Origin of the sequence: Geodermatophilus sp. YIM 151500 (genome assembly GCF_025716945.1) — a bacterium.
In the GTDB taxonomy this organism is placed as follows: Bacteria; Actinomycetota; Actinomycetes; order Mycobacteriales; family Geodermatophilaceae; genus YIM-151500.
Genome location: NZ_JAOVZT010000005.1, coordinates 1 through 114508, shown reverse-complemented (window position 1 = coordinate 114508; position 114508 = coordinate 1). Strand labels below are relative to the sequence as shown.

The 114508-nt window shown below is 73.4% G+C and carries 105 protein-coding genes, 2 tRNA genes and 1 pseudogene (1 of these 108 cut by a window edge); 42 read left to right on the top strand and 66 right to left on the bottom strand.

What is annotated here, in order from left to right:
* Both purU and OF117_RS10670 read right to left on the bottom strand, forming a co-directional pair.
* On the bottom strand, positions 1-293 hold the 5' end (the start) of the coding sequence (gene purU, locus OF117_RS10675) for a formyltetrahydrofolate deformylase (RefSeq protein WP_263552815.1). 556 nt of this gene lie to the left of the window's left edge; 293 of the gene's 849 nt are visible here — the first part of the coding sequence; its start codon is at positions 291-293; its stop codon lies beyond the left edge, outside the window.
* 10 nt (positions 294-303) lie between these two features.
* Positions 304-1677, bottom strand: coding sequence for an L-serine ammonia-lyase (locus OF117_RS10670; protein WP_263552814.1), 1374 nt, complete (start codon positions 1675-1677; stop codon positions 304-306).
* 132 nt (positions 1678-1809) lie between these two features.
* Here OF117_RS10670 and OF117_RS10665 point away from each other — a divergent pair, with 132 nt between their 5' ends.
* A complete protein-coding gene (locus tag OF117_RS10665; RefSeq protein ID WP_263552813.1) occupies positions 1810-2478 on the top strand; it encodes a GntR family transcriptional regulator in 669 nt (222 codons plus the stop codon).
* 104 nt (positions 2479-2582) lie between these two features.
* On the opposite strand, the gene folP is transcribed toward OF117_RS10665, so the two are convergent.
* The 9 genes from folP to glyA form a co-directional block, all read right to left on the bottom strand.
* Positions 2583-3446 carry a dihydropteroate synthase gene (folP, locus tag OF117_RS10660; RefSeq protein ID WP_263552812.1) on the bottom strand — a complete coding sequence of 288 codons (864 nt, stop codon included), beginning with the start codon at positions 3444-3446 and terminating at the stop codon, positions 2583-2585.
* 11 nt (positions 3447-3457) lie between these two features.
* Complete coding sequence (locus tag OF117_RS10655) at positions 3458-4297, bottom strand: bifunctional 5,10-methylenetetrahydrofolate dehydrogenase/5,10-methenyltetrahydrofolate cyclohydrolase (protein WP_263552811.1); 840 nt, start codon at positions 4295-4297, stop codon at positions 3458-3460.
* Positions 4294-4914, bottom strand: coding sequence for a cyclodeaminase/cyclohydrolase family protein (locus OF117_RS10650; RefSeq protein WP_263552810.1), 621 nt, complete (start codon positions 4912-4914; stop codon positions 4294-4296). Before OF117_RS10650 ends, OF117_RS10655 begins: the two co-directional genes overlap by 4 nt.
* A gap of 30 nt (positions 4915-4944) precedes the next feature.
* Positions 4945-7413 (bottom strand): FAD-dependent oxidoreductase, encoded by a 2469-nt coding sequence (locus OF117_RS10645; RefSeq protein ID WP_263552809.1) that lies wholly within the window; start codon positions 7411-7413, stop codon positions 4945-4947.
* 91 nt (positions 7414-7504) lie between these two features.
* Complete coding sequence (locus tag OF117_RS10640; RefSeq protein ID WP_263552808.1) at positions 7505-8083, bottom strand: sarcosine oxidase subunit gamma; 579 nt, start codon at positions 8081-8083, stop codon at positions 7505-7507.
* Positions 8076-10946, bottom strand: coding sequence for a 2Fe-2S iron-sulfur cluster-binding protein (locus OF117_RS10635; RefSeq protein WP_263552807.1), 2871 nt, complete (start codon positions 10944-10946; stop codon positions 8076-8078). The genes OF117_RS10640 and OF117_RS10635 overlap by 8 nt, the downstream gene beginning before the upstream one ends.
* Entirely contained in the window at positions 10943-11254 is a 312-nt protein-coding gene (locus OF117_RS10630) for a sarcosine oxidase subunit delta (protein ID WP_263552806.1), read from the bottom strand. The genes OF117_RS10635 and OF117_RS10630 overlap by 4 nt, the downstream gene beginning before the upstream one ends.
* A gap of 16 nt (positions 11255-11270) precedes the next feature.
* Positions 11271-12518: a sarcosine oxidase subunit beta family protein gene (locus OF117_RS10625; protein ID WP_263552805.1), complete on the bottom strand. Its 1248-nt coding sequence runs from the start codon at positions 12516-12518 to the stop codon at positions 11271-11273.
* A complete protein-coding gene (gene glyA, locus OF117_RS10620; RefSeq protein ID WP_263552804.1) occupies positions 12515-13843 on the bottom strand; it encodes a serine hydroxymethyltransferase in 1329 nt (442 codons plus the stop codon). The genes OF117_RS10625 and glyA overlap by 4 nt, the downstream gene beginning before the upstream one ends.
* A gap of 219 nt (positions 13844-14062) precedes the next feature.
* On the opposite strand from glyA, the gene OF117_RS10615 reads away from it, so the two are divergent.
* The 3 genes from OF117_RS10615 to OF117_RS10605 all read left to right on the top strand — a co-directional run bounded on the left by OF117_RS10615 (position 14063) and on the right by OF117_RS10605 (position 16678).
* The gene (locus OF117_RS10615; RefSeq protein ID WP_263552803.1) at positions 14063-15154 is read left to right on the top strand and encodes an S-(hydroxymethyl)mycothiol dehydrogenase; all 1092 of its coding nucleotides are present in this window, start codon (positions 14063-14065) and stop codon (positions 15152-15154) included.
* The gene (locus OF117_RS10610) at positions 15151-15759 is read left to right on the top strand and encodes an MBL fold metallo-hydrolase (RefSeq protein ID WP_263552802.1); all 609 of its coding nucleotides are present in this window, start codon (positions 15151-15153) and stop codon (positions 15757-15759) included. Before OF117_RS10615 ends, OF117_RS10610 begins: the two co-directional genes overlap by 4 nt.
* 85 nt (positions 15760-15844) lie before the next feature.
* On the top strand, positions 15845-16678 hold the full coding sequence (locus OF117_RS10605; RefSeq protein WP_263552801.1) for a methylenetetrahydrofolate reductase: 834 nt from the start codon (positions 15845-15847) through the stop codon (positions 16676-16678).
* Between the two features lie 127 nt (positions 16679-16805).
* Here the strand turns inward: OF117_RS10605 and OF117_RS10600 are convergent, their stop codons facing one another.
* On the bottom strand, positions 16806-17927 hold the full coding sequence (locus OF117_RS10600; protein ID WP_263552800.1) for an aromatic ring-hydroxylating oxygenase subunit alpha: 1122 nt from the start codon (positions 17925-17927) through the stop codon (positions 16806-16808).
* 203 nt (positions 17928-18130) lie between these two features.
* Positions 18131-18931 carry an IclR family transcriptional regulator gene (locus OF117_RS10595; RefSeq protein WP_263552799.1) on the bottom strand — a complete coding sequence of 267 codons (801 nt, stop codon included), beginning with the start codon at positions 18929-18931 and terminating at the stop codon, positions 18131-18133.
* A gap of 130 nt (positions 18932-19061) precedes the next feature.
* On the opposite strand from OF117_RS10595, the gene OF117_RS10590 reads away from it, so the two are divergent.
* A complete protein-coding gene (locus OF117_RS10590) occupies positions 19062-19382 on the top strand; it encodes a bifunctional 3-phenylpropionate/cinnamic acid dioxygenase ferredoxin subunit (RefSeq protein WP_263552798.1) in 321 nt (106 codons plus the stop codon).
* A complete protein-coding gene (locus OF117_RS10585; RefSeq protein WP_263552797.1) occupies positions 19379-20551 on the top strand; it encodes an NAD(P)/FAD-dependent oxidoreductase in 1173 nt (390 codons plus the stop codon). The genes OF117_RS10590 and OF117_RS10585 overlap by 4 nt, the downstream gene beginning before the upstream one ends.
* Here OF117_RS10585 and OF117_RS10580 read toward each other — a convergent pair.
* Positions 20446-21696, bottom strand: a complete 1251-nt coding sequence (locus OF117_RS10580; RefSeq protein ID WP_263552796.1) for an MFS transporter — start codon at positions 21694-21696, stop codon at positions 20446-20448. The genes OF117_RS10585 and OF117_RS10580 overlap by 106 nt on opposite strands.
* Before the next feature lie 84 nt (positions 21697-21780).
* Here OF117_RS10580 and OF117_RS10575 point away from each other — a divergent pair, with 84 nt between their 5' ends.
* The gene (locus tag OF117_RS10575) at positions 21781-22392 is read left to right on the top strand and encodes a TetR/AcrR family transcriptional regulator (protein WP_263552795.1); all 612 of its coding nucleotides are present in this window, start codon (positions 21781-21783) and stop codon (positions 22390-22392) included.
* Positions 22393-22497: 105 nt separating this feature from the next.
* Here the strand turns inward: OF117_RS10575 and OF117_RS10570 are convergent, their stop codons facing one another.
* Complete coding sequence (locus OF117_RS10570; protein ID WP_263552794.1) at positions 22498-24369, bottom strand: BCCT family transporter; 1872 nt, start codon at positions 24367-24369, stop codon at positions 22498-22500.
* Between the two features lie 719 nt (positions 24370-25088).
* Between OF117_RS10570 and OF117_RS10565 the strand changes: the two genes are divergently transcribed.
* Positions 25089-26033 (top strand): DUF5996 family protein, encoded by a 945-nt coding sequence (locus OF117_RS10565; protein WP_263552793.1) that lies wholly within the window; start codon positions 25089-25091, stop codon positions 26031-26033.
* Between the two features lie 239 nt (positions 26034-26272).
* Here OF117_RS10565 and serA read toward each other — a convergent pair whose 3' ends face one another.
* Together serA and OF117_RS10555 are read right to left on the bottom strand one after the other, a co-directional pair.
* Positions 26273-27478 carry a phosphoglycerate dehydrogenase gene (gene serA / locus OF117_RS10560; RefSeq protein WP_263552792.1) on the bottom strand — a complete coding sequence of 402 codons (1206 nt, stop codon included), beginning with the start codon at positions 27476-27478 and terminating at the stop codon, positions 26273-26275.
* Positions 27479-27823: 345 nt separating this feature from the next.
* Complete coding sequence (locus tag OF117_RS10555; RefSeq protein WP_263552791.1) at positions 27824-29047, bottom strand: PucR family transcriptional regulator; 1224 nt, start codon at positions 29045-29047, stop codon at positions 27824-27826.
* A 423-nt stretch (positions 29048-29470) separates the two neighbouring features.
* Between OF117_RS10555 and OF117_RS10550 the strand changes: the two genes are divergently transcribed.
* Positions 29471-29842, top strand: a complete 372-nt coding sequence (locus OF117_RS10550; RefSeq protein ID WP_263552790.1) for an HPP family protein — start codon at positions 29471-29473, stop codon at positions 29840-29842.
* A 193-nt stretch (positions 29843-30035) separates the two neighbouring features.
* Here OF117_RS10550 and OF117_RS10545 read toward each other — a convergent pair whose 3' ends face one another.
* From OF117_RS10545 to OF117_RS10535, 3 genes are all read right to left on the bottom strand, one after another.
* A complete protein-coding gene (locus OF117_RS10545) occupies positions 30036-30503 on the bottom strand; it encodes an STAS domain-containing protein (protein WP_263552789.1) in 468 nt (155 codons plus the stop codon).
* 82 nt (positions 30504-30585) lie between these two features.
* The gene (locus OF117_RS10540; protein WP_263552788.1) at positions 30586-31875 is read right to left on the bottom strand and encodes an NAD(P)/FAD-dependent oxidoreductase; all 1290 of its coding nucleotides are present in this window, start codon (positions 31873-31875) and stop codon (positions 30586-30588) included.
* 165 nt (positions 31876-32040) lie between these two features.
* The gene (locus OF117_RS10535; protein ID WP_263552787.1) at positions 32041-32376 is read right to left on the bottom strand and encodes a TraR/DksA family transcriptional regulator; all 336 of its coding nucleotides are present in this window, start codon (positions 32374-32376) and stop codon (positions 32041-32043) included.
* Positions 32377-33366: 990 nt separating this feature from the next.
* On the opposite strand from OF117_RS10535, the gene OF117_RS10530 reads away from it, so the two are divergent.
* Positions 33367-33849, top strand: coding sequence for a hypothetical protein (locus OF117_RS10530; RefSeq protein WP_263552786.1), 483 nt, complete (start codon positions 33367-33369; stop codon positions 33847-33849).
* Positions 33850-34131: 282 nt separating this feature from the next.
* Here OF117_RS10530 and OF117_RS10525 read toward each other — a convergent pair whose 3' ends face one another.
* Positions 34132-36873, bottom strand: coding sequence for an ATP-binding protein (locus tag OF117_RS10525; RefSeq protein ID WP_263552785.1), 2742 nt, complete (start codon positions 36871-36873; stop codon positions 34132-34134).
* Positions 36874-37096: 223 nt separating this feature from the next.
* On the opposite strand from OF117_RS10525, the gene OF117_RS10520 reads away from it, so the two are divergent.
* From OF117_RS10520 to OF117_RS10495, 6 genes are all read left to right on the top strand, one after another.
* Positions 37097-37330, top strand: a complete 234-nt coding sequence (locus OF117_RS10520; protein ID WP_263552784.1) for a cation transporter — start codon at positions 37097-37099, stop codon at positions 37328-37330.
* 22 nt (positions 37331-37352) lie between these two features.
* Positions 37353-37787 carry a hypothetical protein gene (locus tag OF117_RS10515; protein WP_263552783.1) on the top strand — a complete coding sequence of 145 codons (435 nt, stop codon included), beginning with the start codon at positions 37353-37355 and terminating at the stop codon, positions 37785-37787.
* A gap of 93 nt (positions 37788-37880) precedes the next feature.
* Complete coding sequence (locus OF117_RS10510) at positions 37881-38318, top strand: OsmC family peroxiredoxin (RefSeq protein ID WP_263552782.1); 438 nt, start codon at positions 37881-37883, stop codon at positions 38316-38318.
* Between the two features lie 99 nt (positions 38319-38417).
* Positions 38418-39350 carry an alpha/beta fold hydrolase gene (locus OF117_RS10505; protein ID WP_263552781.1) on the top strand — a complete coding sequence of 311 codons (933 nt, stop codon included), beginning with the start codon at positions 38418-38420 and terminating at the stop codon, positions 39348-39350.
* A 403-nt stretch (positions 39351-39753) separates the two neighbouring features.
* Positions 39754-41220, top strand: coding sequence for a DJ-1/PfpI family protein (locus tag OF117_RS10500; protein WP_263552780.1), 1467 nt, complete (start codon positions 39754-39756; stop codon positions 41218-41220).
* A gap of 453 nt (positions 41221-41673) precedes the next feature.
* Positions 41674-42414: a class I SAM-dependent methyltransferase gene (locus tag OF117_RS10495; RefSeq protein WP_263552779.1), complete on the top strand. Its 741-nt coding sequence runs from the start codon at positions 41674-41676 to the stop codon at positions 42412-42414.
* Here the strand turns inward: OF117_RS10495 and OF117_RS10490 are convergent.
* The gene (locus OF117_RS10490; RefSeq protein ID WP_263552778.1) at positions 42383-43174 is read right to left on the bottom strand and encodes a TetR/AcrR family transcriptional regulator; all 792 of its coding nucleotides are present in this window, start codon (positions 43172-43174) and stop codon (positions 42383-42385) included. The genes OF117_RS10495 and OF117_RS10490 overlap by 32 nt on opposite strands.
* A gap of 104 nt (positions 43175-43278) precedes the next feature.
* Here OF117_RS10490 and OF117_RS10485 point away from each other — a divergent pair, with 104 nt between their 5' ends.
* From OF117_RS10485 to OF117_RS10455, 7 genes are all read left to right on the top strand, one after another.
* Positions 43279-43689, top strand: a complete 411-nt coding sequence (locus tag OF117_RS10485; RefSeq protein WP_263552777.1) for a VOC family protein — start codon at positions 43279-43281, stop codon at positions 43687-43689.
* Between the two features lie 367 nt (positions 43690-44056).
* Positions 44057-46258, top strand: coding sequence for a HelD family protein (locus OF117_RS10480; protein ID WP_263552776.1), 2202 nt, complete (start codon positions 44057-44059; stop codon positions 46256-46258).
* Positions 46259-46379: 121 nt separating this feature from the next.
* Positions 46380-46865, top strand: a complete 486-nt coding sequence (locus OF117_RS10475) for a hypothetical protein (RefSeq protein WP_263552775.1) — start codon at positions 46380-46382, stop codon at positions 46863-46865.
* On the top strand, positions 46862-47203 hold the full coding sequence (locus OF117_RS10470; RefSeq protein ID WP_263552774.1) for an ArsR/SmtB family transcription factor: 342 nt from the start codon (positions 46862-46864) through the stop codon (positions 47201-47203). Before OF117_RS10475 ends, OF117_RS10470 begins: the two co-directional genes overlap by 4 nt.
* Before the next feature lie 104 nt (positions 47204-47307).
* Complete coding sequence (locus OF117_RS10465; protein ID WP_263552773.1) at positions 47308-47742, top strand: MFS transporter; 435 nt, start codon at positions 47308-47310, stop codon at positions 47740-47742.
* Positions 47743-47782: 40 nt separating this feature from the next.
* On the top strand, positions 47783-48538 hold the full coding sequence (locus tag OF117_RS10460; RefSeq protein ID WP_263552772.1) for a DUF899 domain-containing protein: 756 nt from the start codon (positions 47783-47785) through the stop codon (positions 48536-48538).
* Positions 48539-48827: 289 nt separating this feature from the next.
* Positions 48828-49331, top strand: a complete 504-nt coding sequence (locus tag OF117_RS10455) for a DUF3558 family protein (RefSeq protein ID WP_263552771.1) — start codon at positions 48828-48830, stop codon at positions 49329-49331.
* A 454-nt stretch (positions 49332-49785) separates the two neighbouring features.
* Here the strand turns inward: OF117_RS10455 and OF117_RS10450 are convergent, their stop codons facing one another.
* Positions 49786-50715, bottom strand: a complete 930-nt coding sequence (locus OF117_RS10450) for a M48 family metalloprotease (protein ID WP_263552770.1) — start codon at positions 50713-50715, stop codon at positions 49786-49788.
* A 214-nt stretch (positions 50716-50929) separates the two neighbouring features.
* On the opposite strand from OF117_RS10450, the gene OF117_RS10445 reads away from it, so the two are divergent.
* Positions 50930-51370, top strand: coding sequence for a hypothetical protein (locus tag OF117_RS10445; protein WP_263552769.1), 441 nt, complete (start codon positions 50930-50932; stop codon positions 51368-51370).
* Positions 51367-52431 carry a helix-turn-helix domain containing protein gene (locus OF117_RS10440; protein WP_263552768.1) on the top strand — a complete coding sequence of 355 codons (1065 nt, stop codon included), beginning with the start codon at positions 51367-51369 and terminating at the stop codon, positions 52429-52431. Before OF117_RS10445 ends, OF117_RS10440 begins: the two co-directional genes overlap by 4 nt.
* A gap of 54 nt (positions 52432-52485) precedes the next feature.
* Here the strand turns inward: OF117_RS10440 and OF117_RS10435 are convergent, their stop codons facing one another.
* The 11 genes from OF117_RS10435 to OF117_RS10385 form a co-directional block, all read right to left on the bottom strand.
* Positions 52486-54060 (bottom strand): BCCT family transporter, encoded by a 1575-nt coding sequence (locus OF117_RS10435; protein ID WP_263552767.1) that lies wholly within the window; start codon positions 54058-54060, stop codon positions 52486-52488.
* Positions 54061-54495: 435 nt separating this feature from the next.
* On the bottom strand, positions 54496-56010 hold the full coding sequence (locus tag OF117_RS10430; RefSeq protein ID WP_263552766.1) for an aldehyde dehydrogenase (NADP(+)): 1515 nt from the start codon (positions 56008-56010) through the stop codon (positions 54496-54498).
* A 55-nt stretch (positions 56011-56065) separates the two neighbouring features.
* On the bottom strand, positions 56066-56482 hold the full coding sequence (locus OF117_RS10425; RefSeq protein WP_263552765.1) for an ester cyclase: 417 nt from the start codon (positions 56480-56482) through the stop codon (positions 56066-56068).
* A 4-nt stretch (positions 56483-56486) separates the two neighbouring features.
* A complete protein-coding gene (locus OF117_RS10420; RefSeq protein WP_263552764.1) occupies positions 56487-57014 on the bottom strand; it encodes a flavin reductase family protein in 528 nt (175 codons plus the stop codon).
* A 432-nt stretch (positions 57015-57446) separates the two neighbouring features.
* Complete coding sequence (locus tag OF117_RS10415; RefSeq protein ID WP_411969448.1) at positions 57447-57956, bottom strand: acyl-CoA thioesterase; 510 nt, start codon at positions 57954-57956, stop codon at positions 57447-57449.
* 115 nt (positions 57957-58071) lie between these two features.
* Positions 58072-58854, bottom strand: a complete 783-nt coding sequence (locus OF117_RS10410) for a 2-keto-4-pentenoate hydratase (protein WP_263552762.1) — start codon at positions 58852-58854, stop codon at positions 58072-58074.
* Positions 58855-58940: 86 nt separating this feature from the next.
* Positions 58941-60314 (bottom strand): LLM class flavin-dependent oxidoreductase, encoded by a 1374-nt coding sequence (locus tag OF117_RS10405; protein WP_263552761.1) that lies wholly within the window; start codon positions 60312-60314, stop codon positions 58941-58943.
* Between the two features lie 690 nt (positions 60315-61004).
* On the bottom strand, positions 61005-62129 hold the full coding sequence (locus OF117_RS10400) for a mandelate racemase/muconate lactonizing enzyme family protein (protein WP_263552760.1): 1125 nt from the start codon (positions 62127-62129) through the stop codon (positions 61005-61007).
* A gap of 41 nt (positions 62130-62170) precedes the next feature.
* Positions 62171-63268, bottom strand: coding sequence for an alcohol dehydrogenase family protein (locus OF117_RS10395; protein WP_263552759.1), 1098 nt, complete (start codon positions 63266-63268; stop codon positions 62171-62173).
* A 115-nt stretch (positions 63269-63383) separates the two neighbouring features.
* Entirely contained in the window at positions 63384-64592 is a 1209-nt protein-coding gene (gene ribA, locus OF117_RS10390) for a GTP cyclohydrolase II (protein WP_263552758.1), read from the bottom strand.
* Between the two features lie 150 nt (positions 64593-64742).
* Positions 64743-66104: an MFS transporter gene (locus tag OF117_RS10385; protein WP_263552757.1), complete on the bottom strand. Its 1362-nt coding sequence runs from the start codon at positions 66102-66104 to the stop codon at positions 64743-64745.
* A gap of 630 nt (positions 66105-66734) precedes the next feature.
* On the opposite strand from OF117_RS10385, the gene OF117_RS10380 reads away from it, so the two are divergent.
* From OF117_RS10380 to OF117_RS10365, 4 genes are all read left to right on the top strand, one after another.
* Positions 66735-68081, top strand: a complete 1347-nt coding sequence (locus OF117_RS10380; RefSeq protein ID WP_263552756.1) for a flavin monoamine oxidase family protein — start codon at positions 66735-66737, stop codon at positions 68079-68081.
* Positions 68082-68232: 151 nt separating this feature from the next.
* Complete coding sequence (locus OF117_RS10375) at positions 68233-69036, top strand: IclR family transcriptional regulator (protein WP_263552755.1); 804 nt, start codon at positions 68233-68235, stop codon at positions 69034-69036.
* 78 nt (positions 69037-69114) lie between these two features.
* On the top strand, positions 69115-70008 hold the full coding sequence (locus tag OF117_RS10370) for a fumarylacetoacetate hydrolase family protein (RefSeq protein ID WP_263552754.1): 894 nt from the start codon (positions 69115-69117) through the stop codon (positions 70006-70008).
* Positions 70005-70547 (top strand): NAD(P)H-dependent oxidoreductase, encoded by a 543-nt coding sequence (locus OF117_RS10365; RefSeq protein ID WP_263552753.1) that lies wholly within the window; start codon positions 70005-70007, stop codon positions 70545-70547. The genes OF117_RS10370 and OF117_RS10365 overlap by 4 nt, the downstream gene beginning before the upstream one ends.
* Before the next feature lie 239 nt (positions 70548-70786).
* On the opposite strand, the gene OF117_RS10360 is transcribed toward OF117_RS10365, so the two are convergent.
* Both OF117_RS10360 and OF117_RS10355 read right to left on the bottom strand, forming a co-directional pair.
* Positions 70787-71248: a transposase gene (locus OF117_RS10360; protein ID WP_263552752.1), complete on the bottom strand. Its 462-nt coding sequence runs from the start codon at positions 71246-71248 to the stop codon at positions 70787-70789.
* 389 nt (positions 71249-71637) lie between these two features.
* Positions 71638-71710, bottom strand: a tRNA-Asn gene (locus OF117_RS10355).
* A 140-nt stretch (positions 71711-71850) separates the two neighbouring features.
* Between OF117_RS10355 and OF117_RS10350 the strand changes: the two genes are divergently transcribed.
* Positions 71851-72072: a hypothetical protein gene (locus OF117_RS10350; RefSeq protein WP_263552751.1), complete on the top strand. Its 222-nt coding sequence runs from the start codon at positions 71851-71853 to the stop codon at positions 72070-72072.
* A gap of 54 nt (positions 72073-72126) precedes the next feature.
* Here OF117_RS10350 and OF117_RS10345 read toward each other — a convergent pair whose 3' ends face one another.
* From OF117_RS10345 to dusB, 8 genes are all read right to left on the bottom strand, one after another.
* Entirely contained in the window at positions 72127-72699 is a 573-nt protein-coding gene (locus OF117_RS10345) for a hypothetical protein (protein WP_263552750.1), read from the bottom strand.
* A complete protein-coding gene (dnaG, locus tag OF117_RS10340; protein ID WP_263552749.1) occupies positions 72696-75524 on the bottom strand; it encodes a DNA primase in 2829 nt (942 codons plus the stop codon). Before dnaG ends, OF117_RS10345 begins: the two co-directional genes overlap by 4 nt.
* Positions 75524-76054 carry a hypothetical protein gene (locus OF117_RS10335; protein ID WP_263552748.1) on the bottom strand — a complete coding sequence of 177 codons (531 nt, stop codon included), beginning with the start codon at positions 76052-76054 and terminating at the stop codon, positions 75524-75526. The genes dnaG and OF117_RS10335 overlap by 1 nt, the downstream gene beginning before the upstream one ends.
* A 52-nt stretch (positions 76055-76106) precedes the next feature.
* Positions 76107-76613: a hypothetical protein gene (locus OF117_RS10330; RefSeq protein WP_263552747.1), complete on the bottom strand. Its 507-nt coding sequence runs from the start codon at positions 76611-76613 to the stop codon at positions 76107-76109.
* A 10-nt stretch (positions 76614-76623) separates the two neighbouring features.
* Positions 76624-77253 (bottom strand): YdcF family protein, encoded by a 630-nt coding sequence (locus OF117_RS10325; protein WP_263552746.1) that lies wholly within the window; start codon positions 77251-77253, stop codon positions 76624-76626.
* A gap of 158 nt (positions 77254-77411) precedes the next feature.
* A complete protein-coding gene (gene ppdK / locus OF117_RS10320) occupies positions 77412-80120 on the bottom strand; it encodes a pyruvate, phosphate dikinase (RefSeq protein ID WP_263552745.1) in 2709 nt (902 codons plus the stop codon).
* Between the two features lie 214 nt (positions 80121-80334).
* On the bottom strand, positions 80335-80772 hold the full coding sequence (locus OF117_RS10315; RefSeq protein ID WP_263552744.1) for a hypothetical protein: 438 nt from the start codon (positions 80770-80772) through the stop codon (positions 80335-80337).
* 157 nt (positions 80773-80929) lie between these two features.
* Complete coding sequence (gene dusB / locus OF117_RS10310; RefSeq protein ID WP_263552743.1) at positions 80930-82093, bottom strand: tRNA dihydrouridine synthase DusB; 1164 nt, start codon at positions 82091-82093, stop codon at positions 80930-80932.
* Positions 82094-82269: 176 nt separating this feature from the next.
* On the opposite strand from dusB, the gene OF117_RS10305 reads away from it, so the two are divergent.
* Positions 82270-82845, top strand: coding sequence for a DinB family protein (locus tag OF117_RS10305; protein WP_263552742.1), 576 nt, complete (start codon positions 82270-82272; stop codon positions 82843-82845).
* A gap of 36 nt (positions 82846-82881) precedes the next feature.
* Here OF117_RS10305 and OF117_RS10300 read toward each other — a convergent pair whose 3' ends face one another.
* From OF117_RS10300 to OF117_RS10290, 3 genes are all read right to left on the bottom strand, one after another.
* On the bottom strand, positions 82882-84309 hold the full coding sequence (locus OF117_RS10300) for a glycine--tRNA ligase (RefSeq protein ID WP_263552741.1): 1428 nt from the start codon (positions 84307-84309) through the stop codon (positions 82882-82884).
* A 126-nt stretch (positions 84310-84435) separates the two neighbouring features.
* Positions 84436-84957 (bottom strand): hypothetical protein, encoded by a 522-nt coding sequence (locus tag OF117_RS10295; RefSeq protein ID WP_263552740.1) that lies wholly within the window; start codon positions 84955-84957, stop codon positions 84436-84438.
* Between the two features lie 124 nt (positions 84958-85081).
* Positions 85082-85369 (bottom strand): antibiotic biosynthesis monooxygenase, encoded by a 288-nt coding sequence (locus tag OF117_RS10290; protein WP_263552739.1) that lies wholly within the window; start codon positions 85367-85369, stop codon positions 85082-85084.
* 130 nt (positions 85370-85499) lie between these two features.
* Between OF117_RS10290 and OF117_RS10285 the strand changes: the two genes are divergently transcribed.
* Entirely contained in the window at positions 85500-85916 is a 417-nt protein-coding gene (locus tag OF117_RS10285; RefSeq protein WP_263552738.1) for a Fur family transcriptional regulator, read from the top strand.
* Between the two features lie 19 nt (positions 85917-85935).
* Here OF117_RS10285 and OF117_RS10280 read toward each other — a convergent pair whose 3' ends face one another.
* From OF117_RS10280 to era, 3 genes are read right to left on the bottom strand one after another with little or no spacing between them, the layout of a single operon-like run.
* On the bottom strand, positions 85936-86700 hold the full coding sequence (locus tag OF117_RS10280) for an isoprenyl transferase (RefSeq protein ID WP_263552737.1): 765 nt from the start codon (positions 86698-86700) through the stop codon (positions 85936-85938).
* Positions 86697-87443, bottom strand: coding sequence for a DNA repair protein RecO (gene recO / locus OF117_RS10275; RefSeq protein ID WP_263552736.1), 747 nt, complete (start codon positions 87441-87443; stop codon positions 86697-86699). The genes OF117_RS10280 and recO overlap by 4 nt, the downstream gene beginning before the upstream one ends.
* A gap of 2 nt (positions 87444-87445) precedes the next feature.
* A complete protein-coding gene (era, locus tag OF117_RS10270; RefSeq protein WP_263552735.1) occupies positions 87446-88363 on the bottom strand; it encodes a GTPase Era in 918 nt (305 codons plus the stop codon).
* A 171-nt stretch (positions 88364-88534) separates the two neighbouring features.
* On the opposite strand from era, the gene OF117_RS10265 reads away from it, so the two are divergent.
* A complete protein-coding gene (locus tag OF117_RS10265; protein ID WP_263552734.1) occupies positions 88535-88966 on the top strand; it encodes a DUF1801 domain-containing protein in 432 nt (143 codons plus the stop codon).
* A gap of 148 nt (positions 88967-89114) precedes the next feature.
* Here the strand turns inward: OF117_RS10265 and OF117_RS10260 are convergent, their stop codons facing one another.
* The 5 genes from OF117_RS10260 to OF117_RS10240 form a co-directional block, all read right to left on the bottom strand.
* Positions 89115-89468 carry a cytidine deaminase gene (locus tag OF117_RS10260; protein ID WP_263552733.1) on the bottom strand — a complete coding sequence of 118 codons (354 nt, stop codon included), beginning with the start codon at positions 89466-89468 and terminating at the stop codon, positions 89115-89117.
* Between the two features lie 6 nt (positions 89469-89474).
* Entirely contained in the window at positions 89475-90824 is a 1350-nt protein-coding gene (locus OF117_RS10255) for a hemolysin family protein (protein WP_263552732.1), read from the bottom strand.
* On the bottom strand, positions 90821-91324 hold the full coding sequence (gene ybeY / locus OF117_RS10250; protein ID WP_263552731.1) for an rRNA maturation RNase YbeY: 504 nt from the start codon (positions 91322-91324) through the stop codon (positions 90821-90823). The genes OF117_RS10255 and ybeY overlap by 4 nt, the downstream gene beginning before the upstream one ends.
* Positions 91325-91329: 5 nt before the next feature.
* Positions 91330-92304 (bottom strand): PhoH family protein, encoded by a 975-nt coding sequence (locus tag OF117_RS10245; RefSeq protein WP_263552730.1) that lies wholly within the window; start codon positions 92302-92304, stop codon positions 91330-91332.
* A 237-nt stretch (positions 92305-92541) separates the two neighbouring features.
* Positions 92542-93363, bottom strand: coding sequence for an enoyl-CoA hydratase/isomerase family protein (locus OF117_RS10240; RefSeq protein WP_263552729.1), 822 nt, complete (start codon positions 93361-93363; stop codon positions 92542-92544).
* Between the two features lie 170 nt (positions 93364-93533).
* On the opposite strand from OF117_RS10240, the gene OF117_RS10235 reads away from it, so the two are divergent.
* The 3 genes from OF117_RS10235 to OF117_RS10225 are packed head-to-tail and all read left to right on the top strand — an operon-like array spanning position 93534 to position 97017.
* Positions 93534-94193 (top strand): hypothetical protein, encoded by a 660-nt coding sequence (locus OF117_RS10235; protein ID WP_263552728.1) that lies wholly within the window; start codon positions 93534-93536, stop codon positions 94191-94193.
* Between the two features lie 32 nt (positions 94194-94225).
* Entirely contained in the window at positions 94226-96376 is a 2151-nt protein-coding gene (locus tag OF117_RS10230; protein ID WP_263552727.1) for a GAF domain-containing sensor histidine kinase, read from the top strand.
* Positions 96373-97017, top strand: a complete 645-nt coding sequence (locus OF117_RS10225; RefSeq protein ID WP_263552726.1) for a response regulator — start codon at positions 96373-96375, stop codon at positions 97015-97017. Before OF117_RS10230 ends, OF117_RS10225 begins: the two co-directional genes overlap by 4 nt.
* Before the next feature lie 76 nt (positions 97018-97093).
* Here the strand turns inward: OF117_RS10225 and OF117_RS10220 are convergent, their stop codons facing one another.
* Complete coding sequence (locus tag OF117_RS10220) at positions 97094-97453, bottom strand: histidine triad nucleotide-binding protein (protein WP_263552725.1); 360 nt, start codon at positions 97451-97453, stop codon at positions 97094-97096.
* A gap of 295 nt (positions 97454-97748) precedes the next feature.
* On the opposite strand from OF117_RS10220, the gene OF117_RS10215 reads away from it, so the two are divergent.
* Positions 97749-100322: a PKD domain-containing protein gene (locus OF117_RS10215; RefSeq protein ID WP_263552724.1), complete on the top strand. Its 2574-nt coding sequence runs from the start codon at positions 97749-97751 to the stop codon at positions 100320-100322.
* 68 nt (positions 100323-100390) lie between these two features.
* On the opposite strand, the gene OF117_RS10210 is transcribed toward OF117_RS10215, so the two are convergent.
* The 3 genes from OF117_RS10210 to hrcA are packed head-to-tail and all read right to left on the bottom strand — an operon-like array spanning position 100391 to position 103326.
* Positions 100391-101146 (bottom strand): 16S rRNA (uracil(1498)-N(3))-methyltransferase, encoded by a 756-nt coding sequence (locus OF117_RS10210; RefSeq protein ID WP_263552723.1) that lies wholly within the window; start codon positions 101144-101146, stop codon positions 100391-100393.
* A gap of 8 nt (positions 101147-101154) precedes the next feature.
* Positions 101155-102288, bottom strand: coding sequence for a molecular chaperone DnaJ (dnaJ, locus tag OF117_RS10205; protein WP_263552722.1), 1134 nt, complete (start codon positions 102286-102288; stop codon positions 101155-101157).
* A gap of 15 nt (positions 102289-102303) precedes the next feature.
* Complete coding sequence (hrcA, locus tag OF117_RS10200; protein ID WP_263552721.1) at positions 102304-103326, bottom strand: heat-inducible transcriptional repressor HrcA; 1023 nt, start codon at positions 103324-103326, stop codon at positions 102304-102306.
* Between the two features lie 240 nt (positions 103327-103566).
* Between hrcA and OF117_RS10195 the strand changes: the two are divergent.
* Positions 103567-103857, top strand: a pseudogene (locus OF117_RS10195) (type II toxin-antitoxin system VapB family antitoxin); the annotation flags it as partial.
* Positions 103858-104019: 162 nt separating this feature from the next.
* Here the strand turns inward: OF117_RS10195 and hemW are convergent.
* Positions 104020-105255, bottom strand: coding sequence for a radical SAM family heme chaperone HemW (hemW, locus tag OF117_RS10190; protein WP_263552720.1), 1236 nt, complete (start codon positions 105253-105255; stop codon positions 104020-104022).
* Positions 105256-105346: 91 nt separating this feature from the next.
* On the opposite strand from hemW, the gene OF117_RS10185 reads away from it, so the two are divergent.
* Both OF117_RS10185 and OF117_RS10180 read left to right on the top strand, forming a co-directional pair.
* On the top strand, positions 105347-106114 hold the full coding sequence (locus OF117_RS10185; protein ID WP_263552719.1) for an enoyl-CoA hydratase-related protein: 768 nt from the start codon (positions 105347-105349) through the stop codon (positions 106112-106114).
* 181 nt (positions 106115-106295) lie between these two features.
* Positions 106296-106721: a type II toxin-antitoxin system VapC family toxin gene (locus OF117_RS10180; RefSeq protein ID WP_263552718.1), complete on the top strand. Its 426-nt coding sequence runs from the start codon at positions 106296-106298 to the stop codon at positions 106719-106721.
* Positions 106722-106767: 46 nt separating this feature from the next.
* Here the strand turns inward: OF117_RS10180 and selB are convergent, their stop codons facing one another.
* The 6 genes from selB to OF117_RS10155 form a co-directional block, all read right to left on the bottom strand.
* Complete coding sequence (gene selB / locus OF117_RS10175; protein WP_263552717.1) at positions 106768-108537, bottom strand: selenocysteine-specific translation elongation factor; 1770 nt, start codon at positions 108535-108537, stop codon at positions 106768-106770.
* Entirely contained in the window at positions 108534-109850 is a 1317-nt protein-coding gene (gene selA, locus OF117_RS10170; RefSeq protein ID WP_263552716.1) for an L-seryl-tRNA(Sec) selenium transferase, read from the bottom strand. Before selA ends, selB begins: the two co-directional genes overlap by 4 nt.
* A 102-nt stretch (positions 109851-109952) precedes the next feature.
* Positions 109953-111155, bottom strand: a complete 1203-nt coding sequence (locus tag OF117_RS10165; RefSeq protein ID WP_411969445.1) for an ABC transporter substrate-binding protein — start codon at positions 111153-111155, stop codon at positions 109953-109955.
* Entirely contained in the window at positions 111156-111641 is a 486-nt protein-coding gene (locus OF117_RS22250) for an ABC transporter substrate-binding protein (RefSeq protein WP_411969444.1), read from the bottom strand.
* A 171-nt stretch (positions 111642-111812) separates the two neighbouring features.
* Positions 111813-111908 (bottom strand) — tRNA-OTHER (locus tag OF117_RS10160).
* A 10-nt stretch (positions 111909-111918) separates the two neighbouring features.
* The gene (locus OF117_RS10155) at positions 111919-112524 is read right to left on the bottom strand and encodes a dienelactone hydrolase family protein (protein WP_263552715.1); all 606 of its coding nucleotides are present in this window, start codon (positions 112522-112524) and stop codon (positions 111919-111921) included.
* 84 nt (positions 112525-112608) lie between these two features.
* Between OF117_RS10155 and OF117_RS10150 the strand changes: the two genes are divergently transcribed.
* Both OF117_RS10150 and selD read left to right on the top strand, forming a co-directional pair.
* Positions 112609-113460: a helix-turn-helix transcriptional regulator gene (locus tag OF117_RS10150; RefSeq protein WP_263552714.1), complete on the top strand. Its 852-nt coding sequence runs from the start codon at positions 112609-112611 to the stop codon at positions 113458-113460.
* Entirely contained in the window at positions 113457-114476 is a 1020-nt protein-coding gene (gene selD / locus OF117_RS10145; RefSeq protein ID WP_263552713.1) for a selenide, water dikinase SelD, read from the top strand. The genes OF117_RS10150 and selD overlap by 4 nt, the downstream gene beginning before the upstream one ends.
* Positions 114477-114508 lie beyond the last annotated feature (32 nt).

Sequence of the window (114508 nt, the reverse complement as noted above, 5' to 3'; positions counted from 1 at the left end):
CAGTGACCGAGCTTGGACACCATGACGAGCACGCGTTGCGGCTGGTCACCGGTCATCCGGTAGAGCATGCCGAACTCGTCGGCCACCGCCCGGAAGTCCGCCGACAGCCGGTCGGCGTCGGTGTCCTCGGCGCAGACGAACTCGGTGCGCAGGAACAGCTGCCCGCGGACGGCGTCGTCGAACTGCTGGTGCTCGACGATGTCGCAGCCGTGCTCGAACAGGAACGAGCTCACCGCGCGCACGATGCCCGGACGCTCGGGGCAGCTCAGCGTGAGGGTGAACGGGTGGGACACGGGTGCCTCCTCAGCACTCGACGATGTTGAGGGCCAGCCCGCCGCGGGCGGTCTCCTTGTACTTGTCCTTCATGTCCGCGCCGGTCTCGCGCATCGTCTTGATGGCCTTGTCCAGCGGGACGTGGTGCCGGCCGTCGCCGCGCACGGCCATGCGGGCCGCGGTGATGGCCTTGACCGAACCGACGGCGTTGCGCTCGATGCAGGGGATCTGCACGAGCCCGCCGACCGGGTCGCAGGTGAGGCCGAGGTTGTGCTCGATGCCGATCTCGGCGGCGTTCTCCACCTGCTCCGGAGTTCCCCCGATGACCTCGGCGAGGCCGGCCGCGGCCATGGAGCAGGCCGAGCCGACCTCGCCCTGGCAGCCCACCTCCGCGCCCGAGATGGAGGCGTTCTCCTTGAAGAGCAGCCCGACCGCCGCAGCCGTGAGCAGGAAGCGCACCACGCCGTCCTCGGAGAAGGAGTCGACGAATTCCCGGTAGTAGTGCAGGACCGCCGGCACGATGCCTGCGGCGCCGTTCGTCGGCGCGGTGACCACCCGGCCGCCGGCCGCGTTCTCCTCGTTGACCGCCAGGGCGTAGAGGGTCACCCACTCCATCGCGCGGAGCGGGTCGGCCTCGTCCGGGTGCTCCTCGAGCTGGGCGCGCAGAGCAGCCGCGCGCCGGCGGACCCTGAGCCCGCCGGGCAGCACGCCGGTGGTCCGGGTGCCGCGCTCCACGCACTCCTGCATCACCGACCAGATGTGCAGCAGTCCGTCGCGGACCTCCGTCTCGCTGCGCCAGGCGAGCTCGTTGGCCAGCATCACGTCGCTGATCCGCAGCCCCGTCCCACGCGTCCGGGACAGCAGCTCCTCGCCGGTGCGGAACGGGTACCGGACGGGCGTGGGGTCCTCGACGATGGCCGGGTTGCCCGCGTCGTCCTCGTCGAGGACGAATCCGCCGCCCACCGAGTAGTACTCGCGCCGGTCGACCTCGCCGCCGTCCGCGTCCAGCGCCCGGAAGAGCATGCCGTTGCTGTGGAACTCCAGCCGTTTGCGCCGGTGCAGCACGACGTCGTCGTCCACCGAGAACGCGATGGGGTGCTCACCGGCCAGGGCCAGCTTGCCCTCGCGACGGACGGCGTCGACGCGGGGCTCGGCCGCGACCGGGTCGACCAGGTCCGGTTGCTCCCCTTCGAGACCGAGGACGACCGCCTTGACGCTGCCGTGCCCGTGCCCGGTCGCCCCGAGCGACCCGAACAGCTCGCAGCGCACCCCGGCGACCCTCCCCAGCAGGCCCCGGTCCCGGAGCCGGGACACGAAGGTGCAGGCCGCGCGCATGGGGCCGACCGTGTGCGAACTCGACGGGCCGATCCCGACCTTGAACAGGTCGAAGGCGCTGATGGTCATGCGTGCCTCTCCGTCGCGCGGGGTGGAGGTCAGGTGCGCGATACTCAACTGATATACCAGAGGTACAGTAAGCGTATGTCGATACCCACATGGAGGCAAGCCTTGGTGGCCTTCAGCCCTTACGATGCGACGGTGACCGTCGCCCCCTTGGATCTCGACTCGTCTGCCGCCGCGTCCCTGGCGGACCGGGCCTACGTGGCGATCCGGGACCGGCTGATCATGCTCGACATCCGTCCGGGCGATCCGATCGACGACGACGCGCTGGCCACGGACCTCGGCGTGGGCCGCACCCCGGTCCGCGAAGCGCTGAAACGCCTGGAGGGCGACCGGCTCGTGATCTCCTACCCGCGGCGTGGGACGTTCGCGACCGGTATGGACATCTCCGATCTGGCGCACATCTCCGAGATCCGCGCGCAGCTCGAGCCGTTGGCAGCCCGCCGGGCCGCCGAGCGAGCCGTCCGCGCGGCGCACGCCGAGCTCGAGGAGTTGGCCTCGCGGATCCAGCAGCTCGACATCGCCCGCATCGACCGGACCGAGCTGATGCGCTGGGACCTCGCCGTGCACCGTGCCATCTACCGGGCGGCCGGCAACCCGCACCTCGAGGACGTCCTGATCCGTTACGACAACCTGGCGACGCGGATCTTCTGCCTGTTCCTCGACCGGCTGCCCATGGTGGACGAGCACGTCGGGGAGCACGTCGAGCTGCTCCGCGCGATCGCCACGGGCGACGCGGATCGTGCCGACGACCTCGCCCGTGAGCACGTCCTGGGCTTCGAGCGGGCGATCCGCGCGGTGATCTGAAAGAGGACCACCCTTCCCCCACGCCTCACAGGCTCGCCGCGGGACCCTGAAGGGTGGCCGTTCCAGTACGTCACCGGGCTCGCGGACGGGCAGAGAGGCCTGGTTCACACCGGGCCGACGGCGTCCAGCACCGCCAGGGCGTCCCGCGTGGCGGCGACGTCGTGCACGCGCAGCACGGCGGCACCTCGTTGGGCGGCGATGACGGCCGCGGCCAGCGACCCGGGCAGCCGGTCTCCTGCGGCCCGCCCGGTGAGCTGCCCGAGCATCGACTTGCGGGACAGCCCCACCATGACCGGGACGCCCAGGCCGGTGAGCGCATCGAGGGACGCCAGCAGCGCGACGTTGTGGGACAGCGTCTTCCCGAACCCGAACCCGGGGTCCACCACCAGGTGCTCCGGCGGGATGCCGGCGTCGAGGCAGGCACGCGTCCGCTCGGCGAGGAAGGCTCGCACCTCGGCGACGACGTCCTGGTAGCGGGGATCCCGCTGCATGCTCTCCGGCGAGCGCTGCATGTGCACGAGGCACACCGGCACCCCCAGCTCCGCGGCGGCCTCCAGAGCGCCCGGCGACCGCAGCGCCCGCACGTCGTTGATCATGCTCGCCCCGGCCGCCACGGCCGCCCGCATGACCTCGGGCCGCGAGGTGTCCACGGACAGCGGCACGGCGACCCGCCGGACCAGGGCCTCGACGACCGGGACGACGCGGTCCAGTTCCTCGGCGAGGGTCGGCGGGCGCGAGCCGGGTCGCGTCGACTCCCCGCCGATGTCGACGAGGTCGGCGCCCTCGCCGGCCAGGGCGCATCCGCGCTCCGCGGCCCGGTCGACGCCGTCGAAGCGCCCCCCGTCGGAGAAGGAGTCGGGGGTGACGTTGAGGATGCCGCAGACCAGCGGCCGCCTCCCCGCGAGCGCCCGGCCGAGGGGCTGCGTCGAGGTGCGGGCGCCCCCGGGGGGACGGTGCGCGACGTCCACCACGGTCGTGCTCAGCCGCGCGCGGAGGCGACCGTGTGCCGCAGGAGGAGCGCGGTGGTGACCGGGCCGACCCCGCCCGGTACCGGGGTCAGCCCGGCCGCCCGTCCGGTGACCGACCCGGCGTCGACGTCCCCGACCAGTCCGCCGTCGGGTGTCGGGTTGGTGCCGACGTCGATGACCACGGCGTCCTCCGCGACGTGCTCGGCCGTGAGGAGCTCCGGCCGCCCGACGGCCGCGACGAGCACGTCCGCGGACCGGGTCACCTCGGCCAGCTCCTTGGTGCGGCTGTGGCAGACGGTCACGGTTGCGTCCCGCTGCAGCAGCAGGTGCGCCGCGGGCTTGCCGACGACGGTGGACCGCCCGACCACGACCGCGTGCGCGCCGGACAGCGGGATCCCGTGGTGGTCCAGGAGAGCCAGCACGGCCTCGGCGGTCGCCGGCGCGAAGGCGGGTAGGCCCGCGGCGAGACGTCCCAGGCTGAGCGGGTTGGCGCCGTCGACGTCCTTGGCCGGGTCGATCGACGCGGCGAGGTCCTCGACGACGGCGTCGGCCGGCAGCGGGGTCTGCAGGATGATGCCGTGCACGGCGGGATCCCCGCTGAGCGCGGCCAGCTCGACCCGGATCTCGTCCGGCGTCGCCGTCTCCCCGAGGTCGACGACCGAGCAGGCGATGCCGGTCCTCTCCGCGGCCCGGGCGATGGAGCGGACGTACCAGGCGCTGGACTCGTCCGCCGTCGCGACGACCACGGCCAGCCCGGGCGGCGTCCCCGCGGCGGCCAGCTCCGCGGCCGCGGTGGCGACCTCGCCGCGGATGCCGGCGGCCAGCTCGGTCCCGCCCAACGTCGCGGTCATCGGACCAACCCGTCCCGGACGGCGGCGGTGACCTTCTCCGCCCGCAGGACGAGGTCGTCCACGGTGCCGGCGACCGCAGCGAGCTCTCCCGAGGTCGCCGGGTCCGTGATGCCACCGAGGTTGACCTCCACGTTGACCCGGGCCGTCGTCGCTGCAGCCCGGGCCGCCTCGGCGGCGGCGGCGACGTCGCTGATCACGTTGCGGTTGCCGATCGGCAGGATCCGCTCGGCCAGGCCCAGCACCTCGTCGGCGACGGCGACGACGACCGCCGGCACGGAGGCCGCGCCGACGAGCGCCTTCGCGATCGCCTCCGACCGGGCCGCGGCGTCGTCCGGTGTTCCTTTCGGGAGCCCGTAGGCCTCGGTGACCGCGGTGAAGGCCGCGGCGTCCTCCTCGGCCAGACCCAGTGCGTCCTGCCGCAGCCGGTCGGCGGTGACCGTGATGGTGGCGATCTCCTCGGCGTGGTCGGCGTACTTCGCCGAGTCGCTGTAGCGGGCGACCATCGCCACCAGGGCCGCGGCCTGGGCCGCGTGCAGTGCGGCGGTGGCCCCTCCTCCGGGGGCGGGCACCCTGGCGGCGAGCTGCGCCAGGAAGGTCTCGATGGTGTCGGAACGCATGGGAGTCCTCGTGGATGGGCGTGAGCGGGTTCAGCCGCGGAGTCGGGTCATCTCCGGGTCGACGAGCGGCTCGGCGGCGACGGTGGCAGGGATGCGGGCACCGAAGTACTCGATCTCGACCTTCGTGCCGACGGTCGCCGCGGCGGGCAGCCAGGCGTAGGCGATCGGCCGGCCGACGGTGTGCCCGAAGGCCGCGCTGGTCACGTAGCCCGCCGGCCGGCCGTCGACGAGGACCGGCTCGTGGCCGAGGACGACGCTGCGGCCGTCGTCGATCGTCAGGCAGGACAGCCGCCGGTCCACGGTGTCGTCCTCGATCCCGGCGAGGGCCCGCCGCCCCACGAAGTCAGCCTTCTTCTGCATGCGGACGGCGAACCCGAGACCGGCCTCGTAGGGGTTGTGCTCGGTGGTCATGTCGTGGCCCCAGGCGCGGTAGCCCTTCTCCAGCCGGAGGCTGTTGAACGCGGCCCGGCCGGCCGCGATCACGCCGAGGTCCTGGCCGGCGCGCCACAGCACGTCCCAGAGCCGCTGGCCGTTGTCGGCGCTGGTGTAGAGCTCCCAGCCGAGCTCGCCGACGTAGGACAGCCGCATCGCCGTGACCGGCACTCCCCCGATCCGCGCCCGCTTGGCGCGGAAGTACCGCAAGGCCTCGTTGGAGAAGTCGTCGGGGCTGAGCCGCTGGACGAGGTCGCGCGCCCGCGGTCCCCACAGGCCGATGCAGCACGTGCCGCCGGTGATGTCCCGGACCTGCACGCTGCCGTCGTCCGGCGCCTGGCGCCGGAAGTGGTCGAGGTCGAGGGGGCCGTTGGCGCCGACCTGGAACACCTGCTCGCCCAGCCGGGCGACGGTGAGGTCGCTGCGGATGCCGCCGGCCTCGTCCAGGGCGAGCGCGTAGGTGACCGATCCGACGGACTTGTCCATCTCCCCGGTCGTCAGCCGCTGCAGGAGGGCGAGGGCGCCGGGGCCGCTGACCTCGAGACGCTTCAGCGGCGTCATGTCGTACATCGCCACGGCCGTGCGGGTCTTCCACGCCTCGGCCGCCGCGATGGGCGAGTGGAACTGCGCGCTCCACGGGTCCCGCGCCGGCGGGGTCCACTCCGCGGGGAGGTCCTCCACCAGCGCGGCGTTGGCCTCGTACCAGTGCGGACGCTCCCAGCCGCCGGCCTCGAGGAAGACCGCGCCGAGCTCCTGCTGCCGGGCGTGGAACGGGCTGAACCGCAGGTCGCGCGGGGACAGCCGCGGCTGGAGCGGGTGGACCACGTCGTAGATCTCGACGAAGTTCTGCTGCGAGGTCTCGCTGACGTACTCGGGGGCGAGCTGGACGTCCTCGAAGCGGTGCACGTCGCAGCCGTGCAGGTCGAGCTCGCTGCGTCCGTCGACGAGCAGCTGGGCCACCGCCCGGGCCACGCCGGCGGAGTGGGTCACCCAGACCGCCTCGGCGATCCAGAAGCCCTCGACGTCGGCGGACTCCCCGACCAGCGGGCCGCCGTCCGGGGTGAAGGAGAAGACCCCGTTGAAGCCGGAGTCGATCTTCGACGAGCGCAGCGACGGCAGCAGCAGCTGGCTCTGCTCCCACGCCGGGGCGAAGTCCTCCTCGGTGAACGGCAGCATCGAGGGCATCGACGAGTCCCGGACGTCGTCCCCCTGGGGCAGCTCGCGCAGGTCGACGGGCATCGGCCGGTGGGCGTAGGACCCGATCCCGAGGCGGTCGACGCGCTCCCGGTAGTAGAGGTCCTGGTCCTGGTGGCGCAGGATCGGCAGGCTCGCCTCGCCGAGCTCGTCGTTGCGGCCGACGAGGTCGGGCACCTGGCCGGTCCAGACGAACTGGTGGGCCAGCGGCAGCAGCGGCACGTCCATCCCGACCATCGCGCCGAGTTCCTGGCCCCAGAAGCCGGCGCAGGAGACCACGACGTCGGCGGGGAGAACGCCGTCCGGCGTCCGGACGCCGGTCACCCGGCCGCCGGCCTGCTCGATGCCGATCACGCGGGTCGAGCCCTGGAAGCGGGCGCCCCGCGCCTCGGCGCGGCGGGCCAGGGCGACGACCGCCCGGGACGCCTTGGCCAGGCCGTCGGTGGGGATGTGCAGGCCACCGAGGATGCGGTCGCGGTCGACCAGGGGGTGCAGCCGCACGCACTCGTCGGCGTCGACCACCTGCGCCTCGACGCCCCAGGAGGTGGCCCAGCCCTGCCTGCGGTGCAGGTCGGCGAGCCGCTCCGGCGTGGTCGCCACCTCGAGGCCGCCGACCTGGTTGAAGCACCAGGCGCCGTCGACGTCGAGGTCGAGGAACTTCTCCACGGTGTAGCTGGCGAACGCCGTCATGGTCTTGGAGGCGTTGGTCTGGAAGACCAGCCCGGGTGCGTGCGACGTGGAGCCCCCGGTCAGCGGGAGGGGGCCCTGGTCGACCACGGTGACCCGGTCCCAGCCGCGGGCGGTCAGCTCGTCGGCCAGGTTGGCCCCGACGATCCCCGCTCCGATGATGACCACACGAGGGGTGGTGGACATTGCGCTGCTCCTGACTGCCGGAGGATCATGGTCGGCGCCTCTGCAGGGACCCGCCGCGAGCGTGCGAGGGGCGGGGGCAGAGGGTCCTTCATCAGTTGGTGGTGGTGAACTCGAGGGCCGCGTCGAGCAGCCAGTCGGCGAGGTAGCCGGCGAAGGACGACCGGACGAGGACGACGTGGTCGTCACCGGCGTCGGACTGCGCCAGCAAGACCACGCCCGCCTGGCCGAGTGTCGTCTGCGCGCTGCTCCCCCGGCCGAACACGCGGGGGTGCAGGTCGATCGAGCAGCCCTTGGCCAGGACGTCGCGCACGCGCGCACCGGTCAGCCGGAGACCGATCCGCTGGGCGGAGACGTCCGTCGCGGACCCGCCCAGCGGGAGGACGCCGGCGCGGACCCGCGCCTCGAGCTCCTCCGGGGTCTCCGTGGTGCTGCTGAGCAGCCACTCGTCGGGGCCCAGCCACACGGCCCGCCCCGAGCCGGACGGCACCCAGGTGTTCGGCGCCGTCGGCAGGTCGACGCCCAGCGCCGCCGACGCCTCGGCGCCGACCGCCCGGAGCCGGACGTCGACCATCGCGACGAACGGCTCGACGGTGATGCCGACGGTGTCGGGCAGGCGCTCGAACGCGGTGCTCCACGCCTCGAGCGGGTGGGTGCGCAGCAGCTCAGCCATCGCGACGGGCTCCTTCGGGATCGACCAGCACCGAGCCGGTGACCTCCACCGGGACGAGGGTGCCGTTGACGGGGACGTGGACGGTGTCGCCGATGCGCGACCGGCCTCCCTTGACCAGGGCGAGGGCGAAGGGGCGAGCGAGCGCGGCACTGCGGTAGCTGGAGGTGACGTGGCCCAGCATCGGGACCGGCGGGGGCGGCAGCTGCCCGTCGGCGCGGAACTCCACGATCTGCGAGCCCTCCGGGAGCACGGTCCGCCGGTCCACGGGCAGCAGCCCGACCAGCTGCTTGCGCAGCGGGTTCTGGTTCTCGACGCGGGCGAAGGAGCGCTTGCCGACGAAGTCGGGCTTCTTCTTCGAGACCGCCCACCCCATGCCGAGGTCCTGCGGGGTGACGGTGCCGTCGGTGTCCTGCCCGATGATCGGGTAGCCCTTCTCCGCGCGGAGGACGTGCATGGTCTCCGTGCCGTAGGGCGTGATGCCGTACGGGCGGCCGGCCTCGAGCAGCCGCTGCCACACCGCGACCGCGTACCACGGGTTGACGTAGACCTCGAAGGCGAGCTCGCCGGAGAAGCTGATCCGGGCCAGCCGGACCGGCACCCCGTCGAGGGTGGTGTCCCGCCAGGTCATGAACGGGAAGGCCTCGTTGGCGACGTCCACCTGGGGGAAGACCGCGCCGACGACGTCCCGGGAGCGGGGACCGACGACGGGGAAGGTGACCCACTGCTCGGTGACCGAGGTGCAGTGGACCCGCAGGTCCGGCCACTCGGTCTGGGCCCACTCCTCCATCCAGTCGAGGATCTTCGCCGCGCCGCCGGTGGTGGTGAGGACGAGGAAGCGGTCCTCGGCCAGGCGCAGCACCGTGCCGTCGTCGATGACCATGCCGTCGACGCCGCACATGACGCCGTAGCGGACGGAGCCGACCTTCAGGCTGCTCATCAGGTTCGTGTAGAGCCGGTCCAGGAGGACGGCGGCGTCGGGGCCCTGGACGTCGATCTTGCCGAGCGTGGAGCCGTCGAGGATCCCGACGCCGGTCCGCGCGGCGGCGCACTCCCGGAGGACGGCGGCCTCCATGTCCTCGCCGGGCCGCGGGTAGTAGCGGGGACGCTTCCACTGGCCGACGTCCTCGAAGACCGCCCCGGCCGTGACGTGCCAGTCGTGCAGGGCGGTGACCCGCTCGGGGTCGAAGAGCCGGCCGCGGTCGCGGCCGGCCAGCGCGGCGAAGGCGACCGGGGTGTAGGGCGGCCGGAACGTCGTGGTCCCGGTGTCCTGCACCGGGACGCCGAGCAGCTCGGCGGTGATCCCGGAGGTGAGGACGCCGGAGGTCTTGCCCTGGTCGTGGGCCGTCCCGATCGTCGTGTAGCGCTTCACGTGCTCGATGGAGCGCAGGCCGGCGCCGACCGCGCGGGCGATGTCGGCGACCGTCGCGTCGCGCTGCAGGTCGACGAACGACGTGCTGCCCTCGGCGCCGGAGGTGTCCGGCACCCGCCACAGCACCAGGGGCGCGGACGGGACGACGGGTTCCGGGGCGGCCGGCAGGCGGTCGTCCGCGGCCGGCGCGATCGCCAGTGCCGACAGTGCCGCGCGGGCCACCCGCTGCCCGTCGGCCAGGCATCCGGCCAGGTCGGGGACGCCGGCGGCCGAGCCGGTGACGGACAGGCCGTCGAGCTCCTCACCGGGGACGAATGCGCCGAGTGCCGCGTCGTAGCGGAGCCGGCCGCGGGCCTGGCTGAACAGGTGCACCGCGGGGTTCCAGCCGCCGCTGACCAGGAGCACGTCGCAGGCGATCGCGCTCCCGGCGCCGACCTCGCCGTCCGCGAACGGGGCGACCAGGGCGTGGGTGACCCGCTCGACGCCCCGGGTGCCGGTCACGACGGCCCCGGCGAGCACCCGGATCCCCGCGCGCTCGCACTCCTCGCGCCGGCGCGGCGAGCCCTCCGGCCGGGCGTCGACCACCGCCTGCACCCGCACGCCCGCGCGGTGCAGGTCGAGGGCGGAGTCGTAGGCGCTGTCATTCGTGGTGAAGACGACGGCCTCGCGACCGGGCAGCACGCCGTAGCGGTGCAGGAACGTGCGGGCGGCGCCGGCGAGCATGATGCCCGGGCGGTCGTTGTCGGCGAAGACGACGGGGCGCTCGTGGGCTCCGGTCGCCACGACGACCGAGCGGGCCCGGAAGCGCCACACCCGCTGGCGGGACAGGTGCCTGGGTGCGGCCGCTCCGAGGTGGTCGGTACGCCGCTCGAGCGCCAGGACGAAGCCGTCGTCGTAGCTGCCGAACGCGGTGGCGCGCTGCAGGTGCAGCACCTCCGGGTGGTCGGCCAGCTCGGCGACCGCCGCGGCGACCCACTGCAGCGCCGGAGCGTCGTCGAGCCGCTCGGTGCCCGCCAGCAGCGAGCCGCCGGCCTCGGACTGCTCGTCGACGAGCGCGACACGGGCGCCGGCCCGGGCGGCGGTCAGCGCGGCGGCCAGCCCGGCGGGCCCGGCCCCGACGACCAGCACGTCGACGTGGTGGTGGACCGCGTCGTAGCGAGCGGAGTCGGGGATCTCGGCGAGGCGGCCCTGCCCCGGCAGCCCGTGGGCGACCAGCCCGTCGGCGAGCTCGACGGTGGTGGCCAGCAGCATGGGCTCGGGGAACGGCTCCTCGACCTGCACCAGGCCGCCGGGGTCCTCGGCCCAGGCCGCGGCGATGCCGCGCGGTCGGCCGAGCGAGATGCTCGTGGCGATCTGGTGCCGGCCGGCGGCGAGCAGCGCGGAGGCCAGCGTGTCGCCGGGGTGGCCGGTGAAGGCCTGCCCGTCGAAGGTGAACTCGACGGTGGTGGCGCGGTCGACGCGGCCGCCCTGGGGCGTGCGGAACGGGCTCGTCATCGGGCTGTGTTCCTCCGTGACGTCGCGAGCTCGGTCGCGAGCGGCTTCGGGTCATCGAGGCGGTAGACGCGCTCGAAGCGGTAGGTGGCGGTGTCGCGGACCGCGTTGAACCAGCGGCGGCAGCCGGCGCTGTGGTTCCAGCGCTCGGCGAAGCGGCCCCTGGGGTTGTCGCGGTAGAAGACGTAGTGCGCCCACTCCTCGTCGGAGAGCCCGCCGGGGTCGTCCGGGTACGGGACGTGGGCCTGGCCGCCGTAGTGGAACTCGACCTCCTCGCGGGGGCCGCACCACGGGCATGCGATGAGTTGCACGGGGGACTCCCTGGGGTCAGTGGGCCACGGCGGCCGCGCCGTGCTCGTCGACGAGCGCGCCGGTGACGAAGCGGTCGAGGCTGAACGGCGCCACGTACGGATGTGGCTCGTCGGAGGCGATGGTGTGCGCCAGGGCCCAGCCGATGCCGGGGGTGGCCTTGAACCCGCCGGTGCCCCAGCCGCAGTTGAGGTAGAGGTTGTCGTAGGGGGTCCGCCCGACGATCGGTGACGCGTCGGGGCTGACGTCGACGATGCCGGCCCAGGTGCGCAGCAGGTGCGCCCGGGCGAACACCGGGAAGAGCTCGACGGCGGCGGCCATCTGGCGCTCGATGATGTGGAAGGCACCGCGCTGGCCGTAGCCGTTGTAGGAGTCGACGCCGGCGCCCATGACCAGTTCGCCCTTGTGCGCCTGGGAGACGTAGACGTGCACGGCGTTGGACATGACCACCGTCGGGTGCACCGGCTCGAGCAGCTCGGAGACCAGGGCCTGCAGCGGGTGGCTCTGCACCGGCACGCGGATGCCGAGCAGATCGGTGAGCACGGAGGTGTGGCCGGCCGCGCAGAGGGCGACCTTGCCGGCGCCGATGGTGCCCCGGGTGGTCTGCACCCCGGTGACCCGGTTGCCGTCGGTGGCGAACCCGGTGACCGCGCAGTCCTGGATGAGGTCGATGCCGGCCTCGTCGGCCCGGCGGGCGAAGCCCCAGGCCACGTAGTCGTGCTTGGCGATGCCGGCTCGGGGCTGGTACGTCGCCCCCAGGACCGGGTAGCGGATGTCGGTCGACGTGTTGACGATCGGGCAGATCTTGCGGACCTCGTCCGGCTCCAGCCACTCCGCGTCGACGCCGTTGAGCTTGTTGGCCTCGACCCGGCGCACGCTGTCGCGGACGTCCTGCAGGGAGTGGGCGAGGTTGAGCACGCCGCGCTGGCTGAACAGGATCGGGTAGCCGAGGTCCTCCTCGAGCCCCTCCCACAGCTTCAGCGCGTGCTCGTAGATGGCCGAGCTCTCGTCCCACAGGTAGTTGGACCGGATGATCGTGGTGTTGCGGGCCATGTTGCCGCCCGCCAGCCAGCCCTTCTCCAGGACGGCGACGTTCGTGATGCCGTGGTTCTTCGCCAGGTAGTGCGCGGTGGCCAGGCCGTGCCCGCCGCCGCCCACGATCACCACGTCGTACGAGCGCTTCGGCTCCGGGTTCCGCCACAGGAAGTCCGGGTGCTCCGGCAGGTCCGCGCCGGGGGTGCGGGGGGTGGAGGAACGAGGCCTCATCGGGGGACCTCCGTCAGATCGGGGTAGAGGGGGTGGCGGGCGGCCAGCCGGGTGACCCGCGTGCGGAGCCCGGCGAGCAGCTCCTCACCGGCCGCGGGCCGCAGCGCGGCGGCGATCACGTCGGCGACCTCGGCGAAGTCGTCACGGTCGAACCCGCGGGCGGCCAGCGCCGGTGTGCCGATGCGGACCCCGGAGCTGACCATCGGCGGGCGCGGGTCGAAGGGGACGGCGTTGCGGTTGACCGTGATGCCGATGGAGTGCAGCCGGTCCTCGGCCTGCCGGCCGTCCAGCTCCGACTCGCGCAGGTCCACCAGCACCAGGTGGACGTCGGTGCCGCCACTGACCACGTTGATCCCGGCCTCGCGCGAGTCGGGGGCCAGCAACCGGTCGGCGAGGATCCGGGCGCCGGCGAGCGTGCTCTCCTGGCGCTCCCGGAAGGCCGGCTCGCCGGCCAGCTTGAACGCGACGGCCTTGGCGGCGATCACGTGCTCGAGCGGGCCGCCCTGCTGACCGGGGAACACCGACGAGTTGAACTTCTTGGCCAGCTCCCCCGTGGCCAGGATGACGCCGCCGCGCGGGCCGCCGAGCGTCTTGTGGGTGGTCGAGGTGACCACGTGCGCGTGCGGGACGGGCGACGGGTGCAGCCCGGCGGCCACCAGCCCGGCGAAGTGGGCCATGTCGACCATCAAGTAGGCCCCGACCTCGTCGGCGATCCGCCGGAACCCGGCGAAGTCCAGGTGGCGGGGGTAGGCCGACCAGCCGGCCACGATGAGCTTGGGCCGCCGCTCCTGTGCCAGCTCCGCCACCTCGGCCATGTCGACCCGGTGGTCCTCGCGGCCCACGTGGTAGGCCGCGACGTCGTAGAGCTTGCCGGAGAAGTTGAGCTTCATGCCGTGGGTCAGGTGGCCGCCGTGGGCCAGGTCGAGGCCCAGGATGGTGTCGCCGGGCTCCAGCAGGGCGGACATCGCCGCGGCGTTGGCCTGTGCGCCCGAGTGGGGCTGGACGTTGGCGTACTCGGCGCCGAACAGCGCCTTCAGCCGGTCGATGGCCAGTTGTTCGATCACGTCGACGTGCTCGCAGCCGCCGTAGTAGCGCCGGCCCGGGTAGCCCTCGGCGTACTTGTTGGTGAGCACCGAGCCCTGTGCCTGCATGACCGCCACCGGAGCGAAGTTCTCGCTGGCGATCATCTCCAGCGTGGTCTGCTGGCGGGTCAGCTCGGCGGAGATCGCGTCGAAGACCTCGCGGTCGGTGTCCGCCAGCGATCGGTCGAGCACGCGGCCCGGAGCGGCCGATGCCTGTGGCGCTCCCTCAACCAGGACGACCATGCCGCAGTCCCTTTCTGTCATGAACCAAAGCCGAGGACTGGTATATCAGTCGTGTAGCACCGTAAGGTGGGTGCCGGCCGGGGTCAAGAGGGCCGAGAAGGACCTCCCCGCCCCCACCGTCGGATGACCCGCCTGCCCCGCCGTTCGCAGGCTCACGGCGGGGCCCTGCAGGGAGGCCGCTGGGTCAGGTCCGTACATCCGGAGAGGAGATCCACCGTCATGGCGCACGAGGTGAAGGGCGTCGTCGCCCGCAGCAAGGGAGCACCGGTCACCGTCGAGACGATCGTCGTCCCCGACCCCGGTCCCGGCGAGGCCGTCGTGGACGTGCAGGCCTGCGGGGTCTGCGCCACCGACCTGCACTACCGCGAGGGCAACATCAACGACGAGTTCCCGTTCCTGCTCGGCCACGAGGCTGCCGGCGTCGTCTCCGCGGTCGGTGAGGGGGTCACCAACGTCACGGTCGGCGACTACGTGATCCTGAACTGGCGGGCGGTCTGCGGCCAGTGCCGGGCGTGCCTGAAGGGCGAGCTGCAGTACTGCTTCGACACCCACAACGCCGCGCAGAAGATGACCCTGGCCGACGGCACGGAGCTGTCCCCGGCCCTCGGGATCGGCGCGTTCGTGGAGAAGACGCTGGTGCACTCCGGCCAGTGCACCAAGGTCGACCCCGAGGCCCCGGCCACCGCCGCCGGCCTGCTCGGCTGCGGCGTGATGGCCGGCGTCGGCGCGGCGATCAACACCGGCGGCGTGCGCCGCGGCGAGTCGGTGGCGGTGTTCGGCTGCGGCGGCGTCGGGGACGCCGCGATCGCCGGCGCGAAGCTGGCCGGTGCCAGCACGATCGTCGCCGTCGACATCGACGACCGGAAGCTGGAGTGGGCGAGGGCGTTCGGTGCCACCCACACCGTCAACAGCAAGAACACCGACGCGGTCGAGGCGATCAAGGGCCACACGAACGGCTTCGGGGTGGACGTCGCGATCGACGCGGTCGGCCACCCGAAGGTGTTCGAGCAGGCCTTCTACGCCCGCGACCTGGCCGGCCGGGTGGTGCTGGTCGGCGTCCCCACCCCGGACATGACCATCACCCTGCCGCTGCTGGAGGTCTTCGGCCGCGGCGGGGCGATCAAGTCCTCCTGGTACGGCGACTGCCTGCCCTCCCGCGACTTCCCGATGCTGGTCGACCTGTACCGCCAGGGCCGCTTTCCGCTCGACGACTTCGTCAGCGAGGCCATCGGCCTGGACGACGTCGAGGAGGCCTTCGACAACCTGCGCCGCGGCGAGGTGCTGCGCTCGGTCGTGGTGCTGGACAAGTGAGTGCACGCATCGACAAGGTCGTCATCCCCGGCGTCTTCAGCCTCGACGGGCAGGCCTTCGACGTCGAGAACAACGTCTGGTTGGTCGGGGACGACGACGAGGTGCTGGTGGTCGACGCGCCCCACGACGCCGCCCCGATCGTCGAAGCGGTCGGGGGACGGCGGGTGACCGCGATCGTGCTGACCCACGGGCACGACGACCACATCACCGCCGCGCCCGCGCTGCGGGAGGCGGTCGACGCCCCGATCTGGTTCCACCCCGCCGATCGGATGCTCTGGGACATGACCCATCCGGGCATCGCGCCGGACCGGGATCTCGACGCGGACCTGCGCTTCCGTGTCGCCGGCGCCGAACTGCTCGTGCTGCACACGCCCGGGCACTCGCCGGGCAGCACGTGCCTCCACGCTCCCGAGCTGACCACCGTCTTCACCGGCGACACCCTGTTCCGGGGCGGACCGGGCGCCACCGGCCGGTCGTTCAGCGACGAGCCCACGATCCTGGCCTCCATCCGGTCGCAGCTGCTGACCTTGCACGGCGACACCGTCGTCCGGACCGGGCACGGCGACGACACCACCATCGCCGCGGAGCTGCGTCATGCCGGCTGAGGGACGCGTCGCCACCGCACCGGACGGCCCGGTCCCGGCGAGCTCGGCCGACAGCCCGCCGTCTCGGCGTCGACCACGGGAACGGTTGGAAACGGCGCTGCGCGAGGCGAGCTACGAGGTCCTGCCGCTGCGCGGCGCCGAGGAGTCGATCGTCGAGCACGTCCCCCGGACCGTGCCGCTCACCGTGACGGTGACCGAGGCCAAGGGCCTGACGCCGACCATCGAATTGGCCGAGCGGTTGTCCCGCCACGGGTTCACCGCCACGCCGCACCTGGCCGCCCGGCTGGTCCGGGACGCATCGCACCTGGCCGACGTCGTCGCCCGCCTGCGTGCCGCGGACGTGGACAGCGTGTTCGTGATCGGGGGCGACGCCGTCGAGCCCGCGGGGACGTTCCCCGACGCCCTCGGCCTGCTCGAAGCGCTGGAGGTCGTCGGCCACCAGTTCCGGCGGGTGGGGATCGGCGGCTATCCCGAGGGGCACGGGCACATCAGCCCGGAGCACATCGAACGCGCCCTCGAGCGCAAGGCACCGCACGCCACGCACGTCATCACGCAGCTGTGCTTCTCCGCCGCGACGACGACGGCCTGGGCGCGGCAGGTCAAGCTGCGGGGCGTCGACCTCCCGATCCGGATCGGGCTCCCCGGCGCGGTGACGCGCCAGAAGCTGGTGCGCATCTCGGCGGGGCTCGGGCTCGGTCAGTCGGCCCGGTTCCTGCTGAAGCAGCACAGCATGGTCTGGCGCTTCTTCCTGCCCCACGGCTACCGACCGGATCGTCTCGTCCAGGGCCTGGCGCCCGCGCTGGGGCGGTTCGAGCACAACCTGGAGGGCTTCCACCTGTTCACGTTCAACGAGGTGGCGCGGACGGAGGCGTGGCGGCAGGAATGGCTGGCTCGCCTGTCCGACGCAGTGCCGAGGTAGCGACGTCCGCGGCCGGCGGCGAATCGCAGCCGCGGGGCCGGGAGGACGTCGTCCTCCCGGCCCCGTACCGGCCCGTCCAGAGGCTCGCCGCGAGCCTGCGAGCGGCGAGGAGGACAGGGTCCTTCCGTCAGCTCGTCAGGCGCTGCGTCAGCCACTCGTGGAAGGCGCCGATGTGGTGCTCGGAGGGCACGAGCACGCCGCCGTTGGCGTAGGCGCGGGAGGACATGGCCGGCTGGGTCCGCTCGCAGGCGGCGAAGTCCTGCTCGTTCACCCGGTGGAACAGCTCCACCGACCGCGTCACGTCCTTGCCGGACTCGACGACCTCGCGGGTGTAGAGCCAGTCGCACTCCACGATGGTCCGGTCGACCGCGACCGGGAACATGCGGTGGAAGATGACGTGGTCGGGCACCAGGTTGACGAAGACGGTCGGCCTGACCGTGATGGCGTAGTAGCGGCGGTCGTGGTCCTCGTCGACGCCCGGGAGCCGGTCGAAGCCCTCGCTGCCGTCGACGGTGAAGCCCTTGACGTCGTCCCCGAACTCCGCGCCGTGCCCGACGAAGTACTGCGCCGCGTACCCGTCGGCGAACTCGGGGAGCACCTCGGTGAGCTCCGGGTGGATCGTGGCGCAGTGGTAGCACTCCATGAAGTTCTCGATGATGAGCTTCCAGTTGGCCTTGACGTCGTAGGTGATGCGGCGCCCCACGGACAGCGCATCGAGCTCGTAGTGGTCGATCGAGTCCACGTCCCCGAGGCGCTCGACGATGGCGCCCACGACGTCCTCCTCGAACGACGGGGGCTCCTTCGCCAGGCACACCCACGCGTAGCCGAGCCATTCGCGCAGCGCCACCGGCACCAGGCCGTACTCGACCCGGTCGATGTCGGGCATCTTGGTCAGGTTGGGGGCCGCGACGAGCTTGCCCTCGAGGTCGTAGGTCCAGGCGTGGTAGGGGCACTGGAAGGCCCGCTTGACCGCTCCCGAGTCCTCGGTGCAGATCTGCGCACCGCGGTGCCGGCAGATGTTGAGGAACGACCGCAGCTGCCCGTCCCGGCTGCGGACCACGAGCACGCTCTCCCGCCCGACCTGGACCTTCTTGAAGGAGCCGGGCGTGGGAAGGTCACTCGAGCGCACGGCGCAGAGCCACATGTTCTCGAAGACGTGGGACTGCTCCAGCGCGAAGATGGCCGGGTCCGTGTAGTACTGGCCCGGCAGCGTGGAGATGAGGCTCGCGGGCAGGTCGGTGGTGGTCATTCGACACCTCGGGGATTCCGTCGGGCGGTGTGGAGGGACGCGCCGGAAGTCGGGCGACGCAGGTCTGTGTCGACCACGGTCGTCGTCCGTCACCGAACTCAGGACGACCGATGTGTTGCACATTACTCAGCGGGTCGCGCCTGACGCAACAACCTCACGCGCCCGACGTGCATCCGTCCGTTCATCCGCGGACGGCGGGCGCGTCAACGGGCTTGGGTGAAGAAGCCCAACCTCCGGCTCAGCTCGCCGGCGCCCGACACGACCCGCCGGACGAGCCTCGGGAAGTCCTGCGGGTCGATGCGGAAGGACGGCCCGGAGACGCTGAGGGCCGCGATCACGTCGCCGTCCCCGCCCCGGACCGGCGCGGCGACGGCGTTGAGCCCGATCTCGTACTCCTCGACGGTGGAGCCCCAGCCCTGCTCCACGATCCGGTCGAGGTCGTGTCGCAGCGCCTCGGGATCGGTGATCGTGCTCTGGGTGAACCGCGGCAACTCCCGGGAGAGCACGTCCTTGCGGATGGCGTCGGGAGCGTGGGCCAGGAGCACCTTGCCGCTCGAGGTCGCGTGCAAGGGGGTGCCCTGCCCCACCCAGTTGTGGGTGCTGAGCGCCGCCGGCCCGCGGGTCTGGCTGACGTTGACCGCGCGGTCGCCGTCCAGGATGGCGATGTTGACCGTCTCCTCGAGATCGGCGGCCAGCGCCTCGCAGATCGGCCGCCCCTCACGGGCGATGTCCAACTGAGCGGCGGCCGCGCCGGCCAGGCGGACGACCCCGAAGCCCAACCGGTACTTGCCTCGATCGGCCAGCTGCTCGACGAAGCCCCGGCTCTCCAGCGCCGCGACCAGCCGGAAGGCCGTGGACTTGTGCACCCCGAGCTCGGCGGCCACCTCCGTGACGCCGGCCTCTCCCTGTGCCGCCAGGATCTCCAGGACGCTCAAGGCCCGGTCCACGGATTGGACGACGGCGACCGACCCCCGCTCTGCGCTCTCACCCTGCGGCTCGCTCATGACTTCAGCGTAGGGCGCCCTCGTGCAGTGCAGCTTTCTCCTCTTGACGATCGGGTGACGACCGGCCATGCTGTTGCGCTATCGGCACGAGGTTGCGACATCCGCAACACTCACGGAGCCTGGAGCGCCCATGATCCCGGTCTGCCCCACAACCGCGTTGCCGCCCGGCGAGGCGACCCGAGTAGAGGCCGACGAGCCCATCGCGGTCTTCAACGTCGACGGCGAGTTCTTCGCGATCGACGACACGTGCACCCACCAGGACGCCTCCCTGGCCGACGGCTGGCTGGACGGCTGCGCCATCGAGTGCCCCCTGCACGCCTCCTGCTTCGACCTGCGCACCGGGAAGGTGTCCGGCCCGCCGGCCAAGACACCGGTCCGCACGCACCGGGTCGTCGTCCAGGACGGCACGATCTACGTGCAGCCCGGGGTGGCCGCGGACGGTGCCGCATGAGCCCCACGGTCGCCGTGGTCGGGGCCTCCCTGGCGGGCCTGTCGACTGCGCGAGCGCTCCGTGACCGGTCCTACGACGGCCGGATCGTGGTCATCGGCGACGAGGTGCACCTCCCCTACGACCGCCCGCCCCTGTCCAAGGACTTCCTGGCCGGCACCGCCTCGCTCGAGGACATCGCACTGGGCACCCCCGACGACGAGGACCTCGGACTCGAGTGGCGGCTGGGTACCACCGCGATCGGCCTGGACCACCTCGGCCGCTCGGTGCTGCTGAGCGACGGCAGTGGGATCCGGGCCGATGGCGTGGTCCTGGCCACGGGTGCCCGCGCCCGGCGCCTGCCCGGCAGCGAGGGGCTCGACGGCGTGCACGTGCTGCGCTCCCTGGACGACGCGATCACGCTCCGGCAGGAGCTGACCGCCGCCGAGCGGCTCGTCGTGATCGGCGCCGGCTTCATCGGGGCTGAGGTCGCGTCCACGGCCCGCGGACTCGGGCTGGAGGTGACCGTCGTCGAGACCCAGCCCGTCCCGCTGGCCGGCCCGCTGGGCGCCGCGATGGGCGCGGTCTGCGCCGAGTTGCACGCCGACCACGGCACCCGCCTGTTGACCGGCACCGGGGTCGCCGGACTGGTCGGGAGCGGCCGGGTCGAAGCCGTCGAACTGACCGACGGCACGCTCCTGCCCGCCGACGTGGTGGTCGTCGGCGTCGGTGCCGCACCCAACGTCGAGTGGCTGGCCGGGTCCGGCGTGGCCCTCGGCAACGGCGTCCTCACCGACGCGCGCGGCGCGACGAACATCCCGGGCGTGGTCGCGGTCGGCGACTGCGCCGCGACGTGGTCGGCCGCCGCGGACAGGCACGTCCGCACCGAGCACTGGACCAACGCACTCGAGCAGCCGGCCACGGCGGTCGCCGCCCTCCTGGGCGCCGGGGAGCCGGTGCCCCCACCCGTGCCCTACTTCTGGTCCGACCAGTACGGAGCCCGCATCCAGTTCGCGGGATTGCGCCGCGAGGGCGACGTCGCGCGTGTGGTGGAGGGCAGCTGCGCCGACCGCAGCTTCCTCGTGGTCTACGAGCGCGACGGGCACCCCGTGGCCGTCCTCGGGATGAACCAGCCCCGCCTCTTCACCCGCTGGCGCCGGCAGCTGCGCTCGGCGGTGGCCGCAGCGTCCTGAGCCTCGGGCCGATCCGGACCGCCGGCGGCTACCGGTCGCGCTGACGAGCGCTCGGACGGCACGGCGACTGCGGCGGTCGCCAGCAGGGCCGCCGCGGCGACGAGGGTGGCCGGCGTTCCCGCGGCGTCGGCGAGGGCGCCGAGCAGGACGGCACCGGTGGCCTGGCCCGTGGTCAGTGCGATGAACAGCAGGGCCGTGGCCTGTGCGGCCGCTTCGGGCGCCAGCCGGCCGCCCAGGGCGATGAGCACGCCGCTCAGGGCCACGAAGCCGCCGCCGAACAGCGCCAGCGCCACCGCGGCGACCGCGACGGCGCCCGGTCGCCAGGCGAGCAGCACCGTGCCGACGGCGGCGGTCCCCGCCGAGACCAGCCAGGCGGCGGGCAGGCCCGCTGTGCGCACCAGGGTCGCGCTCAGGCCGCCGAGGAGGGCGGCCCCGCCCAGCAGGCACCACAGCAGCCCGGTGACCTGGGTGGACAGTCCGCTCCCGGCCGTCGCCTCGGGACCGAAGGTCCACACCCCGGCCCCGCCGGCCCCCGCGAGCACGCTCGCGGTCAGCGGGCGGACGAGGCGCAGCGGCCGCCGTCCGCAACCCCGCCGACCCGCGGCGGCGGCGGGTGGGCGCCAGCAGGCGGACCGGTCGGCCCACCAGGTCACGAGCAGCGCACTGGCGGCGAAGCCGAGCCACGCCCACCGCCACTCCACGGGCCAGGCGAGCACCACCAGGCCGCCCGCGACGACCCCGGCGCCAGTGCCGCTGTTGACCACCGCCTGGGACCGGGGTTCGGCCGGCGGCGACACCGTCCCGGCCACGGCGGCCACCAGGGCCGGACTGGCGGCCCCCGCTCCGCTGCCGGCGACGAGCGCCCCGATCGCGAGGACCGGTGCCGCCTCCGCGCAGGCGACCACCAGCGAACCCGCGGCCGCACTCCCGCCGGCCCACCACAGGGCCCGCCGTGCCCGGCCCCGGTCGACCAGCCGCAGGCCCAGGAGGGCGGCGACGCAGTAGGCGAGGTAGCTGCTCCCGCCGATGACGCCGGCGACGCCGGAGGTCAGCCCCAGCTCGGCCCTGAACTGGGGCAGGTACAGGCCGATCCCGTACCGGGTCAGGCCGTAGGTCACGGCGATGACCAGCAGCCCGCTGACCACCAGCGGGTGCGGCGCCCACCGGTCAGCAGGGCTCGTACTCCACCGTAACGATCGTTTCACCATAACGACCGTTATACTAGGCGCGTGCGCACCACCGCTGCGAGTCGACCGGCCCGGGAGCGACTGCTCGACGCCGCCGGCGAGTTGTTCTACGAGTCCGGCATCGCCGCGACCGGGGTGGACGCCGTCCTGGCCCGCGCCCACGTCTCACCGGCGACCCTGTACGCGCACTTCGCCGGCAAGGACGGGCTCGTGGCGGCCTACCTGGAGCGCCGCTACCGGCACTGGCAGCAGGTCTGGGACGAGGTCCTCGACGAGGAGTCCGACCCGGTCGACCGGCTGCTGTCGGTCTTCGACGCGGTCGTGCGGTACCGCCGGGCCGAGGGCAACCGCCGCGGGTGCGCGTTCCTCGCCGCTGCCACCGAACTGCCGCCGGGCCATCCGGGCCAGGACTGGCTGGCCGCCGACTCGCGGCTGCTGACCGAGCGTCTCCACCGGCTGGCCGAGGATGCCGGCGCCGACGATCCCACCGAGATCGCCGACGGCCTGCTGGCCTTCTACGACGGGGCCCTGGCCCGCCTCGCGCGCCAGGCGGCCACCTCGGGTCTGGACACCGGCGACCCGGTGACGCGCGCCCGGCGGATGGCGGCGGGCTGGTTGGCGGGCCGGCTGCCTCGGGTCCGCTCCTCCGCCTGAACCCGGCAGCGCGACGAGCGCGCATCCGAACGCGGAGAGCCTTCGGGTACCGGAGCGGCACGGGGCGACTCCGGTACCCGAAGGCCCCCCCTTGCGGGCGGGACTTCAGTCGCGCGGATCCTGCGGACGGCCGATGGCCTCCGCCGTGGGCTGACTCTGCGCAGGGACGGACGCGTCACCGGCCGGCGCCACGAAGTTGCCGCCCCGGCCGGTCGGCAGCCGGCCACCCGGCTCCGGGCCGTTCGGCAGCCGGTCACCCGGCTCCGGGCTCGTCCGGGAGGACGGCACCGCCACGGCCGCGGGGTCCGGTGCGCCGGGGCTCCGGGCCGGTTCCACCACGAGGACGAAGTCGTCGCCGTGCCGGCTGATGCCGTCGACCACGGCCTGCTCGATGGCCACGGTGGCGTAGCTGCCCCGCAGCACGATGGGGTCCCGCCGGAGGTCCTTGACCAGGCTCACCGCCATGGCCGCCATCACCAGGGCGAACGGCAGTGCCGCGATGATCGTCAGGTTCTGCAGCCCCGTCAGGGCGGCACCGTCTTCCCCCAGGAGCAGCATGATGGCTGCCACGGAGCCCATCACCACGCCCCAGAAGACGACGACGGGGCGGCTGGGCTCCAGGGTGCCGCGCTGCGAGAGCGACCCCATGACGATCGAGGCCGCGTCCGCACCGGACACGAAGAAGATCGCCACGAGGATCATCACGAGCACGGTCGCGGCGGTGGCCAGGGGGAACTGGTCCAGGACGGCGAACAGCTGCCCCTCCGTGGTGCCCTGGCCGGCGACGTCGACACCGTCGCGCTGGGTGGCGATGCCGGCCCCGCCGAACACGGCGAACCACAGCAGGCTGACCAGGCTGGGCACGAGGAGCACGCCCGTGACGAACTGGCGGATGGTCCGGCCGCGGCTGATGCGGGCGATGAACAACCCGACGAACGGGGTCCAGCTGATCCACCAGGCCCAGTAGAAGACCGTCCAGCCGCGCAGCCAGGCGGCCATCGGATCACCGCCGGTGGCCTCGGTGCGCGCGGCCATCTCACCGAGGTCGGAGAAGTAGCTACCGACCGCGTCGGGGATCAGGTTGAGGATGAAGATCGTCGGCCCGGCGACGAAGACGAAGACCGCGAGGAGCAGGGCCAGGACCATGTTGGTGTTGGCCAGCCACTGGATCCCGCGGGCGATGCCGGAGACGGCCGAGGCGACGAAGGCGGCGGTCAGCACGGCGATGATCACCACCAGGATGCCGTTGCCCAGGTCTCCGGCCCAACCGAGGATCTCGAACCCGCTGCCGATCTGCAGGGCCCCGAGGCCGAGGGACGCCGCCGACCCGAACAGCGTGGCGAAGATGGCCAGGACGTCGATGACCCGGCCGGCCGGGCCGGCGGCCCGCCGCTCGCCGAGCAGCGGGACGAAGGCGGAACTGATCAGCTGACGGCGGCCCCGTCTGAAGGTGCCGTAGGCGATGGCCAGCCCGACGACGGCGTAGAGAGCCCACGGGTGCAGGGTCCAGTGGAACAGCGTGGTCGCCATCGCCGTCTGGATCGCCTGGGACGTCTCGGCCTCGCTCGTGAGGGGCGGTGGGGAGACGAAGTGCGACAGCGGCTCGGCCACGCCGAAGAACATCAGCCCGATGCCCATGCCGGCGCTGAACATCATCGCTATCCAGGAGATGGTGCGGAACTCCGGTCGCTCGTCGTCACGCCCCAGCGGGATCCGCCCGTACTTCCCGGCCGCCAGCCAGATCACGAACACGACGAAGGCCGAGGCCAGCAGCACGAACAGCCAGCCGAGATTGCCGGTGATCCAGTTGAGGACCGAACCGCTCACGGTGCCGAGGCCGGTGGGCGTGGCGAAGCCCCAGGCGACGAAGCCCAGCGCCATGACCGCGGCGACGGCGAACAGGACCCTGTCGACGGCCCAGTGCCGGTCGGCGACGCAGGGCGGCGGCTTGGCGATGGCGGGGTGGGTCCCGGCCACGGACACCTCCTCGGCCGTGACGGCCGATCGCCCCTCCCCTGCTCCGCCTCCGCCGCCGGCGGACGTCGGATGGGCCTCGACGGCCTCCGAGCGGGTCGATCGACGGGAGGGCGAGGCTTCCTCGCTGCGCGGTTGCTCCATGACACTCCCCAATCCCTGTTGCGTCATCCGAGACTGACTTCGCATGAGGGAACCAGAGGGTCGCCTGTCAGACAAGGCCTCCCCGTGATTCTTCGCACAGTTCGCCTCCGACCGGACTCAGCGTCATGTCGGAGGGACGAGGTGGATCGACGGTCGGGGCCCGCCGGTCGGCTCGGCCATGTGCTCGTGCACGACGGCCCGGTTCCCGCCGCGGCGGACACACGACCACGTGGCGTCCACCGAGGTGTTGTGCGACGGCCCTGATGACCAGCGGGCCGTGCACGCAGAGACGGCCACCGCGTGAACGTGTGTGCACCATCCGCAGTCCTCCACGAGAGACCGACGCGATGACCGCTCCGAGCAGTATCGACCCTGCCCGCTTCCCCCGCGCGCCGCTGCCCCAGCCCCGACCTGGATCCGGCGCGGGTTCCACGATCGAGGATCGAGTCGCCGGCGCTTCGCCCCGAGACCGGCTCGCACCGCTCGCGGTCGTCGATGCCCGTTGCCCGGTACGGTCGGCGAAGCGGCCGAGCGGCGATGCCTGCAGGGTCGGCAGCGCGTCCCCGATGGGAGGCGGCATGGCCGAGGACAGGGCGGCGGGGGCCGGTGGGTGGCCCCGGTTGCGGGTCCTCGACTGGACCGACACCCGCGACACGCTCCACATGTGGACCCAGGTCGTCGGCAAGATCCGACTGGCCCACGCTCCGCTGCTCAACCACTGGTGGCAGGTCACGCTGTACGTGACGCCGCGGGGCCTGACCACGTCCGCCGTCCCGTACCGGCAGGGCGCCTTCGACATCGAGTTCGACTTCGTCGACCACCTGCTGCGCATCCGCAGCAGCGACGGCGGGATCCGCACGGTGGCGCTGGAGCCCAAGCCCGTGGCCGCCTTCTACGCCGAGACCATGGACGCGCTGGGCGGACTCGGCATCGAGGCCCCGATCCAGGCGAGGCCGAACGAGGTGGACCCGGCGATCCCGTTCGCCCGGGATCACGAGCACGCCTCCTACGATGCGCCCGCCGCCCACCTGTTCTGGCGCCAGCTGCTGCAGGCCGACCGCGTCCTGGGTGAGTTCCGCTCCCACTTCACCGGCAAGGTCAGCCCGGTGCACTTCTTCTGGGGCGCCATGGACCTGGCCTGCACCAGGTTCTCCGGAAGACCCGCCCCGCCGCATCCCGGCGGGGTCCCCAACTGCGGGGACTGGGTGATGGTGGAGGGCTACTCGGGCGAGCTGGCCAGCGCCGGGTTCTGGCCCGGTGGCGGTGCCGAGGGTGCCTTCTACGCCTACGCCTATCCCGAACCGGACGGCTACGCCGACCACCCGATCGGTCCGTCCGAGGCGTTCTACAGCCGGGACGAGGGCGAGTTCCTGCTGCCCTACGAGGTGGTGGCCGCTGCGGCGGATCCCGACCGGATGGTGGCCGAGTTCCTGCACAGCACCTACGAGGCCGCCGCGGTGCGCGGCGGCTGGGACCGGGCGGCCCTGGAGGACGACCCCCGTCGACTGGACAGGCATCGGTGACAGCTGGCACGACCGAGAGGACGTCCGGATGACGAACCGAGCAGACCTCCCGGATCCGGAGCAGGGGCTCGTGCTCACCCACTTCGCGATCGTGCGGGGCGTCGCGGTCTCCCGGGACTTCCACGCCGGCTGCACGGCCGAGCTGCGGGGCCACCTGCTCGACCCGGACGCCTACCTGCTCGAGGTGGGACAGGCCACGGGCACGCGGGACGGCATCCTGGCCGACCGGCCACCGGCTGTCAGGGGTGCTGGGGGAACGTCGTCAGGCGGACGGTCTCGGGTAGCGCGCCGAGCGTGGCCAGCAGGGCCGGGGGCAGGTCGCCGTTGACGTCGGTGACGACGTAGCCGAGCTCGCCGCGGGTGGCCAGCACCTGTCCGTCGACGTTGAGCCCGTGCTCGCCGACCAGCGCGTCGACACGGGCGAGGACACCGGGCACGTTGCGGTGCAGCAGCGCGAACCGGGCCGCCGAGGAGCCGTGCAGGGCGACCGCGGGCAGGTTCACGCTCAGCGTCGTCGTCCCGGTGCGGGTGTAGTCGGCCAGCTTGCCGGCGACGAACCGCCCGATGTCGTACTGGGCCTCCTGGGTCGACCCGCCCACGTGCGGCGTGAGGATGACGTTGGGCAGCCCGCGCAGCACCGATTCGAACGGGGCGCCCTGCTCCCGCGGCTCGTCGGGGAACACGTCCACCGCGGCCCCGGCGATGTGGCCGCTCGCGATGTGCTCGCGCAGCGCCTCGTGATCGACGACGAATCCCCGGGAGAGGTTGAGGAACAGGCTGCGCCGGCGCATCCGGGCGAACTGCTCGGCGCCGAACAGGCCCGCGTTCCCGGCCCGCCCGTCGACGTGCAACGTCACCGTCTCGGCCCGCTCGAGCAGCTCCTCCAGGCTGCCGCAGGCCTGCGCGTTGCCCAGCGCCAGCTTGTCCTCGAGGTCGTAGAAGAGCACCCGCATGCCCAGCGCCTCGGCCAGCACCGACAGCTGGCTGCCGATGTTGCCGTAGCCGACGATGCCCAGCGTCCGCCCGCGGATCTCGTGACTGCCGGTCGCCGACTTGTCCCAGATGCCGGCGTGCAGCGCCCGGTCCCGGTCGTTCAGCCGCCGGGCCAGGCTGATGATCTCCGCGATCGCCAGTTCCACGACGCTGCGGGTGTTGGAGTACGGCGCGTTGAAGACCGCCACCCCGGCCGCGGCCGCCGCGACGAGGTCGATCTGGTTGGTGCCGATGCAGAAGGCGCCCACCGCCGCCAGGCCCGGACGGCGGTCCAGCACGGCACCGGTGACCTGTGTCTTCGACCGGATGCCGAGCAGGTCGACGCCGTCGAGCGCGGCGGCCAGGTCGGCCTCGTCCAGCGCTCCGCGCCGCGACTCCACCTCGTACCCCGCCGCCGACAGCAGCTCCCTGGCCACCGGGTCGATGTTCTCCAGCAGCAGAGCTCTCGGCATGTCTGGCGGGTCCCCCTCGAGTCGAGTGTGGTGCCCATCCTCGCAGTCCCCACGGGAGGGCCGGGCACGGGTGGCGTCCACCTCGTCGTGTGCCGGACGGCGACCCTCCGGTGAGGGGGTCGACGTCCACGCCTGTCGACGACGACTGGACAGGCATCTTCTTCGCCCCTCGAGCCAGTCCGTCGCTGCCCGGCACCGACAAGAACACCGACGCACTGCTTCGCCGGTACACCTCCAAGGCCGACCGACCGGCCCGGTGCTCCTCGCGGCGCTCGGGCTGGAGCGTCCGCCGTCCGTCCGCCGCGCCGGAGGACCGCCCCCTGCCCACCACCGTGCGGGATGCGGTCACCCTTCGGCGGGCAACGGTCTCGCGGGCCATTCGAGCAGCCGCGCGCCGAGCGCGGCGGCCTGCAGCGAGAACCGCTGATCCGGCCGGGTCACGCTGTAGCCGGTCAGTTGCGCGACGCGGGCCAATCGGTATGTGACCGTGCGCACCGAGACGTGCAACCGCCGGGCGGCCTCGGTGGCGACGTCACCGGCGCCGAAGTAGGCCTGCAGCGTCTCCAGCAACACCTGCGGCCCGCCCCGGACCTGCGCCAGCGGGCCGAGCACGTCGCGGACCAGATCGACGATCGCGGCCTGGTCCCGGCCGAGCACCCGGTACACCAGGAGGTCGCGGGCGTGGACGACCTCGTCGTCGAGGTCCAGCCGGTCGGCGAAGGCCAGGCTCTCCCGGCATTCCTCGTAGGACCTGGCGACGCCGTAGGCCCCGGGGAACGCGCGCCCGGCTGCTACTCGCCAGCGGCCGACGATGCGCAAGCGCTCCAGGTCCTGGCGCAGCAGCTCACCGATGTCCAGGCCTCGCGCCGCGGCGCCGGCGGGTGTGGCCGCGCTGGGCACGAGCACGACCACGCGGCCGTCCTTGGTGGCGACGAGCACCTCGCGATCGCCGAACCGGTCCACCACGGCGCGTTCCAGCACAGCGGCGGCCCGGCTCACGTCGCAGTCGGGGTCTCGGGGGGCCACCAGCGCGACGTGGTGGGGCTTGCCCAGGTCGATGCCGAACAACTCGGCGCGCTGCACCATCGCCGAGACGTCGGCGTCGCCGCGCAGCAGATCATCGACGAACTCCGCGCGCAGCGTCTCCTCGCGGCGGATCATGTCCCGCCGTTCGGACTGGTGGCCGTCGACCAGGACGCCGATGGCGTCGTCGAGCACCCGCAGGACGGCCTCCGCGGCGCGACGGACCTTCTCCGGGTCGGAGGAGCGCACGACGACCGGAAGCTGCCGCCACAGCCGCCAGGCCGCCGACAGGTAGAGGTCGACAGCGCGGCGGGCGCCGACGCCGTCGGCGGCCGCCCGTCGGCCCAGCTCCCGCACCGCGTCGAGCTCCCAGGCGTCGGGACGGCGGCCGTGGATCGCGGCGTCGGCCAGCAGCGGCAGGTACTCCCCGAGCAGCTCGGCCGGTGCCCGAGCAGCAGACGCCGCCGCGTCGCCGACTGCGGCCAACCAGTCCGGCGTCGCCGTCGAACCCCTCTCGCGGTGCACTTCCTCGGCACGGCGGATCATGGTCACCCTCCCACCGGTGCGACGGCTCGACACGCGGACCCCGCATCCGTTGCCGACGACCGGCAACACCACCTTGCCTCAGATGACCGTCGGCGGCCGTGGCGCGTTGCCGTCGGAAGGCGGCATCGTCGACGGCGGCGAGGAGGTGCCGGTGCCCAGGCCGGCCCACCAGCGGCGAACCGGATCGGTCGGGCGCCGGTCGGCGGGGACATCAGGGAGCGACGCCTGTGGCGCTCGTCGGGCGGATGACCTGCCAACAGCCACGGCACCGAGAGGAGCAGCGCGATGATCCGCCGTCCGGCGAGCACCGATGCAGCGATCGCCGCGGGGCTAGCAGCCCCCGCGCCGGCCCAGCGGGAGTTGCTCACGTCTGTCGCCGCCGCCAGGTGCGCGCGGTACGGCGCACCGACGGCAGGACAGGTGATGCACCGGAGTCCTCCGGTCGCTGATCATCACACCTCGCTCTGGACCGCGTGGACGCGACTGCGTGGCCCCGAGCAACGACACCTGGTCGTCATCGACGCCCAGGTGCGGCCGCTGGGCGTGCTCGAGGAGCATGACCTCGCCCTGGCGTGGCCTCCCGGCCCGCTGGGCGCGCAACGCGTACCGCTGCGCCGGCTGGTCCGGGGGTACACCCCACGGGTGCGCGACTCCGACGACCTCGCCGCCGTTGCCCGCACGATGCTTGCCGCGGACACCGAGGCCGTCCCCGTGGTCGACCACGCGGACCGGCTGCTGGGCCTGATTACCGCTCGGCGGTGCATCGAGCTGCTGGCCTGCCGCGCCCTCGTGTAGCCACCGGCGGCACCTGGCGAGAGCCGGTCAGGGCGGTCAGCCGCGCGGGAAGAGCAGGACGGCAAAGGCCGCCCGCTCCTGACGCGGCCGCACGGTGAGCAACCCCGGCGCCGCCCCGCCGCAGCCGTCCGGGGGGCCGAGCGGCTGTGGTGAGCCGTGGCGTGCCTCGACACGGGCTGACGGCCGGCTGTGCTCACCCGCACACCCGCCGCGGACGCCGTGCCGGCGGGCGGCGTGGGCTCGTCCGCGGCGGCCCGCCCGCTCGCGAGCGGCGCAGCTGAGTGCGCTCGCCGTCGGCCGGGTCGACGGCGACGACGGCGGTGAGGCCGGTCAACTCCAGTGGACGGAGGACGCAGCGGCGACCGCCGGTGCGGATCACCAGGCGGGCGCCGCGCATCCGGCAACGTTCATCCGCCCGGGCCAGGACCTCGACCCCGGCGGCACCGAGGAACCGGACCTGTCCCAGGAAGACGACGAGCTCATGCAGACCCGCTCGGGTCGCTTGCGACTGGAGGCAGATCTCGAGCACCGGCGCGGTGTAGGAGTCGACCTCGCCGACGACCTCGACGACCACTCGTCCGGGGCGGGGGTCGGGCAGGGTCGTGACCGACAACAGCTGGCCGGGGGCGGGAACGGACCGGTGGTTGGGCGTGTGCAGCACGCAGGGCTCCATGCGGGAAGACCTGGCCCGCCGGGGGCGAGGCAAAGAGCTCGCCGTCGACGGGCACGGGTGCGCGGGCGGGTCAGCGCAGCGGGTCGAAGGGCGCCAGCTCGGGTGGGGACTCCCCCTTGAGCACGGTCTGCGCGATCAGTTGCCCGGTGATGGGACCGAGCGCGATGCCCCACATGCCGTGACCACCGGCGACGAACACGCGTGGCGACGCGGTCGCGCCGAGCAGCGGCAGCCCGTCGGGGGTGCACGGGCGGGAGCCGACCCACTCGTTGCGCCGGTCGTCGAGGTCCACGCCGGTCACGAAGGGGCGGACGGCGTCGACGATGGCACCGATACGCCGGGGGTCGAGCGGATCGCCGGGGCGGCGGAACTCCATCATCCCGGCTATCCGCAGCCGCTCGCCCAGCGGCGTGAGGGCCACCCGCTGGGTCGGGAAGTACAGCGGGCCGCGCGGCATGCGGTCCACCGGGACGCTGAAGCTGTAGCCGCGGCCGGCCTGCACCGGGTACCGGACCCCGAATCGACGCGTCAACCGGCTCAGGTCGGCTCCGGTGGCGACGACGACGGCATCGTGATGCGGTCGCTCCCCGGCCGCGGTGACCAGGGTGACGCCACCGGTGCGGTGCTGCAGGTCGGTGACCTCGGCTGCCTGGACGATCTGGCCGCCGCGAGCCTCCACGGCCATGGCAAGGCTGGTGACGAATTCCGGTGGGTGCAGGTACCGCTGCCCGTGGATCTGCACTGCGGCGCCGACCCGGTCCGTCAGCACCGGTTCCGTCGCGCCCACCCGCCAGTCGGTGACCGCGTGGAAGTTCGCCGTCTGCCCGGCGTCGCGGATGTGCTCGAGTTCGGCGCAGAGGCGCTCGGCTTCGCGCTCGCGGCGGAAACACGCCAGGAACGTCTCCGCCCGGTGGGTGGCGGCCATCACCCCGCCCGCGGCGAGCACGTCGAACGCCTCCAGTGCCCGCTCGTTCAGGGGCACGTACGCGGCCATGCCGCGCCGCCATGCTCGCTCGGTGCTGTGCGCGACGAAGCCGGTCAGGAAGCGGGCCAGTGTGGCGTCGGCACGCAGCGGCAGGTAGACCGGCGACCGAGGGTTGAGCACCGCCCGCAGCCCGTAGCGCAGCACCACCGGCTCCGGAAGCGGCGCGGTCAGCGCCGGGGTGATCCAGCCGGCGTTGCCCCACGAGGCGCCGGCGGCGATGCGGTCACGCTCGTAGACGGTGACCTGCACACCCGTCTCCTGCAGGAACCAGGCGCAGGACAGGCCGACCATGCCGGCGCCGATCACGGCCACCTGCCGCGGGGCGCCGGTGGCGGATGCCCGCCCGGATGGGAAGTACTCCTCCTCGAAGGACATGCTTGCTCCTGTTCCGCCGTCTGCTGCCAGCGGGATCGGCCCAGACCTTGGCGCACGCGTCGGGCGTGCGCCCGTGCCGGTCAGCCGTGTGGGACCGGTGGACGTCCGGGGGATGGGTACGAGGAGAACCGGCGCAGCCGAGAGGCCGGCGCCGGTGTCGGCCGCTCAGCGGGCCGATGCTTGGCAGGCCACGCAGCCGGCCGCGAACGGCCGGAATTCCAGTCGCTCGAGAGGAATCTCGACGCCGCACTGCGTGCACATCCCGTACGTGCCGTCGGCGATGCGGTCGAGCGCCGCGTCGATCTCGTCGATGGTCAGCAACAGCCTGGCGGCGCGGCTGAGGGCGACCGGATCCGGCATCGAGGTGGCCGCTTCGGCCAGGGCGACTTCCCGCTGGCGGACGCAGTCGGCGCGCTGGTCGTCCAGCAGCACCCGGAACGAGTCCCACTTGGTCGCCGGAGTCGGGGCGGTCGCGGCCGGCACGTTCACGGTCATGGACATGGTGCATCTCCTGTCGGGCGATGAGACACAGAAGGCGCGCCACCGACGGGTGGGGCGCGCCTCGAGGACTGCTGACACTGCGATGTGGTCAGTGGACCTCCGGCGGCGCTCGGCCCTGTCGGCGTCGCAGCACGTCCCGACCGCGCAAACCACGAGCACGCGGTTCGATCGGGAGAGTCAGCAGTCCCCCGCCGGTCAGCGGTGAGAACAGGAGCCCGAGCATCGAGGGGCCTCGACCGGTGCCCGGTCGCATGGACCCACCGATGGCGATCGGCGGGCGAGCGGACACAACGATCACCCCCTTCCCCGCGGCGGATTTCCGAACTCGTGACCTGACCATGCCCGTCGAGCAGTGCGGCGGAAAGGGCGGCCACCGGCGAACCCACCGGGCCGCACCTTTCCGACAACCGGCAATGTGTCGAGGATCGACACCGGGGCGGCTGACATGGGTTGGGCGGGGCCGGCGCACAACCTCCGGATCGGCGTGGCACACGGACACCGACGAGGCCCTGCGGCTCCCCGAGTCTCAGGCCCGCTGTGCCGCGGGCTCGTCGGGTTCGGGGACGTCGACGCGGAACGGGACAGCACCTACCTGGATGTCGAGGGCAGGGGACATCCGGTCACCGGCGACTGCGATCAGCGTTCCGCCGTCGAGAGAGAGGCGCTGGGCTGCTGTGGCATGCCGTCGTTCCAGACGCCGGGATCCCGACCGTTCGTCGGGCGCTCGCTGGCACAGGCGAGGCCATGCGCTGCTGCTCGGGTGGGCTTCCCCGATCGGACTCGAACCAACAACCCTGCGAGTTGGTATGGGTTGATCGCCGCTGAACGTGCTGGTTAGGGCCTTCCAGGCCGTTGACCCTCGTTGGTCATCAAGACCGAGTGCATCCGCACCCCCGTCTTCCACGCCGGCCCGGCGAAGGACCGAACCGGGCGCCGGGCGCCCGCGTCGATGCCACCGGCACGCGCCGTCGCCTGTAAGCGCTCTTCGCCATGGGCTGGTCGGCCGAGCTGCTGGCAGGCCAGCTCGGCCGCCGCCCGAGCAGCCTGTGCCGCTCCGTGTTCAGCGGGACGATCACCTCCCGCACCGCCCAGGACGTCGCTGCCCTCTACGAGCAGCTGTGGGAACTTGCACCGCCACGGATGACCCTCGAGCAGCGTGCCGCCGCCGACGCCGCTGAAGCCTGTGCCGCCGTGGGAGGTTGGCCGCCGCCGCTGGCCTGGGATGACATCGACACCGATCCCACCCCGCCGCCGACCACAAGGTCGCCTGCGCCAGACGACATCGACGAGATCGCCGTCGAACGCGCCCTCGCCGGTGACAGCGTCTCTGACGACGACCTGACGTCGGCCGAACAACAGGAGGTTGTCCGCCGTCTCACCGCTCGAGGGAGCTCGATCCGGGACATCGCTGCCCAGCTCGGGACGACAAAGCGAACGGTCTCCCGACGACGCGCAGCCATCGGCGCCGCGTAGCTAGACGGGCACGTGAAGGGCGCCATCTCGGCGAGAGGCGGCGAGACGCACCCTCGGCTGGACCGAGCCCGTAGGCAGGAAGGCGACCCGTGGCCCTCCATCGGTGGAGCGCAGGACGCCATCGTCAGTGGCCCTCCTCTCGCCTCCCCACGCGCGGATCGGCTTGCCGCGGACAGCACACCTCCGGGGTCCGCGGCACTCGTTCTCTTCAGTGCCGCATCGGCTCCACGCAGCCATCGGTCGAGATGGCGCGTGTCCTCTGTCGGCGGCCACAGTTCCCGATCACGACGGCTCCATCGGCAGCGCCGCCAGCTGCGTGCGGCTGGTGATGCCCAGCTTGGTGAACACGTTGCGCAAGTGGTAGTCGACGGTGCGCGGACTCAGGAAGAGCTGTGCGGCGATCTCCCGGTTGGGCAACCCCCGGCGCACCAGCCGGACCACGTGCTGTTCCTGCGCGGTGAGTTCCGTGGTTCCGGCCGCGGCGTCTCGCCGCTGTGCGGCCTCTCCCGAGGCACGGAGCTCCTGGCGGGCGGATTCGGCCCACGGCGCCGCGCCCAACTCCTCGAACGTGCCCATCGCCTCCCGCAGGTGCGGACGGGCGTCGACCCGCCGTCGGCGGCGGCGCAGGAAACGCCCATAGGCGAGCTGGGTGCGGGCGCGCGCCGGCCGTCGCCGGGATCGCCCGTGCGCGGCCAGGGCGTCCCGGAAGTGCTTCTCGGCCTCGTCGCCGTCGGCGAGCACCGCCCGGGCGTGCGCAGCGGCCGCCGCCGCCCAGGCCGCTCCCGTGCCGTCGGCGAAAGCCTCGAGCTCCGCGGCCCACTGCTCGGCCAGGTCGGAGCGGTCCGTGCGCACGGCTGCCTCGACGCGGTCCACCGCCGCCAGGTGTCCGACGGGCTCGGAGCGGATCCGTTCGAGAGGCCGCAGCGCGGCCGCCGGGGTGCCGGTGTCGAGCAGCCCCCGGGCCCACCGCGCGAGGTCGGTGACCAGGTCGGTGGTGATGCCGAGGGCCGTCGTCGCTGCAAGGGCGTCGACATCGGCCAGGTGCCGGGCGGCGCGCTGCTCGTCCCCCCGCAGCGCGGCGAGGACGGCGAGCGTGGCGGTGGGCCAAGCGGCGAGCACGGGCTGGGCGACGTTCTCGGCCAACGCGAGCGCCTCGCAGGCGCCGCTGGCCGCCTCGACCCACCGGCCGGTGGCCAGCTCCGGGACGTGGCGGCGGGTCAGCGCGTGCACGATCATGGTGACTGCGCCGGTCGACCGTGCATGCGCGAGCAGCCGGTCCTGGAGCCGCATCGCCACCTCGTCGTCGCCCAGGTGCCAGGCGGCGACACCGAGGTTCATCAGCAGGTCCTCATCGGCGACGACGTCGAGCCGATCGGCCAGGTCGACCGCCTCTCGCAGGAGCGGGGTCGACCGTTGCCAGTCGCGGCGCGGCACCGCGTCCAGCCCCCGCACCAGGACGGCCAGGCACCGGCTCCGGACCGGTGCCTCGGGGCCGGCGGGGGGCAGCAGGTCGACCGGCCGGACAGGGCTGGCCGAGCGTGCTCCGAAGGCGGCCAGCCCCGCCCCCAGCATGGCGAGGTCGGCGGCCTGCCCGCGATCCCAGGGCGCCAGCTCTGCTGCCGCCGTCAGGGCCATGCGGTGGGCCTCCTCCGGCGATGCCCCGTGGAATTCCAGGTAGGCCCGCAACCTGCGCAGCTCGGCCCGCAGCCGTGGCTCGACGGCCATGGCGAGACCGGCGTCGGCCAGCGCCCTGGCGCGTGCCGGCTGCGCGCCCAGCGAGGCCGACTGCGCGGCCCGGAGCAGGCGCGCAACACGGGCCTCCCCCGGCTGTGACAGTTCGGCGGCCCGCTCCCAGGCGGCCGCGGCGGCCTCGTACCCGCCGCGGGCCGCCGCCCGCTCGCCGGCGGAGTCCAACGCGGCGACGACGTCCTCGGCCGGCTCCTCCACCGCCGCGGCCAGGTGCCAGGCCCGCCGGTCGACCTCCTCCGGACGGTCCAGGACCGCGGCCAGGGCCCGGTGCACGCGCCGCCGGCCGGCGCTCGTCGCCGCCCCGTAGACCGCCGAGCGCACCAACGGGTGGCGCAGCTCGACTGCGGCGTCGCGGACGTGGAGCAGGCCGGACCGCTCCGCCTCCTCCCACGCCTCGTCACCGGCGCCCAGCTCCCGGGCGGCTCGGCGCACCACCGCAGCGCGTCCGGAGTCGTCGGCCGCGGCGGCCAGCAACACCGCCTGCGCCTGGGCCGGCAGCCGCCGGTGACGGTCCAGGAAGGCCCGCTCGACGCCCTGCGTGAGCGGGAGCCGCTCGGGCAGCGGAGCGGCGCCGGCGAGCTGCTCGGCAGACAGCGTCGCCGCGAGCTCGACCAGAGCGAGCGGGTTCCCGCCGGTCGCGGCGAGCAGCGCCCCGGCGACCTCCGCCGGAACCGGCACCCCCGCACGCTCTCGGAGCAGCGCGCCGGCGGCCTCGCGGTCGATACCGCCCAGGTCGAGCGTCGGCAGGTCGGTCCCCTCGATGGTGACCGCGTCCCCGGTGCGGGCGCCGAGGAGCATCACCACCCGCTCGTTGGCGAGCCGCCGCCCGACGAACAGCAGCGCCGCCGCCGACGCCTCGTCCAGCCAGTGCGCGTCGTCGATGACGGCGAGCACCGGCGCCTGCTCGGCCGCCTCCCCGAGCAGGTTGAGAACCCCGAGGAAGATCAGGAACCGGTCGGGCTCGCCCCCCGTGGCCTCCCCGAACGCGGTGCGCAGCGCCTGCCTCTGGGGAGCCGGCAGCCGCTCGGCGCGGGACATGATCGGCCGGAGCAGCCGCTGCAACGCGGCGAAGGCCAGCGGCGACTCCGATTCCACACCCTGCGTCCGCAGCACGGTCATGCAGGCATCGGTGGCTCGCACGGCAGCGTCGGCGAGCAGCGCCGACTTGCCTACCCCGGGCAGGCCGCGGAGCACCAGCACCCCACCGGTGCCCGCTGCAGCATCGGCGAGCATCGCGCCGAGGGCCGCTCGTTCCCGTCCTCGGCCCTGCAGCACGCCGGGCAGCGTACTCGGCGCCCGCCGTTCGCGATCATGGAAGACGTCCCACCCGACCCCGGCGATCCCACCGATCCGACTCACCCGGTCGCCCGGCTGCGGGGGATGCACACCTCGACCCCGTCGGCTCGGGGATCCCGGTGATTTCACCGATGCGGGACGCGCAGCCACACAGGAATGGTCGGGCCGTCCTGATCCGTCCACGCCCGCCGGGGGGTCGGCCATGCTGAGCGACACGCCGCGCACCTTCGTCGGGACGACGTCCTTCCGCGTCACCGGCCCGACGAACGCGCCCGACCGGCCGGCGATCGTCGACCGGATCCGGTCGGTCGGCGGTGTCCGCGAGGTCCGCGTGGACCGAGCCACCGGCACGGTCACCGTCACTGTCGACTCCCCCGTCGACCGGGCCGACATCGCCGCGGCGCTCGCCACGGCCGGTTACACCCTGCTGCCCTGACCCCCGTCTCAGGAGGCCCGCTGTGTCCACCACTCCCGTCGCCGTCGACGCGGCGCCGACGAAGGCACGGAGCCGCAACCGGCGACTCGTCGTCCACTACCTGGAGATGCTCGCCGCGATGGGCTTCGGCATGGGCGCCCTCGGGTGGGTCTGGCGACTGGCCTTCGACGCCGCCGGCGCCGGCGCGGTGCTCGACCGGCCCGAGCCGATGGCACTGGTGATGGCAACCAACATGACCTTCGGCATGACCCTGCTCATGCGCTGGCGCCGGCACAGCTGGCGAGCCTGCGCCGAGATGGCCGCCGCGATGTACCTGCCCTTCCTGGTGCTGTTCATCCCGATGTGGGCCGGCGTCCTCTCCCCCGGCGGCATGTACCTGGGGGGCCACATCCTGATGCTGTTCACCATGGCCGGCGCGATGGCGTTGCGGGTCGAGGAGTACGCCCACCACCACTGACGCGGCGCGGAGGAGCGAGCGATGAGTTCCGCCGCCGTCGCCGGTCCACTCCCCCCGAAGCCCGAGTTCGCCCTTCCAGGAAGGATTCCGAGGATGGCCGCACGCACCGGGGGCGCGACCTGGACCGGCGACCTACGGGACGGCAGTGGTCAACTGGTCGTCGGCCCACAGCGCTGGGAAGCCGCCTACAGCTTCCGCTCCCGCTTCTCCGATGACACCGCAGGCAGCACGAACCCCGAGGAGCTGCTCGCCGCCGCGCACGCCGGCTGCTTCTCGTTGTCGCTCACGCACCTGCTGACGCAGGCCGGCGGCGTCCCCCGCAGCGTCGCCACGAGCGCCCGGGTGCGCCTGCGCCCCGTCGACGGGGTGCCGACCATCGACCTCGTCGAGCTCGACACCACCGTCGACGTGGAGGGCATCGATGCAGACGCCCTCCAGAAGCACGTCGAGGCGGCCGAGGCAGGCTGCGGGGTCTCCCGCGCCCTGGCCGGGGTCGCGGAGATCCGGGTGACGGCCCGGCGGCGTGCCTGAACCGACCACCGCCGCACCGGGCCGCACGGTCGGAGGGTCCACGCCGACGCCCACGACGCCGCGCTCCGCGCCGTTCCGCAGCTGTTCAGGAGGTCCGCAATGCATTCGACGATCGCCTCGTTCCGCACGCCCGACGGTGTCACGCTCGGCGTCGAGCACTTCGGCGACGGGACGGCGTCCCTCGCGCTGCTCGTGGGCAGCCCGACCATGCTCTCCTGGCCCGACGCGCTGTGCGTGGCGCTCGCTCGCAGCCGCCGGCACGTCGTGCGCTACGACCTGCGCGACGCCGGCGCGTCGACGACCGTCGACCCGACTGCGCCTGCCTACACGCTGCGCGACCTCGCCGCAGACGCCGCCGCGCTCGCCCGCGGACTCGACGACCGGCCCGCGCACCTGGCCGGCATCGGCGTCGGCGGACTGGTCGCCCAGGTCGCCGCGCTCGACCACCCGGACGCGTTCTCGGCACTCACCCTCATCGGGACGCGACCGGTCGCACCGGGTCGGGTCGACCGCGACCTGCCCGACCACGACGCGGCGACCATGAAGCGGCGTGTCGCGCTCACGATGCCCGACTGGTCCGACCGCGCTGCCGTGGCGGAGTTCGCCGCTGCCCGCGCGGAGATCGTCGGCGACGACCCCGCCGCGGCACGGAGCACCGCCGAGCGCATCTTCGACCGCACGCCGCGGGCGGCGCCCGCGGTCCAGATGGCCAACCAGTTGGGCACGGGCTTCGCCAAGCTCGACTGCACACCCCGGTGGCGCGAGCGTCTGCCCGAGCTCGCGTTGCCGACCCTGGTGGTGCACGGTCGCCGCGACACGTTCTTCCCGGTCGGCAACGGCGAGGCCCTCGCACGCGAGATCCCTGCAGCCCGGCTCCTGGTGCTGGAGCAGGCCGCGACCGCTCTCCCCGATGAGGCGGCGGACCGCGTCGCGGCGGCGATGCTCGCGCTGCAGCCGACTGCCATCGCCTCCACCAGGCCGATCCACCCCCCGACGCCCGCTCGAGCACAGCCGAGGAGGACCACGTCGTGACCGCCGCCTACACCTTCGACGGCTTCACGAGCCTCGACGGCTTCGGCGCCGCCGGCGGCGACTGGACCGGCTACTAGGGCAAGCAAGGCCCGAGCTGCTCGACCGCCGCCGCGCCCTGTACGGCGAGGAGCAGCGGATGGTCCACCTGCCGGCCACCGTGGTGTCGACGTCCCCGACCGCCTGCAGGTGACGCTGTTCCCGGTCATCACCGGCCAGACCGGACTGGACCCGGTCCTCGGTGCGCCAGCAGTCGCAGGGGGCGGCGTCCTGGACACTGGCGATTCTCCCGATGCGAGGGGCCGGACGGCGAACGGATCGTCGACGCGTCCGCACAGGCTTCTTGCTCCGCGGGAGGTGGCTCGTCGTGGTGACCGTGCGCCCGGTCCTCCATCGCCTCGCATTCGTGATCACCGCCGTGCTCGGCGTTCTCCTCGTCCCCGCCGTCGGTGCGACCATCTCCGCCGTCGCCACCCTCGGCGCGCTCTACGCGCCCGGACCCGACCGCCCCGTGCCGGCGGCACTGCCGTCGACGCATGACCCGACCAGGCCGACCGCGGTGGTCGTGGTGGGCAACCGCGGCGCGGTCGTCTCCGACGTCCTCGCCCCCTACGAGATCCTGGCCGCGACCGGCCGGTTCAACGTCTACACCGCGGCGCCGGAGCGACAGCCGGTGCCGCTGACCGGCGGCCTCGACCTCGTTCCCGATCTCACCTTCGACGACCTCGCCGCTCGGACGGGAAGCGGCGGCCCGGACCTGGTGGTCATACCGGCGCTGCCCGATGTCGGCGAGCGCAGTACGGCCCCGGTCACCGAGTGGCTGCGCGCGCAGGACGCCGCGGGCGTGCTGCTGCTGGCCGTGTGCAACGGATCAGGGGTGCTCGCCTCAGCCGGATTGCTCGACGGCCGGCCCGCGGCCGCGCACTGGCTGCGCATCGGCTCCTTCGAGGAGGCGTACCCGCAGGTGGACTGGGTGCGCGGGCAGCGCTACATCGACGACGGCGACGTCGTCAGCACCGCGGGCATCCTGTCCAGCATCGACGGCACGCTGCACGTCGTCGGGCGGCTGGCCGGCGCGTCGGTCGCCGCCGACGCCGCCGACACCGTCGGATGGCGGCACTACGGCGAGGACGTGCCCGTGGCCACCGGAGTCGGTGTGCCCGGCCCGGCCGCGATCGTCAACGCCGGTTTCCGGTGGAACCCGCCGACGATCGGCGTGATGCTGACCGACGGGGTCGGCGAGATCGAGCTCGCGTCGGTGTTCGACGTGCACGGCCAGTCGCTGGCGCACCGCACGCTCGCCGTCACCGTCGACGGCGGCCCCGTGCGCTCCCGGCACGGGCTGACCTTCCTGCCCCGGGCCGACCTGGCCGACGCCGCCCCGGGGCTGGACCGGCTGCTCGTGCCCGGTGTCAGCGCCGCAGCCGCGCACGCCGTGGAGCCGCCGGCCGGAGGGCCGGCACCGGAGTACCTGCACGACCCGCCGGGCTTCGCCTTCGACACCTCGCTGCGCGACCTCGCAGCAACCGTGGACGTCGCGACCGCCCGTTGGACGGCGAAGGTGCTCGAACTACCCACCACGGGCCTGGTGCTCGACGGGCCGGCTTGGCCGTGGGCTCCCACGGCTTTCGCCGTCGTCCTCGTGCTGGTCGACGCCGCGGCCGTCGCATGGGTGACCCGTCGGCTCCGGCGGCGGCGGGACCGAGCGAGGAGGACCCCCTTCCACCGGCCTCCGACGGGCCGGACGACGCCGGCCCCGGCGGCGGGCCGTCGCCGAGCCGGCGACGCGGGCGAGCGGAGCACGCAGGACACGGCAGGCCCACCTGCGAGCCCACCGCCGACCCGGCCCTGCGACGCGCAGCCCGCACCGTGACGACCCCAGGAGGAACGAGTCCCGTGCACTTCGACCCGATGCCCTTCGATCCCCGCAGCAGCTTCGGCCGGCGCGTCGCCGCCGCCTACGACGCCAACCCGCGCGGCGACGAGGCGGCCGCGGTCACCCGGCTGGCCGAGCTCGCCGGCGACGGCCCGGCCGCTCGACCCCCTCGCGTTGCGCTACGGCAGGCCCGGGGAGCTGGACCTCATGGCCCGCCTCGCCGGTCTGCGCCTCCTGCACCGGTGGGGCGGCTGGACCGGCGAACCCTTCGACAGCCGCAGCCTCACCCACGTCTCGGCCTACGGCCGCTGAGCGCCCTCGTCCGCGCGGTGGGGCGGGCCGGCACGTCCGCCTCCACCGCGACCGTCCCCACCGAGGATGGAATGGACCACCGGCCGAGGCAGGGAGCGGAGGGCCCGGATGGCACCGGAACAGGAGCAGGCTGGTCGGGTGGGCGTTCCGTGCGACTACGACACCGACCCCGACCGCTACCGGCTGGGCGTGCGCAGCGCGCGGGCGCACACCGCGGCCGACCTGTACGGCCAGGTGGCGCGGCTGCTCGGCGAACTGGGCGCGCGCACCGTCCTCGACGTCGGGTGTGCCGACGGCCCGCTGCGCGCCGCGCTGTCCGGGTCAGGCCCCTGGCTGGTCGGCGTGGACGTGTCCGCCGTCCTGCTGCGCGACCACCCGGCTCCGGTCGTCCGTGCCGACGCCGCGCGGCTGCCCATCCGCGACGGTGTCCTGGACGCGGTCACGGCGCTGAACGTCCTCTACCACCTGGCCGACCCGGTGCCCGCCCTGCGCGAAGCCCGCCGTGTCCTGCACTCCGACGGGCACCTGGTGGCGGCGACGATCGCGCGGACCGACTCCCCGGAGCTCTCGGCGTACTGGAGCCGGCCGGCGACGAGCTTCGACGCCGAGGACGCACCGGGCCTGCTCGCACGGGTCTTCGACTCGGTCGCCGTGTTCCCGTGGGACGCGCCGCTGGTGACACTGCCCGACGCCGCAGCAGTCCGCGACTACCTGGTCGGCCGGCGGGCCCCTCTCGCCACCGCCCTGGCGGCGGCGCGCGAGCTCCGTGCACCCGTGGACGTCACCAAGCGGGGAGCCGTGCTCGTGGCCGGCGGCCGGCCGTGGCCGACCTCTCGCCACCACCCCTTCAAGGCCGGGCGGCCGGGAGGGACGTGCTGACGGTGCCGTCGATGAGGGCGGCGAGGCCGTCGAGGGTGCGAGCCAGCCCGAACTCGTAGGCGTGGGTGGGGTCCTGAGCGCTTCCATGGGCAGCCCCGGCCGCGGCGCCGACACGGACGGCCAGGGGGTAGGTGTCCGGGTCGAGCACGCGGGCGAGCAGCGGTCCGGCGGTGGCCCACCACGCGGCATCGTCGGTGGCGCTCTCCTGCCGCGCCGCGGCGGCGTCCATCGTGGCGCGGGCGGCGGCGTGTACGAAATCGAGCAGGTAGGTCAGGCAGTCGTCCATCTGGACGTCGGTCAGGCCGAGGCCGTCGAAGGCGATCAGTTCGTGCTCGTACTTGCCGATCGCCCCGGGGCCGAGCGGAGGTCGCAGGGTCGACACGTCGACCGTCCACGGGTGTGCCCGGTGCAGGGCGAAGTTCTCCTCGGCGATCGCGGCGGCACGCTCGCGCCACGGCCGGCTGCTGGTGTCCGTGCGGGGCATCGTGGCGTAGGCGGCGTCGAGCATGAGGTCGAGCAACTCGGCCTTGCCCGGCACGTAGGTGTACAGCGTCATCGGGGCCGTGCCGGCCGCCTGCGCCACCGCCCGCATCGTCACCGCCTCCAAGCCCCGCGCGTCGGCCAGGGCCGTGGCCGCGGTGACGACCGCGTCGAGGTCCAGGCGCCGCTCCGGACCTCGTCGCGGCGTCGCCGCAGGCGTGCGCCACAGCAGCGCCAGGGTCCGCGCGGGATCTCCTCCACTGGTACGGGGCCTGACCACTGTGCGACCTCCCGCTCGCTTGCACTACGTACACCATACGGAGTAATTTCCAACCCGTACTTCGTACAAAGTACGACACCACTTCGGTGGTCGAGGAGGATGCAGTGAAGATCAGCTCGTCCGCGGTCTCGCTCAACGTCGATGACGCCGCCGCGTCCAGTCGCTTCCTGCAGCGGCACTTCGGGTTCACGGAGGAGATGGCGGCCGACGGCTTCGCCTCCCTGACGCGGGAGGACGTCGGCATGAACGTGGTGTTCCTCCGCCGGGGTCTGCCGACCCTGCCCGACGACCAGCGGGACGTGCACGCGGCCGGGCTCATCCTGGCCTTCGTCGTCGACGACCTCGACGGGGAACTGGCCCGGCTGCAGGCGGAGGGAGTCGACATCACCATGCCGCTCACCCCCGAGGAGTGGGGCGAGCGTGCCTTCCAGGTCCGCGACCCCAATGGGGTGATCGTCCAGTTGGTCGACTGGAACGCCCTCCCCGGAGAGCCGGCACCAGGGCGGGGACGATGAGCCGACCGGCCATGCTCCAGGCCGCCCGGTGAGGGCAGCAAGGCCGGCGCCCGACTACCCGGCCATGTCCGAACCGCCCGCGGGAGCACCGGCGCCTCGAGTCATCCCGGCCAGGGGCTGACGGACGCGACCGCCCGACCCAAAGCCTCGACGAGGGAGCGCCGGGCGGTGGAGCGGCGAGGTCGAGCCTCGCCCGGCCGCCAGGACGCCGAGGTGCTGGCGCTGCCACCGGCGGCCCGGTCGGTCGGACCCGTCGTCCTCACCGACACCACACCCTGTTACCGGCCGACCAGCTCCGGTTGCACCCCCGTCCGGGCACCGGGGTGCAACCGGAGCCGACCCCGCCCCACTACGAGGACCGGAGCTGATGACCGAGCGACGGGACGCGATCGCCCAGGAGCAAGCCGCGGTCGACGCCGCCTACGCCCTCCGCGAGGAGCTACTCCACCGGCTCCACGGCGACCTGGCCGACCTCAGCCCCGACAGCGCCGGGCTCCCGGAGGGCCCCGGGCCACGAGCTGGGCATCTACGCCGCCGCGTCGCCGAACTGGACGGAGCCGAGACCGGGCTCGTCTTCGGCCGCCTGGACGGGCTCGACGGGACGGTCCGGTACCTCGGCCGCGTCGGCATCGCGGAGCGCAACGCCGAACCGCTCGTCGTCGACTGGCGCGCACCGGTTGCCCGGCCGTTCTACACCGCGACCCCGGTCGATCCGCAGGGACAGGCCAAGCGACGCCACATCCGCACGGAGAGGCGCCGCGTCGTCGGTGTCGACGACGAGCCGCTCGACCCGTCGGCGCGGGACGGTGATCTCGTCGGTGAGGGGGCGCTGCTGCACGCCCTCGCCCAGCGCCGGACCGGCCGGATGGGCGTGGCGGTCGCCACGCTCCAGCGCGAACAGGACGCCGTCGTGCGGGCGGACGCGACCGGCGCGCTCGTCGTCCAAGGCGGTCCGGGCACGGGCAAGACGGTCGTGGCCCTGCACCGGGTCGCCTACCTGCTCTTCACCCACCGCCCGCTGGCCGAGCGCGGAGTGCTCGTCATCGGGCCGTCCACCCGCTTCCTGGACTACATCGGCCAGGTGCTGCCCGCACTCGGCGAGACCCAGGTCGTCGCGACGACCTGTGACAGGCTGGTGCCCGGCGCCGTCGTCACGCGGACCGAGGCCCGCGAGGCCGCGGAGATCAAGGGTCGGGCGCTGTGGCAGGCGGCGCTCACCGCCTACGTCGACACGCTGTACCCCCGCGGGCGGGCCGTGCGGCTGGTGTTCGACGGCGAGGAGTACGCGCTGCCCGAGCGGCGGGTGGCCAGCGCGCTGCTCGCGGCGCGGTCGGACGGACGGCCGTACCACGCGGCGCGGCGCATCTTCGTCGACCAGGTGCACGAGATGCTCGCCGACTCCGTCGCCGACCGCGCCGAGGAACTCCTGGCGCAGGCCGAGGAGGGGTACGAGGACGTGCTGGCCGGAGTGGACGCCAGCCTTGCTCGCTCGGACGACCGCGGCGTCCCGCTCGGGGTTCGCGGCTCCGATGTCGACGGCGTCCTGTCGGAGGAGGACGTGGAGGTCCTGCGCCGTCGCATCACCCGCGACCGCGGCGTCGCCGCCGCCCTCGCCGCCTGGTGGACACCGCTCGACGCCGGTGCCGTACTGACGCGGTTTCTCGCTGACGCGCGTCTGCTGCGTCGCTTCGCCCCGGACCTCACGCCGACCGAGATCGGCGTCGTCGCGAAACAGCCCCCGGGTTGGGCACCGAGCGACATCCCGCTGCTCGACGCCGTCGCCGACCTGCTCGGGGACGGTCCGCCCACTCGGCCCGTGGGGGGCTTCACGGCCGAGCGGGCGGCCGGGCGGAGGGACTGGGTGTACGGGCACGTCGTGGTCGACGAGGCCCAGGAGCTATCGGCGATGCAGTGGCTGATGCTGGTGCGGCGCTGCCCCACGAGATCCTTCACCGCCGTCGGGGACGTCGACCAGACCGAGGCCCCGCATGCCCATGCCACCTGGGCCGATGCGCTTCGGCCGGCCTTCGGCGAACGCTGGACCGCGGCAGAGCTGACCATCTGCTACCGCACCCCGCGCGAGGTCATGGCGTTGACCGGGACGGTGCTGGACCGAGCAGGCAGCACCAACCGGCCGCCGCGCGCGGTGCGCTCCACCGGGATCGAGCCGTCGTGCAGATCGTCGGCCGAGGACGCCCTGACCGATGACGTGCGTGACGCCGTCCGGCTGCTGCGCTCGCGGTACCGAGGCGGCACGGTCGGGGTCATCAGCCCACCCGGCCGACAGCTCCTGTTGCAGCAGTCCGTGGGCGAGGACGTCCCCGTCCTGAGCCCCGCCGCGGCGAAGGGCCTGGAGTTCGACGCCACCGTCGTCGTCGACCCCGACGGGATCGCCGCGGGGTCTCGCGGCTGGAACGCTCTCTACGTCGCGCTGACCCGCTGTACCCAGGAGTTGGTGCAGATCACCGTGGGCGCCGATCAGGAGGCGCCTGCGGATCCGGGGAGGCCGGGACCGCCCGCCGCACGCGTTGAGCGGCTCCAGGAGCCTCGGCACCACCTCCGCGGATGACCGAGCCGGCGGCGGAGACGAGGCGGCTGCGCCAAGACCACGAACTGCAATACCGGGGTTGCACCAGACGCCGATAAGTGCAATTGTATGGTTGCACTTCTACCGACGAGGGAGCAGCGCCATGGAGGACGACGTCGCGTACACCGACGCGGAGCTGGCTGCGCTGGACAGCATCTCCCGTGAGATCGACATCGACGCACCGGCCGAACGGGTCTGGGAGCTCATCTCCCGGCCGGGCTGGTGGGCCAACGACGGCGCGGTCGAGGCCGAGCCCGACCTGCGCTACGAGGACGAGGTCGCGGTCGTCACGGACTCGACCGGCGAGTACCGGTTCCGCACCGTGGCGCTGGACGAGCCGCGCTACGCGGCCTTCCGCTGGCTGGGCACCCCGTCGCGGAACTCGTCCCCGGGCACGCTCGTGGAATTCTGGGTCCGCGATCGGCCCCAGGGCGGAGTGACCCTGCGGGTTTTGGAGAGCGGGTTCTCCGGCCTGTCCGAGGACCCCGCCGTGTGGCTGCGCGAGCGGGCAGGCAACGACCGCGGCTGGACCTTCGAGCTGGCGGCCGCCAAGGAGTTCGTCGAGTCCCGCGCGACCAGCGGGTCGTGAACGCGACGGACCTCCCGACGATGTGCGCCGCGCTCGGTGACCCGACCCGCTGGGACATCCTCACCCAGCTTGGGACCGGCGCGAAGTCGGCGTCGGCGCTGGCCCGGCTGCTGCCGGTGAGCAGGCAGGCCATCGGCAAGCACCTGGACGTGCTGCGCGAGGCCGGGCTCGTCGTGCCCGAGCGGCGCGGCCGCGAGGTCGTCTACGTCGCCGTCGGCGCCCGGCTGGGCGCACTGGCCCGCGAGCTCGACCGGATCGGCCGGTCCTGGGAGGCCCGGCTGCTGCGGATCAAGGAGCTGGCCGAGCGCCCCGACCCCGACGGGTCGTCCCGCCGCTGATCCCTGCGCCGCACCCGAGGGCGCCCGCGACACCCCGCTTCGTCTCCGCCGGAAGGCAAGCATCGACATGACGATCCAGACGGCCCCGACGGACAGCGGCGACCATGCCCTTGTCCACCGCCCTCCGCAACGACCGGCCCGACCAGGGGCTCGTGCTCGCCCTGACGTGCGCGGCGACGGCCATGACGGGGATCGACACAGCCGTCCTGAACGTGGCGCTGGCGTCGATGCAGCGCGACCTCGGCACCGGTCCGGGCACCTTGCAGTGGGTCGTCGTCGCCTATGCGCTGCTGCTCGGTGGCTTTCTCCTGCTCGGTGGGCGGCTGGCCGACCATCTGGGCCGTCGGCGGCCGGGCTCGTGCAGACCACGACCGGGGGGCGCCGTGGGCGTCGCGGCGGTGTCGACCGTGCTCGTCGCCGGCTCGGGGCTCGACGGCTTCCACACCGCCTTCGGCTTCGTCGCCCTGCTCGCGCTCCTCGGCATCCTCACCGCCGCCGTCGGGTTCGCGCGGAACGGTCGACGTCCGGCAACCCGCTGACCGGTGCTCGCTCGACCCTGGTACAGGAGAGGAATCCGTCATGAGCGACGAATCCCAGCACGGCCGCCCAGCGGTCGTCGACCGGGCCACCTTCACCACCCAGCTGGACGAACTGCGGGTTCGAGAGAAGGCGCACACCCGAGAGGGGGACGCCATCGCCGCCGCCCGACGCAGGCTGCCCATGGTCGAGGTCGACCCGACCCTGCCCCTCGTCGGTCCCCGCGGGCCCCTGACGCTGCTCGACGTCTTCGAGGGACGCCGGCAGCTCATCGCGTACTACTTCATGTGGGCGACCGGGCAGCCCGCGGCAGACCAGTGCGAGGGCTGCACCTGGTACACCGGCCAGGTCCGCGAGCTGTCGCAGGTGCACTCCCGCGACGCCACCTTCGCCGTGCTCTGCCAGGGGCCCTACGAGCCGAGTGCCCGCTACCGCGACTTCATGGGCTGGGACATGCCGTGGTACTCGGCGCAGCCCTCCCTGGACACGCTGCTCGTCGGCCGCCGGATCGGCGTGTTCCACCTCGTCTGCTACCTGCGCGACGGCGATCGCGTCTTCGAGACCTACTGGACGGAGAACCGTGGGGTCGAGGCGCTCGACAACACCTATGGCCTGCTGGACCTGACCGTGTACGGCCGCCAGGAGCCCTGGGAGGAGTCTCCGGCCGGCTGGCCGCAGCACTGGGGAGCCGGGGGCGGACACCCCTACCGCCGCGGCGCACGCCCCATCGCCCAGTGGACCCGCGTGGAGGCGGGACGGTCCGACGACCTCGGCAGCGCGCGTCGACGCGACACCTAGTCCTCCGCGTACGCCCCGGCCGCCTCGTCCGGACGCTCGGTCGTGGTCGTGACCGCCCTTGCCCGTTTTCGATGTCCGCGGAGTCGATGGCAGTCGATCACTCGCCGATGATGGCCGCCGGTACCGATGAACAGCTGCCCACCAGGCAGCCTGCGCAGCGACCCGGTGCGCGCAGGATCGTCCGTCGGCGCTGCTGGCCGTGGACGACGGCGCCTGTTTCGGATGCGCTGGCCCCTATCCTGCCGTCCCAGCTCCGATCCCGTCCGACCGCGCCGAGAGGTGCCCGCCCATGCCAAACCCACGCATCGTCCCGGCGCTCCTGCTCACGGCGCTGCTGCTCACCGCTTGCGGCGCCGACCCGGCCGCCTCCGATGCGGCCGCCGCGCTGGACGAGCTCGAGGAGGCACCCACGGCCACCGATCAGGGGCAGACGACGGACGATGCCTGCGCGCTGTTGACCCCGGACGAGATCGCCGCCGCAACCGGACGGCCACCGGAGGAGACGGTGGCCGGCGGGGGCAGCTGCTACTGGACCGGCGAGGTCGAGGACCCGACCGAGATCCCGATCGAGATCTCCGTCGACACCAACTACCTACCCGATGAGTTCGCGACGGTCGCCCAGCCCGACGACGAGCAGGTCGACGTCGGGGAGGCAGCCGCCTGGGACGACGATCTGAGCCTCCTGCTGGTCGACACGGGAGCGGCAGTGTTCAGCCTGCAGGTGCTGTCCGTCAGCGGAGATCCCAAGGCCATGGCCGTCGACCTGGCCAACCTCATCGCGGGCCGCATCTGACGGCGGCCTGTCCTCCGGCGGGTGGCGGCTACGCCGGCCCCATGGAGACCGCCCGCCACCGGCTCGCCGCGTCGGCCTGGCGGAGCGCCTGCCCCTCCGACGGAGGCAACGGAGGACCCCCGCTCGGCGTCACCGCTGAGTAGGGACGCGGTGCTGCTCCCCCGATTGGACTCGAACCAATAACCCTGCGATTTGATCTTGAGCCGTTGGCTGTCGTTGGTTGGCGCTGAACATGCAGCTCAGAGAGCCGTCAGGGCGTTGGTTGGGTTGATTGGGGACGGCTGCGTTCGACCGTATTTGATGAGTAGGTGATGCATGGCCTCGACTCGTGTGCTGGGCGTGGCACCTGCGCCGCCCCTCCTGCGCCCGCGGCTCTGCCTCTTCCCAGGAGTTGCCGAGCAACGGCGAGCACCCGGCGGGAGGGGGACGGCCCGGCAGCTGCGTCCCCCTTGGCTCAGACATGCAAATGCGCCGTTGTCATCACGAGCGCGCTGATCCGCCGGCCGGTGGTCGGGTGCGACGCCAGGAGCCGTGCTGGCCATCCGGGGCCCGCGCGTCGGGCGTCATCCAGCGCCGACAGCGCGGAGACCAGTTGCGACGCGAGGCCGTGGTCGGCGGCGAACCGGTCGGCAGCGAACTCGGCGCGCCGGCTGACCGCGGCGTCAGCCAGCGGACAGACCACCGAGGCCAAGGCGACGGCGGTCAGTACTCCCCCGGCCAGCACCTGCCCCTGGAACAGGGCGCGCGTCACCGCCACGGCCACCCCGGCGACGATGGCCAGGATCAGCCCGCGCCGGGGCTGGCGGCCGGAGAGAGCGAGCCCGATGCCGGTCAGCAATCTCGCCGCCAGGCGCCACGGCGCGGCGAGGAGCGACACGAGCAGCATCGGCCGGGTCGCTCTGGTGGCGTGATGGCCCAGCTCGTGCACCAGCAGGGCCACCAGCTGGTCCTCCGGCAGCCGACCGGATTTATGGTCCTCCACGACCCGGCTGGTGACCGCGACACTGCGCCCGCCGGTCGCGTACGCGTTGGGCACCTGAGCGGGCTGGACGTACAGCTCGACAGCCCCGGCCGCGGTTCCGGTCATCCGTAGGGCCGTCGACCACGGCCGCTGGAGCGCCACGGCCTGCGCCGGGCTGAGGCTGCGGAACCGGCACGCGGCGCGGACGGCGATCCGTTCACCGACCCGGGTGACCAGGGCCGCTCCGCAGGCCACCCAGACCAGCAGCACCAGTCCCGCCCACCGACCCAGTGCACCGAAGACGACCGACAGCAGCAGCAGGCTGCCGATCATGGCCGGCGTCGCGGCGATCGCCCGCCACAGCCCGAACCGGGCGCTCTGACCCCGGGCGCTCCCGGATGGCCGGGACCCGCTGCTCCCCATTCACGGACCTCCCGACGTCCCAGACGCCGATCAGCCTGCCGGTCGGTGCTGACACCCGCGCCCGCCGTCGTGAGCGCACACGGTCGCAGGCTCCCGGGTTCGACGCGGGCCGCAGTGTCGGCGCCGCTGAGATTTCTTCGCCGAGGGTGTCACCAAACGGCCGAAAACGACGCCTTCTCCCGGTGTGAGCACCAGCCACCCGGTGGGAGGGCCGATGTCGAGGCAGGACCCAGCAGCCGCCGTCGCCGACCCGAGCCCGACCGTGAACTCGAACGACCATCGCCGGCCCCGACCCGCTGACTCGGTCGTCCCGGTCGGGCAGGTCGCGCGCTCCTGGGCGATCGAGGCCCTCGTCGCCGCCTACGGCGGGAACACCCACCGGCTGCTCACCGAGCTGGCCGATGCCCTCGGAGCGAGCGTCGCCTACGTCGACCGGCTCACCGTCGAGGCCCACCTCGAGCGGCCGCTGTCGGACGGCGAGTGGTCGGCGCTCGCCGCCCAGTTCACCGCGATGGCCTTCGACGAACACGTCGGTGAGGCCGGCACCCTGCGCACCGACTGGATCGAGGACAGACTCCACCGCGCCGGCGTCCCCGGCTTCACCCTGCACGCCACCGGCAGGTCAGGGCCATCGCGGCAGCCGAGGCGGCGATGAGGGTCAGCCGTACCTGCCTGTCCTGCGGCTACACCGCCGACTACGGCAGCGCACCACTCGCCGACGCGCACCATCGGCGCCATTCGTGCGCCAAGCACCGGGGCGGCCTCGAGCGAGTCGCGCGCCGAGCCGAGCGCCTCCAGTCGCGAGTGCCGCGGGAGTGCTCCCATCCACAGGCCCGTCACCGGCACGGCACCCGCGCCGCCTACGTCAAGGACCGCTGCCGCTGTGCTGACTGCACCGCCGCCAACACCGCCGCCAGCCGCACCGCCACCCGAGAACGCACCTACGGCCGCTGGCAGCCCTACGTCGACGCCGGCCCCGTCCGCGACCACATCGCCGCACTGCGCGCGGCCGGCACAGGCGTCGTGCGCATCGCCCAGCTTGCCGGCCCCTCGGTCAGGTATCTCCGCGAACTGGCCGAGCACAGCCACGGCGACACCCTAGGAACGCGACGGGTCCGCCCGAGCACGGCCACCCGCATCCTGGCCATCGGCATCAACGACACGAGCCGGACGCCGCACAGCCGCGTGGACGCCACCGGCACCCGCCGACGCCTGCAAGCGCTCATCGCCATCGGCTGGCCAGCCGAGCTATTGGCAGCCCACCTCGGCCGTCGCCCGAACAGCCTGCACCGCAGCATGACCGGTGAGTCGGTCACCGCGAGCACCGCCCACGACGTCGCGACCCTCTACCAACGGCTATGGGATGTCCCGTCACCACGGCTGACCGGCGGGCAGCGCGCCGCCGCCGACGCCGCCCGGGCACACGCCGCCACACAAGGGTGGCAGCCACCGCTGGCCTGGGACGACATCGACACCGACCCCACACCGCCAGCACCGGCCACCAGACTTCCCCAGCGGGACGACATTGACGAGATCGCCGTGGAACGCGCCCTCGCCGGCGACAACATCACCTACGACGACCTCACCTCAGTCGAACAACAAGAGGTCATCCGCCGCCTCAGCGCCCGCGGCACGTCCAACCGCGACACCGCTGCCCAGCTCGGCGCGACCAAGCGCACCATCTCCCGCCGACGCGCATCCCTCGGCGCAGTATGACCACGGGCTGCGAGCGGGGCCGACCTTCACCTTCTGCTTCTGTCGAGGAGGCGTTCACTCAGCCCGCGACGGCTCGACAGTGGACTTCGAGTGGGCGGCTTCGCGGCTCACGGGACGCCCGTCAGGAGAAGGATCAGCGCCGCCCCCTCGTTCCGGCAGCACCTCCTCGGACACCGCCTTGTACAACGACACGCCCATGCCGATGAGGAGGATCGTGAATGGCACGCCCGTGATGATGGCGACCTGCTGCACGGCCTCGAGCCCTCCCGCCAGGAGCAGCACGAAGGCGAAGAAGGCCACGAAGACGCCCCACATGACCTTGATCCGCCATCCGGGGTTCTGGTTCCCGTCGGTCGACAGCATGGCGAGGACGAAGGCGGCAGAGTCGGCCGAGGTGATAAAGAACGTGGCGATGAGGATCATCGCCACCACTGAGACGACTGTTCCGAACGGGAACTCGTCCAGGGTGACGAACAACGCCGTGTTGATGTTGTCCGCCACGGCGGCACCGATGTCGGCGCCTTGGGAGAGGTCCAGGTCGAGCGCCGCACCCCCCATCACGGAGAACCAGAGGAAGCTGAACAGGCACGGAACCAACAGCACGCCGGCGACGAACTCGCGAATCGTCCGCCCCTTGGAGATCCGTGCGATGAACGTGCCGACCCACATGACCCACATCATCCACCACGCCCAGTAGAAGATGGTCCAACCCTGCAGCCAGGTCTCCCCTTCCGCACTGGTGAAAGCCCCCGAGTTGAAGCTCATGGTGAGGAAGTTCTGCAGGTAGTTTCCGATCGACTCGGTGAAGGTCCTCAGGATGAACAGCCCGGGCCCCAACACCAGGACGAAGAGCATGAGCGCCACGAAGAGGGCGATGTTGGTGTTGCTCAGATACCGAATGCCACGGTTGAGCCCCGACACCGCGGACGTCAGGAATAGGAGCATCACCACGACGATGATGACCACCTGCACCGGGATGTTCTCCGGGACACCGAACACGAAGTTCATCCCGCTGTTGATCTGCGTGGCACCGATACCGAACGAGGTGGCGACGCCCAGCGCGGTGACGAAGATGGCCAGCACGTCGATCGCCTTGCCGATGGGTCCGTTGACCCGATCTCCGAGTAGGGGGTAGAAGGCCGAACTGATCAGGCCACGAGCTCCCTTGCGGAACTGGAAGTAGGCGAGGGCGAGGGCGACCAAGCCGTAGATGGCCCAAGCATGCAAGCCCCAGTGGAAGAAGGTGTACTGCATCGCCAGCCGTCCGGCTTCCGGCGTACCTCCCTCGGACGCACCGAACGGCGGCGGCGCGGCGAAATGCGTCATGGGTTCGGCGACCCCGTAGAAGACGAGCCCGATCCCCATGCCGGCACTGAAGAGCATGGCCAGCCATGCACCGGTGCTGAACTCCGGCCGGTCGTCGTCCTTGCCCAGCCGGATCCTCCCGAAGCGACTGAGAGCCAGGAAGACCAGAAACACGATGAAGAGGGTGGTGGCCATCAAGTACACCCAGCCGAATGCGCCTGTCACGGCGGACATGGCTGCCGCATTGAAAGCCTCCATGCTCTCCGAGAAGAAGACACCCCACACGACGAACAGGAGCGCTATACCGCTCGAGATGTAGAACACGGATCCGAGCTTGGAGGCGCCTTCTTGATGTGTCCCAGTCATGTTCCTTCTCTTTCGTTGAGTTCTCGACTGCCGGATACAGCCGCATTCCTGCGCAACGCATGCCGACGTCTGCGGGTAGCTGACCCCGCGGCATTCGATCTGGACTCACTCACGAGCTGGGAAGGTTGAGGAGCCGGGCAGACCTAGAGCGCCCGAGCCTCCGAGAATTTTTGCACCCTGCATTTGCGTTACAGCTCGTCTTGCTGGCCGCGTCGGCCGGGATCGCTGGCTTCTAGGCTCTGGTTAGCCATGCCCGGCCGCGCGCCATTGGCCTGACCGCGATAGCCGGAGTGCTGGTCCTTCTCGGACGCCGGTCGATCGCGTCACCCTGCCCCCACACGGGTGGGTCGATCACACGACGGATCGCCATCACGTCCTCGGCGGCCGCCTCGATCACCGGGGCAGCTTGAGGGTGCCGTCGACCCGGCGCGGGATGCCGCGGAAGTCGTCGGTCAGCTCGGCCGGCAGCACCTCTGGCGGCGCCCCCTGCCAGGTGACCGGGCGCAGGAACCGCCGGATCGCCGTCGTCCCCACCGAGGTGTGCTGCGAGTTTGTCGACGGCCACGGCCCGCCGTGGTGCTGCGCCCAGGACACCGCGACCCCGGTCGGGTAGGCGTCGTAGACAAGCCGGCCGGCCCGGGTGCGCAGCTCCTGCGAGACGGCCAGCGGCAGGTCCGTCTCCTCCTCGCCGCGCAGCACGGTGGCGGTGAGCGAGGACGGCATGGCGTCCAGCGCGGCAAACAACTCCTTCTCCCCGTCGTAGCGCGCTACGACCGACACCGGGCCGAAGCACTCCTCGGTGACCTCGTGCGGCAGGTCACCGGCCGAGGCGACCAGCAGCCGCGGCACCGCCTCGAACCCCTGCCCGGAGGGGTCCCCGCCACGCGCGACCTCCTCTACCCCCGCAGCCGCGGCCAGGCCATCGGAGATGCGGCCGTAGGAGGCGGCGATGCCCTCGTTGAGCAGAACCTGCGCCCCGGTGCCGCGGACCGCCTCGGCCATGGCGTCGACCAGCCGGTCCCCGTCGGGGCCGGCGGGCACGAAGGCCAGACCGGGCTTGGTGCAGAACTGGCCGGCGCCGAGGGTGAAGGAGCCGACCAGCTCGCGGCCGACCTGTTCGCCGCGTTCGGCGGCGGCCTGCGGCGTCACGACGATGGGGTTGAGGCTGGAGAGCTCGCCGAAGAAGGGGATGGGGTCGGGGCGCTGGTCGATGATCCGCAGCAGCGCCTGGCCGCCGCCGACCGAGCCGGTGAAACCCACGGCGCGGATAGCAGGGTGGGCGACCAGGTCCGCGCCGGCCTGCTGGCCGAACACGATGCCGAGCGTGCCGTCGGGCGCGCCGGCCTCACGGGCGGCGGCGAGCATCACGTCGAAGCACAGCCGGGACGTGGCCGGGTGCGAGCTGTGCGCCTTGACGACGACGGGGCAGCCGGCCGCGAGCGCCGAGGCGGTGTCGCCGCCGGGCACGGAGAAGGCTAGCGGGAAGTTGCTGGCCCCGAACACGGCGACCGGGCCGATCGGGACGAGCATCCGGCGCAGGTCCGGGCGTGGCCCCATCGGGGTGTCCCCGGCGTGGTCGATGGCCGCCTCGAGGTAGCTGCCCTCCTCGAGCACCTCGGCGAACAGCCGCAGCTGGTAGCAGGTTCGGGTGAGCTCGCCGTTGAGCCGGGTGGCGCCCAGTGCGGTCTCCCGGTCAGCGACGGTCACGATTCCGTCGCGCCGGCTCTCCACAGCGTCGGCCAGGGCCCGCAGCAGCGCGGCCCGGCCGGCCCGGCCCAACTCGTCTAGGGCGGGCGCTGCGGCCAGCGCCGCAGCGCAGAGCCGGTCGACTTCCTCGCCGGTCGTCTCCGGCGCGACGACTTCCGCGACCTCCCCGGTGCGCGGTTCGAAGCTCACGACGTCGGACATGCGGATCTCCTCCAATGCTGCGGTGCACGGTCGGTGCTCGGCGTCGGTGAGGGCATCACTCATGGGGGACGGTCAGGATGCTCATGGCGCTGAGAAGCTCTCGGGGGTCCCACACCACCCACTCCTCGGCGAGCAGCCCGTCGGCGAACCGGCAGAAGCTGGCTCCGTAGACGGTGACCGTCCGGTCGGTGGAGGGCACTCCCATGAAGGAGCCGGTGTGGGTGCCGTGGCTGGTCCAACGGATTGCGACCATGTCGTCCTGCTCGACGCTCTGCAGGATCTCCGTGACGAGATCGGGGAAGGCCGCCCGGGAGTCGTTGATGGCCTGGCGCAGCTTCTCGACGTCCTCGTCCCCGGACTTCGTGTGCCGCACGTACCCGGGGGCGAGGATCCGCTCGAAGGCGTCAACCTCGCCGTTGCCCCAGGCGGCTCGCCAGGCGTCGAGGACGAACTCGGTCCGGTTCTTGTCCATGTCCTCAGGCTCCTGTCGTTGCGGGGCTCGGCACGGGGCCGAGCGGCTGGTAGGTACCGAACTGGCCGGCCTGGAACAGCAGGGGCTCGCCGTCCGCGGCTTCCATGGCCCCGACGGTCCCGATCACCATGAAGTGGTCGCCGACGAGGACCTCGGCCTGGACGGTGCAGTCGATCCAGGCGATCGAGTCGCGGAGGCGGGGCGCGCCGAGCGGGCCGGCGGTGTAGGCGACCGACTCGAACTTCCCCGGCCCCTTGCCCGCCAGGGCTCGGCACTCGCCGACCTGGGTGCTGGAGAGCACGTTGGCGGTGAACACCTGCCGGCGGCGGATCCTCGGCCAGCTTGAGGAGGTGTGCCCGACGCTGAAGGTGACGATGGGCGGCTCTAGGGACAGGGCACCGAAGGTCCCGACGATGAACCCGAGGTCGTTGCCGTCGTCGTCCACCCCGGTGATGGCCACCACCCCGGTGGGCAGGCGCCCCATCACCTTGCGGTAGTGCTCGGGAGTGATGGGTGCTGTCAGGTTGCTCATGGTCTGACTCCAGTTGGGCAGTGAAGGGGGATCCAGCGCGAGCGCTAGGAATTGCATCCACTTCGCGTGGGGCTACACGTTCGTTAATTGGACGCGCCGTTCACTGGATGAACTACGGTAGCGTGAGTCTCATCACGCAGTCAAGAGTCGGTTCACTCGTATCGGCGGCGTCGGCGCGGCAGCTGGACAGGGCGCGCTTCCCGTGCTTGGCCGGTAGGTCGCGGCCGGACACCGTCGTCCGCACTGGGCCCACGTACGTGGCACACCCGACGCGGCGGGTACTCGGCACCTCCCCAGCTATGGAGGGCTGCGCACAATGGAGGGCTGCGCACAGCGGCCGCTCCCCTGTCCCGCGCGTCGTATGGGGGCGGGCGCTACGCGCGGTACGGCCTCCCCGGGCGTCTGCTCCGAGCGACGCCGCGGGCGGCGCGACTACCCCTGACCTGCCATCTCCTCGTCGTACGAGGTCTGCTTGATTTCCGTCCCAGCCCGGTTGATCTCCTGCCGCAGCCGGCTGCGCCGCTCGGCGGCGTCGTGCCGGCGACGCTCCTCGGGCGTCCGCGGCTGCCAGGGCGGTACCGGCACCGGCCTGCCGTCGGAGCCGATGGCGACCATCGTGAAGTAGCTGCTGTTGGTGTGCCGGACCGTCTGGGAGACGAGGTCCTGCGTGGTCACCCGCACGCCGACCTCCATCGACGTGCGGCCGGTGCGGTTGACGCTCGCGTCGAAGGTGACCAGCTCGCCGACGTGGATGGGCTCGCGGAAGACGACCTGGTCCACCGAGAGCGTGACCGCGTAGGCGCGGGCCCAGCGGGTGGCGCAGGTGTAGGCGACCTGGTCGAGGTACTTCAGCAGGATGCCGCCGTGCACGTTGCCGGCGAAGTTGGACATGTCCGGCGTCATCAGGATCGTCATCGACAGCCGGTGCCGGTCCGCGTCCACGGTCTCTGGTGAACCCGGTGACGCCAGCTCTGCCGACTCGGTCATGGACTCCTCATACGGAACGGTCGGCTCGGCGGAGGGGGCTGGACGATGCCGACCCCCTCCGCCGCCGGAGTCAGGAGACGTCGAACTCGACCGTTCCCCAGCCCTCGAACGTGCCGGACCAGCGCCCGGCCTGCTTCATCGGGACCGCCTGCAGGCAGCTGCCCGGCAGGATCACCTGCCCGGGGTTGAACTCGACGTCGTAGGCGGCGAGCCGGTTGCAGAGCCAAGCGACAGCGGACAGCGGGTTCCCGAGGATGTTGCCGGTGTTCCCGGCGATGACCTCGCGCCCGTTGAAGTACAGGGTGCCCCGGGTGTCGCGCAGGGTGAGATCGGTGATGTGCCGGGGGGTCCCGCCGAGGATGACCGCCCCGGTGGACCCGTTGTCGGCCAGCGTGTCCGGGAGGCTGATCGCCCAGTTCTGGACGCGGGAGTCGATGACCTCGATCGCGGGGACTGCGTACTCGATCGCGTTGACCACGTCGGCGACGGTGGTGTGGGGGCCCCCGAGCCTGCCGCGCAGGACGAAGGCCGGCTCGAGTTCGACGAACGGTTCGATGAACCGCTCGCGCGCGAGTGCGGTGCCCTCGTAGGCGAAGGTGCTGGCGAGCAGGTACCCGTAGTCGGGCTGGTCGAGCCCGAAGGCGTCCTGCATGACCTTCGCGATGTTGCCGAGCTTGTACCCGACCACGCGGTCGCCGTGGGCGACGGCGTCGTCGACGTTGATGCGCTGGACCTCGAAGCCGGCGTCGGCGTCGAGGGCTGGCCAGTTCTTGGTGGGTGCCGGGATCGGTTCGCCGGTCGCTCGGGCGGTGCGCAGGGCGGCCGCGACGTCGTGGAGCTCGGTGGTCTGCATCGGTGGGTCCCTCCAGGGTCGCTCCCGCCCCGCTCCCGCGGCTGGTGCGCGGGGAGCAGGGCGGGAGGCGGGTGCCGGCAGTGGTCTCAGCGCGCGGCGCCGACGGCGGGCGCGGCGAAGCGGTGGCCGGGGTGGTCGTCGCGCAGGCGGACGGCGCCTGGGCCGTACAGCTTCTCGCGCAGCGTGGAGCCCTCGTACTCGGTCCACATGGTCCCGCGGCGCTGCAGCTCGGGGACGACCAGCTCGACGAAGTCGGCGATGTCCCGGTACTTGACCGCGTGGCCGAGGTTGTAGCCGGCGATGCCGGTCTCGTCCATCCACCGGGTCAGCTCGTCCGCCACCGTGCTCGGGGAACCCACGATGGTGGGACCGGTGCCGCCGATCCCGATGAACTCGGCGATGTCCCGGGGCGTCCACTCCTTGTCGGGGTCCATCTTCGAGAACAGGTCGACCATGGTTTGCCCGGCGTTGGTTTTCACGTGCTTGAGCGGCACGTCGGGGTCGAACTGGGACATGTCCAGGCCGGTCCAGCCGCTGTAGCGGGCCATCGCCCCGGAGTAGCTCACCAGCTTCCGGTACTCCTCGAACTTGGCGTGGGCCGCCTCGTCGGTCGGCGCGCAGACGACGTTGAGCATCTGCAGCACCTTCACGTTCTGCGGGTCACGCCCGGCCTCGGCGGCCAGCTCGCGCAGCTTGTCGACCTGCCGCTTGAGGGCGGGGATGGACACGGCGTTGACGAAGACCGCCTCGGCGCTACTGGCCGCCAGCCGCTGCCCCTTCGAGGAGCCGCCGGCCTGGAAGATCACCGGGGTGCGCTGCGGCGAGGGCTCGCACAGGTGGAACCCGGGGACGGTGAAGTACTTGCCGTGGTGGGCGATGTCGTGCACCCGGCGCGGGTCGGCGTAGACGCCCTTGGCCCGGTCGCGGACGACGGCGTCGTCCTCCCAGGACCCCTCCCACAGCTTGTAGCAGACCTCGAGGTACTCCGCGGCCATGTCGTACCGCTCGTCGTGGGGGACCTGCTGCCCCGTGCCGAGGTTGCGGGCGGCGCTGTCGGCGTAGGAGGTCACCAGGTTCCAGCCCACCCGGCCGTTGGTGAGGTGGTCCAGGGTGCTGAACCGGCGGGCCAGCGCGTACGGGTGCTCGTAGGAGGTCGACCCGGTCACGCCGAAGCAGAGGTTCTCAGTGACAGCGGCCATCCCCGACACGGTCAGGAGGGGGTCGTTCGCCGGGATCTGCGCGGCGTCGGCGAGCGCCGCATCGGCCTTGCCCTCGTAGACGTCGTGGTAGCCGACGTTGTCGGCGAAGAAGATGCCGTCGAACCGGGCCTGCTCGAGCAGCCGGGCGTAGTCGGTCCAGTACCGCAGGTCCGTGTACCGGTGCCCCTGGTCCTGCTCGTGCCGCCAGAGACCCGCCGACAGGTGAGCCGGCCCCTGGAAGTCGAAGGCAAACAGCGCCATGCGTCGAGTCATCGTCAAGCTCCGTTCAAATGATGAACACCGCGTCCATGTGGTGAACACAACTGTAGAGATGGGATGTGTGGCCGTCAACACACCTGTCGCGTCGCTCCCCGGCCGGCCACTGCATGACCGGACGGCAGGAAACGTGCCGGTCCGGCCGGTTGGGCCCGCGTGGTCGGGATGATCCAGGGGAGCGAGAACCCCCGCGGCGCTCCGTTGGCCAGCGGACGCGAAGCGTCGCGACGGGAGCACCGCCGGCCCGCAGGCCACGCCGTCCCAGGTCTCGTGTCGCCGGTGCGTTCACCGCCGGGCCCGATGCGTCCGGCCGTGTCTGATCCCGGTCCGTCGGAGAACTCGGTGTTCTGGACGGGCGCGGGCATGGCATGTCCAGCCGCCGGACTCCTCCGGATCGGGGCGGACTCGCCCTGGCACGCGCAAGGTGGTGAAGGCCAGAGGACCGCACACCGCCGAGCTGGACGCCCACGCCGCACCGTTTGCCTGCCGGACGACCGCTGACACCGGGACCCAGTTGACCCGCTGTGTCCACCGGCTTCGAGGAGCGCCGCAGCCGAACCCTTGTTGTGGGGCCAGGCCGACGTCGGCGACCCCGACGAGTCGGGTCCAGGCCACGACCGCGGGGACCAGGGTGCTCCTGGCAGCCGCCGGGTGCGCGGCGTCCGGGACGAGCCCCTAGTCGCCCCAGGTCATGTCCGGATCGCCGAGGACGTCCTCGTCCACCGTGAGTCCCAGACCTGGTGAACCGGCGGGCAGCACACCGTCCTCGGTGAACTGGGCGTCGACGTGCGCTGTCTTGAGCCTGACCATGTCCTCGCAGTTCAGGACGCACCGGAGCAGTCGCGTCGGCACGGTGGCGCCCAGGTGGACGATCGCGGCGAAGGCGATCGACGACCCGACGGTGTCCTGCACGCTGACGGTGAGTCCGGCGGCACGGGCGATGTCCCGGTGGCGTCGACCCGGGGTCAACCCGCCGGCCTTGGAGATCTTCAGCCCGATTCCGTCGGCCACGTCCTGTGCCGCGATCAGGGCGATGTCCCCGTCGAGCTGGGCCAGCTCGTCGACCACGATGGGGAACGGACACCGGCGGCGGAGGGAGATCGTCTCCCGCCACGTGGCGCACGGCGCTTCGAGGACGAAGTCCAGGCCGGAGGGCAGCAGATGGATCATGCGCAGCGCCGTCTCCGGGAGGAGCCCACCGTTGGCGTCGACCAGGAAGAACTCCCCCGGGCGCCGGTCGGCTAGGCACGCGGTGATGCGCTCGGCATCGAGCGAGGGGCCGCCTTCGGCGTCCAGAGCGCCGATCTTGATCGAGTGACCCCGGTACCCCCTGCCGCGGTGGTCGGCCACCCGTGCGCGCATCTCCTCCGGATCGCCGGCGTGGATCGAGGAGATCATCGGCATCGGGACGTCCGTGGAGCCACCGAGGAGGTCGCACACCGGGAGGCCGACCGACTTGCCGAAGGCGTCCCAGCACGCGACGTCGAAAGGGGTCTTGGCGTGGTTGTGACCGACCAGGGTGCTGTCCATCAGGTCGGCGATCCGGTCGGTCTGCCGGGGGTCCCGCCCCAGGAGCGCAGGCGCCAGCTCGGCGATGCCGGCGCGCGTCCCCAGCGAGTGGGCGGCGATGTAGGTCGATCCGAACGGCGTGCTCTCCCCCCAGCCCTCGGTGCCGTCGTCGCAGGTGATGCGGATGATGGAGGCGTCGAACGACTCGTACGTCCGGCCGGATGAGAGCCGGTACACCCCGCCCGAGTACGGCAACGTGGTGGTGTAGAGCTCGATCCGCGAGATCTTCACGTGTTCCTCTCCCCTCGGTGGACTGACGGACGTGGGTGTGGTCAGGCCGCCGAACCGGGCGGGACAAGCACCAGCTTCCCGGTGTGCCCCTTGGTCAGGAAGGCCTCCTGCGCGGAGGCGATCTCCTCCAGGGGGTATGTGCGCGAGACGACCGGTCGGATCTCGCCGCGTTCGACGTAGCCGACCAGGTTCTCGAAGACCTCGTCCTGCTGGAACGTGCAGCCGAAGAGCGAGAGGTCCTTGAGGTACAGCGTGCGCAGGTCGATCTCCGCGATCGGTCCTCCGATGGCGCCCGCGATGGCGTATCGACCACCTGGCCGCAACAGGTCCAGCAACTCCGGGAACTGGGGACCGCCGACGAGATCGATGACGACGTCGACGGATGCCCTGCCGAGGGTGCCGACCAGGTCCTCGCCGCGATCGACGGTCCGATCAGCGCCCTGTGCGGTCACGTCGGCGGCCTTCGCGGCCGAGCACACCGCGGTGACCGTCGCGCCCCGGCGCTTGGCGAGCTGCACCGCGGCGAGTCCCACTCCCCCCGAGGCGCCCGTGACCAGCACCCGCTCCGCCCCCACGGCGGCTCTGTGCAGCATGTTCTCCGCCGTGGAGTAGGCGCAGGGCACAGCCGCGAGTTCCTCGTCGCTCCAGTCGCTGCGCACGGCATACGTCTCCCGAGAGGGAGCGACCGTGAACTGCGCGAACCCACCGTCGCACTCGCTGCCGAAGGTCCAGCACTCGAACGGCCGGTGGTCGACCGGCGCGCGGAGCATGGTGCGGACGAGGACCCGTTCGCCGATGCGGTCTTGGGAGACCCCCTCCCCCACGTCGACGATCCGACCGCAGACGTCCGCACCCTGGATGCGGGGGAACTCGAGGGCCGTGCCCGACCACGTGGCGTCGACGTCGTCGACGGCGTCGAACCCCGCTGCTCCGCCCTCTCCGGTCGCGGAGCTGACCGCCTTCGAGTACCAGCCGATCCGCGTGTTCACGTCCGTGTTGTTGATCCCGGCGGCGGCGACCTGGATGAGCACCTCCCCCTTCCCGGGGCGGGGAACGGGTACGTCCGTCCGGTACTCGAGCTTCTCCAACCCGCCGTGGCCGGTGAGGAGGACGGCGGCCATCGTTCGTGGCAACGACATGAGGGATCCTCCCCTGTGTCTGGCACAGGTCGATCGGTGTCGGTGTGTGTGGTCGGCGGCCGGGCACGGCGGTGCGGCGCCGGCGATCGCCGCTGTGCGACGGTCCGCAGCTGGATCAGCTGAGTCGCTGCAGGGTGTGACCCATGCGGTCGCGCTTGGCGGCCAGGTACGACCAGTTGTGGGGGTTGGGCATCGACTCGTGGGGGACGCGCCCGGCCACGGTGATGCCGTGGTCGGTCAGTGCCCGCGCCTTGTCGGGGTTGTTGGTCATCAACCGCACGCTGCACACGCCGAGGTCGTCGAGGATCTCGCCGGCGGCGCGGTAGTCCCGGCTGTCCACCGGCAGGCCGAGGCTCACGTTGGCGTCGACGGTGTCGAGGCCCTCGTACTGCTGGAGTTCGTAGGCGCGCAGCTTGTGGCCGAGACCGATGCCGCGGCCCTCGTGCCCGCGGAGGTAGATCAGGATCCCCGTGCCGGCGTCGGCGATGGCGCTCAGCGCCGACCGGAACTGGCTGCCGCAGTCGCAGCGCAGCGAGCCCGCGAGGTCCCCGGTGAGGCACTCGCTGTGCACACGGACCAGAGGCGCATCGGCGGCGGCGACGTCACCCATGACCAGGGCCAGGTGCTCGACGTCGTCACTCGGCGAGGAGTAGGCGATCGCGTCGAAGTGCCCGATCTCGGTGGGCAGCGAGCTCTGCCCGGCCCGGGTCACGGCCCGCTCGGCCCGTTCCCGCCACGTCCGCAGGTCCGCGATGGAGATCATCGGGATCCCGTGCTCGGCGGCCAACCGCGCCAGGTCGTCTCCGCGCATCATGTCGCGCCGGTCGGGGGTGACGATCTCGCAGAGCAGCGCCGCACCGCTCAGCCCCGCCATGCGGCACAGGTCGACGCCGGCCTCGGTGTGTCCTGGGCGCTCCAGCACGCCGCCGGGCCTGGCCAGCAGCGGCATGACGTGCCCGGGTCGGGCGAGGTCGGTGGGGTCGAGGGCCGGGTCGGCCAGGGCGCGGATGGTGGCCGCGCGGTCGCCGGCGCTGATGCCGCTCGTGGTCCCGCGCCGGTAGTCGACGCTGACCAGGAACGCCGTCCGGTGGGCCTCGGTGTTGTCCGGAACCATCAGCTCGAGGCCGAGGGCGTCCGCGCGGGCCTCGTCGACGGCCACGCACAGGAACCCGGACGTGTGCTCCAGGAAGAAGGCGACGGCATCGGTGGTCGCGTACTCCGCGGCCATGATGAGGTCGCCCTCGTTCTCCCGGTCCTCGTCGTCGACGACGAGGACCATGCCCCCGTTGGCCAGAGCGGTGACGGCGGCGGTGAGAGGTGACATGACTGCAGAGTTCCTTCCTCGGCGCGGACGTCGGTGAGGTGTCGAGCCGATCCGGGCGGAGCGGCCGCGGTGGGTCGTCGGTGCGGACGCTCCGCCCGGATCGAGACCAGCTCGGGCACCGGCCGAGATCGGCCGGTGCCCGAGCGGGAGTCATGCGGCCTCGCGGACCAGGTGGTGCCCGTGCTCCAGCCCGGCGGAGGTGTCGCTGAGGTTGAGCCCCTTGGTCTCCGGGGCCAGGGCCTGGGAGACCGCGGCACCGATGGCGGCGATGGCGGCGGCGATGAGCATGGTCGGCCCGGCCCCGAGCTGCTCGAGGGACGTCGGGATCAGGAAGGTGCCCGCGGCGGCCCCGATCCGGCTGACGGCGGCGGCGAAGCCGGTGCCCAGCCCACGGACCTCGGTCGGGAAGATCTCACCCGGGTAGACCCCGGTCAGCGCGGTGTACATGGCGTTGAAGAAGGAGAAGGCGAGGAAGAGGATCAGCACGACCACCGGCGGCGCGCCCACCCACAGGCCGATGACGGCGAGGAGAACGGCACACAGCCACTGCGGCGGGTTGGTCAGCGGACGGCGGCCGACCCGGTCGACCAGGATCGTGGAGACCACCACCCCGAGGGCAGCGAGCGCGGTGAGCCCGACCCCGCCGGCCAGCCCCGACGCCAGGCCGTAGTCCTCCAGCACGCTGGCGGCGAAGGTGGCGATGGCGAAGTACGGCGTGACGGCGCAGAACCAGAACACCGAGATGAAGACCGTGGCCCGCCAGTACTGCGGGGAGAACAGCATCCCGAAGCTGCCCTTGCGCTGGTCCTCGTGGTCGATGTCGGTGATGTCGCGGGGGTTCTCCAGGTACTCGTGCGCGACCGCGTGGGCATCGTCGATACGGCCGACGTTGAACAGCCAGCGCGGCGATTCGGGCAGGCCGAGTCGGGCGATGAGCAGGATCACGGCCAGCACGGTGCTGGTGCCGAGGACGACCCGCCAATCCACGTTGGTGTACTCGGTGAGCACGTAGCCCACGATGAAGGCCACCATGAAGCCGACGTACCAGCCGACCTCGCTCAGCACCAACAGCGTCCCGCGCAGCCGGGCCGGAGCGAATTCCGACATCAGCGGCCAGCCCACGGAGTACTCCGCGCCGATCGCGATGCCCATCAGCAGCCGCACCAGGAACAACTGCAACGGTGAGTCGACGAAGAACTGCAGCGCGGACCCGACGACGAACAGGCCCATGTCCACCATGAACATCGGCTTGCGGCCGAACTTGTCGGCGGCCCAGCCGCCCAGCGGCGAGCCGATGAAGATGCCCAGCAGCGCGGACGCCGCGATGAGCCCCTCGTAGAGCGGCGTGATCTCCAGATCGGTCCCGATCGTGCCGATCACCGTGCCGATGATCCCGAGGATGTAGCCGTCGATGAACATCCCGCCGACGAGGACGGCGGCCAGCCGGATCAGGAAACGCCGCTTGGCCTCCGGCGTGCGGATCTTTCCGACCGATCTGTTGTTGGTTGACACCAGCGCTCCTAAGGGGCACGGCCGTCGTCGTCGTGGTCTCGGACGACGAGGAGGCGACGGACGGTCGCCAGCGGATGAACGGATGTTCGGCGATGGGCTGGTCGCACGTGATGCCATCACCGTCGGTACAGAGTCGCGATCCCCGTCGTTCAATTTGTGAACGTTGCGTCCAAAGTGTGACAGGCGCCTCAGGCCTCGTCAAGAACTTGTTCGTGCGGACCGCCACAAGACCTCGACGCGGGGATGCGCCGCGCCTCGACGGCCCGTCGCCACGCCGCCCGAGGCGTCGTGACACCTCCCCTTCGACGCCCCCGGGGGAGCCGAACCGCGAATCCGCAGTTGAGGCGGGAATGGCAGTCACCATGGGGGAACCGATGACCCGCGACCCGACCGGCCACCGGGGTCGCCGGACCGCCGCCGAGGCAGCACGCCGACCCCCTGTGGGACATCTCCGGCTCGCGCGGCGACGAGCGTGGGGAGGGCGAGCCGGGCGCTGGACGCCTTGACAGACTGTGACCTACAGCTCAGGCTCTCTTCCTGAACGTTTCGTTCAGAAAATGGACGTGGACGAGCGCCTCGCCGGCGCAGGTCTACGCGTCCCACCGCCTTCGGAACCGCGAGGAGCAGGCTATGGCGAGCAGCATCGACAGGGAGGCCGACGTGGTCGTCGTCGGTGGCGGCATAGCGGGGTTGATCACCGCTCGTGAGCTGTCCCGTACCGGTCTCAGCGTGATCGTCCTGGAGGCGCGCGACCGGCTCGGCGGACGGGTGTTCACCGACCGTCGACTCGGCCGCGATCTCGAGATCGGGGGGAACTGGCTGCACTGGGTACAGCCGCACGCGTGGGCCGAGGTCACCCGCTACGGACTGGGCGTGACCCGCGGCCCACGGCCGGAGGAGGCGTACTGGCTCGCCGGCGACCAGCTCCGCCGGGGAACGCTCGAGGAGTTCATGCGGCTCATCGACCCCGGGATGCGCCGGCTGCTCGCCGACACGATGCGGTTCATTCCGCGCCCGGACGCCCCCACCGCGGCCCCGGAGCTTGCCGAGGCCGACCGGTACAGCGTGCAGGAAAAGCTCGACGAGCTGCAGTTGAGCGTCGAGGAGTACCACGCGAACGAGGCCGCCTGGGTCGGGCACTTCAACGCTCCGCTCACCGACGGCGCCTTCAGCTCGGCACTGCGCTGGACCGCCGCCACCGCCGGCTCCTGGCACCTGATGCACGAGGCCTCCGCCGTCTTCCGGCTCGCCGAGGGCACCCAGGCCCTGGTGGCCGCCATCGCCGCCGACACGGCCGCGGACATCCGCACCGGCGCGGAGGTCCGGCGCATCGAGCACCAGCCGGACGGCGCCCGCGTCCACCTGGCCGACGGCCAGACCGTCGCAGCGGGGCGAGTCGTCCTCACCCTGCCCATGAACATCCTCGGCGACCTCGACGTCTCCCCTCCGCTGAACGAGGGCAAGCTCGCCGCGAGCCGGGAGAAGACCGCCTCACGCGGCACCAAGGTCTGGATCCGGGTGCGCGGCCCGATCCGCCCCTTCTTCGCCTACTCGCGGGGCGCGGAACCGCTGTCGGTGGTCCGCACCGAGTACATCGGTGACGACGACGCGGTCCTGGTGGGATTCGGCGCCGACTCGACGCGGCTGGACGTCACCGACCGCGACGCCGTCCAGCGCGCACTGGCCGTGTGGCGCGACGACCTCGAAGTCCTCGAGGTGACCGGTCACGACTGGATGAGCGACCCGTACTCGCGGGAGACCTGGCTCATGAACCGCCCGGGGCAGGTCACCCGCTACCTGGCCGCGCAGCAGGCTCCCGAGGGCGTCCTCCACTTCGCCGGCAGCGACATCGCGAACCTCTGGGCCGGCTTCATCGACGGCGCCATCGAGACCGGTCTGCGCGCGGCCCGTGAGATCACCGGCGCACTGCGCACCGCCCACTTCCGAACCGCCGCTCCCGTCGGCACCTCGACCTGAGGAGGTCCACCTCTGTCGCTCCGCCACACTCCATGGCGGCCACGCTCACCCACGCGGTGTCCACTATCTGAACACGCCGATACACTTAGTCGGCGATGCCGGCGCACGCGCCGCGACGCGGACACGTCGGACAACGGGACGAGAGGGCGGCATGAGCGAGGCACCTGAACCTGCGGACATGGCCAACAAGTCGGTGACGAAGGCGGTGCGGCTGCTACGGGAACTGGCTGCCCAACCGCGCACCGGGGCCACCGTGACCACGCTGGCGAAGGCGGTGGGCATCTCTCGTCCCACCGCCTTCCGCCTGCTCTACAGCCTCGAGCGAACCGGACTGGTGGACCGGATCGACCACAATTACATCCTGGGGTGGGAGATGGCCCGGCTCGGGCGCCACGCCGACCCCTACGTCGGACTGGTCGCCAGGGCGCAGCCGTTGGTCCAGGAACTGGCGGACAAGTTCAACGAGTCAGCGACCTTGTCAGTACCGAATGCTCAGGACGGGCTGGATCTGGTCGCCGAGGCCTTCGGTTCGCACCTGGTCGGCATCCGGAGCAGCATGTCCCAGCACATGGTCGGCCAGCGGTACCCGCTGCACGCCAGCTCCTCCGGCAAGGTGCTGCTCGCCGAGATGCCGACCGAGAGGGTCGTCGCGCTGCTCCCCGAGAAGCTCGAGGCCTACACCTCGCACACCATCACCGACCGGGCAGTCCTGCTGAGGGAAGTGGACCAGGTCCGGGAACAGGGGTTCGCGGTCATGGACAACGAGCTCGAGGAAGAACTCATCTCCCTGTCGCGGCCGGTGCGGGACTCGTCCGGAACCCTGGTGGCGGTCCTGACCCTCAACGGTCCCCGCTACCGCTTCGGACGCGCCCGCATCCCGGAGGCCCTGCAGCAGATGCAGGACATCGTCGATCGACTGGTCGACGTCTTCTGGCAGGACTCGGCCGGCGATTGATCCCGCGTCGGACCGTCAGTCGCGCCGGTCGACCGATCGAACATCCCCAGCACGCTTCACGGACGAAACGGAGCCCAGGTGCGTCTGCTCAACCTCGATGGCCGCCTGCAGGTGTCGACCGCCAGTGGCCTCGTCGACGTCGCGGCGGCCAGCCGCGGCCACTTCTCCTCCGGCCCGCAGGACGTCTACGACAGGTGGGAGGAGTTCGTCGCCTGGTGCGAGACCAGCGCCGGCGATCTGACGCCGACCGACACCGGCGACCTCGACCCTGTCCGGCTCGGGGCGCCGTCGCCGCGGCCGCGGCAGGTGTTCGCCGTCGGACTGAACTATGCCGACCACGCCGCCGAGGCCGGCATCGCTCGACCCGAGACGCCGGTGATCTTCACCAAGTTCGCCTCGGCGATCTCCGGCCCGGTCACGACCGTGTCGCTGCCGCCCGGGTCGGTGGACTGGGAGGTCGAGCTCGTGGTCGTGATCGGCCGCGGGGGCCGCGGCATCCCCGCCGCTCGTGCCTGGGATGCCGTCGCCGGGTTGTCCGTCGGACAGGACCTGTCCGAGCGCCGCGGTCAGATGTCCGGCCCGGTGCCGCAGTTCAGCCTGGCGAAGTCGCATCGCGGTTTCGCGCCGATCGGTCCGGCGCTGGTGACGATCGACGAACTCGACAACCCGGACGACCTCGACCTCGGCGCCACGATCAACGGCGAGGTGGTCCAGCGCAGCCGCACCTCGCAGATGATCTTCTCCGTGCCCGACCTGGTCGCCTACCTCTCCCGCACTGTCGAGCTCTGTCCCGGAGACGTCCTGTTCACCGGGACCCCTCCCGGTGTCGGCGTGGGCCGGACCCCGCCGCGGTTTCTCGGTCCGGGCGACGTGCTGCGCAGCCACGTCGAGGGCATCGGCGAGCTCGTCCAGACCTTCACCGGTCCCGACGAGACGCTCCTCGTGCCGGACCGGATGCGGGAAGCCGGATGACCAGGGTCCTCGGACTAGCCGGCGGACCGGAGGTGGGCGGCCGGACGGCCACGGCGGTCGCAGGCATCCTCGCCGGAGCTGCTGACCGCGGCGCCGAGACCGGACTCCTCGAACTCAGCCGGACCGCGCTGTCCGAGGTCGTCGAAGCCATCGAGGGCGCCGATGCCGTCGTGTTCGGCAGCCCCGTCTACCGGGCGACGTACAGCGCCCTGCTCAAGGGCGTGCTCGAGGGCACCGAACGCGGCAAGTGGGGAGAGACCCGCGCCCCGCTGCAGGGCAAGGCCGCAGCCGTCGTCCTGACCGGCGCCAGCGGCCACCACTTCCTGGCGGTCAACGACCTTCGGGGCGTACTCGCGGGGTTCTTCGCTGTCCAGGTGCTCGCCCCCGGGCTGTACCTCGACCACTCCGGCTTTCTTGATCGCAAGACCCTCACAGAGGACAGCGCAGCCCTTGCAGCCACCCACGGCTCGGCACTGGTCGATCTCACCATCACCGTCCGCTCCTCCCCAGCGCTGGCCGCACTGCGGCCGCAGGTTTAATAAGCACGTGCCCGTCCGTCCTGGACGCCACGGACGAGGGTCACCTGCTGGCGAGGGAAGCCCTCGGAAAGCACTCTAGGGCCGCTGCGGGAGCTCGCGGTCCGGCCCTGACCCCTCCCGCCCCGGGTTGCCGACCGTCGCTCTGACCTCCGGCGGTGGACGTCGTGGTCGGCGTCCCGCAGGTCGGCGGCCGACTCCGGCGCGCCGATTGGCAGGTCGGGATGGCGAGCGAGCCGCCACTAACGCGGTGGGCAGAGGTGCACGCGGTGGCCCCGGTCCGCGCCGTGCGCGACCGCGACCGCGGCCCGGCTCATCCCGCGGCGGGTGGCCAGCCGGGCGAACTGCGCCGAGAAGTAGTTCCGGCCCTTCATCCGGCCTACCGAGCCGGCCGCCTCGACCAGCATCGCGGTCAGCCACTTGTTGCCGTGCGGCGCCCCGACCGGGGTGCGCCTGCCGGCCGACTCGTGCACGCCTGCCGCCACTCCCGCCCAGGAGGCTAGGTGCTCGGCGGTCGGAAAGCGGGACATGTCCCCGCCGGTCTCGGCCAGGATCACCTGGGCCACCTTCGGCCCCACTCCGAAAATCGTCTGCAGCAGCTCCACCTGGTGCGCCCACGGCCGGCACGCCTGTGCGATGACCGCATCGAGCTCGGCCAGCGCATTTGGTGGACATCCGCCGTGGCGCTGGACCCTAGCGCCCACCGCAGCCCATGACGCCTCTTCACCCAGCGCGACTCGGCCGTGCACTCGAAGACCACATGACCGGACCGGCGGCCGTGCGCCAGACGGGTGGGCTGCGGGCGCAGATACCGGAGGTGAACAGGAGGACGGTGTGCTGGGGCGATACCGGTACGCGTGACCTGGGGCCGTCAAGACCGCCTGGGCCGTTACGGCCGACCCGCCAAGCTGAGCCTGATCCGCCCCGGCACCTCGGCTGCCTGGCGTCCGGCATCGACTGGCCCATCGATTTCCGCGACTGCGCTGATCCGACCGCAGCCCGCGGAGGCGCCAGGATTCGCACTTAGATCATGGGTTCTTCATGGCCCGCTCGGACGCTCAAGGAGCTGGCGGCCCTCTGATCTGTGGTTTTGCTCCCCCGATTGGACTCGAACCAATAACCCTGCGATTAACAGTCGCATGCTCTGCCAATTGAGCTACGGGGGATCGGCGGGTGCGACCCGCACGCCCGACGAGGTTACCCCACGCACATGGCCGACCCGGCACCGGCTCGCGGTGGGGGCCGTCACGCCCGCCGCAGGTAGCGTGATCAGCCCCATCGGCCCCACCTCACCAGGAGGTCCTCCGTGGCGAAGCTGCCTTTCCTTCTCGGCTTCGGCGCCGGCTACGTGCTCGGCGCCCGCGCCGGCCGCGAGCGCTACGAGCAGATCCGCCGCGCCTGGGCGAGGGCCAAGGACGACCCGCGCCTGCAGAGCGTCGCGGGGATGGCGCAGGCCCGGGCCGACGACGCGCTCGCCTCGGTGCGCACCAAGATGGGCAGCGACGCGCCGGACACCACCGCGCGCTGAAGCACCGCCGGCGCGCCGGCCCGGCTGCCGGCGCCGCTCGGACCGGGATCGCGGTCAGCCGGGCTGCTCGGCCGCGACCGCGTCGGCCAGGCGCTGCCGGGCGGCCTCCCGGGCCGCCGGGTCGTCCCGGTCGGCGTCGTCGTCGAAGACGACGGTCCACTCCTTCGCTGCCTGCCCCGGCACCCGCCGCGCCACCAGGAGCACCCCGCCCCGGTCGGGCAGCGGGTAGCGCTGGCTGGCCACCACCGTCTGGTCGACCCGCCGCCGGACGACGGCGGGCAGGTCACCGGCCTCGTCCAGCACGTACCGCACCGCGGGCAGCCGCGCCTGCACCCCCGGCTCGACCTCGGTCAGCGGCGTGACCGTGAACGTGCCGCCGCCGTCGGCGGTGCCGGCCCACCGCGCGTGCCCGACCTCGTGCCACCGCACGTGCGCGCCCGTCCGCTCGGTGCCGGCCGTCGCCACCACGCGCAGCCCGCGCGAGGTGGCGACCAGCCAGCCCTCACCGGCCACCAGCCCGCCCCACGCGAGGACCCGTTCGTCGGCGTCGGCCGTGGCCGCGATCGCAGACCGCACCGGCTCCGGCGGACGGGCGAGGCGCCGCTTCACCGCGTCGAGCAGGCTCATGGTGTCAGCCCGCCCATCGCCCGCTCCCGCAGCGACCGGGCCTCCTGCTCCAGCGCGACCAGCTGGCCGAACACCTTGGTGTAGCCGTCGGGGTCCTCGACCGGGTTCATCCGCTGCAGCTTGCCCTTGAGCGCGGCCACCCGCCGGACGGTCGCCATCTCCTGCAGCCGGGCCAGCACCGCGCCGACGTACGCGGGGTCGCCCTCCCCCACCGAGCGCAGCGGCTCGACCGCGAGCGCGGTCAGCTGCGCCCGCGCGGTCTCCCGCTCGCAGTGCGCGGCGACCTGGTCCAGCCAGGCCGGACCGGTCACGGTCGCCGTCGCCGCTCCCCCAGCGCCCGCCACCGCGGCGGCCACCGCCGCGTAGTCGGGATCGGTGTAGGCGGCGGCCGGGACGGCGTCGAAGGACGGGCCGGCGATCTCGGGCACCTGCAGCGCCGCCTTGACCGCCTCCCGCTCCACCGCGACCGCGGCGTCGTCCGGGCTGCGCCGCGGCACGCGGCCGCGGGCCTGCGCCGGCCGACCACCCTCCCCGGTCAGCCGGCGCACCCGCTCGACCACCTCGGCCTCGTCGGTGTTGCCGACCAGCCCGGCCAGCCGGCGGGCGTAGGCCGGGCGCAGCGCGTGGTCCTTGATGTGCGCGACGAGCGGCGCGGTGCGCTCCAGCGCGGCGACCCGGCCCTCCACCGTGTCGAGGTCGTACTCGGCGAGCAGCGTGCGCAGCACGAACTCGATCAGCGGCGTCCGCCGGGCGACGAGGTCGCGGACGGCGGCATCACCGTGCGCCTGCCGCAGCTCGCAGGGGTCGCGGCCGTCGGGCTCCACGGCGACGAAGGTCTGCCCGACGAAGCGCTGGTCCTCCTTGAAGGTCTTCATCGCGGCGGCCTGGCCGGCGGCGTCACCGTCGAAGGTGTAGATCACCTCGCCGCGGAACTCGTCCTGGTCCATGAGCAGCCGGCGGAGGACGGCGATGTGCTCGGGGCCGAAGGCGGTGCCGCAGGAGGCGACCGCGGTGGTGACCCCGGCGAGGTGGCAGGCCATCACGTCGGTGTAGCCCTCGACGACGACCGCCTGGTGGGAGCGGGCGATGTCGCGCTTGGCCCGCTCGATGCCGTAGAGCACGCTGCTCTTCTTGTACAGCGGCGTCTCGGGGGTGTTCAGGTATTTCGGCCCCGGGTCGTCGTCCATGAGCTTGCGCGCGCCGAAGCCGATGACGTCGCCGGTGAGGTCGCGGATCGGCCACAGCAGCCGGCGGTGGAACCGGTCGATCAGCGTGCCGCGCGACGACTCCTTGGCCAGCCCGGCGGTGACCAGCTCCTGCTGGCTGAAGCCCTTCGCGCGCAGGTGCCGGGTCAGCGCGTCCCAGCCGGCCGGGGCGAAGCCGCAGCCGTAGTCGACCGCCACCTGCCGGTCGAAGCCGCGGTCGGCGAGGAACTGCCGGGCCGGCGCGGCGTCGGGCGTGCCCAGCTGCTCGGCGTAGAAGGCGGCCGCGGCGGTGTTCGCGGCGACCAGCCGCGCCCGCTGGCCGACCGCGGCGCGGTCGGGCGCGGCGGTGGGGCGGCCGCCGTCGTCCTCGTAGCGCAGCTCGACGTTCGCCCGCGCGGCCAGTCGCTCGACGGCCTCGGAGAAGGACAGATGGTCGATCTGCTGGACGAAGGAGATGACGTCGCCGCCCACTCCGCAACCAAAACAATTCCCGGTGAGAATGTTGTCCTCGAGCGTGAAGGCGTGCGTACCGGGGACCTCGGCGCAGAAGACCTCCTCGACGCGGTCGCTCCATTCCACCGACCGCACGACCCACCGCTTGCGCTCGTAGTTCTTGCGGTTGGCCAGGATCCGGGCACGGTGCTGGGACAGGAGGAAGAAGGAGTCGGGCAGGCCCTTGGTCATGAGACGGAGGTTGTAGATGTCGCTCGGCACCCCGTCGATTCCCACTCGGTTCTGCTTGGCGATGCCGTACGTGCCGACGCCGAGCCTGGTGCACAGCCGCCGGACGTATTCGAGGTTCTCGACGTCAGCGGAATTGAGGATGGTGTCCCCGTCCTCCGCGACGCACCCGTCAGCGGCGAAGTAGCCGGCCAACCATCCCAGGAGGTAGGCGCCGTCCTCGTCGAGCGCAGGCCTCTCCTCCTTGAAGTAGGCGGGCAGCCCGTAGTACCGCGTCCCGCGCTCCTCCGACCACGAGCGGCAACCCTCGAAGAAGTGGCTCAACTCCGCGTCCTTCTCACCGAACAGCACAGCTATGGAGCCGGCGCCGGCACGCGTCCCGTCACCGAAGACGATGCCCCGGGCGATCCCGAACGGCGAGGGCTGCGTCGCCGGGTTGAGGACCCGGCTCATCGGGAACGACGGCGACAGGACGTCGCCCGCACACAACTCCTTGGTGAGCTTCTCCCAGCGGTCCTGGCGCAGCCGACCGGTGGGGACGAACCAGCGGTGCTCGTCGGTCGCGTGGATGACCTTGGTTCGACCGTTGCGGGTCAGGGTGAGCCGCATGAGCGGCTGCACGCCGTAGGACCTGAACGGCGCCTCGACCCAGCCGCCGTCACCGTTGAGCACCCGGACGGTCCGGCCGGCCAGCTCCCGGATCGGGACGGTCCCGTCCTCCGTGAGCACGCCCGTCTCACCTGCCAGGCAGTGGTAGAGCCCGCGGCTCGGGGTGACGTGGAAGGACGGCGACTTCTCGTCGTGGAACGGGCACAGGCCCTTGAGGCTGCCCCCGCCGGCCCGCTTGAGCTGCAGGTGCTCGCCGACCACCTCGTCGATGCGGCTGCGCTCGCGCACCAGCGCGATGTCGGCCGCCCGGATGCGTCCCCGACCGGCCATCAGTCGCCTCCTCCCCCGCCGTCGCCTCCCCCGTCGTCACCGAACTCGCCGCCGCCCCCGTCCGCCGACGACCCGGACCGGCGGTCGAGAACCATCCCCACCCACAGCAGGAAGACCTGGTGGTCGAGCGGCACGCCGTCCGCAGCGTGCAGCGTCGGCAGCGCGGGCCGGCCGCCGGTCCGTCCGCTCGCGGCGACGATCCGGCCGCCGGAGAGGAAGCGGCGAGCGCCCGGCCCCTTGGCCGCGTGCTGCACCTCGAGCACCGTGCCGTCGAGCGCGACGGCCCACCGGCTCCGCCACCACGAGGTCGGCCAGGCCCGCAGCCGCGCCGTCCCCGCCGGCTCGGCGGCCAGCCGCCCGGTCAGCTCGCGCCGCCGAGCGCCGTACACCCAGTCGCGACCGGCGACGACCGCGGTCGCCGACGTCCGCCACGGCGACAGGTGGAGGGTGGCGACGACCGCACCACCGCTCAGCACGGCCACCCCCCCGACACCGGCCTCGCCCAGCTCCAGGACGGTCCCCCCGGTCACCGCCATCTCTCCCCCGTCGCCGTCGGCGGGAGGCGGCGCCCGCGCCCGGCCATCAGCTGCTCCCGCCCACGACGGCGGCGCCGATGCCCGCGGTCATGGCGGCCTGGTGGCGCCGGCTGACCACGAGCTCGAGCCAGAGCAGGAAGACCTGCTGGTCGTCGGTGAGGTCACCGTGGACCGCGAGGGTGGGCCGGGGCGACCAGCCGCCGGTGCTGCCGCTCTCGGCCACCGGCCGGCCGCCGGAGGAGTACCGGTGCGTGCCCTTCCACATCGACGCCTTCTCCACCTCGACGGAGCTGCCCTCGAGGTCGACCGCCCAGCTGCCCTTCCACCACGAGGTCTGCCGGGCCCGGAACCGGACGGCGTGCTCCGGGTCGACGCCGCGGCGCGCGGTCAGCTCGCCCTTCCGCCTGGTGAAGATCCACTCGCGGCCGCCGACGACTGCGGTGGCCGCCTCCTTCCAGCTCGACGCGCGCAGCGTGGCGACGACGACCCCGTCGCGCAGCACCGGCGTCTCGCCCTTCGTCCCGGTCGAGCCGGGCTTGCCGAGTTCCAGCATCCGAGCTCCCTCAGCCGATCCCCGGGGCCCCGGCGATGCTCTCACCGGTCGCGCGGTACAGCAGGTAGGCCGCCGTCTCGCGCAGGATGTAGCGGAACTGCGTGGCCCGGCTGTAGACCGACGGGCCCTGGCGGGTCGGCGAGCTCTCGGCGGCGATGCCGGCGTCCTCGGCCATCCGCTCGGTGCGCATGACGTGCCACGGGTCGGTGACCAGCACCGCGCTCCGCCACCCGCGCTCGCCGAACGCCGCCGACACCGCGCGCATGCTCTGCAGGGTGTCGACGCCCTCGGGCACGGCGAGCAGGGCGTCGCCGGGCACGCCCGCGCCGGCCAGGTAGTCGCGACCGGCCTCGGCCTCGGCGAACCGGTCGCCGTCCGCCCGGCCGCCCACGGTCACCACCACCGGCGCGACGCCGGCCTCGTACAGGGCCAGCGCGTGCTCCAGCCGCGCCTCGAAGATCGACGACGGCACGCCGTCGTACTGCGCCGATCCGAGGACGACGATCGCGTCGGACGAGGGCCGCGCGTCCTGCCGCGCCGTCCACCAGATCGCGGCGGCGGTGGCCACGACCAGCAGCACGGCCGCGAAGACGGCGGCGACCACCACCCGACCGACCAGGCTCCCCGTGCGCACCCCCACGGGTCATGGGTACCACGGGCCGCCGACCGTCCGGGACGGGTGGGATGGGTGGTCCGGTCACCCGAAGTTGATCATCGCCGTACGGCTGCCCGACACGCCGGTGGCGGCAGCCGGACGACGATGATCAACGCCGGGTGGGGGGGTGATCGACGCCGGCGTCAGCTCCCGACGTGCTCGGCCCCCAGCGCCGCCCGGCCGGCTTCCAGCCGGGCGACCGGCACGCGGAACGGCGAGCACGACACGTAGTCCAGGCCGACCTCGTGGAAGAAGTGCACCGACTCGGGGTCACCGCCGTGCTCGCCGCAGATGCCGAGCTTGAGGCCCGGCCGCGCCGCCCGGCCCTTCTCCGCGGCGATCTCGACGAGCCGCCCGACGCCCGGGCGGTCCAGCGACTCGAACGGCGAGACGCCGAAGATCCCCTTGTCCAGGTAGGCGTGGAAGAACGCGGCCTCGACGTCGTCGCGGGAGAAGCCCCAGGTCATCTGGGTCAGGTCGTTGGTGCCGAAGGAGAAGAACTCCGCGGACGACGCGATCTCGTCGGCCGTCAGCGCCGCGCGCGGCACCTCGATCATCGTGCCGATCAGCACGTCGAGCGTGACGCCGCACTCCTCGAACACCGCGGCCAGCACGTGCTCGGACTCCTCGCGGATGGCCTCCAGCTCCTGCACGGCCCCCACGAGCGGGATCATGATCTCCGGCCGCGGCTCACCCCCGGCGCGCTTGCGCTCGCAGGCGGCCTCGGCGATCGCCCGCACCTGCATGGCGAACAGCCCCTTGACCACCAGGCCGAGCCGGACGCCGCGCAGCCCGAGCATCGGGTTCTGCTCGTGCAGCCGGCGGACGGCGGCCAGCAGCCGCAGGTTGGCCTCGTCCGGGTGCCCCTCGGCCTCGGCGACGGCCACCCGCACCGACAGGTCGGTCAGGTCGGGCAGGAACTCGTGCAGCGGCGGGTCGAGCAGCCGCACGGTGACCGGCAGCCCGTCCATCGCCTCGAAGATCTCCAGGAAGTCCTGCTTCTGCAGGGGCGCCAGCGCGTCGAGGGCCTGCTGCTTCTCCTCGTCGCTCTCGGCGAGGATCAGCTTCTCAACCAGTTGCCGCCGGTCGCCGAGGAACATGTGCTCGGTGCGGCACAGGCCGATGCCCTGCGCGCCGAACCGCCGTGCCCGGGCGGAGTCGTCCGGGGTGTCGGCGTTGGTGCGGACGGCGAGCCGGCGCACCCCGTCGGCGTGCGTGAGGATGCGGTGCACGCTGCGCACCAGGTCGTCGGTCTCGTCGGACTCCGGGTCGATCTCGCCCTCGAAGTAGCGGACGACGGACGACGGCTCGACCGGCACCTCGCCCAGCCACACCCGGCCGGTGGACCCGTCGATGGAGATGACGTCGCCCTCGGTCACCTCGGTGCCGTCGGGCGCGGTGAACTTCTTGCCCTTCGTGTCGACCTGCAGCTCCTCGGCGCCGCACACGCACGTCTTGCCCATCCCCCGCGCGACGACCGCGGCGTGCGAGGTCTTGCCGCCGCGGCTGGTCAGCACGCCCTGCGCGGCGATCATCCCGGAGAGGTCGTCGGGGTTGGTCTCCCGCCGGACGAGGACGACCTTCTCCCCCCGGCCCGCCCACTGCACCGCGGTCTCCGAGGAGAACACGGCCTTGCCCACCGCGGCGCCGGGCGAGGCGTTCATGCCCTGCGTGAGCTGCTGCGCGTCCCCGCCCTCGACGAACCGCGGGAACATCAGCTGCGCCAGCTGGTCGCCGGTGACCCGGCGCACCGCCTCGTCCATGTCGATGAGGCCCTCGTCGACGAGCTGGGTGGCGATGCGGAACGCGGCGCCCGCCGTCCGCTTGCCCACCCGCGTCTGCAGCATCCACAGCTTGTTGCGCTCGACGGTGAACTCGATGTCGCACAGGTCGCGGTAGTGCGACTCCAGCCGCGACATGGTGTCGAGCAGCTCGTCGTAGGCCGCCTCGTCGATGCGCTGCAGGTCGGGCAGCGGCACGGTGTTGCGGATGCCGGCGACGACGTCCTCCCCCTGCGCGTTCTGCAGGTAGTCGCCGTAGACGCCCTGCTCCCCGCTGCCCGGGTCGCGGGTGAAGGCGACGCCGGTTCCGGAGTCCATGCCCAGGTTGCCGAACACCATCGCCACCACGTTCACGGCCGTGCCCGCGTCGCCGGGGATGCGTTCGCGGCGGCGGTAGAGGACCGCCCGCTCGGCGTTCCACGAGTCGAAGACGGCGTTGATCGCCAGGTCGAGCTGCTCCCGCGGGTCGGTCGGGAACTCGCGGCCGGCGTGCTCGCGCACGATCGCCTTGAACCGGTCGACGACGTCGCGCAGGTGGTCGGCGTCCAGGTCGAGGTCGGACTCGGTGCCCTGCTCCCGCTTGACCTCCTCGAAGGCCTCGTCGAAGTGCTCGCCGTCGATGCCGAGCACCGTCTTGCCGAACATCTGGACCAGCCGGCGGTAGGAGTCCCACGCGAAGCGCTGGCTGCCGGACTGCTCGGCCAGGCCGTGCACCGACTCGTCGTTGAGGCCGACGTTGAGGACGGTCTCCATCATCCCGGGCATCGACGCCGCGGCGCCGGAACGCACCGACACCAGCAGCGGGTCGGCCGGATCACCGAGCGTCTTGCCCATCGCCTTCTCCAGGGCGGTGAGGTGCTCGGTCACCTGATCGGCCAGGTCGTCGGGGATGCTGCCGTGCTCCAGGTAGTGGCGGCACGCGTCGGTGGTGATGGTGAAGCCGGGCGGCACCGGCAACCCCAGGTTGGTCATCTCGGCGAGGTTCGCGCCCTTGCCGCCGAGCAGGTCCTTCTGGTCCTTGTTGCCCTCGCTGAAGTCGTAGACCCACTTGGTGGACGCACCGCTGGACACGTTCGACACCTCCGCGCTCGACAGCCGGGGCCGGCATGGTCGAGACGGTGCCGCACGGACGCCGGTCGGACCACCCCTCGCGGGACGACCGGGACGCGGGCACGGCCACGCTGCCGGACCTCGGTGGCATCGTGGCGCGCCGGACGGCGACACGCGAGTCCGCGTCCGCGGGACGGGTGACCGGTGTCAGCCGTCCGGTGTCGACCCTCCCGCGTCAGCCCGCCGGGGCGGTGCCGCAGACGCGGGCGCCGTCCTCGTTGACCACGGTGAACTCCGACGACGCGCCGTCCCCCCACTCGACCCGCACGGCCTGCACCGCCCCCTCGTCGGCGGAGGAGACGACCCGGCCGGGCCCGTCGCCGAGGTACTCCTCGGCGACGGAGGCCTCGTCGATCCGGTCGCGCTCCGCCTCGCAGAGCAGGCCGTAGGCCGTCTCGGTGTCGTCGGCGGCGAGCGCGGCGAGGAAGACGGTGACGCTCTGGCGGGCCTGCTCCCCCGGGCTGCCGCGGAACAGCGGCAGCGTCACCACCATGGCGACGGCAACGACGACCGTGCCCACGAGCAGGCCGACCAGCAGCCACGGGCGCTGCCGCGGGGTGCCGGTGTGCAGCGGCGCCGGGTCGTCGTCGTACAGGTACGGGCCCGTGCTCATGGTCCGACTCCGGCCTCGATCCGCTCCTCGCTCGACGCCGCGGGTCGCCTCCGCGCTCGCTCCGCTCCTCGCTCGCTGGCGCTCGCTGCGATGCTCACTCGCTGTCGGCTCCGGGCATCCCGCTGCGATGCTCCCTCGGCCGTCGTCCTCGCGGTGCTCATCCGCCCCCCACCAGCAGCTCTGCCCCGGCCGGCGGTCGGGGGTCGTCGCGGTCGGCCAGCCAGCCCTCGGGCAGGGCGACCGGCCGCGGCGGGCTGGTCCGGCCCCGCGGCGCGCCGAGGACGTCGGCCGGATAGGGCTGGTCGGGGATGCGGGCCAGCAGCCCGGCCAGCTCGTCGAGGCCGCTGACCATGGCCAGCGCCCGCCGGACGTCGCCGCCGACCGCGAAACCCTTGAGGTACCAGGCGACGTGCTTGCGGAAATCGGTGCAGCCGTGCAGCTCGCCCTGCTCCTCGCTGAGCAGCTGCGCGTGCCGCAGCATCACCCCGGCGACCTCGCGCAGGGTCGGCAGCGCCCGCTCGGTCCGGCCGGCGAACGCGGCGGCCAGGTCGCCGAACAGCCAGGGCCGGCCCAGGCAACCGCGGCCGATCACCACCCCGGCGCAGCCGGTGCCGGCGACCATCCGCAGGGCGTCGTCGGCCTCCCAGACGTCGCCGTTGCCGAGCACCGGGACGTCGACGGCCTCGACCAGCCGGGCGATGTGCGTCCAGTCGGCGGTGCCGCTGTAGAGCTGGTCGGCGGTGCGCCCGTGCAGCGTGATCGCGGCGGCGCCCTCGTCCTGCGCGATCCGCCCGGCCTCCAGGTAGGTGACGTGCTCGGCGTCGATGCCGACCCGCGTCTTGACCGTCACCGGCACGTCCCGGGCGGCGCGGACGGCGGCGCGCACGATGTCGCGGAACAACCGCCGCCGCCACGGCAGCGCCGCGCCGCCGCCCTTGCGGGTCACCTTCGGCACCGGGCAGCCGAAGTTGAGGTCGACGTGCGCCGGGCGGGTGCCGGCGACCTGCTCGTCGACCAGCATCTCCACCGCGCGGCCGACGGTCGCCGGGTCGACGCCGTACAGCTGCACGGAGAACGCGTCCCGCTCGTCGGCCGTGGCGCGGACCATCTGCAGCGTCTTCTCGTTGCGCTCGACCAGCGCCCGCGTGGTGATCATCTCGCAGACGTAGAGGCCGGCGCCGAACTCCCGGCACAGCGTCCGGAACGCGGGGTTCGTGATGCCGGCCATCGGCGCGAGCACGACGGCGGGGTCGACGGCGAGCGCGCCCAACTTCAACGCCGGGAGGGCGGCCGTCGTCGTCGCGGCGAGCGTGCTGGTCACGCCACCCAGGGTAGGCGGCGGCTGCTCCCCGCCAGCGTGTGCGCCGGGGCCCGGTTCGAGGGCGGCGAAGGGCGTCGGCGCACACGCTCGCGTGCACGGGCACGCCGTGCCGCAGCGCCACCGCAGCGACCGCGGAGTCGTGGATCACCGGGGCGAGCCGTCCCTACCGTGGCGGGATGGAGACCACCCTGGCGGCGCCGCTCGACTGGACCGGCCAGCTCGCCGAGCAGCTGGACTGGCACTGGCGGAACCAGCTGCGCCCCCGTCTGGACGGGCTCACCGACGACGAGTACCTGTGGGAGCCGGTCGGCGGCGCCTGGAGCGTCCGGCCTCGGGGCACCGCGACGGCGCCGATGGCGGCCGGCGGCGGCGACTTCACGATCGACTTCGCCTATCCCGAGCCGGACCCGCCGCCGGTGACGACCATCGCGTGGCGGCTCGGGCACGTCATCGTCGGCGTCCTGGGGCAGCGTGCCGCCAGCCACTTCGGCGGACCGCCCGCGGACTACGTCCACCACCACTACGCGGGCGACGCCGCCGGCGCGCTGGAGCAGCTCGACGCGGCGTACGCGGCGTGGACGACCGGCGTGCGCGGGCTGTCCGTCGAGGACCTGCGGCGCACGTGCGGCCCGGCCGAGGGGGCGTACGCCGAGGCGCCGATCGCCATGCTGGTCCTGCACATCAACCGCGAGGTGATCCACCACGGCGCCGAGATCGCCCTGCTGCGCGACCTCTACCGCCGGCGCGGCTGAGGTTGCGCCACCGCGCCCGGTAAGACCGGCGATGGGTCAGCAGATGGGGAGCTTCGCCTTGAGGTAGCCCTCGACCCGGCCGAGGCCGATCCGCTCCTGGGTCATCGTGTCGCGCTCGCGCACGGTCACCGCGTCGTCCTCGAGGGTGTCGAAGTCGACGGTGACGCAGAACGGCGTGCCGATCTCGTCCTGCCGCCGGTAGCGGCGGCCGATCGCGCCGGCGTCGTCGAAGTCGACGTTCCAGTTCTGCCGCAGCGCGGCGGCGAGGTCGCGCGCCTTGGGTGAGAGGTCGGCGTTGCGCGAGAGCGGCAGGACGGCGGCCTTCACCGGCGCCAGCCGCGGGTCGAGCCGCAGCAGGGTGCGCTTGTCGACGCCGCCCTTGGTGTTCGGCGCCTCGTCCTCGGCATAGGCCTCGATGAGGAACGCCATCAGCGACCGGGTGAGGCCGGCCGCGGGCTCGATGACGTACGGGACCCAGCGGGTGTTCGTGGCCTGGTCGAAGTACGACAGGTCGACGCCGGAGTGCTCGGTGTGCGTCGACAGGTCGAAGTCGGTGCGGTTGGCGATGCCCTCGAGCTCACCCCACTCCGATCCCTGGAAGCCGAAGCGGTACTCGATGTCGACGGTGCGCTTCGAGTAGTGGGACAGCTTCTCCTTGGGGTGCTCGAAGTGCCGCAGGTTGTCGCGGGAGAGGCCGAGGTCGACGTACCAGTCGGTGCGCTGGTCGATCCAGTACTGGTGCCACGTCTCGTCGGTGCCGGGCTCGACGAAGTACTCCATCTCCATCTGCTCGAACTCGCGGGTGCGGAAGATGAAGTTGCCCGGGGTGATCTCGTTGCGGAACGACTTGCCGATCTGCCCGATCCCGAACGGCGGCTTCATCCGCGCCGCGCCCATCACGTTCGTGAAGTTCACGAAGATGCCCTGCGCGGTCTCCGGCCGCAGGTAGTGCAGGCCCGACTCGTCGTCGACCGGGCCGAGGTAGGTCTTGAGCATCATGTTGAAGTCGCGCGGCTCGGTCCACGCGCCCTTCGTGCCGCAGTTGGGGCAGGGGACGTCGGCCAGCCCGTTCTCCGGCGCACGGCCCTTCCGCTGCTCGAATTCCTCCTCGAGCGTGTCGGCGCGGAACCGCTTGTGGCAGCTCTGGCACTCGGTGAGCGGGTCGGTGAACACCCCGACGTGGCCGGAGGCCACCCAGGTCTGCCGGGGCAGGATCACCGAGGAGTCCAGGCCGACGATGTCGTCGCGGCTCTGGACGACGGTGCGCCACCACTGCCGCTTGATGTTCTCCTTGAGCTCGACGCCGAGCGGGCCGTAGTCCCACGCCGAGCGGGTGCCGCCGTAGATCTCCCCGGAGGGGAAGACGAAGCCCCGCCGCTTGCAGAGGTTGACCACCTTGTCCAGGCGCGCGGGGTCGTGCGTCGAGGTGGTGGTCGGGGCGGTCTCGTTCACGGGCGCTGCCACGGGGGCTCCATCCGGCTGGCGGTCGGCGGGGTTGACCCGTCCACGGTAGAGGCCCCCCGGCGGGGACCTCCGGCCGGACGTCGGAGCCTCGCCACCGCGACCCGCCACCGGCGGTGCGCCCGGCGGTCAGCCGCCGAGCAGCAGCACGGCCAGGACCGCGCCGGCCCCGGCGATGACCACGAACGGCAGCAGGGTGAGCAGCACCCAGGGCCACCGCCGACGTCGACGCCGGGGGACGACCGAGGGCATGCCGGGCGGTCGGGGAGCCCCCGGCCGCCGGGGGGCGGTGCCGTCGGGCGTCGCCGCGTGCCCGCCGGAGGGACCGACCGGCGCGAAGGTCAGGGTCCTCTTCCGGCCGTGCCCGGTTCGCGGCGCGAGCCGATCGGTCGGCTGGTCCGCGACCGGGTCCACCGACGGGCGGCGCTGCGGCGGGCTGGGCGGGGTGGCCGGCGCACCGGTCGACCCGTCCGCCGCCGAGCCCGTCGCCACCGCCGGTCCCGTCGCTGTCGACGTCGCCGGTCGCGGCGGCCGCGTGCCGTCGTCCCGGGGCGGTGGAGGCACCCGCGGCAGCGACAGGTCGGACGTCGGTGCGTCCACGTCGCCGACGGCGGGCCGGCGGCCGCGGTCCTCCTGCGGTCGGTCGGTCATCGGCGTCCCCTCCGGAGCCCGGGCCGCGCGACTCCGCCGGCCGGACGGCGGCACCGGGCCCCTCCGGGATGCCCGGCCCGGACCGGCCTACGCCTGGTCGGGACGAACCCGCGGCGCACCGGGGTCAGCCGCCCTCGTCGAGGTCGAGGTAGGCGCTCGGCTCGTCGACGGCGTGCACCCACACCGGAGCACCGGCGATCTTGACGTCCGCGGCCGACAACGCCCGGCGGTAGGCGCCGACGCCGTCCCACCGGGTGACCAGCGCCCACAGGCCGGGGTCGTCGGCGCACCGCCCGAGCCGACCGTCGACGTAGCCGGGACGCCCGGCCAGCGCGGCGAGCAACGCCCGCGCCTGCGCGGGCAGCACCCCGCCGTCCGCCTCGGTCACCCGCAGGCGCGTCACCGCGAACACCCGCCCGTCCCCTTCCGCCGTGCCTGCCCGGCAGGGCACGACCGCGCCGGCACCTGCCCGACGACACGGTGCCACGACCGGACGACGATCGTCGCGGCGGCCGGCCGCCACGGCCTGTCACCATGGGTGCATGGCCCGCACCACCCGTCAGCGCGCCGCCGTCCGCGCGGTCTTCGCCGACCTCGACGGCTTCCACAGCGCGCAGGAGGTGCACGCGCGGCTGCGCGCGGCGGGCGATCCGGTCGGGCTGTCGACGGTCTACCGGGCGGTGCAGTCGCTGGCCGACGACGGCGAACTCGACTCGATCCGCACCGACTCGGGTGAGGCGCTGTACCGGCGGTGCAGCCCGCGGCACCACCACCACCTCGTCTGCCGCGCGTGCGGCCGGACCGTCGAGGTCGAGGGCCCGGCGGTCGAGCAGTGGGCCGACCGCGTCGCCGAACAGCACGGCTTCGCCGACGTCAGCCACACGCTGGAGATCTTCGGCACGTGCGCGGCCTGCCGGTCCGTCGCGCCGACGACCGCTCCGGCCCGCGACAGCGCCTGACGCACCGCGGGACCCCGGGTCAGGCCTTGCCGAAGCGGCGCGTCCGGGCGGCGTACTGCTCGCAGGCGGCCCACAGGTGGCGCCGGTCGAAGTCGGGCCAGAGGGTGTCCATGAACACGTACTCCGCGTAGGCCGACTGCCACAGCAGGAAGTTGCTGGTGCGGTTCTCACCCGAGCTGCGGACGAACAGGTCGACGTCGGGCAGGTCGGGTTCGTCGAGGAAGCGGGCGAAGGTCGACTCGTCGACCTTGTCGGGGTCGAGCCGGCCGGCGGCGACCTCGCGGGCGAGGGCGGCCGCGGCGTCGGCGATCTCCGCCCGCCCGCCGTAGTTGACGCACATGGTCAGCGTCAGGACGTCGTTGTCGCGGGTCATCTCCTCGGCGATCTCGAGCTCCCGGATGACGCTGCGCCACAGCCGCGGGCGGCGGCCGGCCCAGCGCACCCGCACGCCCAGCTCGTGCATCTCGTCGCGCCGCCGGCGGATGACGTCGCGGTTGAAGCCCATGAGGAAGCGGACCTCCTCGGGGCTGCGCCGCCAGTTCTCCGTGGAGAAGGCATAGGCGCTGATCGCCTGGACGCCGAGCTCGATGGCACCCTCGACGCAGTCGAACAGCGAGTGCTCCCCCGCCTCGTGCCCGGCCGTGCGGGGCAGCCCGCGCTGCTTGGCCCAGCGGCCGTTGCCGTCCATGACGATGGCGACGTGCCGCGGCACCCGGTCGGCCGGGATCGGCGGCGGCCGGACGCCGGACGGGTGCGGGTCGGGCGCCCGGACCGGCCACCTCACGAGCGGTCCACCAGCGCCAGCGACCGCAGGCCGCGCTCCAGGTGCCACTGGAGCAGCGCGGCGACCAGCCCGCTGCCCTCCCGGCGCTGGGCCTGCTGGCTGGCGTCGGCGATGTTCCAGTCGCCCGACAGCAGCGCCTCCAGCAGCTCGATGGTCAGCTGGTTGGGCGTCGCCGCGCCGGTCGGCCGGCAGGCCGGGCACACGGTGCCGCCGGCGGGCACGGAGAAGTGCCGGTGCGGCCCCGGCTCGGCGCAGCGGGCGCAGTCGCCCAGCGCCGGCTCCCACCCGGCCACCGACATCGCCCGCAGCAGGAACGCGTCGAGCACCAGGCCCGACGCGTGGGTGCCCTCGGTCAGCGTCCGCAGCGCGCCGACGACGAGCAGGAACAGCCGCAGCGAGGGTTCCTTCTCCTCGACGGTCAGCCGGTCGGCGGTCTCGAGGACCGCGGTGCCGGCGGTGTAGGCGGGGTAGTCGGCGGCGATGCCGGAGCCGTAGGCGCGGATCGACTCGGCCTGGCTGACGATGTCGAGGCTGCGACCGGTCCACAGCTGCAGGTCGACGTGGCTGAAGGGCTCCAGCCGCGCCCCGAACTTGCTCTTCGTCCGCCGCACGCCCTTGGCCACCGCGCGCACCTTGCCGTGCCGGCGGGTCAGGACGGTGACGATCCGGTCGGCCTCGCCCAGCTTCTGCGTGCGCAGCACGATGCCCTCGTCGCGGTACAGCGACTTGTGGACGGTGGCCACGGTCAGTACCCCAGCCGGTTCAGCTTCTTGGGGTCGTCCTGCCACTCCCCCAGCACGGTGACGTGCAGGTCGAGGTGCACCCGCGAGCCGAGCAGCTGCTCGAGCCCGAGCCGGGCCTCGGTGCCGATCTGCTTGATCGTCGCGCCCTGCCGGCCCAGGACGATCGGTTTCTGGCTGGGCCGCTCGACGTGCAGCAGGGCGTGCACCTCGACCAGCTCCGCGCCGGCCCGCTTGGGGTCGGCGCGGCGGACCAGCTCCTCCACCGTGACCGCCAGCGAGTGCGGCACCTCCTGGCGCACCTTCTCCAGCGCCGCCTCGCGGATCAGCTCGGCGATCTGCCGCTCGGTGTCGTCGTCGGTGGTCTGCTCCTCGGGGTACAGCGGCGGGCCCTCGGGCAGCAGCCCGACCAGCAGGTCCTCCAGCAGCTCGACCTGGTCGCCCCTGACCGCGCTCACCGGCACCACCTCGGCGGCGTCGACCAGCTGGCTGGCGGCCACGAGCTGCTCGGCGACCTGCTTCTTCGACGCCGCGTCGGTCTTGGTGACGACCACGACCACCGGCGCCCGGACGTCGCGGAGCTGGCGGGCGATGAACGCGTCGCCCCGGCCGACCGGCTCGTCGGCCGGAACGCAGAACACCACCACGTCGACGTCGGCCAGCTGGTCGCGGACGACGTCGTTGAGCCGCCGGCCCAGCAGGCTGCGCGGCTTGTGCAGCCCGGGGGTGTCGACGAGCACCAGCTGCCCACCCGGCCGGTGCACCACTCCCCGGATGGCGTGCCGGGTGGTCTGCGGCCGGTTGCTGACGATGCCGACCTTCGTGCCCACCAGAGCGTTGGTGAGCGTGGTCTTGCCGGCGTTGGGACGCCCGACCAGGCAGGCGAAGCCGCTGCGGTACGGCTGCTGGTCGTTCACGTCCACGCCGGACAGTCTCCCACCCGGCACCGACGCGACCGGTGCGGACGCCGCCACCCGGCTCGTGCGGCGCCGTGCACACTCCTGCGGTACTCCCACGGCGCGGGAGTACGGAGGACCCCGCGGGAGCGGCGCCCCGCCGTCCGCCCCTGGGCTACGACGACCGGAGGAGACGACGTGCCCGACGACGACCGGACCGAGCCGCTCGACGCGTACCTGCGCACCGTGGACGACGCCGCGGCACCGACGCTGCGCGCGCTCGACGCCGCGATCCGGCGGGCGGCGCCCGAGCTGGAGTCGGCGATCAAGTACCGGATGCCCACCTACACGCTCGACGGCCGCTGGCGGCAGTGGGTCGTGGCGCTGAGCACCACGAAGGACGCGGTCAACCTGCGCTTCCTCTGGGGCGTTCTCCTCGACGACCCGCTCGGCGTGCTCCGGGCGGGCACGTCGACGCAGAAGACCTGGGACTTCCCCCGCGGCGCCGAGGTCGACGCCGAGGCCGTCGGCCGCTACGTCCGGGAGGCGCTGGACACGCGGGACCACTTCCTCGCGAACGACAAGGAGATCAGCGCCGCCGCCCGGGCCCAGCACGCCGAGGACCGATGACCGCCCGCTCCCGGTACGGCCTCGTCCAGGGGTAGGGCGGCTCCCCTGCACGGCCCCGCCACGAGCGTGCGAGTGGCGGGGGGCAGGCGGCCCCCCTGCAGGGCCCCGCCACGAGCGTGCGAGTGGCGGGGGGCAGGGGGGTCCTTCTTCAGTCGACCGTCGTCCGCAGCGAGCCGTCGGGGCCGGCCAGGTGCACCGGGGCGGACGGCGACAGGTCGTGGACGGCGGCCAGCCCGGCCTCCTCCACGGTCGCGGCCTCGGAGACGACCGCCGCCGCCTCCAGCCGGCCGACGCCGCTCGACACGGCGGCGGCGACCGCGGCCTGCAGCGCGGACAGGGACAGCGACGGCAGGGAGACCGTGGCCGCCAGGTAGGTGCGGCCGTCGCCGTCGCGGACAGCGGCCCCCTCGGGCGCGCCGGTGCGGCCGCGGGCGGAGCGGGCGAGGGTCACGAGCTTGGCGTCCTCGGCCGACAGCCCGGCCTCGGGAGTGGGTGCTGGCACGGGGGCTCAGCTTTCCACGACCGCCGGTTCCTCGAGCCGGGCGGGATCGGCGGTCGCGGTCTCGCCCTCGGTGACCTCCTCGGGCTCGTCGACCCGGCAGACCAGCAGCGTGTCGATCCGGTTGCGCCGGCCGCCGAGCGACTCGGCGACCAGCTTGAGCCCTCCGACCACGGCCTCGGAGCCCTCGATCGGTACCACACCGAGCTCCCGTGCGAGCAGCCCGCCGACGGTCTCCACGTCGTCGTCCAGCGGCAGTTCGACGTCGAACAGCGACGCGAGGTCCTGGACCGGCAGCCGGGCGGTGACCCGCATCGACCCGTCGGGCAGCTCCTCGACCTCCGGCCGCTGGAAGCGGTCGTGCTCGTCGGCGATCTCACCGACGATCTCCTCGAGGATGTCCTCGATCGTGACCAGCCCGGCGAAGCCGCCGTACTCGTCGACGACGATGGCGATGTGGATCCGCGCGGCCTGCATGTCGCGCAGCAGCTCGTCGACGGGCTTGGACTCCGGCACGAACGTCGGCGGCCGCATGAGCTCCTCGACCTTGGGACCGTTGCGTGCGTCGCCCGCTGACTGCGACCGGCGGACGAGGTCCTTGAGGTAGACGACGCCGACCACGTCGTCGACGTTCTCGCCGATCACCGGGATGCGGCTGAAGCCGCTGCGCAGGGCAAGCGCCAGCGCCTGCCGCACGGTCTTGTGCTTCTCGATCCAGACGACGTCGGTGCGCGGCACCATGACCTCGCGGGCGATGGTGTCGCCCAGCTCGAACACCGAGTGGATCATGTTGCGCTCGCCGGTCTCGACGACGCCGCGCTCCTCGGCCATGTCGACCAGCTCGCGCAGCTCGACCTCCGAGGAGAACGGCCCGTCGCGGTAGCCCCGGCCGGGAGTGATCGCGTTGCCGACCAGGATCAGCAGCGTGGCGACCGGACCGAGCGACCGGCCGAAGAAGCGGATCACGCCCGCCGTCGCCAGCGCCGTCCCGTAGGCGTGCTGGCGGCCCAGCGTGCGCGGGCCCACGCCGACGAGGACGTAGCTGACGACGGTCATCACACCCGCGGCGACGAGCACGACCTGCCAGGTGCTGGGCAGCAGGCCCAGCAGGACCAGCGTGAGAAGCACCGCGGCGACCATCTCGCAGGCGATGCGCAGCAGGAGGAGCAGGGCGATGTGCCGGGCCCGCTCGGACACCACCTCGGCCAGGGCGACCGCCCCGCGGGCCCCGTCGCGGCGCAGCTCGTCGACCCGGGCCTTGGACACGCGCTGCAGGGCGGCGTCCATGGCGGCGAACAGCCCGGCGAGGGGCACCAGGCAGATGGCGATCACCAGCGCGGTGATCGCGACGGCGCTCATCGGGGGCCCGGCCGGCGGTTGGCCGGCGCGCCGGTGATCGGCTCGCGCGGCGCGGAGTGCCAGCCGTCGATCAGCTTCTTCTGCAGGCCGAACATCTCCTTCTCCTCGTCGGGCTCCATGTGGTCGTACCCGAGGAGGTGGAGCACCCCGTGCGTGGCCAGCAGCACCAGTTCGTCGTCCATCGAGTGCCCGGCGGCGCGGGCCTGGCGGACGGCGACCGCCGGGCACAGGACGACGTCGCCGAGCAGCGCGGGCCCGGGCTCGGGGTCGTCGGGTCGGGCGGTGTCGAGCTCGTCCATGGGGAAGGCCAGCACGTCGGTCGGACCCTTCTCCCCCATCCACCGCTCGTGCAGGCTGCTCATGTAGTCGGTGTCCACGCACAGCACCGACAGCTCGGCCTGCGGGTTGACCCCCATCTCGGCCAGCACGTACCGGCAGACGCCGGCCAACTCGGCCTCGTCGACGGCTATCTCGCTCTCGTTGGCCACCTCGACAGGCACGCCGCTCAGCTCCCCTGCCGCCGCGCGCGGCCGCGCACCGGCGGGCCGGCGGCCGGGCGGGCCGGTTGGCGCGCCGCGTCCCACCGCTCGTAGGCGTCGACGATGTCGCCGACCAGCCGGTGCCGGACGACGTCGGAGCTGGTGAGCATCGCGAAGTGCACGTCGTCGATGCCGTCGAGGATCTCGCGGACGATCCTCAGCCCGCTCTGCGCCCCGCCCGGCAGGTCGACCTGCGTGATGTCACCGGTGACCACGATCTTCGAGCCGAAACCGAGCCGGGTGAGAAACATCTTCATCTGCTCGGCCGTGGTGTTTTGTGCCTCATCGAGAATGACAAAAGAATCGTTAAGCGTGCGACCGCGCATAAATGCTAATGGCGCGACTTCGATCGTTCCGGCGGCCATCAGTCGCGGAATGGATTCGGGATCGATCATGTCGTGCAGCGCGTCGTACAGCGGCCGCAGGTAGGGGTCGATCTTCTCGCTGAGCGTGCCCGGCAGGTACCCCAGCCGCTCGCCGGCCTCGACCGCCGGACGGGTCAGGATGATCCGGTTGACCTGCTTGGTCTGCAGCGCCTGCACCGCCTTGGCCATGGCCAGGTAGGTCTTGCCGGTGCCGGCCGGGCCGATGCCGAACACGACGGTGTGCGCGTCGATCGCGTCGACGTAGCGCTTCTGGTTCAGCGTCTTCGGCCGGATGGTCCGGCCGCGACGGCTGATGATGTCGAGGCTGAGCACGTCGGCCGGGCGCTCGGACCCGCCGGCCCTCAGCATGCCGATCACCCGGCGGACGGCGTCGGGCCGCAGCTGCTGGCCCGTGCCGAGCAGCGCGATCAGCTCGTCGAACACCCGGACGGCGAAGGCGTTGTCGGACGGCTGACCGGTGATGGCGATCTCGTTGCCGCGGACGTGGACGTCGGCGTCGACCTCGGCCTCGACCAGCCGGAGCAGCTCGTCGGCCGAGCCGAGCAGGCCGACCATGGAGACCCGGTCGGGAACGGTGATCGTGGTGCGGACGGGAGGTGGCGCCTCGTCCGCTGCCGCACCGTCCGCCGCTGCGGCCCCCGCCGCGGCCGCACGGGACAAGTGGGCGCTGGGCGCTGGGACGCCTGGGGAGGTGTCGGGCAAGAACCCTCGACCCTGCCTTCCTGCTACGGAGCTCGGACCCCGGCAAGTCTACCCGCGGGAGACCCCCCGAGCCCGTGCTTTGCGCAACCCTCACCTGCCCGAGTAGGTCGCCTTGCCCGGCCCCTCGCGCAGGAAGGAGGCCACCGCGCCGCGCAGGTCGTCGGTGGCGAACAGCGCACCGGACACCGCCGGGACCGCGGCGTCCGCGGCCCGGGCGCCCTCGCGCACGCCCGCCGCCACCAGCCGCTTCGTCGCCGCGTGCGCGCGGGTCGGCCCCGCCGCGACCTGCCGCGCGTACGCCCGGGCGGCCTCGGCGAAGCCGTCGTCCGGCAGCACCCGGTTGACCACGTTCCACCGCTCCAGGACGGCGGCCGGGTAGCGCTCACCCGTGAAGACCAGCTCCCGTGCCCGCGCCGGGCCGGCCCGCTCCGCCAACCGCTGCGGCCCGCCCATCGACGGGGTGAGCCCGACGACGATCTCGACCAGCCCGAAGCTGGCCCGCTCGGCGGCCAGCAGCACGTCGCAGGCCAGCGCGAGCTCGAAGGCGGCGGTCAGGCACAGCCCGTGCGCGGCGAAGACGGTGGGCACGGGCAGGTCCTCGAGGGCCTGCGGGATGCGCAGCAGCCGCTCCCACAGGGCGCGGCCGCGCCCGGCCGGGTCGGGCCCCTCGGCGATGTCGCGGAAGACGTCCACGTCGACCCCGCCGGAGACGACCTTGCCGCGCGCCTCGAGCAGCACCGCGCGGGCGCGGTCGGGCCGCGCCGGGTCGCTCAGCGCGGCCAGCTCGTCGACGGCCCGCTCGAACCCGGCGAACACCGCCTCGTCGAAGAGGTTGAGCGGCGGGGCGTCGAGGACGACGACGGCGACCTCGCCGTCCCGCTCGATCCGGACGGGCGCGGCGGTCTGGGTCATCCGTGCATCCTCGGGCAGCTCCCGGCCGTCGGCTCGACCGGCCCGGTGGGCGGGGTCCCAGCGGGGATGGGACCGGAAGCAGGACGCCGCTCCCAGGACGGGACCCCTGCCGCGGGCGGACGCTGCCCGCACCGGCTCGCCGGTCCGGCAGCACCGGAAGGAGACCTGCCATGTCGTCCACGACCGCCCTTCCACCCGCAGCCAGGTCGCGGGCCGTCCGCTGGGGGGCGCGCGGCGCCCTGTTGGGAGGCGCGATGTGGATCCTCTCGGGGCTCCTCGCCTTCGCCTTCGGGGTCCGCAACATGGGGCCCGAGGGATCGCTGTCGTGGTACCTGATCGAGTCCTCCGACGGGATCGCCGTGGCAGGGACCCTGCTCGCCCTGATCGGACTGCACGCCCGCCAGGTCCCGCACCACGGCCGGCTGGGGACGGTGGGGTTCGCGCTCTCGGCCGCCGGGGCCCTCAGCGCGATCGGGACCTACCTGCTTTACGTCCCCCGGCTCACCGACGGGGTCGTGCTCACCGTCCTGGAGAACGGCTGGCTCCTGGGGTGGTACGCGGGGCTGCCGCTGCTCGGCCTCGCGACGTTCCGCGCCCGGCTGCTGCCCCGGTGGTGCGCGGCCCTGGTGGGCGGCTACCCCGTCGTCTTCACGGCGGCCTTCCTCGCGGTCGACCAGGCCGGTGAGGTGCGGGCGCTGGTGGGCCTGCCGCTGCTGGGCGTGGCCTACGCCCTGCACTCAGCCGCCCTGCGCTCCGCCGGCTCCGGCGGACCGGTGCCGGTGCGTGCGGCCCGGTCGCGACCGGCTCCCCGGACCCCGCACGGGGACTAGGCTCCGCGCCGGGTCGGCATCAGGAGGCCCCGATGGTGGTCGGGACGGACGGCACCGGGAACCGCGGTGACGTCCGTGCCGACCGCCCGGCGGCCGCCCGTCGCGGCCCCGGCCGGACGCCGGACCTGCGGCGCCCGCTCGCCTGGTCCGCGGCCCTGCTGTGCGCGGGGATGGCCGGGACGACGGTCGCGCTGGCGGTGCTCAACGGGCGGACCGCCGCGTGGATCGTCCTCGACCAAGGGATCACCACGCTCGCCGTCCTGTCGGTGTCCTTCGCGGTCGTCGGCGCGTTCCTGGCCTCCCGGCGGCCGGGCAACCCGCTGGGCTGGCTGTTCTGCGCCGCGGCCGTCTGCCAGGGCGCGGTCGTCCTCGCCGAGGAGTACGCGCTCTACGCCCTGCGCACGCGGCCGGGGTCGCTGCCGCTGGGGGCGGAGGCCTCGTGGCTCAAGGAGTGGATCTGGGCCCCGGGGCTCGGGCTGATCCTGGTGTTCCTGCCCCTGTTGTTCCCCGACGGTCACCCGACGTCCCGACGGTGGTGGTCGGTCGGCTGGGTGGGCGGTGGGGCCATCGGTCTGTGCACGGCGCTGCTCGCGGTGCCGCTCTGGCCGGAGCGGGCCTCCGCGCTGCTGCTGGTCGACGGGAACGCCGAGGAGGCGCTCGCCCCCCGGTGGGTGCTGCTGCTGGACACCGTCGCCGTCCCGCTGCTGCTCCTGGCCGCGTGCGGCGCACTCCTGTCGCTGGCGGCCCGGCTGCGTCGAGCGGACGGGGCCGGGCGCAGGCAGATGACGTGGTTCCTGGCCGCCGTGGTCCTCTGCCTGGTCTACGCCATCGCGCTGGTGACCCTCCCGGCGGCCGACGGCGGATCGGTGGAGGCCGGCCTGGTCCTGGCGGGCCTGCTCGTGGTGCCGGCGATCCCGGTCGCCACGGGGATCGCCGTCCTCCGGTACCGCCTGCACGACATCGACCTCGTGCTCAACCGGGCTGTCGTCTACGGCCTGCTGGTCGCCGTGGTCACCGGCTGCTACGTCGCGGCCGTCGCGACGGTGGGCGCCCTGGTGTCGGGAGCGGCGGAACTGGCGGTCTCCCTGGTGGCCACCGGCGTCGTCGCCGTCGCCTTCGCCCCGCTGCGCGGACGACTGCAGCGGGCGGTCAACCGGCTCATGTACGGCGACCGCGGTGACCCCTATGCCGTCCTCGCGCGGTTCAACCGCCAGGTGGAGTCCGCGCCCGGGCCGCAGGCGGTCCTCCAGGCGGTCGCCGAGAGCGTGGCCCGGGCGCTGCGGCTGCCGCACGCCGCCGTCGACCTGCGGGTCGGCGAGCGGTTCCAGTGCGGCGCCGAGGTCGGCACCCCGGTCGGCCGGCCGCTCGTGCTCCCCCTTTCCTACGCCGGGCAGCCGCTCGGCCGGATCGTGGCCAGCCCGCGGGGACCCGGGGAGTCCTTCGACGCGGCGGACCGGAGGCTGCTCGGCGAGCTGGCCCGGTCGGCTGGAGTCGCCGTCCAGGCGGTCCGGCTGACCGGCGACCTGCAGCGCTCGCGGGAGCGGCTGGTCATCGCCCGGGAGGAGGAGCGCCGCCGGCTGCGGCGGACGCTGCACGACGACGTAGGCCCTGCACTGTCCAGCGCCGTGCTGAAGCTGGGCGCCGTCCGCCGGATGCTGCCGCCCGAGTCACCGGCCGACGACCTGCTCCGCGTCGTCCGCGAGGACGTCCGGACGACGGTCTCCGGCGTGCGCGCCCTGGCCTACGACCTGCGTCCGCCCGTGCTCGACCAGCTCGGCCTGGTCGCGGCGGTCACCGACGCCGCCGAGCGGCTGGCGGGCGCCGAGGACGCCGGGGACCTGCGCGTGGACGTCGTCGCGACGCCCTTGCCGGCACTGCCGGCCGCCGTGGAGGTGGCCGCCTTCCGCATCGCCCTGGAGGCGCTGACCAACGCGGCCCGGCACGCCGCGGCGCGGACCTGCCGCGTGCGCTTCCGCCTGGACGGTCCCCCCGACCGGCCGCGGCTGCTCGTGTCGGTGGCGGACGACGGTGCCGGGCTGCCCTCGCGGGCCGGACCCGGCGTCGGGACGAGCTCGATGCGGGAGCGCGCCGAGGAGCTGGGCGGCACCCTCACGCTCGAGTCGGCGCCCGGTGCGGGCACGACCGTGCGGGCGGCTCTGCCGTTCGGGACGGACCCGTCGTGAACCCGCTGCGCGTGCTCGTCGTGGACGACCACCCGCTGTTCCGCAGCGGGCTCCGGGCCCTGCTCACCGCGGTCGACGGGCTGACCGTCGCCGGCGAGGCCGCGTCGGGTCCCGAGGCGGTGGAGCGTGCCGCGCAGTTGCGTCCGGACGTCGTGGTGATGGACCTGCAGATGCCCGGCCTCTCGGGCATCGAGGCGACCCGGCGCATCGTGGCGGCCGACCCGGCGGCGGGCGTGCTCGTGGTGACGATGTTCGAGGACGACCACTCGGTGTTCGCCGCGATGCGGGCCGGCGCCCGCGGCTACGTGCTCAAGGACACCGACGAGGAGCAGGTGCTCGACGCCATCCGTGCGGTGGCCCGGGGCGAGGCGATCTTCAGCCCGGCCGTCGCCCGCCGCGTGCTGGCCTTCTTCTCCGGACGGGTCCCCGCCGCTCCGCCGCGCGCCTTCCCCGAGCTGACGGCGCGCGAGCGGGAGGTGCTCGACCTCATCGCCCGGGGGCTGAGCAACGCCCAGATCACCGCGCGGCTGGTCGTGAGCCCCAGGACGGTCCGCAACCACATCTCGGCGATCTTCGCCAAGCTGCAGGTCGCCGACCGGGCGCAGGCGATCGTGCGGGCCCGCGAGGCGGGGCTGGGCTGAGGCCCGCGAGGCGGGGCTGGGCTGGGGCCCGCAAGGCGGGGCTGTGCTGAGGCCCGCGAGGCCGGGCCGTAGGCCGTCAGCCGGGGGGCCAGCCGAGGCCGCGCCCGCCGAGCAGGTGGAAGTGCAGGTGGTCCACCGACTGCCCGGCCCCCGGACCGGTGTTGGTGACCAGCCGGTAACCGGGCTGGGTGCCGTCGTCGGTGACCAGCCCCTCCTGCCGGGCGACGGTGTTCGCGGCGGTGACCACCTCGGCGAGCAGGCCCGGATCGGCGGTGGCGAGGGCGGCGGCCGTCGGGTGGTGGTCCCGCGGGATCACCAGCACGTGGGTGGGCGCCTGCGGGTTGATGTCGCGGAAGGCGAGCACCCGGTCGGTGCGGTGGACGACGTCGGCCGGCACCTCGCCGGCGACCATGCGGCAGAAGAGGCAGTCGGGCACGCCGCCGACCCTAGGACCTGGGCGGCGTCGCCCGCGCCCAGCACCGGATCGTGCACCCGGGCGGGCCGCCCCGGCGCGCGCGAGCCGTCGCCCGGGCCCGCGTTCACCCGATCAGGTGTCACGCACGGTAGCGAGTGCGGACCGGAGCCGCTCGGTCTGCCCCATCGGGGGTGCATCCGGCCGCCGCGGCTGGGAACGATCCGGTTCCTCCTTCACTGTCTGTCACCAAGGGCCGGATGCTGCCGGCCCAGGGGGACAGGCGTTGGCTCCGGCCGGCGCCGACATGGGGGGATCCGTGATCACGCACGTCCGCGGTCTGCTGACCGCCGTCCTGGCGACCGTCCTGGTGGGCATGGGGGTGGTCACCGCCCCCGGCGCCGCGGCCGCACCCGGGGACGCCGGGTACCAGGGTCCCTCCTACGCGGGGGCCGGCTACGTCCCGACGTCGGACAAGGCCCAGAGCAAGCTGTGGCACGCCCACGGGTCGTGGTGGGCCGACATGTTCGACACCGCCTCGGGCACCTGGCACATCTTCCGGCTCGACCGCGCGACCGGCACCTGGGTGGACACCAGCGTCCAGCTCGACGACCGGCGGAACACGCTCGCCGACGTCCTGTGGGACGGCACGCACCTGTACGTCGCCTCGCACGTGGTCACCATCTCCGGCGAGTCGGGTGCGACGCCGTCGAGGACGGGCAGCCCCGCCCGGCTGTACCGGTACAGCTGGACGGGATCGGGCTACCGCCTCGACGCCGGGTTCCCGGTCGCGATCAACGACAACTCCAGCGAGTCACTGACCATCGCCAAGGACTCCACCGGCACGCTGTGGGCCACCTGGACGCAGGTGAGCAGCACCCCGACCGGCACCGTCAGCACCGTCTTCGCCAACGCGACGACCGGCGCGGACACCGCCTGGGGCACGCCGTTCGCGCTGCCCGTCGCCGGCGCGACCGCGTCCCCCGACGACATCTCCAGCGTGGTCTCCTTCGGGCGCAACCGGATCGGGATCATCTGGAGCAACCAGCGCGAGGACGCCGTCCACTGGGCGGTGCACCGCGACGGCGCGGCGACCTCGGCGTGGACCGGGAGCCCCGCGGTCCGCGGCAACCGGACGGCCGACGACCACGTCAACATCAAGTCGGTGCAGGCCGACGCCTCCGGGCGGGTGTTCGCGGTGGTCAAGACCGGCGCCGACGACCCGGCCACCGACCAGTCGGCCGCGCTGATCAAGCTGCTCAGCTTCAAGCCGTCGAAGGGCCAGTGGCGGGTGACCACGGTCGGCACCGTGGCCGACTGCCACACCCGGCCGCTGCTCCTGCTCGACGAGCACCGCAAGAGCGTGCACGTGTTCGCGACCGCGCCCAGCAGCGGCGGCTGCCCGCACTCGGGCGCGCCCGGCACGATCTACGCCAAGACCGCGTCGCTGGACGACCCGGTGTTCGCCCCGGGCCGCGGCACGCCGGTCATCCGCGACGTCACCGCACCGGGCATGAACGACGCGACGTCGACCAAGCAGAGCGTCACCGCCGAGAGCGGGCTGGTCGTGCTGGCGAGCAACAAGGCCACGCAGCGGTACTGGCACGCCGACCTGAGCGGCGGGGTGCCGCAGCCGGTGGTGCCGACGGCGTCGTTCACCACGTCGACCACGAGCGGCGTGGCGCCGCTGCCGGTGGGCTTCACCGACACCACCCTCGGTGCGCCGACCGCGTGGGCCTGGGACTTCGGCGACGGCTCCACCTCGTCCGAGCAGCACCCGGCGCACACCTACGCGAAGCCGGGCGCGTACACCGTCACGCTGCGGGCCGGCAACGCCACGGGCACCAGCACGCCGGCCACCACGACCGTCATGGTGGGCGCCGCGCCGACGGGGACCGGCGTGATCACGGTCGGCGGCTCGGCGAGCGCGACGAGCACCGTGCCGACGGCGGAGATCACCGTGCCGCGGCCGGACGGCGTCCGCGCCGGCGACGTCCTGGTCGCGCACCTGACCGCGGACAACGCGCCGACGCTGGGCGTCGCACCGGCCGGGTGGGCGCCGCTGCTCGACGCTCCGCTGGCGATCGGCAACCGCGCGCGGGTGTTCGCCTACTACCGGGTGGTCGGCCTGCCGGAGGCCGAGCCGGCCGCCTACACCTGGCGGCTGGCGCCGGCCGAGCGCTGGGGGGCGGGCATCACCGCGTTCTCCGGCGTGGACCTGGGCGCGCCGTTCGACGCCGCGGTCGCGACCCGCGTGGACACCAGCGGCACCGCCGCGTCGCTCACCCTGACCGGGCCGACGACGGTCACCCCGGGCACCGTGCTGATCGGCGGGATCGGCCTCAACAGCACCAGCGTGCCGGTGACCGAGCCGGCCGGCTGGACCGAGGTGTGGGAGAGCGCCGGCGGCCAGGTCGCACAGTTCGTGCAGCAGGGCGCGTCCGCGGCCGGCCCGACCGGATCGGTCACCTGGAGCCTCGGTGGTCCCGCGATGGCCGGGGGCTGGGTCGCGGCGCTGCGCCCGGCCGCGAAGGTGGTGGCCCCGACGCCGTCGTTCACCGCGTCGACGACGCGCGGCACTGCGCCGCTGCCGGTGCGGTTCACCGACACCTCGACCGGCGCGCCGACGTCGTGGGCGTGGGACTTCGGCGACGGGACGACGTCCGCCGAGCAGAGCCCGTCGCACACCTACAGCAGGGCCGGCACCTACACGGTCCGGTTGGTGGCCGGCAACGCCGGTGGCGAGGGCGTCGCGGCCACCACCACGGTCACGGTGACGGGGGGGTCGGTGGCACCGGCGCCGAGCACCCCGGCCACCCCCTCCTGGGTGCCCGCGGTGGTCCACAAGGTGCTGAGCTGGCTCTTCAACGCCCTGCGGACCGGCGGGCGCTGACGCCGGGGCGGCCGGGCCGGGGGCACCTCCCGGCCCGGCCGCGCCGCCGCCGGGTTCACGAGGGGCGGTCAGGCCCAGCGGGTGCGCGCGGACAGGGCGGCCAGCGCCGCGGCGCCGGCGGTCGACGTGCGCAGCACCTCCGCCCCGAGGCGGACGGCGTGCGCGCCCGCGGCCCGGAACGCGACCACCTCTCCGTCGGTGAGCCCGCCCTCGGGCCCGACGACCACGGCGACCGTGCCGGAGCCGGGCACGTCGAGACCGGCGAGCGGCCGGCGCGCCTGCTCGTGCAGCACCACGGCCAGGTCCGCGTCGCCCAGCAGGCCGCACACCTCGCGGGTGCTCATCGGCTCGCCGACCTCCGGCAGCCGCGCGCGACGCGACTGCTTGGCCGCCGCCCGCGCCGCCGAGCGCCACCGGGCCAGGCCCTTGGCGGTGCGGTCGTCGCGCCAGCGGGTGACGCAGCGGGCCGCCGTCCACGGCACGATCCGGTCGACGCCGAGCTCGGTGGCGAGCTCGACGGCCAGCGGCCCGCGGTCGCCCTTGGGCAGCGCCTGGACCAGGACGAACTCGGGCGTGGGTTCGGGCACCTCGTGGCGGGCGAGCACGCGCACGCGCAGCCCGAGGGGGCCGGCGTCCAGCACGTCGCCCTCGGCGACCACCCCGCGGCCGTCACCCACACGCACCCGCTCGCCGGGCGCCAGGCGCAGCACGTCGACGGCGTGCCGCCCCTCCGGCCCGTCGACCAGCAGCTCCTCGACCTCGGGGACCGCGTCGAGGAGGAACAGCGGGGCGCCGGCCAGGGCGGGCACGTCGGCAGCGGTCATCGTCGTCCTCAGCGCCCGTTGAAGGCGTCGCGGACCCGGGAGAACAGGCCGCCCTGGCCCTCGCGGGTGCCGCCGGCGGTGTCCTCGCCCCGCAGCACCGCCAGCTCGCGCAGCAGCTTCTCCTGCTCGCCGTCCAGCCGGGTGGGCGTGCTGACCGCCACGTGCACGACCAGGTTGCCGCGGCCGGTGGCGCGCAACCGCGGCGCGCCGCGGCCGCGGAGGGTGAGCACGCTGCCCGACTGCGTGCCGGCGCGGATGTCGATGTCCTCCTCGCCGTCCAGCGTCTCCAGGTGCAGCGTGGTGCCGAGCGCCGCCGACGTCATCGGCAGCGTGACCTGGCAGTGCAGGTCCTCCCCGTCGCGGGTGAAGACCGGGTGGGGGCGCTCGTGGATCTCCACGTACAGGTCGCCGGGCGGGCCGCCGCCCGGGCCGACCTCGCCGTGGCCGGTGAGCCGGATGCGCATGCCGTCCTCGACGCCGGCCGGCACCTTCACGGGGATGGTGCGCCGGGCGCGGACCCGGCCGTCACCGCCGCACTTCGGGCAGGGGTCGGGGATGACCTGCCCGGTGCCGCCGCAGCTCGGGCAGGACCGGCTGGTGACCATCCGGCCGAGCAGGCCCGTCTGCACGCTCTGCACCTCGCCGCGGCCGGCGCAGGTGGTGCAGGTGGTCGGGTGGGTGCCTGGCGCGGTGCCGCCGCCGGTGCAGGTCTCGCACAACACGGCGGTGTCGACGGTGATGTCCTTGGTGGTGCCGAACACCGTCTCGTCCAGATCGAGCTCGACCGGGATCATCGCGTCGCGGCCGGCGCGGACCCGGCTGCGCGGCCCGCGGGCGGTGGCGCCCCCGAAGAAGGCGTCCATGATGTCGCCGAGGCCGCCGAAGCCCTGCGTGGAGAAGCCGCCCGCACCCGCGCCGACGCCGCTGTCGAACGGATCGCCGCCGAGGTCGACGATCCGGCGCTTCTCCGGGTCGCTGAGCGCCTGGTAGGCGCGGCTGACCTCCTGGAAGCGCTCCTTGGCGCCGGGGTCGGGGTTGACGTCCGGGTGCAGGTCGCGGGCCAGCCGCCGGTAGGCGCGCTTGATCTCGCCGTCGGACGCCCCGGGGGCCAGGCCCAGCACGCCGTAGTAGTCGGTTGCCATCGAGAAGTCTCAGCCTCAGCTCTCGGCCAGCAGGTGGCCGACGTAGCGGGCCACGGCTCGGACCGCGGCCATGTTCCCTGGGTAGTCCATCCGCGTGGGGCCGACGACGCCCAGACCGCCGAACGACCGGCCGCCGGAGCCGTAGCCCACCGACACGACCGACGCGCCGGCCAGCGCCTCGTGCGCGTTCTCCTCGCCGATCCGCACCAGCACCGTCCCCGCGTCGACCTCACCGATCAACCGCAGGACCACGACCTGTTCTTCCAACGCCTCCAGCAGCGGGCGCACCGTGCCGGCGAAGTCCAGCCCGCTGGTGCGGGCGAGGTTCGCCGTGCCGCCCACGACCAGCCGGTCCTCCCCCGGCTCGACCAGCGTCTCGACCAGGGCGGCGCTCAGCACGGCGAGCAGGCCGCGCAGGTGCGGCGGCGCGGTCTCGAGCAGCTCGGGCACCCTGCCACCCGCCTCGCCCAGCCGGGCCCCGCCGAACGTGGCGTTGAGCAGGCTGCGCAGCTCGGCGACGGCGTCGGCGTCGATCTCGACCGGGCTCTCCACCACCCGCTGCTCGACGCGGCCGGTGTCGGTGATGAGCACCAGCAGCAGGCGGGACGCGGTCAGCTGCACGACCTCCAGGTGCCGGACGGCGCTGCGCGACAGCGTCGGCCACTGGACGACGGCCACCTGCCGGGTGAGCGAGGCGAGCAGCCGCACGGTGCGGGTGAGGACGTCGTGCAGGTCGACGGCGCCGTCGAGGAAGCGCTCGATCGCCCGCCGCTCGGCCATCGACAGCGGCTTGACCGCCGACAGCCGGTCGACGAAGAGCCGGTACCCCTTGTCGGTGGGCACCCGGCCGGCGCTGGTGTGCGGCTGGGTGATGTAGCCCTGCTCCTCCAGCACCGCCATGTCGCTGCGGATGGTGGCCGGCGACACGCCGAGGTCGTGCCGCTCGGCGAGGGCCTTGCTGCCCACCGGGTCGTTGGTCGAGACGTAGTCCTGGACGATCGCCCGCAGGACCTCCAGCCGGCGTTCCTCGTGCGCCACGCGGACACCTCCCCGGACCGGTCGACGTGCCGTGCGGCACCTCACGGAGCGGCCGAGCCCGGTTCCGGGCTGGCACTCGCACGGACAGAGTGCCAACCCAGCATACGACCGGTGGGCCGTCCCGTCGCGGATCCCGGAGCGACGTGCGGCACGACGGGAGGACAGCGGCACGGGGTCGTTCTGCCCGTTAGGGTGACGACGTCGCGCCCGGGTCCGGGCAGGAGCACGGAGGTCGTCCCCCTGATCTTCAAAGCGGTACGCAACGGCCGCCCCTATCCCGACCACGGCCTGTCCACGCGCGACTGGGCCGCGATCCCGCCGCGGCAGGTGCGGCTGGACACCCTGGTGACCACCAAGCGGGAGCTGGCGCTCGACACCCTGCTGGCCGACGACTCGACCTTCTACGGCGACCTGTTCCCGCACGCGGTGCAGTGGCAGGGCGAGCTGTACCTCGAGGACGGCCTGCACCGCGCGCTCCGCTCGGCGCTGCAGCAGCGCACCGTGATCCACGTGCGGGTGTTCGACATGGACACCCGCGGCGCCGACTCCCGCGGCTCGGCGGCGGCCGCGGGCGCGGCGGACCCGGCCGCCGGTCCCAGCACCGAGGCCATCCCCGCCCAGCCGCCGGTGCCCGGCGCGCGCCGCTGGTAGCGGGGCGCGGGAGCGCGGCTCCCCTGCACCCCGCGGTCGGGGTCAGTCGCTGAGGTCGCGGACGACGGCGTCGGCGAGCAGCCGCCCGCGACCGGTGAGCACGGCACGCCCCGCCTGGTGCGCGCCGGGCTCGAGCAGCCCCCGGACGACGGCCTCGGCGGCCCGGGCGCGGCCGGCGGCCGACAGCCGGTCGAGCGGCAGGCCGTCGCGCAGCCGCAGGCCGAGCATCACCGCCTCGAGCGCCCGGTCGGCGTCGGTGAGCAGCTCGCGGTCGGCCGCCGGGCTCTCGCCGCGGGCCAGCCGGTCGGCGTAGGCGGCCGGGTGCTTGACGTTCCACCAGCGCAGCCCGCCGACGTGGCTGTGCGCGCCCGGCCCGATCCCCCACCAGTGCGCGTCGGCCCAGTAGAGCTCGTTGTGCCGGCAGCGCGCGGTGCGGGAGGTGGCCCAGTTCGACACCTCGTACCACTCGAAGCCGGCCGCGCGCAGGGTCGCGTCGGCCAGCTCGTAGCGGTCGGCGAGCACGTCGTCGTCGGGCATCGGCAGCTCGCCGCGGGCGACCCGGCGGGCCAGCCGCGTGCCGGGCTCGACGATGAGCGCGTAGGCCGAGACGTGGTCGACCGGCGCGGCCAGGACGGCGTCGAGGGAGGCGGTCCAGTCGGCGTCGGTCTCGCCCGGGGCGCCGTAGATGAGGTCGAGGTTGACGTGCTCGAAGCCGGCGGCACGGGCCTCGTGGGCGGCCGCCACGGCCCGGCCGGGGGTGTGCCGGCGGTCGAGCACCGCCAGCACGTGCTCGGCCGCGGACTGCATGCCGAGGCTGACCCGGGTGAAGCCGGCCTCCCGCAGCCGGGCCAGCGAGGCCGGGCCGACCGACTCGGGGTTGGCCTCGGTGGTCACCTCGACGTCGTCGGCGACCGGGAACAGCTCCCGGACGGCGGCCAGCACGGCGGCCAGGTCGTCGGCCGGCAACAGGGTCGGCGTGCCGCCACCGACGAACACGGTGGAGACGGTCGGCCGGTCGGGGCCGAGCACGTCGGCGGCCGCGCGCAGCTCGGCGATCGCCGTCCCGGCGTACTCGGCGCGGCCGGCGCCGGGCCCCAGCTCGTCGGCGGTGTAGGTGTTGAAGTCGCAGTAGCCGCAGCGCGTCGCGCAGAACGGGACGTGCACGTAGAGGCCGAAGGGCGTCGAGGTCAGCCCCTCGCGCGCCGGCCCGGGGAGCCAGTCCGGTCCGAGCCGATCCGCGGCAGCGGGAGCCGGTAGCAGCGGCACGGGCGCGTCCATGGGCCTCCCAGTGTCCCCCGCCGCGGTCGGACGGTGCGCCGACCGCGCTCGGCCGGGCCGCGAGCCCGGGGCCACCGGGCACGATGCCGGGATGGACGACGACGAGGTGCTGCACGTCACGGTCGACCGGGGCGTGGCCACCCTGACGCTGGACTCCCCGACCGACCGGAACGCGCTGTCCCGCGCGATGCGCGCGCGGCTGCGGACGGCGCTGGCCGACGCGCTGGCCGACGACGCGGTGCGGGTGGTCCGGCTCGACCACACCGGGCGGGTGTTCTGCTCCGGCATGGACCTGCGCGAGGCCGCCGGCGGATCGGCGCAGGAGCAGGGGGTGCGGGAGTTCCCCGAGCTGCTGCAGACCATCTGGTCGGCGCCCAAGCCGGTGGTCGCCGTCGTCCGCGGGTCGGCGCGGGCCGGCGGGGTTGGCCTGCTCGCGGCCTGCGACGTGGTGCTCGCCGGGAGGTCGGCGACCTTCGCCTTCTCCGAGGTGCGGCTCGGGCTGGTGCCGGCGGTGATCTCGGCCGTGGTGCTGCCGCGGATGGTGCGGCACGTGGCGCACCGGCTGATGCTGACCGGCCAGGTCTTCGACGCCGCGACGGCGCTGGCCGGCGGGCTGGTCGACCTGGTGGCGGCCGACGACGAGGTCGACGCCGAGGCGGCGGGGCTCACCGGCGAGCTGACCGCCGGGGCACCCTCCGCCCTCGCCGAGACCAAGCGGCTGCTGCGCGGCGGGCAGGAGCGGCTGGACGTCGACGAGCTGCTGGAGATCTCCGCCCGGCGCTTCGCCGGCGAGGAGGGGCAGGAGGGCATCGCCGCGTTCCGCGACAAGCGCCGTCCCCGCTGGGTGCCGGAAGGCTGAGGCCCCGGCCGAGGGACGTGTCCGTCGCGCTCGTGCCGTGGGTGCCCGTGGCACCCACGGCACGAGGAGTCGGTGGACCCAGGTGCGGCCCCGGGGTGCCGGCCGGCGAACGACAGGCCGTCCTCGACGTGATGGACACCGCGCACGACGAGCGAGCCGAAGACCTGCTCCGGCCGGAGCCGTGATCGTCGACGCGTCGGTCGTCATCGACGCCGTCGCGGACGCCGGCCCGCGGGGCACGGCAGCACGGTCGGCCCTCGCAGCGGTACCGGCCGCCGAGCCGTTGATCGCACCCGGCCACTTCGCCTTCGAGGTCATGTCCGGACTGCGAGCCGCGGCGCACCGTCCCGGGCACCCGCTGCGACCGGCCGACGTCCCGTCGGCGCTTGCGGCTGCCGAGTCGCTGGAAGTAGTCATCGAAGGCACTCCGTGGTCCGACGTCCACCGCGCATGGGCTCTCCAGGGGTCGATGCGGTACGCGGACGGGCTCTACGTCGCTGCCGCCGAACGCCACGCCACTGCACTGCTGACTGCCGACGGCCGCGTCGGCAGGTCCGGCGCCTCGATCCGGTGCGAGCTCGTCACGGTGGTCCCCGGGCGCGTCTGATGACCCGCGACGTGCGACGGCCGGGTCGAGCCGGCGGTCCGGGGGATCAGCGCAGGCGGCGGGTGTTGTCGGGCAGCCGCTGCGTGACGCCCCGGGCGTCGAGCCACTCGGCCAACGGCACGGCCACCCGGCGGGTGGTCCCCCACGCCCGGCGGGCCTGGCTGAGCGTGAACGGTTGCGGCAGCCCTGCGAGCCGCGATCGCGCCTCGGCCTCGACGTCCGGCGCCAGGTAGACGCCCTCGGCGATGCGCAGCAGCTGGCCGTCGCGCACCGCCGCGGCCAGCTCCCGCACCCCCAGGCCGGCGGCTCCCAGCTCACCGGCCTCCGGCGCGGCGAACGGATCGGCGGCCAGCCGCGCCCGGACCGCGTCGACCGCCTTCTGCACCCTGTCGGGCAGCGCGGCGCTCGCTGCGGTCACCCGACCGTCTCGCAGCGCCAGCGGCGGGCGGACCACGGCGGCGACCAGCTCGGCGACGGGCAGGTCGAGCTCGCGGCGCACCACCTCGACCGGCGGCCCCGGCTCCAGCGGGTGCCGCTGGCGGTAGGCGCCCACCAGCGGCGGCACTCGGACGGCGAGCTCGTCGACCAGGCCCGCGGCCAGCAGCCACGGCCCGACCGCGGTCGCCCCGTCCGGCACCGGCCAGCCCATCGCCGAGAAGTCGTCGGCGCGCACCACCCGGCGGCGGGCCAGGTCGGCCGCCGCCCCGGCGGCGCCCGGCTCCTGCGCGGCGAGCTCGCCCGCCCGCACCCGCGCCGCGCCGCGCCGCCGCAGCTCCGGCGGGTCGACGTCCCGGACGTCGGCGCCGACCACCCGCCGCGCACCCGGGTCCCGCAGCAGCAGCCGGTCCCCCACCCGCAGCGGCAGCGGCGCAGCCAGCCGCAGCCGCACGGCCGCGCCGTCCAGCGGGCGCAGCCGCGCACCCACCGCCGCGGAGCCGACGTGCACCACCGGCTCGGCCGGCAGCCGGCCCGCCGCCCGCCCGGCCAGCGTTCCGTCGACCAGCGAGGTGCGGCGGAAGGCGCCCGGGGTGAGCAGCGCGTCGCCGCGGCGGAGGTCCTCGACGGCGACCCCGCGCAGGTTGAGCGCCACGCGGGCCGTGGCCGCGGCCGTCTCGACCGGCTCCCCCAGCGACTGCAGACCGCGCACGACCACGTCGCGGTCCCCGAGCAGCAGCCGGTCGCCGACCCTCACGGTGCCCGCGGCCAGCGTGCCGGTGACCACCGTTCCGGCGCCGCGGATCGTGAAGGCGCGGTCGATCCACAACCGCACCGGCGCGGCCGGGTCGGCCGGGGGCAGGCCGGCGAGCAGCCGCTCCAGCGCCGCGACCAGCTCCGGCACCCCGGCCCCGGTCAGCGCGCTCACCGCGATCCCGGGCACCGCACCCATCGACGTGGCGGCGAGCCGCTCCCGGACGTCGGCCAGCACCGGAGCGGGATCAGCCAGGTCGGCCTTGGTCACCGCGAGCAGCGCGTGCCGCACCCCCAGCGCGTCGAGCACCGCGACGTGCTCGGCGGTCTGCGCCGACCAGCCGTCGTCCGCGGCGACGACCACCAGCGCCGCCGGCACCGAGCCGACGCCGGCGAGCATGTTGCCGACGAACCGCTCGTGGCCGGGGACGTCGACCACCGCCAGCCGCCGGCCCGAGGGCAGCGTCGTCCAGGCGAAACCCAGGTCGATGGTCAGCCCGCGGCGGCGCTCCTCCTCCCACCGGTCGGGCTCCATGCCGGTGAGCGCGCGCACGAGCGCCGACTTGCCGTGGTCGACGTGGCCGGCGGTCGCGATGACGTCCATGCCGCCCGTCGCCGTCGGGGTCACGTGCACCGCCGGGCGACGTCCAGCACCGCGGCGGCGAGCGCGTCGTCGTCCGACGGCGGCAGGCTGCGCAGGTCCAGGAGCGTGCGGTCGTCGGCGAGGTAGCCGACCACCGGGGGCGTGCCCAGGCGCAGCGGCTCGGCGAACGTGGCGGGCAGCGCCAGGGCGGCGCTGGGCAGCGGCTGCTCGGGGGCCCCGCCCCCGCCCACCCGCGCCCCGGAGGCGACCGCCGCCGCGTCGACGCCCTCGGCGGCCAGCCGCGCGGCCAGCGCCTCGGCGCGGGCGCGCAGCCCGGCCGCGTCGGCGGCGAGCATCCGCAGGACCGGCGGCTGCGGCCCGCGCAGCGTGGCCTCGAGCGCCGCGAGGGTCGTCTTGTCGACCCGGAACGCCCGGTACAGCGGATGCCGGCGCAGCCGCTTGACCAGGTCGGCGCGGCCCAGCACGAGGCCGGCCTGCGGTCCGCCGAGCAGCTTGTCCCCGCTGGCCAGGACCAGATCGGCGCCGGCGGTCAGGGTGGTCTGCAGGTCCGGCTCGTCGGGCAGCGCGGGGTGCGGGCGCAGCAGGCCGGAGCCGATGTCGGCGACCAGCGGGACGCCGCTGCCGGCCAGCGCGACGGCGAGCTCGGCCACCGGCACGGCCCGGGTGAAGCCCCGGACGACGAAGTTCGACGGGTGCACCTTGAGCACCGCACCGGTCTCCTCGTGCAGGGCGTCGCGGTAGTCGTCGAGGGTCACCCGGTTCGTCGTCCCCACCTCGCGCAACCGGGCGCCCGTGGCCACGAGCAGGTCGGGGATGCGGAACCCGTCGCCGATCTCGACCAGCTCGCCACGGGCGAGCACGAGCTCGCGCCCCTGCCCCAGGGCCGTGGCCACCAGGGCGAGCGCGGCCGCGCAGTTGTTCACCACGAGCGCGGCCTCGGCCGCGGGCACCGCCTCGCGCACGGCGGCCAGCGCGCCCTCGCCGCGGGGACCCCTCCGCCCGGTGGCGAGGTCGAGCTCGACGTCGGTGGTGCCGGCGGCGGCGACCACCGCCTCGACGGCGGCGGCCGACAGCGGGGCCCGGCCGAGGTTGGTGTGCACGACGACGCCGGTGGCGTTGAGCACCGGCCGCAGGCTGCTCGGCCGCTGCGGCAGCGAGGCCAGCACGGCGTCGACCACGCCGTCCGGCGGCAGCTCGCCGTCCCGTACCCGCTGCTGGGCGGCCTGCACCGCGGCCTTGACCAGGTCGCGGCCCAGCCGCAGCGCGGCGGCCGCCACGGGTGGCTCGGCCAGCAGCGCGTCGGTGCGGGGCACCAGCCGCCGCGGATCGTCGGTCATCGCCGCCGAGCGTAGGAGGCGGTGCACCGGGTGCACCGGGTGCACCCGTGGTCCCGGGGCCGGGCCGGACTGCCCGGCCCCGGGACCCCGGACGGCCGCCGGTCAGCAGGCGTTGCCCGACGCGCCGGCGAAGCCCGGCCTGGCCGTGGCCGTCCCCGGTGCCATGCGGTCCGACGGGCTCGCGCCGCCGCCACCGGTGCGCGACCAGTGCCGCTCTCCGACGGTGACCTCCGCGAGTTCGAAGGTCGTCCGGTAGGGCGAGAACTGCACGTGCTCGTTGACCGCGTAGAGCGCCTGCGGGGCGCACACGAACAGCGCGAGCGCCTGGTCGTGCACGTAGGCGTCGATCTTCTCGGCCACGCGGACCAGCGCCTCGCCGCCCAGTTGCACCCTCATCTCGTCGAACAGCGCGTCGAAGCCCTCGTCCGGCGGCCCGGCGCGGAAGGCACCGTCCCGGCCGAAGTACTCCCGGTGCACCGCGGCCGGGGGCGCCTCGGAGGAGAGGTCGAACCAGCCGTGCACCAGCACGTCCCACGGCAGGTCCAGCTTCTTCTCCACCAGCGCCCGCGCACCTGCGGGCAGCTGGTCGGCCGGGACGACGAGCACCTCGACCTTCAGCTCCAGCGTCGAGCGGATGCCGGCGGCGAGCATGTGCGCGATCTCGGCGAAGTTCTCCCCGGCGGCGATCCGCAGCGGCCGGCGGGCCGGCCAGGACGCCGTCGCGAAGGCCTCCCGCGCCTTCTCCCGATCGAGCTCGTAGGGCGTGGCGCCCTCGGGGAAGCCGCTGCACCAGGGCGGGGTCATCGCGGGGATGACCGAGGCGTAGCCGTGCAGGCCGTCGCGGACGACCGCCTCCCGGTCGATGGCCATGTTCAGCGCCCGCCGCACGTGCACATCGGACAGCGGCGCGTCGCTGCCCCGGTTGACGATGCCGACCAGCACCCGGTTGGCATCGGAGACGACCAGCCGGGCGTGCGCGGAGTCCTGCACCCGCCGGGCGTCGGCGGGCGAGACCTCGGTGACGATGTCGACCTCGCCCTCGGTGTCGCAGACCAGGCGGAGCGCCTCGGCGGGGTCGACGTCGTTGCGGAAGACCGCGCGCTCGATCCGCGGGCCGCGGTCGGCCCGGTTCCAGTGGTCGCGGTTGGCCTCCAGCACGACCTGCGGATCGCGCTGCTCGCTCTCGATGAGCCAGCTGGACGTGTACGGCTCGGCGGCCATCAGGACGTGGCGGGTGGTGATGGACGAAGCACCCTGGACCAGGGTGAACGGACCGGTGCCCCACGGGCCCGGCTCGTCGATCACCTACCAGTGCCCCTCGCCGGAGCCGTGCTTCTTGTAGCCGAACCCCGGCGCGTCCGGGCCGTCCCAGAAGGCGCTGCTGGCTATGTGGAAGCCGCGGAACTTGCCGATGGCCAGCCCGTCGGGACCGGGGAAGTGGAAGCGCAGGGTGTGGTCGTCGACCACCTCGGCGGTGGACTCCGGCGCCGGGAAGTTGAGCCAGGTGCCCGGCGGGTGCGGGGCGGCCCAGCGCTGCATCTCGTCGAAGTTCTGCTTGACGTTGTGCGCGGTGAAGTGCTCGCCGTCCTGGAAGCGGACGCCGCGGCGCAGCTCGAGCTCCAGCGTCCCGTCGTCCAGCCACTCCGAGGACTCGGCCAGGGAGTAGACCGTGCGGCCGTCCTGGTCGATCCGGATCGGCTCTTCCATGGTGTTCCAGGTGATGAACAACCAGTTCAGTGGCGAGGGGTCGACGACGTGGACGGTGCCGACCGGTTCCGGAGGTGCGGTCATGGGTGTCTCCCCTGGGTCCCGCCCGGGCGGCCCGGGCGCCCGGCGCAGCGGCGCTGAGTGAGCGGGGTCACGCCGCAACCGGACCATAGCGGGCAACCGGATCGCGCGTCACCCACTTCGGGCGCACGCCGCGACCGGCCGGGGCGGTGCCCGGCCGGCCGCGGGCAGGGCTGGCGGAGGCGGACGGGAATCGAACCCGCCTGACCGAGATGCTCGGCCACGTCGGCTTTAGAGGCCGCGGGGGCCACCAGGCACCCTGACGCCTCCGCCGGCGATGCTACGTGCCGGTGGCCGCCGCCCCGTCCGGCGCCGTCCGGACGAAGCGCAGCGCCCGCTCCCAGAGCTGCTCGGACGCTTGCGCGTCGTACTCGCCGGGCAGGCTCGGGTCGGTGAACAGGTGGCCGGTCGCCGGGTACTCGTAGGTCTCGGTCGGGGCACCGGCGGCCCGGACCTCCCCGACGAAGGCATCGAGCCAGTCCTGGTGCCGCAGAGGGTCGCCGAGGGCGTTGTGCATCTGCACGGCGGTCCCGCGCGGCCACGCCGGGCCGCCGAGCACGGCCAGCGGCAGCGCTCCGGACACCAGCAGCACCCCGCTGCAGCGGCGCGTGGTGGCGACGTGCTCGGCCATGCCGGCGCCGTTGGAGAACCCGGCCGCGACGAACCCGTCGGCCAGGGGCTCGGCGGCCGCCACGGCCCGGCGCATGAGTTCGGGGAAGCCGACCTCGTCGACGAAGCGGCCGGCCTCGGTCTGGTCGTCGAACACCCGGCCGTCGTACTGGTCGACGACGAGCACGGTGTGCCCGTCGGCGCGGAGCCGCTCGGCGGCGTCGAGCACTCCCGGCCGGACGCCGAGGGCGGAGTGGAACAGCGCGACATCGGTCATGCGGACCACGGTCCCGCGGCCCCGGTGACAGCGGCCTGTCACCGTCCCCGGAGAAATGTCGGTGGGTCCTGCCACCCTCCGGGCATGAACCGCACCGACCGGTTGCACGCGCTGTCCGAGGAGCTGCGCCGCGCGGGCTCGCGCGGCCGCACCGCGGCTCGGCTGGCCGCGTGGCTCGAGGTGAGCGTCCGCACCGTCAAGCGCGACGTGTCCGCGCTGCAGCAGGCCGGGCTGCCGGTGTGGGCCCGGTCCGGCCCCGGCGGCGGTTACGTCCTCGACGCCGCGGCCACGTTGCCGCCGGTCACGCTCACGCCGGAACAGGCCGCCGCCATCGCGGTCGCCCTGGCGACCCAGCCCGACGGCCCGTTCGCGACCGACGGACGGGTGGCCCTCGAGAAGGTCCTCGACGTGCTCGACCCCGGCGGCCGGGAGCGGGTCGAGCTGCTCGCCCAGCGGGTGTGGGTGCGCACACCGGCCGGGCAGGCGTCCGGCGTCCGCTCGGTCGTCGAGCAGGGGCTGTCGCGGCGCCGCGTCGTGGTCATCGGCTACCGCGACGGCGCCGGCCGGGTCACGCGGCGGCGCGTGGAACCGCAGATGCTGGTCCGCACCGGTGACCACTGGTACCTGATCGCCTGGTGCCTGGAGCGGGACGCTCCGCGCTGGTTTCGCTGCGACCGGGTCGAGAGCGCCGCCCTGACGCCCGAGGCCGCGGCCGAGCGCGACCCCGCCTCCTTCGGCACGCCGCCGCCCGACGCCCACCCGGTCCGCCCACGCCGGAGCCCGGCTCACCCCGCCGGCCGCCGGCTCCCCGGGGCGGCCCACCCCGCCGGCCGCCGGCTCACCGGCGCGGCTGGCCCGGCGGCCGCCGGAACCGGCTCCGGAGCCGACGACGACCGCGGGCTGGCCCCCGTCATCCACCTACGATCGGCCAGGTGACCACGGCACCGACGAGGCCCTCGGCCGCGATCCGGCTGACGCAGTACGCCCACGGCGGAGGGTGCGCGTGCAAGATCCCGCCCGGCGAGCTGGAGGCGGTCGTGGCCGGGCTGGTGCGCACCGGCCCGGTCGACCCGGCAGGCGAGCTGGTGGTCGGGCTGGACGACGGCGACGACGCGGCCGTCGTGCGCATCCCCGGCGGCCAGGGGCTGGTGCTCACCACCGACTTCTTCACGCCGGTGGTCGACGACGCCCACACCTTCGGCCGGATCGCCGCCGCGAACGCGCTGTCCGACGTATACGCCATGGGTGGCACCCCGGTGGTCGCGGTGAACCTGCTCGGCTGGCCCCGCGATGTGCTGCCCGCCGAGCTGGCCGCGGAGGTGCTGCGCGGTGGGCTGGAGGTCGCCCAGGAGGCCGGCTGCCACGTCGGTGGTGGGCACTCGATCGACGACCCCGAGCCCAAGTACGGCATGGCCGTGACCGGGCTGGTCGACGTCGACCGCATCATCCGCAACGACACCGCGGCCGCGGGTACCGCGCTGTCGCTCAGCAAACCGCTCGGCGTCGGGGTGCTCAACAACCGGCACAAGGCCACCGGTGAGGTGTCGGAGCAGGCGGTGGCGTCGATGACGACGCTCAACCGCGACGCCGCCCGGGCCGCCGTCGCGGCGGGCATCCGGGCGGGCACCGACGTCACCGGCTTCGGCCTGCTCGGCCACCTGTACAAGATGGCCCGGGCCAGCGGGGTCACCGCGGTCGTCGAGGCCGCCGCCGTCCCGTACCTCGCCGGTGCCCGGGAGGCGCTGGCGGAGGGCTTCGTCTCCGGCGGCACCCGCCGCAACCTCGACTGGGTGCGCCCGCACGCCGACCTCTCGCGGATCCCGGACGGCGAGGCGCTGCTGCTGGCCGACGCGCAGACCTCCGGCGGGCTGCTGCTCGGCGGGGAGGTCCCCGGCGCGCCCGTGATCGGCGAGTTCGTGCCGCGCCAGGACCACGTGGTCATCGTCCGCTGACAGCCGCGGGAGCATCGCAGCGAGGAACGAGC

What these genes read in the sequence shown, in the direction of transcription:
- OF117_RS10670 (WP_263552814.1), bottom strand. Translation starts at nt 1,677, where the DNA reads ATGACCATCAGCGCCTTCGACCTGTTCAAGGTCGGGATCGGCCCGTCG.
- OF117_RS10655 (WP_263552811.1), bottom strand. Translation starts at nt 4,297, where the DNA reads ATGACCGCGACGTTGGGCGGGACCGAGCTGGCCGCCGGCATCCGCGGC.
- OF117_RS10650 (WP_263552810.1), bottom strand. Translation starts at nt 4,914, where the DNA reads ATGCGTTCCGACACCATCGAGACCTTCCTGGCGCAGCTCGCCGCCAGG.
- OF117_RS10645 (WP_263552809.1), bottom strand. Translation starts at nt 7,413, where the DNA reads ATGTCCACCACCCCTCGTGTGGTCATCATCGGAGCGGGGATCGTCGGG.
- OF117_RS10640 (WP_263552808.1), bottom strand. Translation starts at nt 8,083, where the DNA reads ATGGCTGAGCTGCTGCGCACCCACCCGCTCGAGGCGTGGAGCACCGCG.
- OF117_RS10635 (WP_263552807.1), bottom strand. Translation starts at nt 10,946, where the DNA reads ATGACGAGCCCGTTCCGCACGCCCCAGGGCGGCCGCGTCGACCGCGCC.
- OF117_RS10625 (WP_263552805.1), bottom strand. Translation starts at nt 12,518, where the DNA reads ATGAGGCCTCGTTCCTCCACCCCCCGCACCCCCGGCGCGGACCTGCCG.
- glyA (WP_263552804.1), bottom strand. Translation starts at nt 13,843, where the DNA reads ATGGTCGTCCTGGTTGAGGGAGCGCCACAGGCATCGGCCGCTCCGGGC.
- OF117_RS10615 (WP_263552803.1), top strand. Translation starts at nt 14,063, where the DNA reads ATGGCGCACGAGGTGAAGGGCGTCGTCGCCCGCAGCAAGGGAGCACCG.
- OF117_RS10600 (WP_263552800.1), bottom strand. Translation starts at nt 17,927, where the DNA reads ATGACCACCACCGACCTGCCCGCGAGCCTCATCTCCACGCTGCCGGGC.
- OF117_RS10595 (WP_263552799.1), bottom strand. Translation starts at nt 18,931, where the DNA reads ATGAGCGAGCCGCAGGGTGAGAGCGCAGAGCGGGGGTCGGTCGCCGTC.
- OF117_RS10590 (WP_263552798.1), top strand. Translation starts at nt 19,062, where the DNA reads ATGATCCCGGTCTGCCCCACAACCGCGTTGCCGCCCGGCGAGGCGACC.
- OF117_RS10585 (WP_263552797.1), top strand. Translation starts at nt 19,379, where the DNA reads ATGAGCCCCACGGTCGCCGTGGTCGGGGCCTCCCTGGCGGGCCTGTCG.
- OF117_RS10565 (WP_263552793.1), top strand. Translation starts at nt 25,089, where the DNA reads ATGGCCGAGGACAGGGCGGCGGGGGCCGGTGGGTGGCCCCGGTTGCGG.
- serA (WP_263552792.1), bottom strand. Translation starts at nt 27,478, where the DNA reads ATGCCGAGAGCTCTGCTGCTGGAGAACATCGACCCGGTGGCCAGGGAG.
- OF117_RS10555 (WP_263552791.1), bottom strand. Translation starts at nt 29,047, where the DNA reads ATGATCCGCCGTGCCGAGGAAGTGCACCGCGAGAGGGGTTCGACGGCG.
- OF117_RS10550 (WP_263552790.1), top strand. Translation starts at nt 29,471, where the DNA reads ATGCACCGGAGTCCTCCGGTCGCTGATCATCACACCTCGCTCTGGACC.
- OF117_RS10540 (WP_263552788.1), bottom strand. Translation starts at nt 31,875, where the DNA reads ATGTCCTTCGAGGAGGAGTACTTCCCATCCGGGCGGGCATCCGCCACC.
- OF117_RS10535 (WP_263552787.1), bottom strand. Translation starts at nt 32,376, where the DNA reads ATGTCCATGACCGTGAACGTGCCGGCCGCGACCGCCCCGACTCCGGCG.
- OF117_RS10530 (WP_263552786.1), top strand. Translation starts at nt 33,367, where the DNA reads ATGGGCTGGTCGGCCGAGCTGCTGGCAGGCCAGCTCGGCCGCCGCCCG.
- OF117_RS10520 (WP_263552784.1), top strand. Translation starts at nt 37,097, where the DNA reads ATGCTGAGCGACACGCCGCGCACCTTCGTCGGGACGACGTCCTTCCGC.
- OF117_RS10510 (WP_263552782.1), top strand. Translation starts at nt 37,881, where the DNA reads ATGGCCGCACGCACCGGGGGCGCGACCTGGACCGGCGACCTACGGGAC.
- OF117_RS10505 (WP_263552781.1), top strand. Translation starts at nt 38,418, where the DNA reads ATGCATTCGACGATCGCCTCGTTCCGCACGCCCGACGGTGTCACGCTC.
- OF117_RS10480 (WP_263552776.1), top strand. Translation starts at nt 44,057, where the DNA reads ATGACCGAGCGACGGGACGCGATCGCCCAGGAGCAAGCCGCGGTCGAC.
- OF117_RS10475 (WP_263552775.1), top strand. Translation starts at nt 46,380, where the DNA reads ATGGAGGACGACGTCGCGTACACCGACGCGGAGCTGGCTGCGCTGGAC.
- OF117_RS10465 (WP_263552773.1), top strand. Translation starts at nt 47,308, where the DNA reads ATGCCCTTGTCCACCGCCCTCCGCAACGACCGGCCCGACCAGGGGCTC.
- OF117_RS10460 (WP_263552772.1), top strand. Translation starts at nt 47,783, where the DNA reads ATGAGCGACGAATCCCAGCACGGCCGCCCAGCGGTCGTCGACCGGGCC.
- OF117_RS10455 (WP_263552771.1), top strand. Translation starts at nt 48,828, where the DNA reads ATGCCAAACCCACGCATCGTCCCGGCGCTCCTGCTCACGGCGCTGCTG.
- OF117_RS10450 (WP_263552770.1), bottom strand. Translation starts at nt 50,715, where the DNA reads ATGGGGAGCAGCGGGTCCCGGCCATCCGGGAGCGCCCGGGGTCAGAGC.
- OF117_RS10445 (WP_263552769.1), top strand. Translation starts at nt 50,930, where the DNA reads ATGTCGAGGCAGGACCCAGCAGCCGCCGTCGCCGACCCGAGCCCGACC.
- OF117_RS10440 (WP_263552768.1), top strand. Translation starts at nt 51,367, where the DNA reads ATGAGGGTCAGCCGTACCTGCCTGTCCTGCGGCTACACCGCCGACTAC.
- OF117_RS10430 (WP_263552766.1), bottom strand. Translation starts at nt 56,010, where the DNA reads ATGTCCGACGTCGTGAGCTTCGAACCGCGCACCGGGGAGGTCGCGGAA.
- OF117_RS10425 (WP_263552765.1), bottom strand. Translation starts at nt 56,482, where the DNA reads ATGGACAAGAACCGGACCGAGTTCGTCCTCGACGCCTGGCGAGCCGCC.
- OF117_RS10420 (WP_263552764.1), bottom strand. Translation starts at nt 57,014, where the DNA reads ATGAGCAACCTGACAGCACCCATCACTCCCGAGCACTACCGCAAGGTG.
- OF117_RS10410 (WP_263552762.1), bottom strand. Translation starts at nt 58,854, where the DNA reads ATGCAGACCACCGAGCTCCACGACGTCGCGGCCGCCCTGCGCACCGCC.
- OF117_RS10405 (WP_263552761.1), bottom strand. Translation starts at nt 60,314, where the DNA reads ATGGCGCTGTTTGCCTTCGACTTCCAGGGGCCGGCTCACCTGTCGGCG.
- OF117_RS10395 (WP_263552759.1), bottom strand. Translation starts at nt 63,268, where the DNA reads ATGTCGTTGCCACGAACGATGGCCGCCGTCCTCCTCACCGGCCACGGC.
- ribA (WP_263552758.1), bottom strand. Translation starts at nt 64,592, where the DNA reads ATGTCACCTCTCACCGCCGCCGTCACCGCTCTGGCCAACGGGGGCATG.
- OF117_RS10380 (WP_263552756.1), top strand. Translation starts at nt 66,735, where the DNA reads ATGGCGAGCAGCATCGACAGGGAGGCCGACGTGGTCGTCGTCGGTGGC.
- OF117_RS10375 (WP_263552755.1), top strand. Translation starts at nt 68,233, where the DNA reads ATGAGCGAGGCACCTGAACCTGCGGACATGGCCAACAAGTCGGTGACG.
- OF117_RS10365 (WP_263552753.1), top strand. Translation starts at nt 70,005, where the DNA reads ATGACCAGGGTCCTCGGACTAGCCGGCGGACCGGAGGTGGGCGGCCGG.
- OF117_RS10345 (WP_263552750.1), bottom strand. Translation starts at nt 72,699, where the DNA reads ATGAGCCTGCTCGACGCGGTGAAGCGGCGCCTCGCCCGTCCGCCGGAG.
- dnaG (WP_263552749.1), bottom strand. Translation starts at nt 75,524, where the DNA reads ATGGCCGGTCGGGGACGCATCCGGGCGGCCGACATCGCGCTGGTGCGC.
- OF117_RS10330 (WP_263552747.1), bottom strand. Translation starts at nt 76,613, where the DNA reads ATGCTGGAACTCGGCAAGCCCGGCTCGACCGGGACGAAGGGCGAGACG.
- OF117_RS10315 (WP_263552744.1), bottom strand. Translation starts at nt 80,772, where the DNA reads ATGAGCACGGGCCCGTACCTGTACGACGACGACCCGGCGCCGCTGCAC.
- OF117_RS10305 (WP_263552742.1), top strand. Translation starts at nt 82,270, where the DNA reads ATGGAGACCACCCTGGCGGCGCCGCTCGACTGGACCGGCCAGCTCGCC.
- OF117_RS10295 (WP_263552740.1), bottom strand. Translation starts at nt 84,957, where the DNA reads ATGACCGACCGACCGCAGGAGGACCGCGGCCGCCGGCCCGCCGTCGGC.
- OF117_RS10285 (WP_263552738.1), top strand. Translation starts at nt 85,500, where the DNA reads ATGGCCCGCACCACCCGTCAGCGCGCCGCCGTCCGCGCGGTCTTCGCC.
- OF117_RS10255 (WP_263552732.1), bottom strand. Translation starts at nt 90,824, where the DNA reads ATGAGCGCCGTCGCGATCACCGCGCTGGTGATCGCCATCTGCCTGGTG.
- OF117_RS10245 (WP_263552730.1), bottom strand. Translation starts at nt 92,304, where the DNA reads ATGGTCGGCCTGCTCGGCTCGGCCGACGAGCTGCTCCGGCTGGTCGAG.
- OF117_RS10240 (WP_263552729.1), bottom strand. Translation starts at nt 93,363, where the DNA reads ATGACCCAGACCGCCGCGCCCGTCCGGATCGAGCGGGACGGCGAGGTC.
- OF117_RS10235 (WP_263552728.1), top strand. Translation starts at nt 93,534, where the DNA reads ATGTCGTCCACGACCGCCCTTCCACCCGCAGCCAGGTCGCGGGCCGTC.
- OF117_RS10230 (WP_263552727.1), top strand. Translation starts at nt 94,226, where the DNA reads ATGGTGGTCGGGACGGACGGCACCGGGAACCGCGGTGACGTCCGTGCC.
- OF117_RS10210 (WP_263552723.1), bottom strand. Translation starts at nt 101,146, where the DNA reads ATGACCGCTGCCGACGTGCCCGCCCTGGCCGGCGCCCCGCTGTTCCTC.
- dnaJ (WP_263552722.1), bottom strand. Translation starts at nt 102,288, where the DNA reads ATGGCAACCGACTACTACGGCGTGCTGGGCCTGGCCCCCGGGGCGTCC.
- hemW (WP_263552720.1), bottom strand. Translation starts at nt 105,255, where the DNA reads ATGGACGCGCCCGTGCCGCTGCTACCGGCTCCCGCTGCCGCGGATCGG.
- OF117_RS10185 (WP_263552719.1), top strand. Translation starts at nt 105,347, where the DNA reads ATGGACGACGACGAGGTGCTGCACGTCACGGTCGACCGGGGCGTGGCC.
- selA (WP_263552716.1), bottom strand. Translation starts at nt 109,850, where the DNA reads ATGACCGACGATCCGCGGCGGCTGGTGCCCCGCACCGACGCGCTGCTG.
- OF117_RS22250 (WP_411969444.1), bottom strand. Translation starts at nt 111,641, where the DNA reads ATGACCGCACCTCCGGAACCGGTCGGCACCGTCCACGTCGTCGACCCC.
- OF117_RS10155 (WP_263552715.1), bottom strand. Translation starts at nt 112,524, where the DNA reads ATGACCGATGTCGCGCTGTTCCACTCCGCCCTCGGCGTCCGGCCGGGA.
- OF117_RS10150 (WP_263552714.1), top strand. Translation starts at nt 112,609, where the DNA reads ATGAACCGCACCGACCGGTTGCACGCGCTGTCCGAGGAGCTGCGCCGC.